Origin of the sequence: Flavobacterium sp. GT3R68 (assembly GCF_007109225.1) — a bacterium.
Taxonomy (GTDB): Bacteria; Bacteroidota; Bacteroidia; order Flavobacteriales; family Flavobacteriaceae; genus Flavobacterium.
Window position 1 is genome coordinate 57672 of sequence record NZ_VJZK01000001.1, and the last position, 115343, is coordinate 173014.

General features: G+C 38.5%; 113 protein-coding genes, 1 tRNA gene and 1 riboswitch (2 of these 115 cut by a window edge). Of the genes, 45 read left to right on the plus strand and 69 right to left on the minus strand.

The features are described from left to right. Positions 1-1338, plus strand: partial view of a DUF2723 domain-containing protein gene (locus FNW07_RS00235; protein ID WP_126744494.1) — the 3' end only. 1974 nt of this gene lie to the left of the window's left edge; 1338 of the gene's 3312 nt are visible here — the last part of the coding sequence; its start codon lies beyond the left edge, outside the window; it ends in the stop codon at positions 1336-1338. A 56-nt stretch (positions 1339-1394) separates the two neighbouring features. After that, on the plus strand, positions 1395-2048 hold the full coding sequence (locus FNW07_RS00240; RefSeq protein WP_126744495.1) for a polysaccharide deacetylase family protein: 654 nt from the start codon (positions 1395-1397) through the stop codon (positions 2046-2048). Positions 2049-2081: 33 nt separating this feature from the next. Here FNW07_RS00240 and FNW07_RS00245 read toward each other — a convergent pair whose 3' ends face one another. The 4 genes from FNW07_RS00245 to FNW07_RS13920 all read right to left on the minus strand — a co-directional run bounded on the left by FNW07_RS00245 (position 2082) and on the right by FNW07_RS13920 (position 5431). Further along, on the minus strand, positions 2082-2378 hold the full coding sequence (locus FNW07_RS00245; protein WP_126744496.1) for a co-chaperone YbbN: 297 nt from the start codon (positions 2376-2378) through the stop codon (positions 2082-2084). Between the two features lie 72 nt (positions 2379-2450). Beyond that, entirely contained in the window at positions 2451-3686 is a 1236-nt protein-coding gene (locus FNW07_RS00250) for a metallophosphoesterase (protein ID WP_126744497.1), read from the minus strand. A gap of 253 nt (positions 3687-3939) precedes the next feature. After that, positions 3940-4764: a hypothetical protein gene (locus FNW07_RS13915; RefSeq protein WP_255512708.1), complete on the minus strand. Its 825-nt coding sequence runs from the start codon at positions 4762-4764 to the stop codon at positions 3940-3942. Then, complete coding sequence (locus FNW07_RS13920; protein ID WP_255512709.1) at positions 4757-5431, minus strand: hypothetical protein; 675 nt, start codon at positions 5429-5431, stop codon at positions 4757-4759. Before FNW07_RS13920 ends, FNW07_RS13915 begins: the two co-directional genes overlap by 8 nt. 233 nt (positions 5432-5664) lie before the next feature. On the opposite strand from FNW07_RS13920, the gene polA reads away from it, so the two are divergent. The 9 genes from polA to FNW07_RS00300 all read left to right on the plus strand — a co-directional run bounded on the left by polA (position 5665) and on the right by FNW07_RS00300 (position 15027). Then, positions 5665-8496 carry a DNA polymerase I gene (gene polA, locus FNW07_RS00260; RefSeq protein ID WP_126744498.1) on the plus strand — a complete coding sequence of 944 codons (2832 nt, stop codon included), beginning with the start codon at positions 5665-5667 and terminating at the stop codon, positions 8494-8496. Positions 8497-8903: 407 nt separating this feature from the next. Beyond that, positions 8904-9650 (plus strand): ferritin-like domain-containing protein, encoded by a 747-nt coding sequence (locus FNW07_RS00265; RefSeq protein ID WP_126744505.1) that lies wholly within the window; start codon positions 8904-8906, stop codon positions 9648-9650. A 24-nt stretch (positions 9651-9674) separates the two neighbouring features. Then, positions 9675-10484, plus strand: a complete 810-nt coding sequence (locus FNW07_RS00270) for a ferritin-like domain-containing protein (protein ID WP_126744499.1) — start codon at positions 9675-9677, stop codon at positions 10482-10484. A 249-nt stretch (positions 10485-10733) separates the two neighbouring features. Beyond that, complete coding sequence (rplM, locus tag FNW07_RS00275) at positions 10734-11189, plus strand: 50S ribosomal protein L13 (RefSeq protein WP_126743363.1); 456 nt, start codon at positions 10734-10736, stop codon at positions 11187-11189. Next, positions 11189-11575, plus strand: coding sequence for a 30S ribosomal protein S9 (gene rpsI, locus FNW07_RS00280; RefSeq protein ID WP_126743362.1), 387 nt, complete (start codon positions 11189-11191; stop codon positions 11573-11575). The genes rplM and rpsI overlap by 1 nt, the downstream gene beginning before the upstream one ends. Positions 11576-11773: 198 nt before the next feature. Continuing rightward, the gene (rpsB, locus tag FNW07_RS00285; protein WP_126743361.1) at positions 11774-12565 is read left to right on the plus strand and encodes a 30S ribosomal protein S2; all 792 of its coding nucleotides are present in this window, start codon (positions 11774-11776) and stop codon (positions 12563-12565) included. A 133-nt stretch (positions 12566-12698) separates the two neighbouring features. Beyond that, entirely contained in the window at positions 12699-13529 is an 831-nt protein-coding gene (gene tsf, locus FNW07_RS00290; RefSeq protein ID WP_126743360.1) for a translation elongation factor Ts, read from the plus strand. 232 nt (positions 13530-13761) lie between these two features. Next, positions 13762-14088 (plus strand): hypothetical protein, encoded by a 327-nt coding sequence (locus FNW07_RS00295; RefSeq protein ID WP_126743359.1) that lies wholly within the window; start codon positions 13762-13764, stop codon positions 14086-14088. A 492-nt stretch (positions 14089-14580) separates the two neighbouring features. After that, entirely contained in the window at positions 14581-15027 is a 447-nt protein-coding gene (locus FNW07_RS00300; RefSeq protein WP_126743358.1) for a hypothetical protein, read from the plus strand. A gap of 73 nt (positions 15028-15100) precedes the next feature. Here FNW07_RS00300 and FNW07_RS00305 read toward each other — a convergent pair whose 3' ends face one another. Next, a complete protein-coding gene (locus FNW07_RS00305) occupies positions 15101-17215 on the minus strand; it encodes a M3 family metallopeptidase (protein ID WP_126743357.1) in 2115 nt (704 codons plus the stop codon). An 82-nt stretch (positions 17216-17297) separates the two neighbouring features. Then, a complete protein-coding gene (locus FNW07_RS00310; RefSeq protein ID WP_126743356.1) occupies positions 17298-18074 on the minus strand; it encodes a transglutaminase domain-containing protein in 777 nt (258 codons plus the stop codon). A gap of 107 nt (positions 18075-18181) precedes the next feature. On the opposite strand from FNW07_RS00310, the gene FNW07_RS00315 reads away from it, so the two are divergent. The 3 genes from FNW07_RS00315 (at position 18182) to FNW07_RS00325 (ending at position 20696) form a co-directional block, all read left to right on the plus strand. Further along, on the plus strand, positions 18182-18760 hold the full coding sequence (locus FNW07_RS00315) for a DNA-3-methyladenine glycosylase I (RefSeq protein WP_126743355.1): 579 nt from the start codon (positions 18182-18184) through the stop codon (positions 18758-18760). A 245-nt stretch (positions 18761-19005) separates the two neighbouring features. After that, positions 19006-19449, plus strand: a complete 444-nt coding sequence (locus FNW07_RS00320) for a nucleoside deaminase (protein WP_126743354.1) — start codon at positions 19006-19008, stop codon at positions 19447-19449. An 89-nt stretch (positions 19450-19538) separates the two neighbouring features. Continuing rightward, positions 19539-20696 (plus strand): carboxypeptidase-like regulatory domain-containing protein, encoded by a 1158-nt coding sequence (locus FNW07_RS00325; protein ID WP_126743353.1) that lies wholly within the window; start codon positions 19539-19541, stop codon positions 20694-20696. Positions 20697-20926: 230 nt separating this feature from the next. Here the strand turns inward: FNW07_RS00325 and FNW07_RS00330 are convergent, their stop codons facing one another. Both FNW07_RS00330 and FNW07_RS00335 read right to left on the minus strand, forming a co-directional pair. Beyond that, on the minus strand, positions 20927-22471 hold the full coding sequence (locus tag FNW07_RS00330; protein ID WP_126743352.1) for a ribonuclease E/G: 1545 nt from the start codon (positions 22469-22471) through the stop codon (positions 20927-20929). 332 nt (positions 22472-22803) lie between these two features. After that, positions 22804-23139 (minus strand): HU family DNA-binding protein, encoded by a 336-nt coding sequence (locus FNW07_RS00335; protein WP_255512710.1) that lies wholly within the window; start codon positions 23137-23139, stop codon positions 22804-22806. A gap of 88 nt (positions 23140-23227) precedes the next feature. Here FNW07_RS00335 and mutY point away from each other — a divergent pair, with 88 nt between their 5' ends. Genes mutY through gldD form a run of 4 tightly spaced genes read left to right on the plus strand, consistent with a single transcriptional unit; the run spans position 23228 to position 26675 of the window. Further along, the gene (gene mutY, locus FNW07_RS00340) at positions 23228-24298 is read left to right on the plus strand and encodes an A/G-specific adenine glycosylase (protein WP_126743350.1); all 1071 of its coding nucleotides are present in this window, start codon (positions 23228-23230) and stop codon (positions 24296-24298) included. Positions 24299-24344: 46 nt separating this feature from the next. Then, positions 24345-24785, plus strand: coding sequence for a single-stranded DNA-binding protein (locus FNW07_RS00345; protein ID WP_126743349.1), 441 nt, complete (start codon positions 24345-24347; stop codon positions 24783-24785). A gap of 23 nt (positions 24786-24808) precedes the next feature. Beyond that, positions 24809-26104 (plus strand): gliding motility-associated protein GldE, encoded by a 1296-nt coding sequence (locus tag FNW07_RS00350; RefSeq protein ID WP_126743348.1) that lies wholly within the window; start codon positions 24809-24811, stop codon positions 26102-26104. Between the two features lie 7 nt (positions 26105-26111). Further along, positions 26112-26675, plus strand: coding sequence for a gliding motility lipoprotein GldD (gene gldD / locus FNW07_RS00355; protein WP_126743347.1), 564 nt, complete (start codon positions 26112-26114; stop codon positions 26673-26675). Positions 26676-26724: 49 nt separating this feature from the next. Here gldD and FNW07_RS00360 read toward each other — a convergent pair whose 3' ends face one another. Next, a complete protein-coding gene (locus FNW07_RS00360; protein ID WP_126743346.1) occupies positions 26725-27255 on the minus strand; it encodes a heavy-metal-associated domain-containing protein in 531 nt (176 codons plus the stop codon). 124 nt (positions 27256-27379) lie between these two features. On the opposite strand from FNW07_RS00360, the gene FNW07_RS00365 reads away from it, so the two are divergent. Next, positions 27380-28246, plus strand: coding sequence for a DMT family transporter (locus FNW07_RS00365; RefSeq protein WP_126743345.1), 867 nt, complete (start codon positions 27380-27382; stop codon positions 28244-28246). 49 nt (positions 28247-28295) lie between these two features. On the opposite strand, the gene FNW07_RS00370 is transcribed toward FNW07_RS00365, so the two are convergent. Together FNW07_RS00370 and FNW07_RS00375 are read right to left on the minus strand one after the other, a co-directional pair. Beyond that, complete coding sequence (locus FNW07_RS00370) at positions 28296-30344, minus strand: pitrilysin family protein (RefSeq protein WP_185964603.1); 2049 nt, start codon at positions 30342-30344, stop codon at positions 28296-28298. 9 nt (positions 30345-30353) lie between these two features. After that, entirely contained in the window at positions 30354-31682 is a 1329-nt protein-coding gene (locus tag FNW07_RS00375; protein WP_126743344.1) for a pitrilysin family protein, read from the minus strand. 263 nt (positions 31683-31945) lie between these two features. Here FNW07_RS00375 and rplU point away from each other — a divergent pair, with 263 nt between their 5' ends. Both rplU and rpmA read left to right on the plus strand, forming a co-directional pair. Continuing rightward, positions 31946-32365 (plus strand): 50S ribosomal protein L21, encoded by a 420-nt coding sequence (rplU, locus tag FNW07_RS00380; RefSeq protein ID WP_126743343.1) that lies wholly within the window; start codon positions 31946-31948, stop codon positions 32363-32365. A gap of 22 nt (positions 32366-32387) precedes the next feature. Then, positions 32388-32648 carry a 50S ribosomal protein L27 gene (gene rpmA, locus FNW07_RS00385; RefSeq protein WP_126743342.1) on the plus strand — a complete coding sequence of 87 codons (261 nt, stop codon included), beginning with the start codon at positions 32388-32390 and terminating at the stop codon, positions 32646-32648. A gap of 73 nt (positions 32649-32721) precedes the next feature. Here rpmA and FNW07_RS00390 read toward each other — a convergent pair whose 3' ends face one another. Then, positions 32722-33078 (minus strand): hypothetical protein, encoded by a 357-nt coding sequence (locus FNW07_RS00390; protein ID WP_126743341.1) that lies wholly within the window; start codon positions 33076-33078, stop codon positions 32722-32724. A gap of 123 nt (positions 33079-33201) precedes the next feature. Beyond that, positions 33202-34518 (minus strand): adenosylhomocysteinase, encoded by a 1317-nt coding sequence (gene ahcY / locus FNW07_RS00395; protein ID WP_126743340.1) that lies wholly within the window; start codon positions 34516-34518, stop codon positions 33202-33204. A gap of 213 nt (positions 34519-34731) precedes the next feature. Between ahcY and FNW07_RS00400 the strand changes: the two genes are divergently transcribed. After that, positions 34732-35364, plus strand: coding sequence for a 4'-phosphopantetheinyl transferase superfamily protein (locus FNW07_RS00400; protein ID WP_126743339.1), 633 nt, complete (start codon positions 34732-34734; stop codon positions 35362-35364). Here the strand turns inward: FNW07_RS00400 and FNW07_RS00405 are convergent. The 3 genes from FNW07_RS00405 to FNW07_RS00415 form a co-directional block, all read right to left on the minus strand. After that, positions 35343-35750 (minus strand): group III truncated hemoglobin, encoded by a 408-nt coding sequence (locus tag FNW07_RS00405; protein WP_126743338.1) that lies wholly within the window; start codon positions 35748-35750, stop codon positions 35343-35345. The two genes, FNW07_RS00400 and FNW07_RS00405, sit on opposite strands and share 22 nt — an antisense overlap. Positions 35751-35753: 3 nt before the next feature. Beyond that, positions 35754-36041 carry a hypothetical protein gene (locus FNW07_RS00410; protein ID WP_126743337.1) on the minus strand — a complete coding sequence of 96 codons (288 nt, stop codon included), beginning with the start codon at positions 36039-36041 and terminating at the stop codon, positions 35754-35756. Between the two features lie 79 nt (positions 36042-36120). Further along, on the minus strand, positions 36121-36717 hold the full coding sequence (locus FNW07_RS00415; protein ID WP_126743336.1) for a Crp/Fnr family transcriptional regulator: 597 nt from the start codon (positions 36715-36717) through the stop codon (positions 36121-36123). 99 nt (positions 36718-36816) lie between these two features. Between FNW07_RS00415 and FNW07_RS00420 the strand changes: the two genes are divergently transcribed. The 5 genes from FNW07_RS00420 (at position 36817) to FNW07_RS00440 (ending at position 43104) form a co-directional block, all read left to right on the plus strand. Continuing rightward, positions 36817-37527: a geranylgeranylglyceryl/heptaprenylglyceryl phosphate synthase gene (locus FNW07_RS00420; RefSeq protein ID WP_126743334.1), complete on the plus strand. Its 711-nt coding sequence runs from the start codon at positions 36817-36819 to the stop codon at positions 37525-37527. Between the two features lies 1 nt (position 37528). After that, a complete protein-coding gene (gene pnuC, locus FNW07_RS00425) occupies positions 37529-38152 on the plus strand; it encodes a nicotinamide riboside transporter PnuC (protein WP_126743367.1) in 624 nt (207 codons plus the stop codon). After that, positions 38113-40221 carry a DUF4301 family protein gene (locus FNW07_RS00430; protein ID WP_126743333.1) on the plus strand — a complete coding sequence of 703 codons (2109 nt, stop codon included), beginning with the start codon at positions 38113-38115 and terminating at the stop codon, positions 40219-40221. Before pnuC ends, FNW07_RS00430 begins: the two co-directional genes overlap by 40 nt. A 2-nt stretch (positions 40222-40223) precedes the next feature. Further along, positions 40224-40628, plus strand: coding sequence for an alternative ribosome rescue aminoacyl-tRNA hydrolase ArfB (gene arfB, locus FNW07_RS00435; protein ID WP_126743330.1), 405 nt, complete (start codon positions 40224-40226; stop codon positions 40626-40628). Positions 40629-40708: 80 nt separating this feature from the next. Further along, positions 40709-40805, plus strand: a riboswitch (TPP riboswitch). Positions 40806-40923: 118 nt separating this feature from the next. Continuing rightward, positions 40924-43104 (plus strand): TonB-dependent receptor, encoded by a 2181-nt coding sequence (locus tag FNW07_RS00440; protein ID WP_126743329.1) that lies wholly within the window; start codon positions 40924-40926, stop codon positions 43102-43104. A gap of 56 nt (positions 43105-43160) precedes the next feature. On the opposite strand, the gene FNW07_RS00445 is transcribed toward FNW07_RS00440, so the two are convergent. Further along, entirely contained in the window at positions 43161-43574 is a 414-nt protein-coding gene (locus FNW07_RS00445; RefSeq protein WP_126743327.1) for a hypothetical protein, read from the minus strand. A gap of 165 nt (positions 43575-43739) precedes the next feature. Between FNW07_RS00445 and greA the strand changes: the two genes are divergently transcribed. From greA to FNW07_RS00460, 3 genes are all read left to right on the plus strand, one after another. Next, on the plus strand, positions 43740-44216 hold the full coding sequence (greA, locus tag FNW07_RS00450) for a transcription elongation factor GreA (RefSeq protein WP_126743325.1): 477 nt from the start codon (positions 43740-43742) through the stop codon (positions 44214-44216). Between the two features lie 10 nt (positions 44217-44226). Continuing rightward, entirely contained in the window at positions 44227-44616 is a 390-nt protein-coding gene (locus FNW07_RS00455) for an HIT family protein (RefSeq protein ID WP_126743324.1), read from the plus strand. Between the two features lie 84 nt (positions 44617-44700). Next, on the plus strand, positions 44701-45867 hold the full coding sequence (locus tag FNW07_RS00460) for a transglutaminase domain-containing protein (protein ID WP_126743322.1): 1167 nt from the start codon (positions 44701-44703) through the stop codon (positions 45865-45867). On the opposite strand, the gene FNW07_RS00465 is transcribed toward FNW07_RS00460, so the two are convergent. Then, positions 45864-47018, minus strand: coding sequence for a PAS domain-containing sensor histidine kinase (locus tag FNW07_RS00465; RefSeq protein WP_126743321.1), 1155 nt, complete (start codon positions 47016-47018; stop codon positions 45864-45866). The genes FNW07_RS00460 and FNW07_RS00465 overlap by 4 nt on opposite strands. Before the next feature lie 408 nt (positions 47019-47426). Between FNW07_RS00465 and FNW07_RS00470 the strand changes: the two genes are divergently transcribed. From FNW07_RS00470 to aat, 3 genes are read left to right on the plus strand one after another with little or no spacing between them, the layout of a single operon-like run. Continuing rightward, the gene (locus FNW07_RS00470; protein WP_126743320.1) at positions 47427-48311 is read left to right on the plus strand and encodes a flavin reductase family protein; all 885 of its coding nucleotides are present in this window, start codon (positions 47427-47429) and stop codon (positions 48309-48311) included. A gap of 45 nt (positions 48312-48356) precedes the next feature. Then, entirely contained in the window at positions 48357-48731 is a 375-nt protein-coding gene (locus FNW07_RS00475) for a DUF3127 domain-containing protein (RefSeq protein ID WP_126743319.1), read from the plus strand. A gap of 59 nt (positions 48732-48790) precedes the next feature. Next, a complete protein-coding gene (gene aat, locus FNW07_RS00480) occupies positions 48791-49432 on the plus strand; it encodes a leucyl/phenylalanyl-tRNA--protein transferase (protein WP_126743317.1) in 642 nt (213 codons plus the stop codon). Between the two features lie 212 nt (positions 49433-49644). Here the strand turns inward: aat and FNW07_RS00485 are convergent, their stop codons facing one another. The 4 genes from FNW07_RS00485 to FNW07_RS00500 all read right to left on the minus strand — a co-directional run bounded on the left by FNW07_RS00485 (position 49645) and on the right by FNW07_RS00500 (position 53147). Continuing rightward, entirely contained in the window at positions 49645-50784 is a 1140-nt protein-coding gene (locus FNW07_RS00485; protein WP_126743316.1) for a hypothetical protein, read from the minus strand. A 2-nt stretch (positions 50785-50786) separates the two neighbouring features. Further along, the gene (locus FNW07_RS00490) at positions 50787-51218 is read right to left on the minus strand and encodes a hypothetical protein (RefSeq protein ID WP_126743315.1); all 432 of its coding nucleotides are present in this window, start codon (positions 51216-51218) and stop codon (positions 50787-50789) included. A 132-nt stretch (positions 51219-51350) separates the two neighbouring features. Further along, on the minus strand, positions 51351-52478 hold the full coding sequence (locus FNW07_RS00495; protein WP_126743314.1) for a hypothetical protein: 1128 nt from the start codon (positions 52476-52478) through the stop codon (positions 51351-51353). 147 nt (positions 52479-52625) lie between these two features. Next, positions 52626-53147: a hypothetical protein gene (locus tag FNW07_RS00500; RefSeq protein WP_126743313.1), complete on the minus strand. Its 522-nt coding sequence runs from the start codon at positions 53145-53147 to the stop codon at positions 52626-52628. Positions 53148-53769: 622 nt separating this feature from the next. On the opposite strand from FNW07_RS00500, the gene FNW07_RS00505 reads away from it, so the two are divergent. Then, complete coding sequence (locus FNW07_RS00505; protein ID WP_126743312.1) at positions 53770-55467, plus strand: AraC family transcriptional regulator; 1698 nt, start codon at positions 53770-53772, stop codon at positions 55465-55467. Positions 55468-56541: 1074 nt separating this feature from the next. On the opposite strand, the gene FNW07_RS00510 is transcribed toward FNW07_RS00505, so the two are convergent. Continuing rightward, positions 56542-56937, minus strand: coding sequence for a DUF2809 domain-containing protein (locus tag FNW07_RS00510; protein ID WP_126743311.1), 396 nt, complete (start codon positions 56935-56937; stop codon positions 56542-56544). A gap of 228 nt (positions 56938-57165) precedes the next feature. On the opposite strand from FNW07_RS00510, the gene FNW07_RS00515 reads away from it, so the two are divergent. Beyond that, the gene (locus FNW07_RS00515) at positions 57166-58935 is read left to right on the plus strand and encodes a 1-deoxy-D-xylulose-5-phosphate synthase (RefSeq protein ID WP_126743310.1); all 1770 of its coding nucleotides are present in this window, start codon (positions 57166-57168) and stop codon (positions 58933-58935) included. A gap of 90 nt (positions 58936-59025) precedes the next feature. Here FNW07_RS00515 and FNW07_RS13975 read toward each other — a convergent pair whose 3' ends face one another. The 8 genes from FNW07_RS13975 to FNW07_RS00555 form a co-directional block, all read right to left on the minus strand. Beyond that, positions 59026-62265 (minus strand): PA domain-containing protein, encoded by a 3240-nt coding sequence (locus FNW07_RS13975; RefSeq protein ID WP_126743309.1) that lies wholly within the window; start codon positions 62263-62265, stop codon positions 59026-59028. Positions 62266-62653: 388 nt separating this feature from the next. Then, on the minus strand, positions 62654-63997 hold the full coding sequence (locus tag FNW07_RS00525) for a deoxyguanosinetriphosphate triphosphohydrolase (RefSeq protein WP_126743366.1): 1344 nt from the start codon (positions 63995-63997) through the stop codon (positions 62654-62656). A 60-nt stretch (positions 63998-64057) separates the two neighbouring features. Beyond that, on the minus strand, positions 64058-64504 hold the full coding sequence (locus tag FNW07_RS00530) for a GNAT family N-acetyltransferase (protein WP_126743308.1): 447 nt from the start codon (positions 64502-64504) through the stop codon (positions 64058-64060). Positions 64505-64570: 66 nt separating this feature from the next. Beyond that, complete coding sequence (locus tag FNW07_RS00535) at positions 64571-65062, minus strand: RDD family protein (RefSeq protein ID WP_126743307.1); 492 nt, start codon at positions 65060-65062, stop codon at positions 64571-64573. Between the two features lie 325 nt (positions 65063-65387). Then, positions 65388-67766 carry a ribonucleoside-diphosphate reductase subunit alpha gene (locus FNW07_RS00540; protein WP_126743306.1) on the minus strand — a complete coding sequence of 793 codons (2379 nt, stop codon included), beginning with the start codon at positions 67764-67766 and terminating at the stop codon, positions 65388-65390. Between the two features lie 218 nt (positions 67767-67984). Further along, positions 67985-68962, minus strand: a complete 978-nt coding sequence (locus FNW07_RS00545) for a ribonucleotide-diphosphate reductase subunit beta (RefSeq protein ID WP_126743305.1) — start codon at positions 68960-68962, stop codon at positions 67985-67987. A 354-nt stretch (positions 68963-69316) separates the two neighbouring features. Then, positions 69317-69901, minus strand: a complete 585-nt coding sequence (locus tag FNW07_RS00550) for a DUF3109 family protein (RefSeq protein WP_126743304.1) — start codon at positions 69899-69901, stop codon at positions 69317-69319. A gap of 93 nt (positions 69902-69994) precedes the next feature. Further along, a complete protein-coding gene (locus tag FNW07_RS00555; protein WP_126743303.1) occupies positions 69995-70804 on the minus strand; it encodes a DUF4412 domain-containing protein in 810 nt (269 codons plus the stop codon). A 207-nt stretch (positions 70805-71011) separates the two neighbouring features. On the opposite strand from FNW07_RS00555, the gene FNW07_RS00560 reads away from it, so the two are divergent. From FNW07_RS00560 to FNW07_RS00570, 3 genes are read left to right on the plus strand one after another with little or no spacing between them, the layout of a single operon-like run. Further along, positions 71012-71587 carry a MarC family protein gene (locus FNW07_RS00560; RefSeq protein WP_126743302.1) on the plus strand — a complete coding sequence of 192 codons (576 nt, stop codon included), beginning with the start codon at positions 71012-71014 and terminating at the stop codon, positions 71585-71587. 41 nt (positions 71588-71628) lie between these two features. Further along, the gene (locus tag FNW07_RS00565) at positions 71629-71829 is read left to right on the plus strand and encodes a hypothetical protein (RefSeq protein ID WP_126743301.1); all 201 of its coding nucleotides are present in this window, start codon (positions 71629-71631) and stop codon (positions 71827-71829) included. Positions 71830-71832: 3 nt separating this feature from the next. Next, the gene (locus FNW07_RS00570) at positions 71833-72441 is read left to right on the plus strand and encodes an FAD-dependent oxidoreductase (protein ID WP_126743300.1); all 609 of its coding nucleotides are present in this window, start codon (positions 71833-71835) and stop codon (positions 72439-72441) included. 2 nt (positions 72442-72443) lie between these two features. Here the strand turns inward: FNW07_RS00570 and FNW07_RS00575 are convergent, their stop codons facing one another. The 3 genes from FNW07_RS00575 to FNW07_RS00585 form a co-directional block, all read right to left on the minus strand. Then, positions 72444-74021: a S41 family peptidase gene (locus FNW07_RS00575; RefSeq protein ID WP_126743299.1), complete on the minus strand. Its 1578-nt coding sequence runs from the start codon at positions 74019-74021 to the stop codon at positions 72444-72446. Then, positions 74005-74451 carry a dCMP deaminase family protein gene (locus tag FNW07_RS00580; RefSeq protein WP_126743298.1) on the minus strand — a complete coding sequence of 149 codons (447 nt, stop codon included), beginning with the start codon at positions 74449-74451 and terminating at the stop codon, positions 74005-74007. Before FNW07_RS00580 ends, FNW07_RS00575 begins: the two co-directional genes overlap by 17 nt. Positions 74452-74606: 155 nt before the next feature. Beyond that, positions 74607-75200: a HupE/UreJ family protein gene (locus tag FNW07_RS00585; RefSeq protein ID WP_126743297.1), complete on the minus strand. Its 594-nt coding sequence runs from the start codon at positions 75198-75200 to the stop codon at positions 74607-74609. Between the two features lie 179 nt (positions 75201-75379). Here FNW07_RS00585 and FNW07_RS00590 point away from each other — a divergent pair, with 179 nt between their 5' ends. Beyond that, positions 75380-75811: a TerB family tellurite resistance protein gene (locus FNW07_RS00590; protein ID WP_126743296.1), complete on the plus strand. Its 432-nt coding sequence runs from the start codon at positions 75380-75382 to the stop codon at positions 75809-75811. Positions 75812-75877: 66 nt separating this feature from the next. Here the strand turns inward: FNW07_RS00590 and fbp are convergent, their stop codons facing one another. Continuing rightward, positions 75878-76879, minus strand: a complete 1002-nt coding sequence (gene fbp / locus FNW07_RS00595; protein WP_126743295.1) for a class 1 fructose-bisphosphatase — start codon at positions 76877-76879, stop codon at positions 75878-75880. Positions 76880-76987: 108 nt separating this feature from the next. Between fbp and FNW07_RS00600 the strand changes: the two genes are divergently transcribed. From FNW07_RS00600 to FNW07_RS00625, 6 genes are all read left to right on the plus strand, one after another. Next, on the plus strand, positions 76988-77461 hold the full coding sequence (locus FNW07_RS00600; protein ID WP_126743294.1) for a GNAT family N-acetyltransferase: 474 nt from the start codon (positions 76988-76990) through the stop codon (positions 77459-77461). Further along, complete coding sequence (locus tag FNW07_RS00605) at positions 77462-78721, plus strand: aspartate kinase (protein ID WP_126743293.1); 1260 nt, start codon at positions 77462-77464, stop codon at positions 78719-78721. Position 78722: 1 nt separating this feature from the next. Next, positions 78723-79280 carry a GNAT family N-acetyltransferase gene (locus tag FNW07_RS00610; RefSeq protein WP_126743292.1) on the plus strand — a complete coding sequence of 186 codons (558 nt, stop codon included), beginning with the start codon at positions 78723-78725 and terminating at the stop codon, positions 79278-79280. Positions 79281-79352: 72 nt separating this feature from the next. Next, positions 79353-82760: a hypothetical protein gene (locus FNW07_RS00615; RefSeq protein WP_126743291.1), complete on the plus strand. Its 3408-nt coding sequence runs from the start codon at positions 79353-79355 to the stop codon at positions 82758-82760. Positions 82761-82824: 64 nt separating this feature from the next. After that, complete coding sequence (locus tag FNW07_RS00620) at positions 82825-83289, plus strand: hypothetical protein (protein WP_126743290.1); 465 nt, start codon at positions 82825-82827, stop codon at positions 83287-83289. Between the two features lie 131 nt (positions 83290-83420). Next, positions 83421-83933 carry a hypothetical protein gene (locus FNW07_RS00625; RefSeq protein ID WP_126743289.1) on the plus strand — a complete coding sequence of 171 codons (513 nt, stop codon included), beginning with the start codon at positions 83421-83423 and terminating at the stop codon, positions 83931-83933. 51 nt (positions 83934-83984) lie between these two features. Here FNW07_RS00625 and FNW07_RS00630 read toward each other — a convergent pair. From FNW07_RS00630 to hutH, 34 genes are all read right to left on the minus strand, one after another. Next, positions 83985-84058: transfer RNA gene (locus tag FNW07_RS00630), tRNA-Ala, on the minus strand. 45 nt (positions 84059-84103) lie between these two features. After that, positions 84104-85393, minus strand: coding sequence for a phenylacetate--CoA ligase family protein (locus FNW07_RS00635; RefSeq protein ID WP_126743365.1), 1290 nt, complete (start codon positions 85391-85393; stop codon positions 84104-84106). A 2-nt stretch (positions 85394-85395) separates the two neighbouring features. Continuing rightward, the gene (locus FNW07_RS00640; protein ID WP_126743288.1) at positions 85396-87057 is read right to left on the minus strand and encodes a C45 family peptidase; all 1662 of its coding nucleotides are present in this window, start codon (positions 87055-87057) and stop codon (positions 85396-85398) included. Next, the gene (locus FNW07_RS00645) at positions 87054-88586 is read right to left on the minus strand and encodes an NAD(P)/FAD-dependent oxidoreductase (RefSeq protein WP_126743287.1); all 1533 of its coding nucleotides are present in this window, start codon (positions 88584-88586) and stop codon (positions 87054-87056) included. The genes FNW07_RS00640 and FNW07_RS00645 overlap by 4 nt, the downstream gene beginning before the upstream one ends. Further along, positions 88587-92252, minus strand: a complete 3666-nt coding sequence (locus FNW07_RS00650; RefSeq protein WP_126743286.1) for an MMPL family transporter — start codon at positions 92250-92252, stop codon at positions 88587-88589. Between the two features lie 11 nt (positions 92253-92263). Next, on the minus strand, positions 92264-93439 hold the full coding sequence (locus FNW07_RS00655; RefSeq protein ID WP_126743285.1) for a DUF2062 domain-containing protein: 1176 nt from the start codon (positions 93437-93439) through the stop codon (positions 92264-92266). Positions 93440-93450: 11 nt separating this feature from the next. After that, positions 93451-93933, minus strand: coding sequence for a hypothetical protein (locus FNW07_RS00660; RefSeq protein WP_126743284.1), 483 nt, complete (start codon positions 93931-93933; stop codon positions 93451-93453). After that, on the minus strand, positions 93930-94298 hold the full coding sequence (locus FNW07_RS00665) for a 3-hydroxyacyl-ACP dehydratase (protein ID WP_126743283.1): 369 nt from the start codon (positions 94296-94298) through the stop codon (positions 93930-93932). The genes FNW07_RS00660 and FNW07_RS00665 overlap by 4 nt, the downstream gene beginning before the upstream one ends. Positions 94299-94306: 8 nt before the next feature. Further along, positions 94307-94936, minus strand: a complete 630-nt coding sequence (locus tag FNW07_RS00670) for a porin family protein (RefSeq protein WP_126743282.1) — start codon at positions 94934-94936, stop codon at positions 94307-94309. 18 nt (positions 94937-94954) lie between these two features. Continuing rightward, positions 94955-95551 (minus strand): porin family protein, encoded by a 597-nt coding sequence (locus tag FNW07_RS00675; RefSeq protein WP_126743281.1) that lies wholly within the window; start codon positions 95549-95551, stop codon positions 94955-94957. A gap of 12 nt (positions 95552-95563) precedes the next feature. Beyond that, entirely contained in the window at positions 95564-96085 is a 522-nt protein-coding gene (locus FNW07_RS00680) for a hypothetical protein (protein WP_255512711.1), read from the minus strand. Between the two features lie 76 nt (positions 96086-96161). After that, positions 96162-96791: an outer membrane lipoprotein carrier protein LolA gene (locus FNW07_RS00685; protein WP_126743279.1), complete on the minus strand. Its 630-nt coding sequence runs from the start codon at positions 96789-96791 to the stop codon at positions 96162-96164. Continuing rightward, positions 96781-97557, minus strand: a complete 777-nt coding sequence (locus FNW07_RS00690) for a polysaccharide deacetylase family protein (protein WP_126743278.1) — start codon at positions 97555-97557, stop codon at positions 96781-96783. The genes FNW07_RS00685 and FNW07_RS00690 overlap by 11 nt, the downstream gene beginning before the upstream one ends. Next, on the minus strand, positions 97551-98612 hold the full coding sequence (locus FNW07_RS00695) for a beta-ketoacyl synthase N-terminal-like domain-containing protein (protein ID WP_126743277.1): 1062 nt from the start codon (positions 98610-98612) through the stop codon (positions 97551-97553). Before FNW07_RS00695 ends, FNW07_RS00690 begins: the two co-directional genes overlap by 7 nt. After that, entirely contained in the window at positions 98612-99808 is a 1197-nt protein-coding gene (locus tag FNW07_RS00700; RefSeq protein ID WP_126743276.1) for a beta-ketoacyl synthase, read from the minus strand. Before FNW07_RS00700 ends, FNW07_RS00695 begins: the two co-directional genes overlap by 1 nt. A gap of 9 nt (positions 99809-99817) precedes the next feature. Further along, complete coding sequence (locus tag FNW07_RS00705) at positions 99818-100075, minus strand: phosphopantetheine-binding protein (protein ID WP_126743275.1); 258 nt, start codon at positions 100073-100075, stop codon at positions 99818-99820. Position 100076: 1 nt separating this feature from the next. Then, positions 100077-100691 (minus strand): 3-oxoacyl-ACP synthase, encoded by a 615-nt coding sequence (locus tag FNW07_RS00710; RefSeq protein WP_126743274.1) that lies wholly within the window; start codon positions 100689-100691, stop codon positions 100077-100079. Between the two features lie 2 nt (positions 100692-100693). Beyond that, a complete protein-coding gene (locus tag FNW07_RS00715) occupies positions 100694-101833 on the minus strand; it encodes a beta-ketoacyl synthase N-terminal-like domain-containing protein (RefSeq protein WP_126743273.1) in 1140 nt (379 codons plus the stop codon). 6 nt (positions 101834-101839) lie between these two features. Next, on the minus strand, positions 101840-102289 hold the full coding sequence (locus FNW07_RS00720) for a thioesterase family protein (protein WP_126743272.1): 450 nt from the start codon (positions 102287-102289) through the stop codon (positions 101840-101842). Then, a complete protein-coding gene (locus FNW07_RS00725; protein WP_255512712.1) occupies positions 102264-103550 on the minus strand; it encodes an ABC transporter permease in 1287 nt (428 codons plus the stop codon). The genes FNW07_RS00720 and FNW07_RS00725 overlap by 26 nt, the downstream gene beginning before the upstream one ends. Further along, the gene (locus tag FNW07_RS00730) at positions 103540-104295 is read right to left on the minus strand and encodes an ABC transporter ATP-binding protein (RefSeq protein WP_126743270.1); all 756 of its coding nucleotides are present in this window, start codon (positions 104293-104295) and stop codon (positions 103540-103542) included. The genes FNW07_RS00725 and FNW07_RS00730 overlap by 11 nt, the downstream gene beginning before the upstream one ends. Positions 104296-104300: 5 nt before the next feature. Beyond that, on the minus strand, positions 104301-105296 hold the full coding sequence (locus FNW07_RS00735) for a BtrH N-terminal domain-containing protein (RefSeq protein WP_126743269.1): 996 nt from the start codon (positions 105294-105296) through the stop codon (positions 104301-104303). Between the two features lie 90 nt (positions 105297-105386). Beyond that, positions 105387-105791 carry a hypothetical protein gene (locus FNW07_RS00740; RefSeq protein WP_126743268.1) on the minus strand — a complete coding sequence of 135 codons (405 nt, stop codon included), beginning with the start codon at positions 105789-105791 and terminating at the stop codon, positions 105387-105389. After that, a complete protein-coding gene (locus FNW07_RS00745; RefSeq protein ID WP_126743267.1) occupies positions 105791-106252 on the minus strand; it encodes an ABC transporter permease in 462 nt (153 codons plus the stop codon). The genes FNW07_RS00740 and FNW07_RS00745 overlap by 1 nt, the downstream gene beginning before the upstream one ends. A gap of 2 nt (positions 106253-106254) precedes the next feature. Continuing rightward, positions 106255-106692 carry a hypothetical protein gene (locus tag FNW07_RS00750; protein ID WP_126743266.1) on the minus strand — a complete coding sequence of 146 codons (438 nt, stop codon included), beginning with the start codon at positions 106690-106692 and terminating at the stop codon, positions 106255-106257. Beyond that, a complete protein-coding gene (locus FNW07_RS00755; protein ID WP_126743265.1) occupies positions 106693-107826 on the minus strand; it encodes a beta-ketoacyl-ACP synthase III in 1134 nt (377 codons plus the stop codon). Positions 107827-107847: 21 nt separating this feature from the next. After that, on the minus strand, positions 107848-108750 hold the full coding sequence (locus FNW07_RS00760) for a dialkylrecorsinol condensing enzyme DarA (RefSeq protein WP_126743264.1): 903 nt from the start codon (positions 108748-108750) through the stop codon (positions 107848-107850). Between the two features lie 60 nt (positions 108751-108810). Then, positions 108811-110466: an NAD(P)/FAD-dependent oxidoreductase gene (locus tag FNW07_RS00765; protein WP_126743263.1), complete on the minus strand. Its 1656-nt coding sequence runs from the start codon at positions 110464-110466 to the stop codon at positions 108811-108813. Between the two features lie 54 nt (positions 110467-110520). Further along, positions 110521-111402, minus strand: coding sequence for a lipid A biosynthesis acyltransferase (locus FNW07_RS00770; protein WP_126743262.1), 882 nt, complete (start codon positions 111400-111402; stop codon positions 110521-110523). A 4-nt stretch (positions 111403-111406) separates the two neighbouring features. After that, positions 111407-111658, minus strand: a complete 252-nt coding sequence (locus tag FNW07_RS00775; RefSeq protein WP_126743261.1) for an acyl carrier protein — start codon at positions 111656-111658, stop codon at positions 111407-111409. Positions 111659-111667: 9 nt separating this feature from the next. Further along, on the minus strand, positions 111668-112888 hold the full coding sequence (locus tag FNW07_RS00780; RefSeq protein ID WP_126743260.1) for a beta-ketoacyl synthase: 1221 nt from the start codon (positions 112886-112888) through the stop codon (positions 111668-111670). A gap of 15 nt (positions 112889-112903) precedes the next feature. After that, on the minus strand, positions 112904-113635 hold the full coding sequence (gene fabG, locus FNW07_RS00785) for a 3-oxoacyl-ACP reductase FabG (RefSeq protein WP_126743259.1): 732 nt from the start codon (positions 113633-113635) through the stop codon (positions 112904-112906). A gap of 36 nt (positions 113636-113671) precedes the next feature. After that, the gene (locus tag FNW07_RS00790; protein WP_126743258.1) at positions 113672-114784 is read right to left on the minus strand and encodes a WG repeat-containing protein; all 1113 of its coding nucleotides are present in this window, start codon (positions 114782-114784) and stop codon (positions 113672-113674) included. Between the two features lie 11 nt (positions 114785-114795). Beyond that, positions 114796-115343 carry the final stretch of a histidine ammonia-lyase gene (hutH, locus tag FNW07_RS00795; protein WP_126743257.1) on the minus strand. 979 nt of this gene lie beyond the right edge of the window, so the window shows 548 of its 1527 coding nt (coding positions 980-1527); its start codon lies beyond the right edge, outside the window; its stop codon occupies positions 114796-114798.

The window sequence follows — 115343 nt, forward strand, 5'->3', positions numbered from 1 at the left end:
TCCAAAAAATACGTCCAGTCAAAAATTGCCGGACCAATCGTTATTGGGATTTGCGTATTGGCCGTTCCCGTTTTAATGGCTTTCCAAAACTGGGATGATCATGACCGCTCCGATAAGTACACGGCTATTGCAATGGCAAAAAATTATTTGAATTCGTGTGAGCCAAATGCCATCTTATTTACCATTGGTGATAATGACACCTTCCCGCTTTGGTACGCGCAGGAAATCGAAAATGTAAGAACGGACATCAAGATTGTAAACACCAGTCTTTTTATGACCGATTGGTATATCGATCAAATGAAAAGCAAATCATACAAATCGGAAGGGTTGCCTATTTCATTCACTCATGACCAATATGTGGGAGACAAACTCGACTATGTTATTCACAATCCGATAACGGAAAACCGCTGGAACATTAAAGATTTCATGAACTTCATAAAGAGTGATGATGCCCGAACGGTTGTTGAAATGCAGAACGGACAGAAAATCCATTTTTATCCAACCAATAAGATCCGAATTCCAATCGACAAAAACAACATCATCAAGAACAAGGTGGTGAGCCCAGAATTAAATGACTCCATCGTTCCATATATTGACGTAGATATTAAAGGAAAAGCATTGTATAAAAACCGCGTAATGATGTTGGATTTAGTTGCGAATAACAACTGGAAAAGACCGATTTATTTTACCGGAGGAAGTTTTGGTGATGATGATTACCTATGGATGAAAGATTACCTGCAGTTAGACGGTCTGGTGTATAAATTGGTACCAATAAAAACGACTCTTACGAAAGATCAAAGCCAGCTTGACATGGGTAAGATTGATTCTGATAAAATGTACGACATTGTTATGAAATGGGATTGGGGTAATGGAGATAGCCCTACCATTTATCACGATCCGGAAACCAGAAAAAACAGTATCTCTTACCGAACCAATATGGCCAGGTTAATGGAGCAGTTAGTCAATGAGGGAAAAAAGGAAAAAGCGAAGAAAATTATTGATTTGGCGATGGCCAAAATGCCGTTGGAACATTATGACTACTATACGATGGTCGAGCCTTTCGCCGGTGGATATTATGCAATTGGTGAAAAACAAAAAGCACGTCAGCTGCTTACTCAGTTGATGACTAAATACCAGGAAAACCTGAAGTACTACAGAAATATGAAATCATCTGAACAAGGCGTTATCGCCATCGATATCGTGACTGATATTGAGCGTTACAGAAGTTTACTAAGCGTAATGAAAGAAAGAGGGGACTTGGAGTTTTACAACAAAAACCGCATAATTTTCAATACTTACAATTTGATGTTCGAGCGTTTCGGGCGTGACAATGAATAAGGTTTATTCAATTAAAACCGGTCATCTGACCGGTTTTTTTAAAATCAATTCCGACTATGTTTTATTGGATCAAAACAAATGCTTTAGTAAAAAAGTTGCTCTTCAGGTATGTTTGGGATATTCCGAACGACGAAAAAACAGTATATCTGACTTTTGATGACGGGCCTACCCCGCAAGTAACCGAATGGGTTTTGTCGCAATTGAAAAAATACCAGGCCGAAGCCACTTTTTTCTGCATTGGTAACAACATCGAAAAATACCCTGATATTTACTCTAAAATAATCGTTGACGGACATTCGATAGGCAATCATACGTTCGACCATCTGAATGGCTGGAAGACTTCAAAAACCCAGTATCTGGATAATGTGGCTCTATGCGAGAAGAAAATTCAGAAATATGAAAATACATCAGAAAATAACGATGGAGCCAAATTATTCCGTCCTCCTTATGGACGCACAAAACCATCACAAGCGAAGGTCTTGCGCGAGAAAGGGTATCAAATCATAATGTGGGATGTATTGAGTGCGGATTTTGACAGGACGATATCTCCGAAACAATGTTTAGAAAATGTGTTGAAGCATGTGCAATCCGGAAGCATCATCGTTTTTCACGACAGTGTAAAAGCATTTCCTAATCTGGAATATACCTTGCCAAGAACTTTGGAATTTTTGAGTAAAAACAAGTACAATTGTAAAGCAATCAGGCTTTAATGAGTAAGAGCACAGTTGATTCAGATTCAAAAATTAAATCTGGTCCTGAACAATACCGATAATGGTATTTGCATCGAGTTCACCGGATTGTCTCCAGATCATTTGTCCTTCTTTATATATCATAAGAGTCGGAAGCCCCTTTATGCGCAATGCATCGGCCAATTCCTGATTTTTATCGACATCAATTTTTATGACTTTTGCTTTATCTCCAAGGGCCGCAGCAACGTCTCTGATTACCGGATGCATGGAAACAGAAGGTTCGTTCCATTCTGTGTAAAAGTCAATTAACACAGGGGTATGAGCATTTATAAGTTCTCCAAATTTTGACATAAAAACAAAAATTAAATTATTTTACACTACTGAAGAGAGATATCATTATACAAATATAATGTTTTAAATAATCTAAGCCACGTTTTTAGCTTTTTTTAGTTCAATGACAGTTATCTCCGGCATAATACCGACGCGTCCCGGATAGGCATGAAAACCAAAACCGCGGTTCACATAAACATAACGGCCAGCGTTTTGATACAAACCCGCCCATTGCTTATAAACATACTGCGCCAGGCTCCATTTAAAAAACCCGGGAATCTCAATTCCGAATTGCATTCCATGGGTATGTCCCGACAACGTCAGATGAAAGTTTTTATCATGATGTTGCACGATATAGTCCCAATGGCTTGGATCATGACTCATCAATATCTTAAAATCTTCTTTTTGGATATGTTCTGAAGCTTTATCGATATCGCCTAATTTTTTAAAGTTATGTCCCCAGTTCTCCACTCCGACCAATGCAATTTTTGAGTTGCCTTTCTCGATATACTTATGTTCGTTCAATAAAAGTTTGAAATCGATTTCACCATAAACATCCTTGATGGCCTGAAAATTATCCTGTTTGTCTTTTTCGGTTGGCCAAGTAACATATTCCCCATAATCATGATTGCCTAAAACGGAATATTTCCCATATTGGTGTTTCTGGATCCTTTTGAAGGTGTCAATCCACGGATTCATTTCTTTCGCATCGGTATTAACAATATCACCGGTAAACAAGATCATATCCGAATTTTGTTCATTAATCAGATCAATAGCATAATTGATTTTTTCAGGATTATCAAAACTACCGCTATGAACATCTGAGATATGTGTAACCGTAAAACCATCGAAATCATCCGGCAAATCATCGAAAAATATGCGCTGTTTGATGACTTTGTAGTTGTATTTTCCAATAGTAACTCCGTAAAGCAATGATAAAAAAGGAACCGCTGCAATGCCCAAGCCAATTTGGCTGACGAATTTTCTCCTGGACGCGAGGAAACTGACATGTTCGTCTTTCATCGTGAAATAATTTACCGAGCCCGCGCCGAGCCGGAACACATCTTCGCCCAATAGTACTATCGATAAAATCATTTTCGGAACATATACCAAAAGAAGCAGTGCCGTCGACAGCATCGTCTGCTTGGTTTGCCCAACTGACCGGTCAAATTGAAGAAAGGAATAAACAATATATACCAGCAACAGCGAACTGAAAACCTGATAGAATGTCAATATCCATTTATCCTTCACCAGAGTTTTTAATGCCTGAAAAGCATATAGCTCGATGATAATAAGAATGAGACATAAGAACACGATGCGTATAAGCATATATAAAGAAGTTTTAGACAAAATAACAAAAGAATTCGTTCGGTGCAAAGCCATATTCTATAAATTTACAAAATCATGAATATTAAAATAATAGTCATTGCAAACTTATATCGATAAAGTGAATGTTTTTATCGATGAAGTGAATTTTTAACAACAGATTATGATTAACGGCCTGACTTATAGCTATTTATAAATAAAGACTCTGGAAAAATCAACTGTTTGCTGAATTATCATCAGAAGTCGTATTTAGAATTTAATTGACCGTAAGATTTAATGAAATTGTCAAAATATTTCCTGTCCCGGAATATCGCGTTGCAAAAACCTCAATATAATCATTAGTAGCCATAGGTACCATAACCACTATGGGCATCGCTATAATATCAGTGGGGGAATTGGAAGTTACATATACCTTGGAACTGTTGATAGGTGTCCCATTTTTTGCAATATAAAAGATATATACAGCGCCGTTCGAGCTGGACTGGAAAGAAATTGAGCCTCCCACCCTGAAGTAACGGGATTTGGTTCCGACATATTTTAGTCGGTTATTAACCCCACCATCAGTAGTAAATCGGAAAAGATCGCTTGATGTGGTGGTCCCCGCCAGTTTAACCGGCGTCCCCGACAAAGTTGTAGCGGCTCCCGAACCAACAGGATAATCAATATTAATATCGCCTATAGCCACACCATCAGCCTCTAAAGGAATTCCCGCGCAACGAACCGCCCACTTATTATTGAAATTAAAACCCGTATATACGGCAGGACTGTATCCCTTAACATACTGGCCCGAGGTAAGGGTACCGGTAAAAAGTACTGTTTCCATAATGGCATCACCTGTTATTATGGGATTAGAAGAAACATCCACACCAATATTGGTGCCAATAACTTCACTGAATCCACCGACTTTTCCGATCAGGCCAAAAGTTCCCTGAAATGTTTCAAAAGTTCCGGAATTATTTCCGAACCATCCCGCATTACTAAGTAATAGCTTACTGATGTCTTTGTATATAATGCCTGAAGCATTTCCTGAAAAATTTACAATACTAATAAAAACCAGCGAGAAATTCTCAATTTTACCCACACTGGCCGAATTTCCGACAACACAATCCCTGAAGCGTCTGGGTCCCTGCAGCGATAGAACCGGTTCCTATTAGATTAAAAACATTTCCTCCACTGGCCACTAAGGTCATTGATTTTAGGGCACCGCCGGTTGCACCGGTAAAGAGATCTCCGGAGACCTTAACTAATTTATCTTCGGAAGTATCCATACCACCTATGTAGGCGTTGTTCATTTCAATCGGAAAATTAAAAATCACAGTTCCATTAATCTCATAAAAAGTACTTGCATCCAATAGGTATTTTGCCCCACCACCGGCAGCTAATTCAGTAGCCAAAATCGTTGTAAGCACATCAGTAGATTTAATTCTCTTAAATTTTAGACGACCGTCCTTATCTCCAAATACTTTTATCCAAGTGGAAGTGGAAGAATCATAATACAAAAAAGATTTTACATCCGTATCAAAAACCATCAATCCATTAGCCGGGGACGCTATAGCTATCCTTTGAGCTGTAGTAATCCGGGGAGTCAGCATTCCTTGTGTAGTAGACGAAATATCCAATGCTGCACTCGCATCCGGAGTGACTGTACCAATTCCCACCTGAGCATGAATTTGCAATGACAATAAAAATATTGCCATGATAGACCCAAACGTGTTTAAACGCGTTTTTTGAGACAAATAGAATTTCATATGTGGTATTGTTGATTAGGGGCATTACAAAAATACGAAATTAATAACCAAATGCACTAATATTAAACATTTTTTAAGAAAAAGCTAAAATTATTAAATAATTTTTATCAAAAATGCAGGCTTTAACATATAGCAATGTAATCTTATCGAAGATGCCAAATAATATCAAAAGAAAACTTTCTAAGCAAGGCTTGATTTTTTTATATCTTTGGCGATTCTAATCCAGACCTGAAATGTCACACCAAAAACGCTTATTTCTGCTTGATGCCTACGCCCTTATTTTTCGTGGTTATTATGCTTTTATAAAAAATCCAAGAATCAATTCGAAAGGAATGGACACCTCGGCCATTATGGGTTTCATGAATTCCTTACTCGATGTGATCAAAAGAGAAAAACCAGATCACCTGGCGGTAGCATTTGACAAAGAAGGCAGCTTTGTAAGGACCGAAATGTTTCCCGCCTATAAATCACACAGGCAGGAAACCCCGGAAGCCATCAAAATTGCGGTTCCTTATATTCAGCAATTATTGACCGCAATGCATATTCCGATAATAGAATCTGCAGGCTGCGAAGCCGATGATTTGATTGGCACCATTGCAAAACAAGCCGAAAAAGAAAACTATCAGGTTTTTATGGTTACTCCTGACAAGGATTTTGCACAGCTGGTTTCCGAAAATATCTTTATGTATAAACCGGCCCGGATGGGTAACGGAATAGAAATCTGGGGTGTTCCGGAAGTATTGGCAAAATTTGAAATAGAACGGCCGGACCAGGTTATTGATTTTCTGGGAATGATGGGCGATGCAGTCGATAATATTCCCGGTCTGCCAGGCGTCGGGGAAGTTACCGCGAAGAAATTCCTGAAAGAATTTGGCACCATGGAAAACCTTCTTGAAAATACGCACCTGCTTAAAGGTGCCATGAAAGAAAAAATAGAAGCCAATAAAGCTTTGGGACTTTTGTCAAAACAACTGGCGACTATTATTTGCGACTGTGACGTGATATTTAATGAAAACGATTATGAACTCACGAAACCTGATGTAGAAAAAGTAGAGGAATTATTTCGTGAGCTGGAATTCCGCCGAATGGCAGAACAGTTCAACAGTCTTTTCTATACCGGAAGAGAAAATTACATTGGTATTGAAACACAGGGGCTTGCGCCAACAAAAACGATTGTGAAAAACGAGCAGCAATTTGATTTATTTGCTGACAACTCAAACGAAGGCGAACAACAAATTTCCAGCTTTTATAAAACAATCGAAAATACAGCGCATTTTTACCAGTCCGTTCAGGGAGATTTCGCCATTAAACTGCTGATGCAAAATCTGCTCAAACAGACATCGGTAAGTTTTGATACCGAAACCACCGGAATCGATGCTTTGAAGGCAGAATTGGTCGGACTTTCTTTTTCATGGGAAGTAGGGAAAGGCTTTTATGTTCCCGTTTCATCAAACCGTGAAGAAGCGCAGAAAACGATTGACCAATTTATTCCGTTTTTCGATAATGAAAACATTGAAAAGGTAGGGCAGAATTTAAAATACGATTTGAAAGTACTTTCAAATTATGGCATTTCCGTAAAAGGAAAATTATTTGATACGATGATTGCTCATTACCTTATCAATCCTGATATGCGTCACGGAATGGATATTTTATCTGAAACCTATCTCAAATATTCTCCAAAGCCGATTGAGGCATTAATTGGAAAAAAAGGTAAAAACCAAAAAACAATGCGCGATATTGAACTCGAAGATATCAAGGAATATGCCGTTGAAGATGCTGATATCACTTTACAGCTGAAACATCATTTCCAGCCTGTTTTGGAACAAACCGAAACAAAAAAACTATTCGATGAACTCGAAATCCCGCTTGTTCCGGTTTTGGCAGACATGGAAAAAGAAGGTATCAACATTGATGTTGCCTTTTTAAAATCCTTATCGAAAGAACTCGAAGACGACATCAAGGTTTTGGAGACCAATATATATGAAGCCGCAGGCGAAAAATTCAATCTGGCCTCCCCAAAACAGCTCGGCGATATTTTATTCGATAAATTGAAAATTGGCGGCGTCAAGCAAAAGAAAACCAAAACAGGTCAATATGCCACCGGCGAGGAAGTTTTATCGTATTTGGCCTTGTCAAGTCCGTTTGTTCAGAATATTCTGGACTGGCGCCAATTGGTAAAGCTGCAAAATACGTATGTTGAAGCGCTTCCGTTGCAGGTAAATAACATCACGGGGCGGATTCATACCGATTATATGCAAACCGTGGCTGCAACCGGCCGTTTGAGTTCGAATAATCCGAATTTGCAGAATATTCCGATCCGCACCGAAAGAGGAAGGCAGATCCGGAAAGCATTTATTCCAAGAGATGAAAACTACACGTTAATTTCTGCCGATTATTCGCAAATAGAATTGCGCATTATTGCCGCTTTAAGTGGCGAAGAAAATATGATTGCTTCATTTAAAAACGGGGAAGATATTCATAAAGCCACCGCTTCCAAAGTATTTAATGTGCCGTTGGAAGAAGTTACCAGAGAGCAGAGAAGCCACGCAAAAACAGTAAATTTCGGAATCATTTATGGTGTTTCTGCTTTTGGTTTAAGCAATCAGACCTCCCTTTCCCGTTCGGAATCCAAAGATCTGATAGACGCCTATTATCAATCTTACCCTACCCTGAAAGGATATATTCAGGACCAGATACAAAGCGCACAGGAAAACGGTTACGTACAGACTATTTTAGGACGACGCCGTTATCTGAAAGATATTAATTCGGCTAATGCCATTGTCCGTGGTGCTGCCGAACGAAATGCGGTAAATGCTCCCATTCAGGGAAGTGCTGCCGATGTGATTAAAATTGCAATGATTAATATTCATAAAAAACTGACATCCGAAAACTGGCAAAGCAAAATGTTGCTGCAGGTTCATGATGAATTGGTTTTTGATGTTCATAAGTCGGAATTGGAAAAAATAAAACCGATGATTAAACATGAAATGGAAAATGCTTTTATAATGGCCGTTCCATTGGAGGTAGAATTAGGTCAGGGAGAAAATTGGCTCGAAGCACATTAATTTTCTTATTCCCATTTCCAAAACGTTTTTTTTGAGATAAATTCCTAGGGCTTCCAACCATTAGGAAAAACAATTAGGAAATGGAAATAAAAAAAAGACATGACTCCAACTGTTAGATTTCGTTTTTTTATTCGTTGCCCTTCAATTTAATTCATTTTTACTTGCTGCTACGCTCGGCAGATTCGCTAATTTGAACCAATTAGATTTCTTCTATTAATATGAAAATTAATGTTAAATGTATTAACATACAGCGCTTTAAGTAAATTGTTTTTGTTAATTTTACCATACCCAACCGAAAATGTAAATACATGCAATCGATAATTGTCATGTATTTCCCATTTTTATCTACTCGTTTCCTAAAAAACAACTGCTTTGGCTTCTAATTGTCAAACCTTAAATGTTACATTATGAAAAACGAAGTAAAAGTTGAAGAAGTAAAACCTTCCTTCACTAACAGAAGAAGTTTTCTAAAACTCAGCGGGCTCACACTTGTGGGTACAAGTTTATTGTTAGCCGGCTGTAATAATGACGACGACAACAACAATCCACCCGATTCCCAGCTTCCCGGCATAAGAAACGGGGTGTTTGATTTAGGCGGCGGCGATTTTGGCGTGCTTACTTATGCCTATGCGCTAGAACAGCTGGAAGCTGACTTCTACACCAAAGTAGTCAATGCCGCAGGGTTTACTACTACTTTTACGGCTGAAGATCAAGCAGTGCTTATCGACCTTTTTAATCATGAAGTAATACACCGAGAATTCTTCAAAGCAGCTTTGACTGCTGCACTCCCAAGTCCCAGTACACAATTGCTACCCACTTTAGCTTTCTCATATGGAACTCTAAATTTCGGCAACCGCGACCAGGTACTAGCTACTGCTAAAGCGCTCGAAGATACAGGAGTCTCCGCATATAACGGAGCCGGAAAATTATTAACAAGCCCGGATTACCTATTATTGGCTGGAAAAATAGTTTCTGTAGAAGCACGGCACGCTTCAGCAATCAGAAGTTTGATTAATCCAAATTCAAAAGATTTTGCTGGTGACGATGTGGTTAATACAACCACTGGATTAGATGTCATGAAAAGCCCTTCACAGGTTATTCCGATAGCCAGCGGATTCATCACAACAGATTTTACAGCGCAATTTTTACCGTAATCGTAACATTTAAATTTAGAAATTATGAACATAATAAAATTTATAGAGTCTTTTACTAACGAAGGTGTAATGCAAAGTAAGAGCTCCAGACGTGAGAGTTTTAGTCAGTTCGGTCAACTGGGAAAAAATTTAGCATTGGCTAGTATTCCTTTTGGATTGGCTTCATTAACAAGTTCTGCCTATGCTGCAGATATTTCACCAACACCAAGCACACCAACCGGAGCTTTGCAGCTTGCCTTGACTTTGGAATACCTTGAAAACGAATATTATCAAATGGGATTGGATTCCGGAGTTATTCCTCCACTTGAAAATCTCGGACGCGATTTAAAGGTTTTTCAACAGATAGCAGCACATGAATCAGACCACGTGGCGTTTCTGATTACTGCTTTAGGCGGAACAGCAAGTGCTAACTTTGTAGCAAAACCAACTTTCGATTTTACCGTTGGTGGTCTTTTTGATCCATTTAATGACTATCCTACATTTTTAGCATTAGCTCAGGCATTTGAAGACACTGGAGTTAGAGCGTATAAAGGCCAGGCCGCCAATCTAAAATCAGCACCAGATTTGCTGACTGCCGCATTACAAATTCACTCTGTTGAAGCACGCCATGCTTCTGAAGTAAGAAGGTTACGAGGTCAAAAAGGATGGATCATCGGAAATGATCGAGGCGGATTACCTATACAGGCCCAAGCTAGTTATGACGGAGAACAAAACACTACTCAGGGAGGCTATAACACGGCCGCTTTATTTGGCGTGGGGGCCGGAACAGAAGCATTTGATGAACCACTGACCACCCAGCAAACCGTTACTATTGCAAATTTATTTATCGTATAATTGATTTAACAAAATAAAAAAATCATCTGAATTTATTTTTAGATGATTTTTTTATTTTAATTCCACAATATTATATTAAGATATAAAAATATTGTTTTTTTCTTGTTCATTTATAATCAAAAAGACATTTGCCTTATATCTGAAAATCAACTCTTAAAAGATTTTTTTATAAGGGTTTGTATTTAAAATAAATATTTGTACTTTTGCAACCCCTTTATTGGGGATGGAATGTTTAATTAAAATAATATTATGGACGCATTAAGCTACAAGACACAATCAGCCAGCAAAGCCACCGTTACGAAAGAGTGGATTGTTGTAGACGCTGAAGGTCACAACTTAGGTCGTCTTGCATCAAAGGTCGCTATGATCCTTAGAGGTAAGTACAAGCCAAGTTACACACCACACGTGGACTGCGGGGATAACGTAATTGTTATCAACTCAGAAAAAATTAACCTTACAGGTACAAAAATGGATGACAAAATTTACATGCGTCATACAGGTTACCCAGGAGGACAAAGAACTTTAACTGCTAAAGTTTTACAGGCAAAAAACCCTGCATTACTAGTGGAAAAAGCGGTAAAAGGAATGTTACCTAAGAACAAATTAGGAGCTGAACTTTTCAGAAATTTAAATGTTGTTGTAGGAACTGAGCACAAACAAGGCGCTCAAAAACCTAAAACAGTTAACCTTAATGATCTTAAGTAATGGCAGCTATTCACAAAATCGGTAGAAGAAAATGTGCAGTTGCACGTGTTTATGTATCAGAAGGAACAGGAGTAATCATTGTAAACAAAAAACCGTTTGCAACTTATTTCCCAACAGCTACTTTACAGTACAAAGTATTACAACCAATGTCTTTGACAGAAAATGTTGGAAACTATGACGTAAAAGTAAATGTATACGGAGGTGGTTCAACAGGTCAGGCAGAAGCTGTAAGAATGGCTTTGGCAAGAGTAATGTGTGAAGTTGGCGAAGGAAACAGAGCTATACTTAAACCAGAAGGTTTGTTAACAAGAGATCCAAGAATGGTTGAACGTAAGAAATTCGGTCAGAAGAAAGCTCGTAAGAGATTCCAGTTCTCTAAACGTTAATATTGAATTTGTTTCAATGCCTATCCGTAGCGCCATTGAAATTATTGAAAAGGCACTGAAAAAATTTCAGTGTAAATTTAAAAACAATGTTGTTGTTGTCCCATCGAGGTGGGAAATTAGTTTAGCATCTAAATGTATATAGCCAAGGAATTGCCATCTATACATTGCTAATCAACAGAACGTAAACTAGTACAAAAAATGTCAAACAAAATAGAAGTAAAAGATTTACTAGAAGCAGGTGTTCACTTCGGACACATGACTAGAAAATGGGATCCAAACATGGCCCCTTATATTTATATGGAACGTAATGGTATTCACATTATCAACCTATATAAAACTGCAGCAAAAATTGAAGAAGCTAATGAAGCTTTGAAAAAAATCGCTGCATCAGGTAGAAAAATTTTATTCGTTGCTACCAAAAAACAAGCAAAAGACATCGTTGCTGAAAAAGCAAAAGCTGCAAACATGCCGTACATCACTGAAAGATGGCCTGGTGGTATGTTGACTAACTTCGTTACTATCCGTAAAGCTGTTAAGAAAATGTCATCTATCGACAAAATGAAGAAAGATGGTACTTTCATGACTTTATCGAAAAAAGAGCGTTTGCAAGTTGATCGTCTTCGTGCTAAATTAGAGAAAAACTTAGGTTCAATCGCAGATATGTCCAGACTTCCTGCAGCATTGTTCGTAGTTGATATTAAAGCTGAACACATCGCAATTAAAGAAGCTCAAAAATTAAACATTCCAGTTTTCGCAATGGTTGATACAAATTCTGACCCAAGAGAGGTTGATTATGTTATCCCTGCAAATGATGATGCTTCTAAATCAATCGATAAGATTTTATCTTTAGTAACAGCTGCGGTTATTGATGGTCTTGCTAACAGAACTTCTGATAAAGAAGAAGCAACTCCAACAGCAGAAGCTACAGAAACTACAGAAGAGGCGGCTCCAGAAGCTGTTGAAGTTGTAGAGACTAAAACTGAAGAATAAATAAACATTTAAATTCCAAATTTTAAATTCCAAATTCCGAATAAATTAGAAACAAACGTTGATAATTTAATAAACTTGGAATCTGGGATTTGAAAATTGGAATTTTTACTTTTAACATTAAAAAAAAAATATTATGTCAACTATAACTATAACGGCTGCGGACGTAAATAAATTAAGAACAATCACTGGTGCAGGAATGATGGACTGCAAAAAAGCCTTGGTTGAAGCAGAAGGAGATTTCGATTTAGCGATCGAAAACTTGCGTAAAAAAGGACAAAAAGTAGCTGCAAACAGATCTGATAGAGAATCTACAGAAGGTGCTGCAATTGCTGTTGTTAACGCTGATAAAACTGCTGGTGTCGTAATTACTTTGAACTGTGAAACTGACTTCGTTGGTATGAATGAAAACTTCGTGAAAATGGCTACTGAAATGGCTAATTTAGCGTTGAACTTCAATACTAAAGAAGAATTTTTAGCAGCTGATTTCAACGGAATCACTGTTGCTGAAAAATTAATCGAGCAAACAGGGGTTATCGGTGAAAAACTGGAAATCAGAACTTTCGAAAAATTAGAAGGTGCTTTCATCGGGTCTTACATCCACTCAGGAAACAAAATCGCTACTTTAGTGGCGCTTTCTGCAAAAGTTGACGGTGCTGAAGAAGCTGCCAGAAACATTGCTATGCAAGCTGCAGCTATGGCTCCAATTGCGTTGAACGAAGCAGGTGTTGATGCTGATACTATCGCTAAAGAAATTGAAATCGCTAAAGATATCTTGCGTCAGGAAGGTAAACCGGAAGCTATGTTGGAAAACATCGCAAAAGGTAAATTAGCTCGTTTCTTTAAAGATAATACTTTGGTAAACCAAGATTATATTAAAGACAACAAAATGAGCGTTGCTGAATATGCTAAATCTGTTGACGCTAACTTAATCGTTACCGGTTTCAAAAGAGCAGCATTAGGATAATCTTTCAGAATTTCTGAAAAACATAAACAAAGCCGTCTAATTATTTTAGACGGCTTTGTTGTATCTTGTTTTTTTGAGGAGTCAACCTAAAATTCAATAATATGATTGCAAATTTCAAAATGGCGGTGTTAATGTTGGGACTCAGTAAATACAGAAAGAAAACTAAATTAAAATATTTTACACATATATATTTGCGATTGGTTTTTTTCTAATTATTTATTCTTGTGAATACTTGGACCATACCAAAAAGTACAAACAAATTAATCCTAATGCTGAATTTGATTTCACAGTAAATGATATAGAAACAAAAAATGGCTTTATATTAAACAACGAGTATTATTATGGTGGAGGAGTCTATTTACAAAAAAACAATAATTCTTCTAAGTGGCTTTCACAAGAAATATCTTTGGATGACGGCACTGCCCTTTTTAATGAGGACGGCCAGATCCTATTGGATATTTGGAAAATAAAAACACCTTATGAAATTTATAAAAAAGCCAATTCCAACATTTTATATTTAGTAAAAAATAAGGACACCTTACAATTTAGAATACAGTAGTCAGGATATGAGAAAGATTTTACCACTAGTAATAGCAATGACAATTATTTCAATTTTATCTGTTAATTGCGACAGAAAAAAGCAGAAACAGAACGGTTTTTCTTATTTAACCTTTAAGATAGTTTAACTTTAAACGTCGTAAAAACGGCTATTCAAAGCAAGGCGTTACTTTTAAATAATTCTGTGGTTTTGTATAAAACAAGTAGACTGATTTATGAAAACCATAAACCTAAATGGCTATTTGAAAAAACGAAAAACAAAGAATTAGCCAATAATGCATTTATTTATTCGCCCGATATTTCTGAAATACAAGCTCCATATAAATTAATAAAACATCAAAAATCGAATGTATTTCAAATCATTAAAGAAAGAGATACACTTTACTTCGATTTTGAAAATTTTGATGAATTAGATTATTAAACTGATAGGGCGGATTTGTAATCCGTACCCACCAACTGAATGAAAATTAAGAACCAGCAGCAACTCTATTTCATGAAAATAATTACTCATCCTAAATCCAAAATGAAGTTTCTAACATTCGTAATGATTTGCTTTTCGGTATGCTCTTGTGACCCAAGATCTTCTGCAATTATAGTTAACAACTCCCAAAAAGATTTCAGACTCAAAATTCAATATGATAAGGAATCATTAGAGAAAGTATTGAAAAAAGACCAGATAATACCCTTTCTAAAAAACACCATACCCTACAATCAGATGGTGATACGTTTAGACACCATAAATTTGATATCAGAAATTAAAGTATTACCCCAAGACTCCATTAGGGTGGATAGTGGCAGAGGGTTTTGCCCGAGATTCAACGAAATTAAAAGCATCACAATTTACACCGATCCGATTATTGAATTGAAAAGTAAAAAATCAATGATGGAATCGTTTAAACAAAATGGGAATTTATTTATATTGGAAATAAACTCTCTTTAGTTTCGGTGTTCATCCAACTTCAATAAAAAAATCCCGAATTCACATTCGGGGTTTTTTGTTTTTTTAGGTTATCCTATTTCTTGCTTATCGGGAAATTCCTTGCGCGCATCAACGCATCAATTTTGGCATCCCTGCCACGGAATTTCCGATAGGCTTCTTGCTGATCGATCGTGTTCCCAATACTGAAGACATTATCATATAAACTTTTCGCTACCGTTTTATCATACGGCCCTTTCGCCTCTGTAAACGCTTCCCAGGCATCGGCACTGATGACATCGGCCCACAGATAACTATAATATCCGGCCGCATACCCATCACTTGAAAACAGATGTCCAAATTGCGGAATACGGTGACGCATTACAATCTCAGAAGGCATATTCAATTTTGTGAGTGTTTCTTTTTCAAATTTTTTCGGATCGATCACACCCGTTTCCAGATGAAGTTTCATATCTACTAAAGAACTTGAAATCGTCTCCACAGTTGAAAAACCTTCATTAAAAGAAGCCGCTTTTTCGATGCGTTCCACTAATGCTTGGGGCAAAGCCTCATTCGTTTTGTAATGCAATGCGAATCTTTTCAAGACTTCCGGTGTACCCAGCCAGCGTTCCAATATCTGCGAAGGAAATTCCACATAATCCCTTGCCACTGAAGTACCCGCAAGACTCGGATAGGTTACATTCGAACACAACCCGTGCAAAGCATGTCCAAATTCATGAAAAAGCGTGCTCGCATCTTCCCATGAAATCAATATTGGTTGGTTTTCATTTCCTTTTATGAAATTGCAATTATTGGACACGATAGTAACGATATTCCCGTTCAGTTTTTGTTGGTCCCTTAACGCACTCATCCACGCACCGGAGCGTTTCCCTGCTCTCGCATATGGGTCAAAATACCATAATCCCACCACTTTTCCGGTCATCTTATCGGTCACTTCCCAAACTCTCACATCCGGATGGTAAACGGACACATTGGTAATCTGGTCGAATTTTAAATTGAATAATTCACCTGCCACCCAAAACATGCCTTCCCGCAGTTTCTCCAATTGCAAATATTCCTTAACATCATTCTGATCCAAATCGTATTTGGCTTTTCTGACTTTTTCGGCATAATACCGATAATCCCACGGGGCAATTTTGAAGATTCCGCCTTCATTGTTGGCAATTTTTTGCATATCGGCCACATCTTCACCAACTTTTTTAATTGCAGGTTTCCAGACCGCTTCCATCAATTCTAAAGTTCTTTCCGGGCTTTTTGCCATCGTATTGGATAAATTCCAATGAGCAAATGATTGAAAACCGAGCAGTTTTGCTTTTTGAGTCCGTAGTTTCAGTATTTCTACTACTATTTTATTATTATCCGTCGAATTTCCATTATCCCCACGCTTCACAAACATAGTCCACGCCCTTTCTCTCAAATCTCTTCGGGTTGAAAATGTCAAAAAAGGCTCAATGGAAGAACGCGTATTGGCGATGCATCCCATTACATTTAATTTACGGTCTTTAGCATCCGCTATAGCCGCATTTTTTATTTCTGCAGGCAATCCGTCAAAATCTTTCTCTGAAGTTAATTCTATATATTGGTTGTTTTCTTCCGCCAATAGATTTTGGCTGAACCGGGTAAAAAGTCCTGCTAATTCCTGATTCATCCGGGCCACTTTAGCTTTGCTTTGTGTATCAAGCTGTGCACCCTGGCGGACAAAATTGGTGTAATAAAGCCACACCAGACGCTGTTGTTCACTGTTTAATTTTTTCTTTTCGGGAGAATTGTGTAATTGTTCGATTCTGGAAAACAATTTGTCATTTTGGTATTCCTTATCCCAAAGTTCAGAAATCTTAGGAGACATTTCCGTTTCGATCGGTTCAAACTCCGGGCTGCTCATATTGGACCCGTAAATATCAAAAACAGCCATAACCCTGGTAATTGTTTTTCCGCAGTCCTCTAATGCAATAATCGTATTCTCGAAGGTGGGCGGTGCCGGATTGTTGGCAATGGCATCCAATTCGGTTAATTTTTCCCTAATGGCAGCTTCAATCGCTTCCTTTATATCGGTAACCCGATATTCATCAAATGCGGGAACACCACCGTAGGGGCCTGACCAGGTTTGTAGTAATGGATTTTCTGCCTTCATCTGAGCATGAGTAGTTAAAATTGTTGAACTTAAAAGTATAATAGAAATCAGTTTTTTCATTTAGACAAGGATTTAGGGCCGAAACATATTCCGAATATTATAATTCCAAATATAACTCATTTTGGTTTTGAATTTTTAATTGTCAGACAGTTTGCGTTGGGAATTCAAATACATAACTTTTTCCACTAAGGATTAATATTCCGTGGATCAGCGCCTGTGGAAGAAACCCAAGCCGGTCCAGAAAGAAGTCGTAGGTTTTATTGCAGTAGTTGGTGATTAAAAAAGGGTACGATTCGGAATCCAGATACAAGTCGTTGATGTTTCTGGTATCAATAGCATATTCGGTATTGAATTGTGCAAAGTATATTTTTTTATTTTCTTTTTTCAGATTAAAAATCTCCAAAACCGATAAGGGCATATCAGAGTCACTCTGGTAAAAACAGATGGATTTGGACACATCCATAAAAATCCATTTCTTTAATTCTTTGGAATAAAATTCATTGAAGGAATGCCCGCCCCGTATGTTGATATCGTCGGTCAGAATTTTCAATCCCCATTCTTTCACTTTTAAATCATTAATCACACAGAAATTATTAAAGACCTGCGAGAAATCACTGCAGACTCCCCCTTCACCCCGAACCATTTTTCGTATGGTTTTCCCCGAAGAATGTCCTAATCCAGGTCCGCCTTTTATATTATTGCGAAGCCAGACTGCAATTTTTTCAGCTTTTTGGATATCGATAAGTTCGGTGGTTTCGTTATTAAAAATCAAATGATTCAGCTCATAGTAGATCGCCGGAATATCGCTTTTTTGATTAAGCCTGTTGTAATAAAAACTTTCAACACGATCCGAAGGCACGGCTTTAGACACTAATCTAAACCGGATGCTGTACAGTAACGGGTGTCTTTTTAATTTCAAAAATAAAGTTTTATACATGGGCTGTTAGAATATTTAAATAGCAAGTCAGAAAATAATCGATATATAAAATGTTTTGTATTTTTAAAAAAAATCTAAACCTAATTAGCATGGCCGACAAAATCAGATGCAAATGGTGCATCGGGATCGACATTTACGAAAAATACCACGATGAAGAGTGGGGCGTTCCCGTCTATGACGATCAAAAACTATTTGAATTCCTTATTCTCGAAACCTTCCAGGCTGGTCTAAGCTGGATTACCATCTTAAAAAAAAGAGAGAACTTCCGGAAAGCCTTTGATAATTTTGACTACAAAAAAGTAGCGGGCTACGACGATGAAAAAATCCAGGGCCTGCTTAACGATGCCGGCATAATCCGCAATCAACTGAAAATAAAAGCCGCTGTCAGCAATGCAAAAGCGTTCATTACTATCCAAAAGGAATTTGGCAGTTTCGCCGATTACATCTGGAAATTTACCGATGGAAAACCCATTATCAACGATTTGAAAAACCAGTCAGAAATTAAAGCCGCTACGCCACTTTCTGAGACAATCAGCAAGGACCTAAAAAAACGAGGCTTCAAATTCGTCGGCTCAACGGTGGTCTATGCACACATGCAGGCAACCGGAATGGTAGATGACCACGTGGCCGACTGCTGGAAAAGAACAGATAGTAATTTAATTTCATAATTAAGCTTTTAGTATTAACAAACAAAGTTAAAGTTAGCAATAAAATCTAATTTGTCAATCACAAACATAAGATAATTACCTACAAATCACGCGATTGAAACTTTAATCGATAAAGTAACTCAAATGATAGTTCAAATGCTTGGAATCAAAAGTAAGAATTAATAAAAGGAATTATACGATCAATTGATGGGTTGTGATTGTGGAAAATATTACAATCATACCCTTTGAAATCGTATTTTTGCCCCATGGAAAATCCTTTTGACGATATTTATTTCATGAAAAAAGCACTGCAGGAAGCCGAAATGGCTTTCGCGAAAGGCGAAATCCCGGTAGGCGCCGTTATAGTTGTCGACAACAAGGTTATTGCCCGTACTCATAACCTTACTGAAATGCTGCATGACGTAACCGCTCATGCCGAAATGCAGGGTATTACCTCGGCAGCCAATTATCTGGGCGGAAAATACCTGACAGGCTGCACGCTGTATGTTACCCTCGAGCCTTGCCAGATGTGTGCCGGTGCGCTATATTGGAGTCAGATTTCAAGGGTGGTGTTCGGAGCCCGAGATGAAAATCGCGGATTTATGACTATGGGTACGCAACTCCACCCCAAAACGACCGTAACCATTGGGGTGCTGGAACAAGAATCCTCAGAACTGATGAAGCTTTTTTTTGCGGAAAGGCGTAAATAATCAGAACACAATATTTATAATTTATAGTACTTTTCCTATAATTTGTTATCGAGAAGCCCTATATTTGGTGCTTCAACTTTAAATAAATCATGAGAAATATTATTATTCTACTGTTCATCAGTCATTTATCTTGGAGCCAAAATCAATTTTCTGGAATTGTTAGGGATTCCGAAACTATGGAACTTCTGCCATTTGTCAATATTGTATTTGACGACAGTGGTCAAAGCCAAACAACAGGTTCAATCACTAACGAAAATGGAGAATTTACTCTGCATGGAACTTTCCACAAAGTAGTCTTTAGTCATATTAACTATGAACCTTTACATGTTAATCTTCAAGAGAAATCCAATGAGATTTTTTTAAAGCCTAAAAATTATATTTTAGATGAAATTGTTGTCTCAAAAACTTCAGCCAAAAAGTATTTAAAAAAAATCTTGAAATCATCTACCGCTAAAATTCAAAAAAACACACAGCTTAAAAGCTATTGCCGCGAAATTGTTAAAGTAAATAACAACTACACCAAGTTTTCGGATGCTTTAGTGGATTATTACATCAAAAGAGGAAACGGAAAATCCAACATTCAGTTAACACAACACAGGGCGCTCAAAAACAAAGAGCATAATTCTCTAAGTAAAGGCAACGTTGACAATATGAATTCGGGGTTTAATGTAAAAGATTATGTAAAGAATGCATATGATTTTGATGGACTGGGAAGATTACTAAAATCTAAAGAATATGATTTTATCAGGAAGTTAAAAAAGGAAGCAAACGGAGACGAATATGAATACATCCATATAATCCCCCATATTGCCAGTAAATCGATGCTCAATGAAGGATATGTAATTATAGACCCTAAGACTAAAAGTATATTAGAATTTAAAATTTATTCCGCAGAAAGCCACTTGAACAATTCAAAGCTGGTCAATATACTAATAGCAAAAGTACAAGTAAAAAATGTATTAAATTGGACCAAATTCCGATATGTCAACAACCAATACATATTAGTATACAATAGAAAACAAGTCGATTTCTTTGTGAAAATGGGTAACAAATTGGATGATGATTTTAGCTTTATGAGTGACTTGTTTGTATTTGAATTCAAAAACAACGCACCAATGCCTGCTGAAGGTTATAATAAAACAACCATCTTTGAAGCCGGTACCAATTTTAAAGAAGAGTATTGGAAAAAATATAATTCTTTTCCATTAAGCGGACCAGAAGAAAAGTTCATCAATTCAATCCAATAAATAGTGCGTATTCAGGTGATTTTGAATGAGCAAGAAGTGCGTAAGTTAACCGCGGATTAACTAGCCCGGATGGCCATGGAAATCCTTTTCTTTTTTTCTTTAAAAAAGAAAAGATTGTAATAAACAGCCGGATCAGCTCCAGATTGCTTCGTCCCTCGCAATGACAGGCTTTGTTACTCGTAATGAGTCATAAAAAAACCGCTACTCTTACGAGAAGCGGTTTTCAAATTTTAATCTTTAATTACATTTCCTTTAGTGTCAAAGAAATGATATTCTAAATACGTGTAAGCGTCACGAGGTATAATTTTCACCCATTTTTTACGTTCAAAAAACCACTTTGAGCGTATTGATGGAAAACCTTTGGTAAGGTATGCGCCCACAAACGGATGTACATTCAGCACTACATTTGGATGGGTCTTTGTAATTCTTTCCAGATCAGAAACAATTCTGTCGATAATCAAAATCGGAGCTTCGATCTCCCCTTTATCATTGTTAGGATCTTCTTCTCTGGTCTTGATGTTCACTTCTGGTCTCACCCGCTGTCTTGTAATCTGGACTAACCCAAATTTACTCGGAGGCAGGATTTTGTGCTTTGCTTTATCATCGCTCATTTCCTCTTTCAGGAAATCGTACAGCACTTTTCGGTTTTCGGGATTGGACAAATCGATAAAATCGACTACAATGATCCCGCCCATATCTCTCAGACGCAATTGTCTGGCGATTTCGGCAGCGGCAATCATGTTAACTTCCATCGCGGTATCTTCCTGATTGGTGGCTTTATTGGAACGGTTTCCGCTGTTCACGTCAATAACGTGTAAAGCTTCGGTGTGCTCAATAATAAGGTAAGCCCCTTTGGCCATCGATACGGTTTTACCGAACGAAGTCTTGATTTGTCTCTCTATGTTATATTTCTCGAAAATAGGTGTGTCGTTAGATTGATAATACTTAACAATTGATTGTTTTGAAGGCGCTATCTCCTGGAGATAGTCCTTGGTTTCGTTGTACAACTCTTCCTCATCTATATGAATACCGCTGAAGGTATCATTGAATACATCTCTCAATATCGAAGAAGCCCTGTTGAGCTCTCCTAATATCTTGGACGGATGATGAGCAGTTGGTAATTTTTTACACATTGCAGTCCATCTGCTGAGCAGGTTCTGCAAATCTTTGTCTAGTTCGGCTACTTTTTTGCCTTCGGCTACTGTACGAACAATAACGCCAAATCCTTTTGGTTTGATAGAATGCACTAATCGTTTAAGACGATCTTTTTCTTCTTTGGATTCTATCTTTTGTGAAATAGAAACGCGATCAGAAAAAGGAACGAGAACAATAAATCGACCGGCAAGAGAAAGCTCAGAGCTGATTCTTGGTCCTTTGGTAGAGATAGGTTCTTTGACGACCTGTACTAAAATTGACTGGTTCGAACTCAGGATGTCTGTGATCGTACCGTCTTTGTCAATCTCTTTTTCAAACTGAAAGTTTTTTAGGGAGAAATCTTTTATTTTACCTGCGCTTACAAGTTTTATGAATTTCAGTTGGGAAGCTAAATTTGGGCCTAAGTCGTGATAATGTAAAAAGGCGTCCTTGTCGTGGCCTACATGTACAAAAGCGGCGTTCAGTCCGGCAACTGGTTTTCTGATTTTGGCAATAAAAATATCACCAACCTGAAAGTTGCTTTTTTCTTCTTCCTTGTGTAATTCAATTAGTTTTCCATCTTTTAATAAGGCAAAATCTACGGCTTCGGAACTAGATCGAATGATTAATTCTTTATTCACACTGTAAATTTTTATCCATTCATCAAAATGACGAACAGATGGATTAAACAATATTTTAACAGGTATTGAACCCGGTGAAACATTTGGATGACAGATTCAGATTGCAGATGACCGGTTGTTTTACCAACCGCGTATCTTACATCTTAGGTCCTCCATCAAAAGGTTTCCATTTCAATGAACTTAATAATCTAAAAAGAAAAAAGTAGTATTATACTACTTTTTCTTTTTGTGACGGTTAGCTCTCGCTCTCTTTTTACGTTTGTGAGTCGCTACCTTATGTCTCTTTCTTTTTTTACCACTTGGCATATCTTGTAGTTTTATGGATTAGTTAATTATTTTGTTTCGTTATTTGTTTTAACTCCCTCAACAAATATTTTTGCCGGTTTAAAAGCAGGAATGTTGTGTGCAGGAATTTTGATAGTCGTGTTTTTTGAGATATTTCTACCTGTTTTTTCGGCTCTAGTTTTGATAATAAAACTACCGAAACCTCTTAAATAAACATTGTCTCCAGTTTCCAAAGAGTTTTTTACCTCTTCCATGAATGTTTCTACTGTGGCTTGAACGTCTCCTTTTTCAAGACCTAATTTTTCTGAAATTTTCGCTACGATATCTGCTTTCGTCATTTTCTTTCTTATTATATAATGTTGTACTATTTTTTGGGTCTGCAAATATATGCATTTAAAAAGTAATTAATCAACCATAAACAATTAAAATTTAATCATATAAACTTTTACTTTTGCTGTCCAATATTTAATTATGGATTTTTCTAACTTGTTAACCCGATGGTATTTACAAAATAAGCGTGATTTGCCGTGGCGAAATACGAAAAATCCATATCCGATTTGGCTCTCAGAAATTATGCTGCAGCAAACGCGCGTCGCACAGGGACTGCCCTATTTTTTGTCTTTCACCGAAGCTTTTCCAACTGTTTTTGACCTGGCCAATGCCTCCGAAGAGCAGGTTTTGAAACTCTGGCAGGGATTAGGTTATTATTCCCGTGCCCGAAACCTTCATAAAACAGCACAATACGTTGCATTCGAACTTAATGGCATATTCCCCGATAATTATAACGACCTGCTGAAACTAAAAGGCATCGGCGAATATACCGCAGCTGCGATTGCCTCTTTCTCTTATGACGAAGCAGTTCCTGTAGTCGACGGAAACGTGTTCCGGGTATTGTCCCGTTTTTTTGATATCGATACCGATATTGCTCAGGCTTCCGCCAAAAAGGAATTCGCCGCCCTGGCCTTCGAATTAATGTTGAAAGACACCCGAGGCGGAGCCGAACTGAGCGAAGCTAATCCGGCACTGTTCAACCAGGCTATTATGGAATTTGGCGCGATGCAATGTGTCCCGAAAAATCCCAACTGCGATACTTGCGTGATGAACTCCGGCTGTGTGGCGTTGCAGAAAAATAAAATTCATTTACTTCCGTTAAAATCAAAAAAACCGAAAGTAAGAAAACGGTTTTTCAATTACCTAATTATTGAAGATGACGACAAAAAAGCACTCATCCAAAAACGAACTGACAAAGGAATCTGGCATAACTTATATGAATTCCCATTAATCGAAACGGAAGAAGAGACGATTATTGAAGACCTCATTGAACCCATCCGAGACATGGTTTCGGAAAATGGAATCAGTTCGGTATCCGAATATAACTTTAAAAGCCAGGTTCATAAACTGTCCCACCAGCACTTGCATATCAAATTCTGGAAAGTAAAAATAAACGGAACCATCAAAAATGGGATGGATTATGAAACCTTAAAAAGCCATCCATTCCCGATTGTTATTTTTAATTTCATCGAAAATGATTTTTTGAAATAACTCAAAAATAACGTACATTTGAGTTAAATCCTAAATCGAATATCAAATGAGTGGTACCTTAAATAAAGTGATGCTGATTGGCTTTCTTGGAGATGATGTGAAGATGCATTATTTTGATGGCGGCAATTGCATCGGACGATTTCCTTTGGCAACAAACGAGACTTATATCAATAAGACCACCAACGAAAAGATCAATACCACCGAATGGCATAATTTGGTCGTGCGGAACAAAGCCGCGGAGATTTGCGAAAAATATCTGGTGAAAGGAGACAAAATTTATGTTGAAGGAAGAATAAAATCCCGTCAATGGCAGGCAGAAGACGGCACTACAAAATACACGACCGAAATCCAGGTGACCGAATTCACTTTCCTGACCACTAAAAAAGATACCGAAGGAAATAAACCGCCGCCAACCTCTGAGCCCGCAAAAAATACTAACTTTGACCCGCAAAATCCTTCTCTTCCTGAGAATGACCTTCCCTTCTAAATGTTTAACTAATTCCATTAAATTTGGACCCGGAACCTCCCAGTTTCTTCATCTCAGCACTGCACACCGATGTGGTAATCGGATTACCAGTAATGCTATTCCTGCTCGTTTGCGCAGCGCTGATTTCGGGCGCAGAAGTCGCTTTTTTCTCATTGACACCACAAGATCTTGAGGATTTAGATCGTAAGCATCAATCCAAATCCCAACTCATAAGGACATTGTTGGACAAACCCAAAAAACTATTGGCTACCTTAATCGTAGCCGGTAATTTCACCCACATCGGGATTATAATACTGTTCTTTTTTTTAAGCAAAAGATGGCATTTTGCGATTGCGGCGACCACATTAAGATTTTTTGTCGAAATACTTGCAGTGGCTTTCCTGATTTTATTATTTGGAGAAGTTTTACCAAAAGTCTACGCCAGCAGAAACATCGTCCGTTTTGCTAAATTCATAGCTAAACCATTGGCCATACTGAACCAGTTACTTTCTCCGATTAGTCTGCCCATGCGATCTGCAACCATTTTTTTACACGAAAAACTGGGGCGTCAAAAATCTAAATTCTCCGTCAATCATCTCTCGCAGGCATTGGAACTCACCTCGTCAGAAGGAACCTCACCAGAAGAACAAAAATTACTGGAAGGCATTGTTTCTTTCGGAAATACCGACACGAAGCAGGTTATGAGCCCAAGAATTGATATTTTTGCATTAGAAATCGACGAAGCTTTCGATGAGATCATGCCAAAAATCATTGAAAATGGCTTTTCGAGAATTCCGGTTTTCCGGGACAGTATTGACCAAATAGAAGGCGTTTTGTTTGTGAAGGATTTAATTCCCCACATTGACAAAAAGGATTTTAATTGGGTCACTTTGCTCAGGCCTCCTTTTTTTGTGCCCGAAAGCAAAAAACTGGACAATTTGCTGAAGGATTTTCAAAGCATGAAAAACCATCTGGCGATTGTAGTGGATGAATATGGGGGAACTTCGGGACTTGTCTCTCTGGAAGATGTCATCGAAGAGATTGTGGGCGATATCAGTGATGAATTTGACGCGGACGATATCGGATTTTCGAAGATCAATGATAAAAATTTCCTTTTTGAAGGCAAAACCAACCTGAAGGATTTCTATCGATTGGTCGAAGTAGACACTGCCCTTTTTGAATCAAGCAAAGGAGAAGCCGAAACATTGGGCGGATTTATTTTGGAAATATTAGGTAATTTTCCAAAAAAAGGACAGAAGATAAATTTCAGCAACTGCTTGTTTTCAATTGAAGCAGTCGATAAAAAACGAATTAAGCAAATTAAAATAACTATTGAATAACCAGACAATGCTCCAAAAAATAATATCCTTTTCATTGGCCATATCGGCATGTTTTACTCTTTTCAGCTGTAAGGACGATGTGGTACCAAAACCATCGAGTTACCTCCGATTGGATTATCCGGTGGCAGAATATGCCCATTTTGAAAATGCGTGCCCATTTACGTTTGACATTAATTCGAATGCGGTCATCAAACAAAAAGGCGACTGTAATTTTGAAATCAATTATCCTAAAATGAAAGCGACGGTATATCTGACGTACAAACCGGTAAATAACAATATCAATATCTTGCTCCGCGATGCTCAGAAGCTTACCTATGAACATGTAATCAAGGCGGACGATATCCTTGAACAACCGTACTTGAATCCCGATAAAAAGGTATACGGAATGTTTTATCAGGTGGGCGGAAACGCCGCTACCAATACGCAGTTTTACGTGACCGACAGCGTAAAACATTTTGTTGCGGGTTCAGTGTATTTTTATGCCAAGCCTAATTATGATTCGATTATGCCGGCAGCCAGTTATCTGAAGAATGACATGCAGAACCTGATGGAAAGTTTAAAATGGAAATAAAAAAAGGAGCTGAATTGAGCTCCTTTTTTATAATGGAAATACCAAATTATTACATGGTAATTGCTTTTTTCTCGTCCGCTGAACACTGCTTTTTTGCTGCACAACATCCTGATTTTGCTTCAGTACTCGCTTTGCCTTTCTTTTTAGCAGCTGTTTCCTTTTTTTCTTTTTCCTGATCTTGTGAAAAGACCATCGCCTGACTTCCGGAAGATTTCAGATTGGATACCTTATAGGTTTTCCCGTCAGCAGTTGCTTCTACGGTTTCTACCAATTTTTCAGGAGTCTGTTTCGTGGCATCAAATTCTACGGTAGCCGTTTTTTTATCAAAATCTACAGTAGCACTTTGAACACCGTCCATCGCAGCAAGTTCTTTCTCTATGGTTTTGGCGCATCCCATAGAGCAGGTCATTCCTTCAATACTGAAAGTGGCGGTTTCCGGTTTTACAGCAGGAGTCACTTCTTTTGGAGTTTCAGCAACCTCAGTTGAAGTTTCTGATTTTGACTCGGCAGCAGTTTCTTTACAACTGATAAACAGGAAGCTACTTAAAGCTAAAGCCAAAAATGGTTTGGTAAAGTTCATAATAATCAATTTAGATTTATATATAGGGCAAACACTTAATTTATAAGTGTTTGCAAAAATAACAAAAAAAAGAAAGGGGTAATTCATAAAATTATTACAATTTTGATGTGCAAAAAAAACAGCTATGAGCGCACAAAGATTAAAATGGGGGTTACTGATTATTTTAGCCCTCATTTGGGGAAGTTCCTTTATCCTGATAAAAAGAGGGCTCGTAGCATTAACACCGTTTCAGTTGGGATCTTTGCGGATTGTTTTCGCTGCGGTTTTTCTGTTGGTCATTGGTTTAAAAAGCCTCACGCTAATTCCTTTAGGAAAATGGAAATTTATTATTCTGACTGCGCTATGCGGGACTTTTCTGCCGGTTTATCTGTTTTCATTTGCACAGACGGAAATTAATAGCTCCGTAAGTGCTATTCTTAATTCATTGACACCGCTTTACACACTGCTTTTAGGCGCTTTCGTATTCGGATTGACCTTTGCGCGTCGGCAGTTTTTCGGCGTCGTTATCGGCCTTATTGGTTGCATGTTGCTTATTTTTAACGGCGCCATCAACAATCCGGGACAGAATTACTATTATGCCATTTTAGTCGTAATTGCATCCATTTGCTATGCGCTGAATGTGAACCTGATTAAAAAACACTTGTCCGACCTGAGTCCGTTGAGTATAACTACGGGTAATTTTGCTGTGTTGCTTATTCCCGCTTTGGTTGTCCTTTCCTTTACCGATTTTTTTTCCATGGCAGCGCAACCGGAAGTACAACATTCCGTTTGGTTTATCTTAATTTTGGGAGTGGTAGGGACCGGTATCGCGAACATCATCTTCTTTAAATTGATTCAGATGTCCTCCCCCATTTTTGCCTCGTCGGTCACTTATCTGATTCCGATTGTGGCGTTCTTTTGGGGATTGGTGGACAACGAATCCTTAACGCTGGTTCAGTTTTTCGGTGCTTTTATCATATTGTTTGGCGTTTACTTATCGGCAAAAAAATAAAAAAGGCCATCTTTTCAGATGGCCTTTTTGCATATAGGTTTCGATGTGATTAAAGGAAATCGATATCGTTTACTCCTTCGTTGATTTTTACTTCAGAGATTTTAAAGTCCAGTTCCATTCCTTGATTGATTACCATGCCGAAAGGTATTTTAACTCCTTTTATTTCTTTATAATCAGAATAATTGGTAGTCACAGTCATTTTCTTATCTCCTTTTTCAACCAATTTTGTTTCCGAAACTTTCAACCCTGATTTCACATCGTAGAATATAGTTGATTTACCATTTTTGATGATGTACGCATCACTTCCGTTGATAGACTCGATTCCGTCAAGAACCAAATCCGTTTTCTTCAACATAAGCAATTCTTCGAATGTCGTAGCAGATGCTTTTCTCTCGATATATTCTTCAGGAGTCAAATCTTTTCTTTGTCCTTGTTGCACAGAATAACCGATTTTATCATTCACAACTTGCTTCGACAATTCGCCCATTCCTTCCATTTCGATTTTCACTAAAGCTTTCCCTTTAAAGTCCTTTTTAGCAGTAAATTTTATAGGCATTGGTGCTTGTGGGATGGTAGCTGAACCCGTCATAAAGATCGTTTTCACAGCCGCAACCGCTTTAGCACCACCAATTGCAGTGATATAATTGTCTAAAACAGTTTTCACGGTAACTCCGGCGGGAGCCTCTTTTTTCATTACCGGTTTGGCAACAGGATTACCAAATTTGTCGAAATAGAACATTGGGATTTTTAGTTTTTCCAAACCTGGAATCACTTCGCTTCCTTTACCTACAATTACTACTCTGATATTGTCAGCAAGGAAATATTTATTGGCTACAGCCATAACGTCCTCAGCAGTTACTGCCTCGATGTTTTTGATGTAGTTTTCGTAGAAATCTTCAGGAAGGCCCTGCGTTCTGATTCTTAATGCATAACCCGCAACCGTTTGTGGTTTCTCAATTTGCATTACAAATTTTCCAATGTAACCTGCCTTAACATTGTTCAATACTTCAGCAGATACTTTTTCAGTTCTGATTTTTTTGATTTCATTGAAAAATTCAACTACTGCACTATCAGTAACCGCATTTCTTACTTGCGTAGAAGCTCTGAAAGCAGAAACATATTTGCTTCCGCTAATGCCTGAACGGGCACCATATGTCCAACCGTGCGCCTCACGCAAATTCATGTTCAGGTAACTGTTGAAGTCACCTCCCAAAATTTGGTTCGCAACAATAGCGGCAAAATATTCTTTGTCATTCATTTTCAGATTCACCGTATTCTGCAAAGCAATTTCGGATTGAACCGCGTTTGGCATATCAATAAAGTTGATTTGCGCATATTGAACGTTCTTTGGCTCAGCATACTCCAGACTTGGAGCAGTCGCTTTTTTCCATGATCCAAAAAGTTTGGTCACCGCTTTTTTAGTGTCTTTGAATTTAACGTCTCCAATGATAATTAAATACGCATTCGCAGGAACAAAATTCGTGTGATAGTTGTTGATTACATCTTCAAGGGTAACGTTTTTAATGGTCTCTTCGCTCAGGTATTCCCCAAAAGGATGGTTCTTCCCGAAAGCCAACACGCTTTGAACGCGCGAAGCTACAGCAGCCACATTTTTTTCATCTGTTTTTAAACGCTCTATTAATTTGTCTCTTTCCTTGTCGAATTCAGCTTGCGTGAAATTTGGATTCAAGGCACCTTCTGCCATTAATTCCAGAATTCTTCCTGAATATTTAGACAAACTGTTTGCTGAAGCTCCGGCAGAGTTAAAGGTGATGTCAGCACCTAAGAAGTCAATTTCCTCATTGAAGACATCTTTTGAAATGGTAGCACTTCCTTTTCCAATTAAGCTGCTGGTCAGATTGTCCACTCCTTTTTTAGATCCTTCCAAACCTGGCGTATTGTCAATGGTCAGATTAAAAGAAACCCTAGGAAGTTTATGGTTCTCCACTACGAGAACCTTGAGTCCGTTAGGTAAAGTAAAAGTTGCTGGTTTTTTAATATTAATAGCTGGTGATGGACCAGGTTTTGGCTGAGTTCTGTCTTGTGCTTGCATAATTACTGTTATAAACAAGCTTAATACTATAAGTGTTTTTTTCATGAGGATATCTTAGTTTTGAGCTTTGTCTTTTGATGGAACATAATCCAAAATCAATCGTTGGTTTGGATTTAAATATTTCTTGGCAACATCTCTGATTTCTTGAGCTGTGATAGAACGGTACATTTCAATTTCAGTATTGATCAAATTTATATCCCCGTATAATAAATAATAAGAAGCTAAGTTTTCGGCAATACCTTCAACGTTGGCATTTCCGTTTACATAATTGTTTTCGTATTTGTTTTTCAGTTTTTGCATTTCATTGTCTGAAAGCAACTCGTTCTGGATTTTAACAATTTCTTCATCTATTTCTTTAACGATAGCTTCAGAAGTATTGTCTCCCTGCGGCATTCCGTAAAGGATATACATTCCGTAATCTTCCTGGCTGTAGCTGAAAGCTCCAATCTGTAACGCCATTTTCTTGTCTTCTACGATTTTTTTGTACAATCTTGAACTTTTTCCGTCGCTTAAGATCGTCGAAATCATATCCAGAACCCGGGCATCACGTGTTTTCATTGATGGGGTTCTGTACGAAGCTACCACCATTGGTTTCTGGATGTTCGGATCTTGGTATGTTGCTCTTATCGTTTGGGTAATCGGCGCTTCAACAAAAGTTTTTCTGTCGATGTCCGCTCCTCTCGGGATAGCCCCAAAATATTTCTGAACCCATTCTTTAGTTTTGGCAATGTCATTCAAATCCCCTGCCACTACAAGAACGGCATTGTTAGGAACATAGAATTTTTTGTTGAATGCCTGGAATTCTTCCAGTTTTGAAGCATCCAGATGCTCCATAGATCCGATGGTTGCCCAACGGTACGGGTGATTCACAAACATATTTTTCTTTACTTCGGCAATTAGGCTTCCGTAAGGCTGGTTGTCAACACGTAGACGTTTCTCTTCTTTTACCACCTCATTTTGGGTATCCACACCAATTTGGTTAATTACCGGATGCATTAATCTTTCTGATTCCATCCATAATCCCAATTCTAAATTGTTAGAAGGGAAAACTTCATAGTAATAGGTTCTGTCATCAGAAGTGTTCGCGTTGTTGATTCCTCCGTTTGAAGTAACGATTTTGAACCATTCGCCACGTTTGATATTGGCAGTTCCTTCAAACAATAAATGTTCGAAAAAGTGCGCGAATCCAGTACGTTCCGGGTTTTCGTCCTTAGATCCTACGTGATACATTACTGATGTGATTACGACAGGAGCCGAGGCATCGTTATGCAAGATAACATGCATCCCGTTGTCTAAATTGTACTCTTCAAAAGCTACTTTTTGCGCTGATGCGGTACCGCCGAGCATAATCATAGAACTTAAAGCCATTAATGAATTTTTCATAAAAGATTAATAATTTGGTTGATTGAAACGAATTGGTAGTGCAATTTTGTTTTTTGTTACGTCAAAAATACTTTTTTTTCGCAATATATTATTTGACTATCCTAATTTAAAGCGAATTTAACGATTATTAGCTTGATTAATACTGTTAAAAAATAATTTAAAGGACTGATTACCAATAAAACTATTTTTTTTGCAGAAGTGATTGCACAATAAATTTTAAGTTGTATATTTGCATCCTTAAAAATTAACTAAACATCATTGTTATGTACGCAATCGTAGAGATAGCAGGGCAACAATTTAAAGTAAGCAAAGACTTAAAGGTTTACGTTAATCGTTTGACAAATGAAGAAGGTTCGAAAATTTCTTTCGCCAAAGTTCTTTTGTTAGATGATAACGGTACAATCACTTTAGGCGCCCCAGCTATAGAAGGTGCTTCAGTAGAAGCCAAAGTGTTACAACACTTAAAAGGAGATAAAGTAATCATTTTCAAAAAGAAAAGAAGAAAAGGTTACAAAAAGAGAAACGGACACCGTCAGTATCTTACTCAAATTGTAATTGAAGGAATCAGCGCGACTGGTACAACTAAAAAGACTGCTGCAAAAAAAGAAGCTGTTGAAGTTACTGCTGATGTAGAAGCTCCAAAGAAAAAAGCTCCTAAAAAAGCAGAAACAACACAAGAATAATAACATTATAAACTAATACGTCATGGCTCACAAGAAAGGTGTCGGTAGTTCCAAGAATGGTAGAGAATCAGAATCAAAACGTTTAGGTGTTAAGATTTTTGGTGGTCAAGCTGCTATTGCCGGGAACATCATAGTAAGACAAAGAGGTTCAAAACACAATCCAGGTGAAAATGTTTACATGGGTAAAGATCATACTTTACATGCTAGAGTTGATGGAGTGGTTAAGTTCCAGAAAAAAGGTGAAAATAAATCATACGTTTCTATCCTTCCATTCGAAGCATAAGAAATACGATTTTTTTGATATTAAAAACCCGTTCGCCAAGGCGAACGGGTTTTTTTGTATTTTATATTGTGGATTATTTTGCTTTGGCGTTTTCCAATGCATCATTATACCCTTCCTTCAAATCCTCTCTGACTTCCTGAGCTCCTTCTTTGGTCGATTGCCAAGCCGCTTCTGCTTTGTCAACTGCGGCTTGAGCTGCCTGTTGTGCTTCACTATTTCCAGAAGCTCTGGCTTCTTCTAATTTTCTCTTGGCTTCGTCCAGATTCGTTTTGGCTCTTTCTCCAATTTCCAGGTCCAGATTGTTTTTGGTAGTCGTTGTAGTCACGGTCACCTGACCGTCTTCGGTTGTTGTGGTCACCGTTTCTTCTTTTTTACAGGCAGTGGCGAATAACAATCCGCACAATGTTAAGGTAAGAGTCAGCTTTTTCATTTGTAAGTTTTATTTTTATAGTAATATTACTGAAATTTTATCGTAAAACAAAAAACCCTCACTTTTCAGCGAGGGTTTAGATTATAATAGTGAGATTGCTTCGTTTCCTCGCAATGACTAATACTAGTATCTGTAATATTCTGGTTTGTATGGTCCTTCAACAGCAACACCAATGTATTCTGCCTGGTCGTTACGCAACACTTCCAACTCAACACCCAATTTAGCCAAGTGTAAGAACGCCACTTTTTCATCCAAATGCTTTGGCAACATATATACGTCATTGTTATACGCAGCACTGTTTTTCCATAATTCAATTTGAGCCAAAGTCTGGTTTGTAAATGAGTTACTCATTACAAAACTTGGGTGCCCTGTAGCACATCCTAAATTCACCAAACGACCTTCTGCCAAGACTAAAATGTCTTTTCCTGCAATGGTATATTTATCCACCTGTGGTTTGATTTCAATTTTTGACGCACCGTGGTTTTTGTTCAACCAGGCCATATCAATTTCGTTATCAAAGTGACCGATATTACAAACAACAGTCTTGTCTTTCATTTTCTCGAAATGACTTCCCAAAACAATATCTTTATTTCCGGTAGTAGTAATGATAATATCAGCTGTACCGATAACAGTATCTAATTTTTTAACTTCAAATCCGTCCATAGCAGCTTGCAAAGCACAAATCGGGTCAATTTCAGTAACGGTAACAATAGATCCCGCACCTCTGAAAGAAGCCGCAGTTCCTTTACCCACATCACCATAACCACAAACGATGACTCTTTTTCCGGCCAACATCAAGTCTGTTGCACGACGGATCGCGTCTACAGCACTTTCTTTACAACCGTATTTATTGTCAAATTTCGATTTCGTAACCGAGTCATTCACGTTGATTGCCGGCATTGGCAATGTTCCGTTTTTCACTCTTTCGTAAAGTCTGTGAACACCGGTAGTCGTTTCTTCTGATAAACCTTTGATTCCGGCAACCAATTCCGGGTAACGGTCAATAACCATGTTGGTCAAATCTCCCCCATCATCCAAAATCATGTTCAACGGTTGTCTGTCTTCGCCAAAGAATAAAGTTTGTTCGATACACCAGTCAAAATCTTCCTCGTTCAGACCTTTCCAGGCATAAACCTGAATTCCTGCAGCAGCAATGGCAGCGGCAGCCTGATCCTGAGTTGAGAAAATATTACAAGAACTCCAGGTCACTTCAGCACCAAGAGCAATCAAGGTCTCAATTAAAACTGCAGTCTGGATCGTCATGTGAAGACATCCTGCAATACGCGCACCTTTCAATGGCTGCTCGTTTTTATATTCGCTGCGAAGCGCCATTAATCCTGGCATTTCTGCTTCTGCCAATTCGATTTCTTTTCTTCCCCAAGCCGCAAGAGAAATATCTTTCACTTTGTAGGCCACAAAAGGTATTGTTGTTGTACTCATCTATTATATATTTGTAATTGCTAAATAATTGCGCAAATTTACGGAATTCCTTTTTTATTTAAAATGATTTCCCTAATAATTATGAATTATTTACAGATGTAATCTTTTGAATTTTAATGAAATGATTTTTAAAAGCTATTTCCTGCTATCCGCTGTATCCACGCGAAAAGGCGTGGGATGCCGCTTTTATCAGGGCTAAATCAGAAGTAATCAATGCCATTACACAAAATAATTAACGTCAGCGATTCGATTCAGGTTTTTGTTTGGAAAATAACAGAATCTTATGAGGAGTTGTGCAACGAAGTCGAACTCAACGAAAGGAACATTATCCGTCTGGGCGGAATGCGTTCGGAACTTCAGAAGCGCGCCTTCCTGAGTGTCCGCAAATTATTGCATCACATTGGCTATTCTGATTTTGATGTCAACTATGACGAGTTCGGGAAACCGCTTTTAAAAGACGGCAAACACATCTCCATCACCCATTCCCATGAGTTTTCGGCCATCATTCTGAGTGACGTCAATATTGGTATCGATATGGAAATGCAGCGGGAAAAGATCATTCGGATTGCAGATAAATTTATCGATTGCGAGTTCAATTTTTTGGATTCCGAAAATGAAAATTACATTCGAAAATTAACGGTACTCTGGGGAGCGAAAGAAGCCATCTTTAAAGTCCGCAACGAAGCGGGCATCAGCTTTAAGGATCATATTAAAATGGATCCATTTTCAATGGAAGACAAAGACGGCACAGCGTATCTTCATTTTAAGGGAATCGTCACAAAATTCGCCGTCCATTTTGAAGAAATAGAAAATTTCACTTTAGTCTATGCCATGGAATCCGAATAACCGGGGCCTCGATTTTCATAGATAGCCACTAGTAACACCGTTCCCATTTTTCGGGCACGACGTTTCAGGATTTCAACATTCTCACCTTCAAACAATTCTTCAATAGTCTCAAACCAAAGATTCAGCCACAATCCAAAAAGTGTCGGATCGAGGGTATGCTTGAATTGTTCATCCAGCTTGGCATGCACCAACATTGGATTTCCGACATATTTCCTCACGGCAAATAAATTACTTTCCCAAAAATCAATCAGCTTTTCCAAGTGGGAATCCCAATCTTTAATAGTTTCGTTAAATACCGGGCCAATCTCCTCATTCAATCGTATTTTGGAATAAAAAGCGTGGACTAATAATGATAAGTCCGCCCGGTTCTGAATGTCTTTTTTCATTTTTTAAAGGAATATCGTATTGATAATAATCATTAAAAAGCTTACCATGGCGCTGTTAAGTACCAGGTTAAACACCAATTTAGGCGACTGCTGTGATAAAATGGCTCCGTTCACGCCCATACAAGAAACGACCACAAAGGCCAATTGAACCATCTGAAAAAAAGATGTTCCATTAATAAGGATATACATTACTGCGACCGAACCCAAACAACTTTGGCCAATGATAGCCATAGTTGCACATCCTAAATATTTATTTTCAAATTCCTGAAACGTTTTTTGATAAAGTGTCATACTATGTGATTTTAATTATCACAAATTTATAACCTGCACAGGCTTGGGTTTTATGACTTAAATCACAATCTTAAAAAATTTATCGATACACTTTTCGATTGATGATTTTAACAAGGTTTTTTCTTTCGAGTGCCTTGATGGCTCTAATTACAGTTTCTACGCGAAGGCCAGTTAAATCTGCCATCTGCTGGCGGGTCAGGTCAATACGATGGCCATCCTTTTCATTTTCGATTTTAAAAAACCGGATTGAATAATCCATCAGTTTGAGCAAGCGGTGTTCCGGTTCCTGCGAAGAGATTTCGGCTGCCATTACCGATTTATAATGAAGGCGCTGCGCCAAATTCTCAATAATAGAAAGCGAAATAGAATTATTTTCTTTAACCAGATCCCGAAATTTATCTTTTGGAAGCTGAAAAAGTTCACAATCCGTAACCGCAATAGCACTAGCCGGATAACTACGCTCCAAAAACAACGGTGGCTCTCCGAAACTTTGGGTATCATGAAAGATTCCCTGGATAAATTCCCGTCCGTCATCATTAAAATTGGACATTTTTACTTCGCCGTGAATAATCTGATAGTAATAAGCTGGAAATTCTCCCTCGCGGAAAATAATCTCCCCCTTACTGTATTTCTTGCGGCCGGCATTTTGGGATTCTAATAATTCTTGCGGTATCATTAGTGAAATTATAGGATATCATACAAAAATACCATTAAAATTTTATGGATTTTAAAAAAGGCCTACTTTTACCAAATCAATTAATGTACAAGAGAAATAATGCTCTACAACGAAATCGTGGCCGCAAAAAAATCCGGCCGCAAACTATTGGCCATCCTGCTCGATCCGGATAAGATTGAATTGGACGCCTTGAATAAACTGACCGAGAAGATCAATCAATCTCCCGCTACGCATATCCTGATAGGCGGCAGCTTGGTGGAAACCGATATAATAGCCGATTTAATAGCGCGATTAAAACAAAATTCTTCCCTACCGATTTTGCTCTTTCCGGGGAATCCTTCCCAAATTTCGGACAAAGCTGACGGGATTTTGTTTTTATCCCTGATCTCAGGCAGAAATCCTGATTATTTAATAGGCCATCAGGTAAAAGCTGCTCCATTATTGAAAAAATCGCAGCTCGAAATCATATCGACTGGGTATATCCTCATAGAAAGCGGAGGCGAAACGGCCGTATCTACCGTAAGTCAAACAACTCCGTTAAACCGGAATAATTACGAATTGACACTTGCTACAGCTCAGGCGGGAGAGATGCTCGGCAACAAACTGATTTATCTCGAGGCAGGCAGCGGTGCCCAATTATCGGTACCATTGGAAACGATTCAATTGGTCTCTCAAAATATAGGGATTCCTCTGATTGTTGGTGGCGGCATCAGAAATACAGAAGGAATCCAGAACGCGTATGATTCCGGAGCCGATATGGTCGTGATTGGTACTGCCTTCGAAAATGATTCCAACTTTTTTAATTCCTAAAATGATCGAATATTTGTTTTCCCAATACAATGGGTATCCCACACACGATATCATTCTTGAAATCATCGCTGTTATTTTTGGATTGTGGAGTGTCTGGTGCGCCAAGAAAGATAACATATGGGTATTCCCCACCGGAATAATAAGCACCTTAATCTATGTGTACCTTCTTTATAAATGGTCACTCCTGGGCGATATGACGATTAATGGCTATTATTTCATCATGAGCATTTATGGATGGTACCATTGGACCCGAAAAAAAGGAGATACGGTCGAATATCCTATTTCCCGGATGACTAAAAACGAAAAGACCATTGCTGCCATAATTTTTACCCTAACAATTATTTTTGTTATTATTATCTATCTTATTTTTGATAAATTTACAACGTGGTCATCCTATGTTGACACATTTGTTACCGGGATTTTCTTTGTGGGAATGTGGCTGATGGCCAAAAGAAAAATTGAAAACTGGATCATGTGGATCATTGGTGACATCATATGCATCCCTTTATTTTTTATAAAAGGATTCACCTTTACCAGTATTCAATATATAATATTTACAATCATTGCCTTTTATGGCTATTTAGAATGGAAGAAAACCTTAAGCAGCAGCCCACAAATACTATAAAAATAGCGATTTTTGGACCGGAAAGTACTGGCAAGACGACTTTAGCAAAACAATTGGCAGCCCACTATGAAACAGTTTGGGCCCCCGAATTTGCGCGCGATTATTTGCAGGACAAATGGAATAAGCTTAAAAAAGGCTGTGAACCGGAAGATTTAATGCCTATTGCTGTTGGCCAGACAAGACTGGAAAACGAGGCTTTGCTGATTGCCAACAAATATTTGTTTGCCGACACATCTCTACTGGTAACAAAGGTTTTTTCCGAGATATACTATAACTTTTGCGATCCAATTTTAGACAAAGCGGCACGCGAACACGACTATGATTTATTTTTCCTGACCGATGTGGATGTCCCATGGGAAAAAGACGATTTGAGAGACAGTCCTTTAGACAGGAACTCCACCTTTGATACTTTCAAACAAGCATTAATTGAAAATGATAAGGCATTTATGGTGCTATCCGGCAATATGGTCACCCGTTTGAACAAAGCCATAGGCATCATTGATAATCTCTCTAAAGCGAAGGAAATGAACTTTTCGCCGAAGGATTATGTGCAGATTTGTGATAATGAGATTCAATTGGAAACCATACAGAAACAACTGAATATTTTTAAAAACGGCGCATCAAAAGCCCTCTTGTCCCGACCGGCAACCCTGGGGGATGGGATTATTAAACTGTCGGAACTGCAATTCCAAAACGCGGCAGATTTATTTGACAATGAAAAATCAAAACTGAAACTAAAAAAATTCGTACCCGCTTCCGGTGCAGCCAGCCGGATGTTCAAATTTCTCAATGAATTCCTCAATGAGTTTGATTCAGAAACGGAAACCATCAACGCTTACATCAACCGGAAAAAAGCCAATAACCTCACTGTTTTTTTAGCGGGCCTGGAAAAATTTCCTTTCTTCGAACAGGTCAATGATAGATTACGAACGGAAATTACTGATTTTGATTCTTTGAAACAAGATCAAAAGAATTATCATTTCATAAAAAAAATACTGGCCTCCGATAATTTTGATTTTGCCAACAAACCAAAAGGTGTACTGCCTTTTCATAAGTACAAAGACCATGTTGCAACTCCGGTGGAAGAGCATTTGAACGAAAGCGCCTATTATTCCAGTTCCAATACGATTGCACATTTACACTTCACGGTTTCGGAAATCCATCAGGAGCAGTTTGAAAAGAAGGTTGACCCACTAAAAAGCAAGATGAAAATCCAGTCCGGAATTGAAGTGGATGTAAAATTCTCCTACCAAAAAAAATCCACCGACACCATTGCTGTTGATTTGGAAAATAATCCTTTCAGAAATGAATATGGCCTACTCGTTTTCCGTCCGGGAGGTCACGGAGCCCTGATTGAAAATCTGAATGCGTTGGATGCGGATGTTATTTTTATTAAAAACATTGATAATGTCATTCAAAATCATATTGAAACCATTGCCTTTTATAAAAAAGCACTGGCTGGAACCCTCATCGAAATCCAACAACAGGTTTTTTCCTATTTAACCAAAATTGAGCAGGTCCGAGAGCATGACATTGAAGAGATCACCACTTTTGTCAAAAATAAACTCAACACCGGAGTCATTGATGACTTTACAAAATACACCTTAGAAAATAAAATCAGCCACCTCAAAGCCATACTGAACCGGCCAATCAGGGTCTGTGGTATGGTAAAAAATGAAGGCGAACCGGGGGGCGGCCCATTCTGGACATTAGATTCCAAAGGAAATGACTCACTCCAGATTATTGAAACCTCACAAATTGATTTGACTAACTCGCAACAGAAAGATATTCTTCAGAAGGCAACCCATTTCAATCCCGTAGATTTGGTGTGTGCCATCAAAGATTTCAAAGGCGAGAAATTTGACCTGACCCAATTCATTGATATCAAAAGTGGTTTCATTGTAGAAAAAAATAAAAACGGAAAACCGCTTAAAGCCTATGAGTTACCCGGATTATGGAACGGGGCGATGGCCAACTGGATTACCTTATTTGTCGAAGTTCCATTGATTACCTTCAATCCTGTAAAAACCGTCAATGACCTTTTAAAACCAGCCCATCAGCCACAGTAATATTGGACGCTATAAAAATTATATCCGAATTACAGTTCAAGGCCGTCCGCAGCAGTGGGGCCGGTGGCCAAAATGTAAATAAAGTATCCTCAAAAGTGGTACTTTCTTTTGATTTGTTTGCATCACAGGCATTATCAGAAGAAGAAAAAAAGCTCTTAGAAATGAAGTTGGCAACACGATTGACCAACGAACAAATCCTGATTTTAAACTGTGATGAAGACCGAAGCCAGTTGAAGAACAAGGAAATTGTAATCAAGCGTTTTCTGGAAATAATCAGAAAAGGTTTACTCGTTCCAAAAGCACGAAAAGCTACTAAAGTCCCTAAATCCGTAATCAAAAAACGGATTCACAACAAACGCAGCCAGTCCGAATTAAAGCAAAATCGAAGAAAACCTGACCTCAATTAGCTGATTGTCATGTAGTTTGTGTTTTGATAAAAATCCAAGCCCAATCCAACGGAATATCAAAATAACTTTTCTAAATTTGCACCGTCTCAAAGGGGTGCTCCAAATAACGAGCTGAGATTATACCCAAAGAACCTGGGCAGGTAATGCTGCCAAGGGAGGACCGAGCGATAAAAAATGTTCAGTGAACATTTTTAGCGAAGGAGCCAGAACGCGCGCTGGCAATTTCACCGCAAAGTCAAAAACAATTAATTTAACAACAGAATAATTACCCCTTTTATTCGTAATCTATTTACGAATGAAAACTGCTTTAAAATTTTCTTCGATTATAGCCTTGGCGCTATTTTCGAACAGTAGTGTTTTTGCACAGGAAAAAACCAAAACCGACACTACAAAATCCAAAACAATCAATCTAGATGAAGTTTTAGTTTCCACTGTCCGTGTGACCGAACAAACGCCTGTGGCCTTTTCCAATATCAATAAAGAGGAGCTGGCGAAACGCAATTTGGGTCAGGACATTCCATTATTAATGAACTTCCTTCCATCGGTGGTTACCACTACCGATGCAGGAAATGGCGTGGGCTACACCGGAATCCGGGTACGTGGAAGCGACGGGACGCGTGTGAATGTGACTTTAAACGGAATCCCATACAACGATAGCGAAAGCATGGGAACTTATTTTGTCGATATGCCCGATTTCGCATCTTCTGTAGAGAGCCTGCAATTACAGCGCGGGGTTGGAACTTCAACAAATGGAGCGGGAGCTTTTGGCGCAAGCCTGAATTTACTTACTGATAGCTATTCTAAGGAAAGTAAAGGAGAGATTTCAAATTCCGGCGGAAGTTTCAATACCCGGAAACATACGGTAAAATTCAGCACCGGATTAATGAACAACCAGTTTGAAATTGCCGGAAGGCTTTCTAATATTGCGTCAGACGGCTACATTGACCGGGCATCGTCGGATTTAAAATCGTATTTCCTGCAAGGAACTTTCGTTGGAAAAACCACTTTAATCAAGGCGCTTGTTTTTGGAGGCCATGAAAGAACCTACCAAGCCTGGAATGGAATTGATGCCGCAACCTTAAAAACGAACCGCACTTTTAATTCTGCGGGAATGTATTTTGATGATGCCGGAACCATGAAGTTTTACGAAAATGAAGTGGATAACTACAACCAGGATCATTATCAATTGCATTGGAGCGAAAAATTATCGAAACATTGGAATATGAATATGGCTTTGCATTATACCAAAGGAAAAGGCTATTATGAAAGTTTTAAAGAAGATGCCGATTTTGCTGATTATGGATTCACACCAATCGTTATTGGAGGAGAAACCGTTAATACAACAGATTTGGTCAGAAGAAAATGGCTGGACAATGATTTTTACGGAACCACTTTTTCTGCCAATTATAAAAATGAAAACCTGGACCTGATTCTCGGATACGGGCTTAACAAATATGAAGGGCTGCACTACGGAGAAGTAATCTGGGCCAGGTATGCTTCGGATAGTGAACTGGGTGACCATTACTATAATGATCAGGCTACTAAAATCGACGAGAATATCTTTGCAAAAGCCAATTATCAGTTAACCAAAGAACTGAGCTTGTACGGGGATTTACAAATCAGGACTGTGACCTATAAAGCAGACAGCCCGGAAACCGGATCAGTGAATGACACATTCCAGTTCTTTAATCCAAAAGCGGGCATAACGTATGCCGTGAACACCAAAAACAGTTTATATCTGTCATATGCGCGTGCGAATCGTGAGCCAAACAGGACCGATTATGAAAATGGAAATCCAAAACCGGAAAAACTAAATGATTTCGAATTGGGCTGGAGATTGAATACCCCTAAAACAAAACTGAACGTAAATACGTATTTCATGTTTTATAAGGACCAACTGGTGTTAACCGGTGCGTTGGATGATGTGGGTTCTCCTTTGAGAGAAAATGTGGGAGACAGTTACCGTATAGGAATTGAATTAGATGCGGCGGTTACTTTATCTGAAATGGTGTCCATCAGGCCTAACATTACCCTTAGTACTAATAAGAATGTAGATTATCATTTTCAGAGAGATGGCGTGTTACAGGATTTAGGAGATACTGATATTGCTTATTCTCCAAGCATTGTTGCGGGAAACATCTTGGCTGTTACACCTTTTAAAAACCTGCAGGTTAACTTTCTTTCAAAATTCGTAGGAGAGCAATTTATGGGGAATATCGATTCGGAAAGTTCCAAACTGGACAGCTATTTTGTCAATGACCTGAGTATGTCTTATGAACTTTTAACCAAAAAAGTATTCAAATCCATCGTTTTTACAGGGTTGATTAACAACATTTTTGATGCCAAATATGAATCAAATGGTTATTACTACACGTATGACGACGATTCTTCAGGATCCCCAATCACTTACGATGGAGCAGGTTATTATCCTCAGGCAGGAATCAATTTCTTAGTGGGAGTGACTTTGAAATTCTAAGATTTTCATTATTTGTTGGGACAGCAGGGTCATCTTCACGGATGCTCTGCTGTTTTTTAATTATAGACCCGAATCAAATTCCCATTTGCCTCGACACGATAAGGTTTCATCGGATATTGTTTTCCCTGGCTTTGACCCGTATACAAACTATAGGAAGCACTGTCACAGGAACAAACTGCGTTGATTCCGTTTTTTGACATCGTCGAACACGAACTTATAGCTTGATTGGGACAGGCCGCATCAAAAGCAGTATACCCGCTTCCGGTGTTGAAAACAAAAATACCCCGGGCACCATAACTTCCAATATACACCCCATTTCCCGCAAACTTCAGATTATTATACGTCGGCAAATCGGTATTGATGTCTACAGAGAAACCATAATTGGGAATATACGGATTGTGATTATTAAAATTTTCACTTTCACAGCTAAATATAAATGGCAATAACAATAACAGGATATATTTTTTCATCTTTCAAAATTTCTTAAAATAATAGCGTGAACAAATTTAATTTATTTAACTTTGAATTCTATTGGAATGACATTTAATATTGACTAAAAATAAATAGCTATTATCTTTGCAAAAAGAAATCCCGTTCCGATGGGATTTTTTCTATTTTATATAAACGATGAAATTATGAGCGCAGTATCTTACTACACAGCAGAAGGATTGAAGAAATTGAGGGAAGAATTAGACCACTTAAAAAGCGTGATGCGTCCAAAAGCATCTCAAGATATAGCAGAAGCAAGAGATAAAGGTGATTTATCTGAAAATGCTGAATACGATGCGGCCAAAGAAGCGCAGGGTATGCTGGAAATGCGTATTGCCAAATTGGAAGAAGTTCATGCCAATGCACGATTGATTGATGAAACGCATCTGGATGTTTCCAAAGTATTGGTCCTGTCTAATGTAAAAATCAAGAATCAGTCTAACGGCACTGAAATGAAATACACGTTGGTAGCCGAAAGCGAAGCCGATCTTAAAACCGGGAAAATATCGGTGACTTCTCCAATTGGAAGAGGACTGCTTGGAAAATCAGTAGGTGAAGTAGCCGAAATTACTGTTCCGAACGGTATACTGAAATTTGAGATTTTAGAAATTTCCAGAGACTAAACCAAAGCGTATGTCAACCATTTTTACAAAAATCATAAACGGTGAAATCCCAAGCTATAAAGTAGCCGAGGACGAGAACTACCTGGCTTTTTTAGATGTGAATCCCAATGCAAAGGGACATACTTTATGCATCCCGAAATTCGAGGTCAACAAGATTTTTGATATGGATGAAGCGCATTATTTGGGTCTGATGCATTTTTCCAGAAAAGTGGCCATTGCCCTTGAAAAAGCTGTGCCCTGCAAAAGAGTCGGTATGGCGGTTATCGGACTGGAAGTACCGCATGCACATGTGCACCTGATTCCGCTGAATGAAATGGGCGAAATGACTTTCAAACATAAAGTAACCCTGACTCCGGAGGAATTTGAAGCTCTGGCCAAAAAAATCAATTCTTTTTTATAATACTGATAATCAATGCCTCCCATTTTTTTTGATTAGAAATTTGGAATGACTTTTGTGAGAGACGTATCTGCTTAATTGATACTAATGATGAAGAATGTTTTTTTCCTGTTTGTTTTACTTACAACCTGTTCGGTTTTCGGACAGGCACGCAATGAATACACTGCTATCGACCACATGATGGCATCCATTCCCGCAAAAGATACCCAAACCACATCGGCAATAGCCAATTACATTAACACGCATTTTAGCAGTGACAATGATAAGATCCGTGCGGTTTTTTTCTGGACCGCTTCCAACATCAGTTATGATGTGCCCAACATGAACAGTAGGGAGCAGAAAGAAACTTCAGAAGAAAAAATCAACGAAGCATTACAGACCAGAAAAGGCGTTTGCATCCATTATGCCGAAGTCTTCCATGATCTTGCTCAAAAAGTGGGGATAGAATCGGCAATCATCGGGGGCTATACCAAACAACAAGGCGGCGTAAATTATGTTTCCCATGCGTGGTGTGGTGCCAAAATCAATAACAAATGGTACGTTTTCGACCCTACCTGGGGTTCCGGTTTTGTCAATAAAAAAACCTATATCCGGAAAATCAATAATGCTTTTTTTAAGGCAGAACCCTGGAAAATTATCGCTACCCACCTGCCTTTTGATTATATGTGGCAATTCCTGACCTATCCGGTGAGCCCAAAGGAATTCGTCAGCGGAAAACCTGAAAATACAACAGCCAAAACCGCTTTTGATTATGAATCTGCCATTACCAATTACCAAACCCTGTCCGAGACGGAGCAATCAGTTGCCACTGTAGCCCGAATAGAACAAGCCGGCGGTAAAAATTCAGCGATATCCGAATATCTTGATGTCAAAAAGAGCCAAATCAATTATACCCGGCAGAGTAAGGTTATAGCCGATTTTAATGAGGTCGTAAAAGCGTATAATGAAGGAGTGTATGAGTTGAACAACTTCATCCAGTACCGAAACAGACAGTTCAAACCCCATGTTTCAGATGAAGCTTTAAAAAATATGATGGCAGTAACGATGACCAAATTGCTATACAGCCAAAAACTGTTGAACAGCATAGGCTTTGTCGACAGAACCAATATGGAGACTGTCAATTCGATGCGGAAATCAATGACTGAAACGATGAGAGAAGCCAATCAACAGGAAGTGTTCGTCACGAAATACCTGAGCAAATCCAAGCTGGTACGCAAAAGCATGTTTTATAAATTGCGGACAGAGTATCTTTAAACCGGCATATTTTTCCGGAAACAAACCTGCATAACAGTTCCTTTATTTACTTCCGAACTCAGTACTTTAATTTTTCCTTTGTGGTATTCCTCCACAATTCTTTTCGTCAGCGAAAGTCCTAACCCCCACCCTCTTCTTTTGGTGGTAAATCCCGGCTCGAATATTCTTTTGAATTGATTTTTCGGAATCCCTTTCCCGGAGTCGGAAATCTTGATCTTGACATATTTGGCATCTTCCTCAATGGAAACCACAATTTTACCGCGGCCCCTCATCGCATCAATGGCGTTTTTGACGAGGTTTTCGATGGTCCAGCTGTGCAATGCCGGATTAATCGAAATCATTATCGGGGTTTTGGGAGCCTTAAAATTAAATTCCACCTGCTTGGAGAATCGGGATTGCAGGTATTCAAAAGAATGCTCGGTTTCAGCAATGATATCCTTGCTTTCCAGTACCGGCTCCGACCCTATTTTGGAAAAACGATCGGTGATGTTCTGTAACCGGACAATATCTTTTTCGATTTCGGAGACGGTGGTTTCATCCACATTATCGGCTTTCATGATTTCGAGCCATCCGATTAAAGAGGATAATGGGGTTCCAATCTGATGTGCCGTTTCTTTGGCCATACCCGCCCACAATTTATTCTGCGTGGCCATTTTGGTGCTTCTGTAGAAATTATAGACCAATCCGCCAAACAGGAAAATGATCAGCAGCAATGCCACCGGATAATACTTCAGCTTGTTCAGTAACGAGGAGTTTCCGTAATACAGGTATTGGAATTTTCCCGGAACATATTCGATCACCACGGGCTGGTTTTCGGTGGATAATTTATATAGAAAGTCGGTGGATTTCTTTTCATTGTTAATGATTTCATCATCGACATTAATGGTATTGATGATGCTGTCGTTCTCGGTCACCATAATCGGAATGGTCGAATTGCTGCTAAAAATTTTCAGCGGAAGGTCTAACGGGGTGTCTTCGCCGGCATTAAACAGGGTCTTCTGGGCCGTAGCCAATATCTCCATCTTCAGGCGTTCCTCATTTTTAAAAATCTGAAAAAACACGTACGTGTTCCAGAGAATCAGTGAGATGATGATAAAGGAAACAACAATGATAATCCAGCGGGTAACACTTCTTTTGTCCGAAAAGTCCATACAGTCAATTTTGTGGCATAAATATAACGAAATATTGGGATTGAAAGTATCCCTATCCCTTTTTGAAGCCCATTTCCTCTTTCAGCTATTTTTTAAATAGAACACGGATGACACCCATTTGACAGATCGGCACAGATTATTTTAGTTATATAAAAAAAACAGGAGTTACAAAAAATTTTCAAGGCAGAATATAGTAACAAATTTCTATCGGTGGAAAATCCGATTAAATCCGTGTCATCCGTGTACTTTATATAGGACGGTTTTATTTTTCGTCTCCAGACAAAAAAATATCAAGCTAAAATAACGAAAGGTATTCCGGCTATTTCCAATCATTTAGTTGATAAATCGTAAAAACAACGGTCGCCATTCTGAATTCCTTTTATTACTTTTGTCTAAATTGAAAATTTTATGATCAGTATTGAACCCAAAGACATCACTTCAGCCAAATTACAAGGGTATCTGCAAAGTTCCGTAGGCCCGCGTCCGATAGCATTTGCCAGCACGATGGATACCGACGGAAATCCCAACTTATCACCTTTCAGTTTTTTTAATGTCTTCAGTTCGAATCCGCCCATCTTAATTTTCTCCCCTGCCCGACGCGTTCGCGACAATACCATCAAACACACCCTCATCAATGCCGACGCTACCCGCGAAGTGGTGATTAATGTGGTGAATTATGATATTGTACAGCAGGTCTCGCTGTCGAGCACCGAATATGCCGATGGTATCAATGAATTCCTGAAATCCGGGTTGACGATGGTCCCTTCGGATATTGTGAAACCGTACCGCGTGGCCGAATCCCCGGTGCAGTTTGAATGCAAAGTCAATGACATCATTCAATTGGGAACCGAAGGCGGCGCCGGAAACCTGATTATCTGTGAGGTCGTAAAAATTCATATCGACGAATCCGTTCTGGATGAGAATGGTTCGATCGATCAGCATAAAATTGATTTGGTTTCCCGAATGGGAGGCAATTGGTATTCGCGTTCCAATCAAGGACTGTTTGAGGTCCCTAAACCGCTGACCACCTTAGGGATTGGTGTGGACGAAATTCCGCAATTCATCCGTGAAAGCCCTGTTTTCAACGGAAACGACCTCGGGATGCTGGGTAACATTGAGGCATTGCCCACAAGAGAAGAAATTGATATATTTGTAAAGGAAAATTTTGCCGTAAAAGGCGTTTTGAGTGCCGATGATATTTTGAAACAGCACCAGAAAGCCAAAGAGTACCTCAACAACCATGATGTACTGTCGGCGTGGAAAGTTTTATTAGCCAAGGGAATCAGTTCCTAAACAGAGTAAAAAACAGCAATAGAAACAGTAATAAAAATAAGCAAGATGGAAGTTACAGGAAAGATTAAAGTGGTAAATGCAGCGCAGCAAGTGAGTGCAGCATTCAAAAAAAGAGAATTAGTTGTTACTACGGATGAGCAATATCCTCAGCACATCATGATTGAGTTTACTCAGGATAAATGTGATTTATTGAACAATTATAATGTAGGTGATGCCGTAAAAGTTTCGATCAACCTGAGAGGAAGAGAATGGGTAAGCCCACAGAATGAAACCAAATATTTCAACAGTATCCAGGGATGGAGAATTGAAAAAATGCAGGCTGATGGGGCTTCGAACCAGGCGCCGCCAATGCCAAGCGCTGGTACCTTTGAACCGGCACCAAGCTTTAAGGAAGAAGATCACGACGATTTACCTTTCTAATACAACACATTAACAGCCTCGAATTTCGGGGCTTTTTTGAACCAAACAATCCCTGACCCTTGTACCATCTGTCCCAAAAAATAGTGTTCCCACCCGTTGATACCGCTGATGAAGACGGTGTCGTTGCCATAGGCGGAGATTTGTCGACGAAGCGGTTACTGCTGGCATACCAGAGCGGTATTTTCCCGTGGTTCAACCCAAACGAACCGATCTTGTGGTGGGCACCCGACCCGAGAATGGTTTTGTTCCCGGACGAGCTGGTGGTTTCAAAGAGCATGCGAGCCATTATCCGGAAAGGCACTTTTACCGTAACCTTCAACCAGAATTTCAAAGAGGTGATCCGCCATTGCCAAAACATGAGAAGGGATGGGCAAAACGGCACATGGATCAGCGACGGCATGCGGGAGGCGTACTGCAAACTCCATGAGGCGGGTATTGCCAAATCGGTAGAGGTGTGGCAGGATGGCGAACTCGTGGGCGGGTTGTATGGCATTGACCTGGGCCATGTGTTTTGTGGAGAGAGCATGTTCTCGAAACGGAGCAATGCCTCTAAGGCGGGGTTTATCGCTTTGGTGGAGTACCTGAAGGCACACCAGTATCACCTGCTGGACTGCCAGATGCACAATGAGCATTTGGAGAGTTTGGGGTGTAGAGAGATTCCGCGGGAGGATTTTATGAAGATTTTAAAGGGAAAAGGTTAACCAAAAAATAATTGAGCGAATCACATCTTTTTCATAGATTCGCATTTTAATTAGCAGTCTTACTTATGTCGTCGAAAACATATTAATATAGTAAGGCTGCTTTTTGCATTCTTCACTAAGACACTTACCATTACGGAGTAGTAGGGGGTTTTTCATTTTCATAGTTGGCGCAAACCTACTCTTTTTGGTGGTTTATCGTTATCGAAAACTTCCTAATCAAATTCATTCAGGCCATAGAGGATTTCTTTCATTTTGGTTCCATTGACCTCAACCGGTTTGTATGCTATGTTGAATTTATTGATGGCCACATCAATATCTGATTTCAGTTTTTTATATTCCAGGGGAAGTTTGGTTTCGCACTGCTTCTGGTTTTCGTAGCTGTTTAAAATGATTTTAAACTTTTCGTAAAACTTGCCTCCTTGGTCTATAAAATTATTGTACTGTGTGATAAATTGGAGCAACCTGTCTATAGGAAACTCCATGTTTACCTGCATCTTATATTGTGGCACTCCGGTTTTCGTTTTCATTTTAACGAGATACTCCTCCATTTTCTGGGTGATGGTTTCCCAATCGTCATTTGTCCGGCAGGTCTCTAAGGAAGCGGTGTAGCCAATTGGTTTTGTGTAGTCTTTAAAGAGCACTTCAATTTCCTGCTTTATTTTCTCGTTGCTGGTCTGCAAGAAAGCCGTTTCAAAGTATATCGTATTCAAATCATTCTGCATCCGAAGCGTGAAATCTAAAATACATTCCACGGACGCGAGTTCTTTATCCTTATCGTCTTTTGAAAGACTGGAAACCAATAGATTTGAAAACGTTTGAACAATCGATATAATCGGATTTGTACCTAAGATAGCTGTTAAATCATACCCTGCTTTTTTATCTTTTTTGGCTGCTACCACTTCTTTTAATCTTCCATATTCCGGATATTGATTCGGATTGGATATTTTGTTGATTTCACTTAGGGTACGAACTGACGCAAAATGATGATCCAGACTCAAGACTTTTTCATACAGGATTTTTATGATTTGTAACCCTTTAAGATATCGTACTTTTGATATTTCATTGGTATTTTCTTTCTGTAAAGACTTTATTTCACCAGCAATGGCGTCTTTTTTCAAGAGTAAATCTACCTTTTTTTCCAATAATACTGCAGTAGTTAAATTGTCATTGATCGCTTTTAGCTGGGAATATAGTACCATGTATTTCACATCGTACTCTTTTTGGATATTCTGAATCTCAAACAACATTTCATGGATAATCCTATTGGGATCACTACCAAGCCTATTTTTTGCAACCCCTTTATAAGAAGTCACTAAAAATAATAATAGTAAAAGTTGTTTTAAAATATTCATTTTTAATTTGAAAGTGTGATGGTTAAAACGGCATACTCTTTAATTAATCGGAGAGGATAATCTCCTTTTTTTACTTGATAATAATTAATATCAACTCCCAATTCAGTCAAGAATTTTTTTTCAAAAGCATAATCTTCATCCTGATGAAAAACTAAAATTTCTTCTTGATAGGTCGGATATCTTTTTTCAAAAAGCATAGACTGGTCCTCCGGGGAAAGATCGGTTATAAGAATGGTTAAGTTAATTGTGTTACCCGAAATTTTGGTAACAGTAAAATTTTTGAGTGAATTTTTGCTCACCGGAGAAGTACTGCAAACTCCTAATCCTCCTGCGCAACTTCTTCCCCTTATATCGGCTTGTAATAATTTTGTTTCGGTTTGAGCAATAGAAAGAAGCGGCAACAGGATTATGGCTATATAATTTAGATATTTCATTTTGTGTAGTTTTTAGCTTTTGGGAGGAATCACTTCTAGTTTTAAGGTATTCCAATCCTCGGTTTTGTGTAATTTTTAAAACAAGGTTTACAAATAATTTACATCAAAATAAGCAATATTTAAAATGCTTTTTCATAAAGCTTTAGCTCGAATAATTTCCAATTGTAGTGTACCCCAATCAACGGCTTTATTTAGTTTTATGTTCATTTCACAAATATTTTTCGCAGTTACTTTCTCACCATTTATAGATGTTATAACATCTCCAACATTATAATCAATTAATTGTTGATTTTTTAATATAATAACAATCTGATTATTTGAATTATAGGTGATGTAATTATATTTTTTAAAATCTTTGTTTAACTTATTTTCAGTATTTATTCTCTTTACAAAAACCTTCTTATTTTCAAAATCTAAAATCCAGTCAAAGTTCTTCATAAATCTTATTCCAACATTTGTTGCTTTATTTGACGATGATGCAATTACTGTAGACACGAATTTTTCGCCAGCGAAATCCATTTCAACATTTTTATAATGGATTTCCTTATTGTTATCAGAAAATTCATCAAATGCTTTAAATGAAGAGCCATTATAAAGTTCGGCATCAAGTTTATTAAACATCGGATCATCATTTAAGGGTATTATAAAAAAATCTGAAAAACCAGTATCTAATTTAAATTGCTTTTTAGTTCCATTTATTTCAAAGTTTACAAAAATCATTTGATCACGAAAAGACGATTCAATTTCTTTATAATCACTTGTATTAACACTATCCTTATGGATTAGAGCTAAAGTTTTGTCGGAGAAATTAATCTGCATAGTCAATTTATCATTGATAAAGCAATCCATCCCTAAAATCCCATAAAAATTTCTAGTGAAACAATTGTTAACTTCAGCTTGTTTAACCGCCAAAAATTTATTTTTGGATTCAAAGAGAGTTGTTTTAATTGGGTAATTTATTGTGCTAACTTCAACTTTTACTCCATTTACCCCTTTAGCAGATAAAGAGCCTTTCGCTGATTTGTGAAAATTTTCCACCATTAATGTATCTTGAACGATAGTGGCAGTAGCTCCCGTATCAAACACAAATGGAAATTTTTTACTATTCATTTCAATCTCAATAATAGGCATGTTAGATTTCATTAAGAAAGTTATTTTTCCGGCTTTGTGATTGATTTCTTGAGTGTAATATTGTTTGAATACTGTACAAGATGTAAAAAAAAATATGAAAAATATTAAAGAAGTGAATTTAAATTTCATTGATAATTGTAAGTTTTGTTAATGTATTAGAATTTAAAATTGAAATGATTCAACTCTTGTGAAATTTTAAATATTAGATCTCTAATTTAGAAAATCTCAATTAAAAATAATCTCAATGGCAAAACACCATTGAGATTATTAGACATTTTATGGATGCAGCTCTGGAGTGATCATGTCAATAATAGCACCTACAATTTCAAGGATCAGTTTCCAAGGCCATTTTGCCGTAACATCAACAGGTGCATAAGGACCCGTAGAAACTAAATCCGCAAGATTTATTGGACTTGTCGATTTTGAATAAGCTATTTTTGTTTTTATCTGATTTGAAAAGATCACGACTTCATTATAATCCCATTCTATTAAAGCCTTAGGCGATAATTTGGCGAAATCATAAATTTTTCTAAAAAAAGCTTCAGCCTCTAACGTTTGAAATCCTTTGAAATTCAAGCAATCATTTGTAAATTGTTGAAAAGTAGCTTTAGGATTAACTGATAAATATTTTCTAGCTTGATCTACACTTTCTGCAAATTTTAATTTTGCTTCAGGTGAGATAGTAACATTACTATTAATAACTGCATGCTTTTCGCTTGAGTCCAATCTTAGACTTCCAGCATTCCCTGACGATATAATTAACCCCGCCATCATAGCACTTAATAAAACTTTTTTCATAATTTTGTTTTTTAATTTAAATTTGCAGTCTTACTTATGTCGTCGAAAACATTTAATTAGTAAGACTGCTTTTTTATTTATGGCTGGAAATCTCATCACAGAAAAAAAGCCAACCTTTCTTTTTCTCTGATTTTACATTCTTCTCTAAGGCATCTGTAGTTCCTTTTGCTCAGGTTTTTTTAAAGGTTACCGTACAGCTGTATCAATCCTTATATGCTCTGTTTTTGTTAGGATAACAGAATAGCTTTATCAAAGTCCTTTTTGCTCTGATTTTTATAGGGTTACATACCAGCTGAATCAATCCCTTATAATTGGCCAATTATATTTATTCTGAAAATGTTACAAATCGTTAACTAAAATTCGTTTCACTTTCTGAGGTCAAAACTACCTCCCTAGACCTATCTATGCAAACATTGTATTTATCAATTTCGAAATTGAAAACTTGTCAATTTCGGAATTTACACACTACAACGAAGATAATATATTTGATTTCAAGGATTTAACCTTTAATTTTTTAATCATTATTAAAGAAAAATATTACTAAAAAAAAACCAAAAATAACTTTTAAAATGCTAATTTCGCGCTAACAATTAACTGTTACTCCAACCAAACGTTCTGTTTTATGCAAAGATTCAAGATTATTTCGTTATGTTTTGGTCTATTTATATTTAATATTTCGATAGCTCAAGATTGTAATAAAATTCCAGACTCTTTAAAAAAATATAGTTATTTGGAATTAGATGCTAAAATATATAACAGTAGTGTAAGACTTCAAAAGCATAATGCCATTTATTCAAGAACGCATGTCTTAAAAGCAAAAAAAGAGAATAATATCGAAGAGCTTACCATAGGTTATAACGTAATGGCAGAAGTAGAAAATCATCCGAAACAAGGATTAAAATACTCCGATAGTGCAATTTATTTGGCAAAAAAAAAAATACCCAGACTTCTCTCTTATCTATATCATACTAGAGCCGACTTATACTACAATGAGAAAAAACTTAAAAAATCTCTTGATTATTATTTACTTGCTTATAAAGATTCAATTTTTCTTTCCAAAAAATTCAGGAATATTGTGCACTATCGTATTGGTGTAATTAAGGACATCCAAGGAAAACAGGAAGAAGCGTTAACTATATATAAAAAATGTGAAGAATATGCAAATAAATATAAACTTAACAACGTAGCGTATTTATATGGATTATCCGAATTGTATAATAAGATCGGTAGAATAAAATTATCAGAGCAATATACAAGGAAGGGGATTGCCCTATCTAAAAATAATATAGATAACTTATATTATTATCCTTATTTTATATCTAACCGAGGAAAAAACTATTATAAGCGTAAACAATATCAAAAAGCTATAATTGACTTAAGTAAGCCTCTCAAAACCATTCAAAATGATTATTCCAATTATGCCGAGAATTGCTATTATATAGGGGAATGCTATAAAAAACTTCATCAAGAAAAAAAAGCTGTAGAATATTTTAAAAAAGTTGATTCTATTTTTACTGTAAATAATGATGTTTATCCACTTATCATATCAGCATACCAACATCTCATTGATTATTATAAAAAAAACCAAGACTTTAAGCAGGCTATATATTATTCAGACCAATTCATAAAGGCCGATTGTGTAATTGATGACAATTATAAATACATTACATCAAAAATCGCTAAAACTTATGATATACAAAAAGTAGTCTCTTCAAAACAAGCCGTGATTACCTCCTTGAAAAAAGAAAAAAGAAATTTTGTTACGGCAATATTGTTGTTGTTTTTAGGATTATTTTTAGTTTCAAATCTTTGGTATATTAACAATAAAAAAAAGCAAACAGAACTCCTCAAGCAAAGAGAACTATTTAATATATTTAAATTAGAAAGAGAACAACAAAGCCTAAATCAAAAAATAAATTTTAGCGACAAAAAAACAAGCTTGTCTAATATTGACGAAAGTGTAATTGCACAAATATTGAGTAGCTTGGAGCATTTTGAAAAAGAGCAATGCTATCTGCACAAAGAATATACTGTTGAGATACTTGCTACTGAATTTAAAACCAATTCAAATTATTTGTCAAGAATTATCAATGAAATAAAAGGAGCTAGTTTTACAACTTACATTAATGTGTTGAGAATCGAATATATTTTGGAAAAATTAGAAACCGATAAGAAATTTTTAAATTACACGATACAGGGATTATCTGAATTTTCAGGATATAATAGTGTCCAAACCTTTACTAGAGCATTTACTTTATATACAAAAATGAAACCTTCTGAATTCCTTAAAGAATTGAGAGCTAGAAATATTCAAAATTAAAATCTAGCAATTTCCGAATTGATAAAGCATGTTTAGTCCACAGTTTGTTAGTTTTATTAAATTTGGCAGCAATTAACAAATAACTTTATTAAATATTATGCAAAAAGAAAATCAAAATTATTTAAAATTCTGCAGTTTTGTTTTCACTACTAGCATCTTTATTAGCAGTAGTTTTCAAGGACGGTAGTATCGTTTTATATATACGGTTATGGAATAAGTATAATAGGCTGTCAATAAAATTATGAAAAAATTAATGCAGTTTACACAAATTTGCTTGATTCTAAGCGGAATTATAAGCGTAATGTATATTGTTGTGGACAAATTTAACATTGCAAATTTAAATTCATTTCGATCGCCATTTTCTGTAGTAGCCAGTATTTGTATACTGTCGTTATACCTGTGGATAATTTTATTAGACATTCAAAAAAATAGGTTTTTGATTTTAGGCATTTTAAATTATGTTGCCTTAGTGGGAGCATTGGTATTTGTATTGAATCAAGCTATTTTACGCACACCTTGGATACTTTTATATGCGATTTATTTAATGCTTTTCATGTTGTTTAATTTAATCGTAATGAACTTTATATATAATTACCGAAAAACGATGGACCGTTCTTTTTTGAAGCAATGGGTGTGGTTTTTTGGATTTCTGTTCTGTACCTTCCTATTATTTTTTATACTAAAGAAGTTTGTCTATACTGAGGTTTATTAGATGATTTCAAGAATTTAAATGGAATGCTATTGCATGAAAAAAGCCGCTGATTTAGCGGCTTTTTTTTTAAATATCTATGGGCATTCTTCTTTATGATTAGTAATACTATTCGATTTCGAATTCATTCTTTTGTTGAAAAACCGGATAATTGCTCGCATTTGCCTGATAGGTCGAACTGCTTGTTTTTACCAGATTCGGGGTTATACCGTACCAGTTGTATACGTACAATCCTATATAATTCTTGAGATAATACGCTATCTGATAATATTTTTTGAAGGGGTTTTTATAGGGGTTTTTAATGTCTTCATATTGCTGTTTTTTTATTCTTTTCCATCTGGTGTTTTTTTATTGTTTAATAAAATTTAATTAGACTTTATTAGATCCGTTTTCTTTTTTCCAACATACCTTTCGACAGCAATTACAAGAGCAATTCCAGCCATGTAACAGATCATATCCATCCACGAGAAGGAAGTGCCGATTACAGTTCGGGCCAATTTGGATTTTTCTAAATGCATCTTTTCGACAATACGTAAAAACTGCAGGAATTCTATCGTAAAAGAGAAAATCAACACCAACAGCGCAGCAGTCAAAACCGGTAATCTAAGGAATGATTTTAAAAAACAATAGAGTAGGATAACCACCAAAACATCCCCCAGATAAGGCCTGACAAATTGGTCATGGACGCATAGGGCAATCAAAACTTCCAAACAGAAAATCAGGATAGTTAAGCCAAAGTAGTTTTTGTTGAATATCAGCATGCTGTCAATTTAAGTTACACGGCCTGCGCCCTTTTTATTCTCTTTACTGTAAAATGGCCTTTATAACGTTTCCATCTGCCATTTACGCTTAAGGTTTAGATCAAACTGATAGTAGCAAATACATATGCGGTATTAAATGCCAACCAAGTGCAAAAGTACATTTAAAATACCAAGTTGGGATTTGTTCTTTTATCATTTTCTTGATGTAAATTTGTCTTTTCCCGCATTATGAAAAACACGCTGCTATCCCATATCCAATCCCCAACCGATTTACGTCAATTGGATAGTTCCCAATTGCCTCAGGTCGCTCAGGAATTACGTGATTTTATCATCGCTGCGGTGGCTGCAAAAGAGGGACATCTGGGCGCCAGTCTTGGTGTGGTCGAATTGACCCTGGCGTTGCATTATGTGTTTGACACCCCTGATGATCTATTGGTTTGGGATGTTGGGCATCAGGCTTATGGCCACAAAATACTGACCGGAAGACGGGATAATTTCGATACCAACCGCCAATTGCATGGGATTTCCGGTTTCCCGAAAAGAAGCGAAAGCATCTATGATACTTTTGGCGTAGGCCACTCCTCTACTGCTATTTCTGCGGCGTTGGGAATGGCGATTGCGTCGAATCTGAAAGGTGATTTTGAGAAACAGCATATTGCAGTTGTCGGCGATGCGTCCATTGCATCCGGAATGGCTTTTGAAGGCCTGAATCACGCCGGAGTTACCGATGCCAATCTATTGGTGATTCTAAACGATAACGCCATCGGGATTGACCCAAGTGTTGGGGCCCTGAAAAAGTATCTTACTGCCGTAAAAGAGGGAAAAAACCCCAAGAAAAACAACATGATCAAGTCGCTGAATTTTGATTATTCAGGACCGATAGATGGCCATGATGTTTTTGCCGTAATCGCCGAATTGAGGCGGCTTCAAAAAATAAAAGGACCCAAATTCCTGCATGTCATTACCACCAAAGGCAAAGGTCTCCGTCAAGCGGAAGATGATCAGGTGCGTTACCATGCGCCGGGGAAATTCGATAAGAATACAGGTGAAATCCATTCAAAACCGGAAACCGATTTACCGCCCAGATACCAGGATGTTTTTGGCCTCACGCTATTGGATCTGGCCCGAAAAAATGAAAAAATTGTGGGCATTACGCCAGCCATGCCATCCGGGAGCTCGTTGAAATTCATGATGGATGCGTTTCCGAAACGTGCTTTTGACGTCGGGATTGCCGAACAGCACGCCGTTACGCTCGCTGCCGGAATGGCCACTCAGGGAATGATTGTTTTTTGCAATATTTATTCCACTTTTCTGCAACGCGCCTACGACCAGGTCATCCATGATGTGGCATTGCAGAATCTTCCAGTTATTTTTTGTCTCGACCGCGCCGGGCTTGTAGGGGAAGACGGTGCCACGCATCACGGCGTCTTTGATCTGGCTTACCTGCGCTGCATTCCCAATATGATTGTCTATGCTCCGATGAACGAATATGGACTGCGAAATATTTTATATACGGCTCAAAAAGGGCTATCTCATCCGATTGCAATCCGTTATCCGAGAGGGCGCGCCCAGAATGTGGATTGGCAACACCCCTATAAAACCATAGCTATCGGAAAAGCGGTCTGCATTCAGGACGGTTCCGGAATTGCGGTTTTATCTACTGGTTCTATTGGTAATAATGTTACTTCGGCTATAGCCAAAATGCGGCATCCGCAAACCATAGCCCATTATGATTTTGCCTTTGTAAAACCGTTGGACGAAAATGTACTACATACCATTTTTACCAAATTTGAAAATATCATCACTATTGAAGACGGGGTAATAAAAGGTGGTTTTGGCAGTGCTGTAACTGAATTCGCCGCACAGCATCGGTATCACGCTTCTATTAAAACCCTTGGAATTCCGGATGAATTTATTGAACACGGTACGGTTGAGGAACTTCAGCAGTATTGTAAGATGGACACCAAAAGTTTGGAATTACTATTTTCGGCGTATTGAAATTCTAGTATTGACTACAAAACTAAAATGCCATATAAATAAAAAAGACCTGAATAAATCAGGTCTTTTTTTTGCAATTAAAAATGAAATTTAGTTTAACACCACTTTACTGGTATGTGACAAGTCCTGTCCTTTCATTTTTAGGATGTAAATACCGGATTGTAAGCCATTCAGGCTGATAGCTTTTTCAGCTACAAAATCCGCATAATCTTTACTGTATACTTCCTTACCGTTAAGGTCAAATAATTTAACGGACATTTTTCCGGAATAACCTGCAACAGAAATGTTCAGAACATCACTTGTTGGATTAGGATACACTTTAACTCCCACTGAAGAAGCTAGATCATCAGTAGATAGTGTTGTGCCTGTAAATATACCAGAGAAGATTCCTCTTCCATAAGTAGCCGCAAAAACGGAATTGTCATTTCTTAAATCCATGTCGGTAACTTTTACATTACTCATTCCGTTATAAGACTGATTCCATACCGGAGTCGCTGAACTAAAGGTATTAGTATACCAAACTCCTAACTCACTACCCACAATCACTTCATTTAAGTTCAATGGGTTTTGCAAAATACATTTTACCGGAATATCAGGGAAGTTTCCTTCTTTATTCTGCCATGTTACCCCTGCATCGGCACTATACCAAATACTGGTTACATTATAATTATGAAACGTAACAAAAATATCGTTATTAGTCGCTCCAAATTCAACATCAGAAATACTTCCGACAAACCCTGGTCCTGTAATATCCGTCCAGATTGGCCCCGGCACAGTAACCTGAGCGCCTGTAATTCTTAGTAACTTACCGTTTCTGCAACCTACTAAAAGTGTAGTTGTTGCTGTCGTATATGGAGATACGGCGAAAGCTGTTGGAGAGTTGGTTAAAAGTGCATTCGTTAAGAGTGCTTTTGCAACTGTCCCGGTCAAGCCGACGTTAGTATATCTTCTGATTTGGTAAACCCCTGCAGCCGTTGTATAATCAGAATATAATATATTTAAATTGGAATCTAAAACCATTGGCGCGATAAAAGCTCCATTTGAAGTAGTTTCTGAATTTATAGATTTTACAGCACCAGCTGTCGTTCTTCTGTTAATATTGTTATTATATACGTAATTCGTAATATAATATTTATCAGCACCCTGATCAAACATCGTAAAGGCCCCATCACCTCCCTGAACTTCGACACTTGAGTTGGCACCTGCCGCAGCGGACGCAAAATATTGCGAACCGTTATCCTGAGCACCTGCCGCATAATAATCATTAACTAAATTACCTCCGGTAGCACCTGATGGAGCCACACCTAAGCTATAAAACTGGGTAACATTAAATCCTTTATTTCTTGAAGTAGCCGGTGTACCACCTGACAAACTTGCTGAGTAATATACACCTCCATCATTACCAAAAAGACCGATATTAGAATTGTTCGGTTTAAAGGTCATGGTATGCTGATCAGAGTGGACGTCAGACGTCCAGTTTGAAATAGCCGTCCAGTTAGCACCAGCATCGGCAGATCGGTATAAATCGATACCTCCTACATATACAACCTGGTCATTACTAGGATCCACTTCAATCATTAGGTCATAAAAAGCCTGTTGTCCTGTGAAACCGTATGTTGTTTCTCTTGTCTCATTCCCAACTGGTAATGATGTTGCAGCAGAACTTGCAAAACCATCAGTAGTTTTTATAATAGTTACTTCTATCGTTGCCGGAGCAACTGGTGTAATCTCAGATAAAACATATACTTTATCAGCAACTGTCTTAGAAACAGCAATTTGTGTTCTGGTACCTTTGGTAACAGTATATTTATCAATAAAATTCGTTCCATCGGTAGAAGCAAACACTTTACCTCCTCCATCGCCATAGGCAGTACTTTCTGTTGTAGAAACCCATACTTTGTTGTCTGCTCCAATTTCAATATCATTTGGACAGTGTTTATTACTTGATGCAGTAAGTGGCAAGGTTAATAATGTCCAGTTTGCACCACCATCATTAGATTTATAAACACCATAGGTATACGTTCCTAAGTATGCTCCTCCGGCATATCCATCACCGGCAGCTACAAAAATTTCAGATACTCCTCCATTATTTCTAACAGCAAGGTCATTTATCATTTGTATACCCGGAACCAAGTTACCAGTAATAGCTCCTGGAGTACTCGGGTTTAAGGCACCATTTACTGTCCCGGATCCTAAAGCAGCTTCTATAAGATTTCCGTCAGATTGAGAAATCATCGTAGAAGGAATGGTGATTGTCGCATCTGTTCCTCCCATAGCAACGGGAACTCCGGGCGCATTATTCATCATAATTACACCGACAGCTCCTGCATCTTGAGCAGCTTTGACTTTTTGAACAAAAGGACAAGACCCTCTTCTAATTAAGGCAATTTTTCCTGCTAACGCAGCTGTGTTTTGTATTACGTCACACCCATCCGATGATGGCGCTGCATTATCTATAACTAAAACAATATCTTGAGTAATTGGGGTAGATACTGCACTTCCGAAACCAGTTGTTGGAAAACAAGGATAATTTCCAGCAATACCCGCCGGAGTATTAATGGTTACATTGGCAGCAGATTGAAATGTTGTTGGTCCGGTAACGCCACCAAGTACTTTAGTCCATGTAGCACCGGCGTTCACCGATTTCCATACACCATCTCCATTTACATCTCCTGTATAGGATTCTCCCGTTCCAACGTAAAATGTTGTTGGAGTAACCGGATCCACTGCAATGCAGGATACGTTCAGATTATCTTGGATATTTACTCTGGTCCAGGCAGAAGCAGCATTTGAGATATTTGTGTTTTTCCACATACCACCACTTACACCACCTGCAAAAACAGTCTCATAGGTTGGATCATTTGGATCAAACATAATTGCTCTGGTTCTTCCACCTACATTTGTAGGTCCTCTTTCAACCCAACTATTATCACTGGCATCACCGGGAGTTCTACCCGATGCTAATTCTACTTGTCTTTCGGCATTAAGCCTGTCTCTAAGTAATCTTACTTTTTCCGGGGTCGGTCTACCAGTCGCCGGATTCATAGTTAATTCCCACTCACTTTCAAAATACTTGTTAGGAGGGAGACCCATACTTTTTCTTTCTTTACCCGAAAGTTTTAATATTTTTTTGTAGGGAGAGTTCGCTAAAAACTGAGCATGCTGCTTTCGCAAAGCCTTTGTTTTTTTATCGGGCTTAGCAGTATGCATCGCAATTTTTTTAGATGTAACTGAAGCTGTTGCCTTAACTTTCTTTTGCTGTACTGTCTGGGAATATCCAGAAACAGAAAGCATTAGCATCATTAGTAACAAGAGTAGATTTTTCTTCATGATTTGGTTGTATAATATTTAGTGCGCTAAAATAGATTTAATTTTTTATATATAAACAATTTATTTCTTAAATCGCTGGTATTTTAACTATTAACTTCGAGATTTGCGGTAAAACTGATGTAAAATAGAACGAATTTTCTTAAATTTCGACTTCATAACAAACTATTGTATAAAAGCTTTTCATAAAAAAAAGCCTGTTACAATTGACTAGTGGGGGAATTCCTTCTATTGGAACAGAATTTTTTATTAAATTTATTCCATAATGAAACTTATATTTTATCCATTATTATTTTTAGTAAGTAAAATCTTGATTTTAAGCTACTTAGATAATTTTAATTTTTAAACACCATATCCCTTCTGGCAGGGAACTGAATCATAACTCGCATAATTAACTTTTAGCAGCCGTGATTGTATTGTAAAAAATAAAGGCATTCCCGTCTGTCAATAAGGAGATGAAGTGGCAAATATGTAGTAACCTATCGTACAGATTATTTTTTTCCACGTGGAATTTTTCCGGTAGCAGTTTCAATAACAATTTGTCGAAATTGGTGGCTTTTCCATCAAAATCATTATTAAAAGCGGTGATGAATTTATCCAATAAGGTGTTGATGATTTGGTATCCGGTCAATTCCTTTTCAATCACTTCCCGACTTTGGTATATTTTCTTGACGCTCAATTTGATGATGTCATCCATTTGCGCTTTGTACTTGCTTTTATCCGTTAGCGCATGGGGAAATCTACCCTCTAGTATATCCGTCTCATTTTCCATGAACACACGGACGGCATCATTTATAAGACTTCCGATAGCAAGTGCGCGCAAATAACTGATACGATCTTCCTTGGTGGTCAGTGCATGGTATTTTTTAGTGTCAATACTGTCTTTGACCAATTTGATTAAGTATTCCAACGCAAAATCTTCCGAGACCAATCCGAGATTCATTCCGTCTTCAAAATCTATAATCGTATAGCAGATATCATCTGCGGCTTCGACCAAATAAGCCAGGGGATGTCTTTCGAAACCGATATCGTTCCCGGATTTATTGGAAATCATGCCCAACTCCTGCGCGACATCCTCAAAAAAGGCTTTATCGGACTGAAAAAATCCATATTTTTTATCCGCAATAGCGGAAGTAGGTTTTTTTGGCAGACTTTCTTTTGGGTATTTCATAAAAGCTCCAAGAGTAGCATACGAAATCCGCAACCCGCCTTCATTACCGGGACGCGAACTGGTCAGCACCGAAAACCCATTGGCATTGCCTTCAAAATCGATCAGATCCTGCCATTCCTTTTCAGTTACTTGGTCCTTGTATTTTTGGCCGTTACCAATCGAAAAATATTCGCCGATGGCTTTTTCACCCGAATGACCAAATGGGGGATTGCCAATATCATGCGCCAGACAGGCTGCAGCGACAATTGCCCCGAAATCATTCATATGAAAACCGTGGATTTCCTGTAAATGCGGATATTTTTCGATGATTTTTTTTCCAACCAACCTTCCGATGGATCGTCCCACTACGGATACTTCTAAACTGTGGGTAAGTCGGGTGTGCACAAAATCGGTTTTAGATAGCGGTATTACTTGGGTTTTGTCCTGCAGGCTCCGGAATGCCGATGAGAAAATGATCCGGTCGTAATCGACTTCAAATCCAAGACGCGTATCGTCCTGCTCTTTTCGCAATCGTTTGCTTGTGTCGCCCTGTCGTTTCAGGGATAGAAGTTGTTCCCAGTTCATCATTGGAAGGTTAAATTCAAAAATTAAGTTACGAATGTACGAATTGAAAAATAAAGTCGGTTAAATTATTTTCTTCATGCAAACGCTGTTTTCAACGCCAATGTATTGACCAAAGTTTGGAATAATTTTGTAGCCTGATTTTTTATACAAAGCAATAGCGTTTTCCAGTTTTGGAGACGTTTCCAAAATGTAACTACTATATTGGAGTTCTGTTGCCCAAGATTCCAATTCGTTCAGAATAAGACTGGCAATTCCTTTTTTTCTGTGTTCAGGATGTACAAACATGCGTTTGATTTCTGCTGTGTCAAAGTCGTATTCCTTAAAACCGCCACAACCCACAGGGGCATCATTTTCATAACAAACTACAACATGTTCTAAATATTTGTTGTTATAAAAGGAAAAGAAATCTCTTTCTTTCCCATCTATATCTATCAGGTATTCATCAAAAATGGCGATCAGTTTTTGAAAATCGGCATTATCGGAAGTGGTTCTTTTTAAAGTAATCATTTTGTAAAGTATTTAAATATAAAAACAGCCATCAAAATTGACGGCTGATTCTATGAATAGAACTTTTTAAAGCATCTCGAGCGGAGCGGCATACAGTTGTTTTTTTTCAATAAACTTATGTCTTTTGACCACATAGGTATGGGAAAAACTGTCGTGCCAGCCTCTGGATTTGGAACCTAAAAAAGTAAGGGCCTCAAAAGGAATGAAACGGCAGAGTGTTCTTTTCAGAATAGCCGCAGTAGTGGGTTTGGAACCATTTCTCATAGCAACAATGGTTTTGGTAAAGTATTTGGCCAAAGTCCGCGAAAAATAAGTTTCCATTATCAGATAATAAAGCATCATGACAACTGCGAATGATAGACAATGTTCGATGGGCGTCATGCATTCAATCCGGTCTGATAGAGCGGTGTTGTTGGCTATATCTGCGATCAGAATAATAGTAGTACCGATACTGATCCAGATAATGTATACAATAAGCGAATCGATTAGGCAGTTCAGAAACCGATCTCCTTTGGACGCCAGTAAAGTGTCTGTAATGGTAAATTCCTTGCTTTCCATCTTAAATTATTTTGAAGTAAATACAGCAATAAAAACAGGAGTAACTACCTCAAATATAGTGATTTATTTCTAAACATTTACTTACAAAATATGTAATTTCAGAATTAAATTCAGGTGCGGATCTAGCCCCGATTAAAGTGAAAATCCTTTTTATTCCGTCTTTTCTACGGATGAAAAGATTACTTCACTATACTTCTATTCCCATAGGAGTTCAGTGAATTTCATTTGCAACGAAAAAGCGGGATTAGCTCCAAAAAAAAAACAGCTACCAAAATGATAGCTGTTTAGATTTAATATTTAAAGATTGCTTCGTTCCTCGCAATGACTAAGAACCGCACATTTCACAATCTTCCGGTCCGTCAGCCTGTGCCTTTAGCAACATCGCCTTGAAATCCTCTACCGCAATCGCTTCCACCGCAATTGGTTCTGCTTTTTTATCGTTGTTTAACGTGAACTTAATCGCATCAACAGCCGCTTTGGTTCTCAAATAGTACATTCCGGTTTTCAAACCTGATTGCCAGGCGTAGAAGTGCATCGACGTCAGTTTAGAATAATTGGCATCCTGCATAAACAGGTTCAATGATTGCGACTGGTCGACAAAATACCCACGCTGACGTGACATATCGATGATGTCTTTCATTGACATTTCCCAAACTGTTTTGTATAATTCTTTCAAATCCTGAGGAATCGCATCAATGTTCTGAACCGAACCGTTGTGACGCATGATTTCCTGTTTCAGATCCTCATTCCACAATCCTAATTGTACCAGATCGTGCAATAAGTGTTTGTTCACCACGATGAATTCTCCGGAAAGTACTCTTCGGGTGTAAATATTGGACGTATAGGGCTCGAAAGCTTCGTTGTTTCCTAAAATCTGGGAAGTTGAAGCTGTTGGCATTGGCGCTACCAATAAAGAGTTACGCACACCATGTTCCATTACTTCTTTTCTCAAAGAAGCCCAATCCCATCTTCCGGACAATTCCTCGTCTTTCATTCCCCACAGATTGTGTTGGAATTCTCCCTGAGATATTGGTGACCCTTTGAATGTTGAATATGGACCTTCCTCGATTGCCATTTCCATCGAAGCGGTTACGGCAGCAAAATAAAGGGTTTCGAATATTTCCTGGTTTAATTTTTTGGCTTCATCAGAAGTAAACGGCAAACGCAATAGGATAAAGGCATCAGCCAATCCCTGCACTCCCAATCCGATTGGACGGTGACGCATGTTGGAATTTTCGGCTTCCTTAACCGGGTAATAATTACGGTCGATAACTTTATTCAGGTTTCTCGTTACGCGTTTGGTTACCTTGAACATCAAGTCGTGGTTGAATTTTCCGTTCTCCACAAACATCGGCAACGAAATCGACGCTAAATTACAAACCGCAACCTCATCCGGCGAGGTAAATTCCATAATCTCGGTACATAAATTCGATGAACGGATCGTACCTAAATTTTTCTGGTTTGATTTTCTGTTGGCTGCATCTTTATACAACATATACGGGGTTCCGGTCTCTATTTGAGATTCCAGGATTTTCTCCCATAATTCACGTGCTTTGATGGTTTTACGGCCTTTTCCTCTGGTTTCGTAATCGATGTACATGGCTTCAAACTCATCGCCATACACATCATACAATCCAGGGCATTCGTTCGGACACATCAATGTCCAATAGCTGTCTTCCTGAACGCGTTTCATGAACAGATCCGAAGTCCACATCGCGAAGAATAAATCCCTGGCGCGCATTTCTTCCTTTCCGGTGTTCTTTTTCAAATCCAAAAATTCGAAAATATCAGCATGCCACGTTTCGATATAAATCGCAAAACTTCCTTTACGTTTTCCACCACCTTGGTCTACATAACGTGCCGTATCGTTAAAAACCCGCAACATCGGGACAATTCCGTTCGACGTTCCGTTAGTTCCACGGATATACGAACCTGTCGCTCTCACATTGTGGATAGACAATCCGATTCCACCTGCCGATTGCGAGATTTTTGCCGTTTGTTTCAGCGTATCGTAAATCCCGTCAATACTGTCGTCCTGCATTGCCAATAGGAAACAAGAAGACATTTGCGGTTTTGGGGTTCCGGCATTGAATAATGTTGGGGTTGCATGCGTGAAGAATTTCTTCGACATCAAGTCGTAGGTTTCTATCACGGATTCCAAGTCATTTAAGTGGATTCCAACAGAAACACGCATCAGCATATGTTGGGGTCTTTCAACAATTTTCCCGTTTATTTTTAGCAAATAAGAACGTTCCAATGTCTTGAAACCGAAGTAATCATAGTTAAAATCCCTGTTATAGATAATGTGCGAATTAAGGAATTCGGCATTTTCCATAATCACTTTATGCACTTCTTCCGAAAGCAACGGCGCTTTTTGTCCATTTCTCGGGTTTACATAAAAATACATTTCGTTCATCGTTTCCGAGAACGATTTGTTGGTGTTTTTATGCAGATTAGAAATCGCAATACGGGCTGCCAATTGAGCATAATCCGGATGTGCAATTGTCATCGAAGCCGCAGTTTCAGCCGCAAGATTGTCCAGTTCAGAAGTCGTAACCCCGTCATAAAGACCTTCAATGACACGCATCGCCACTTTTACGGGATCAACCAAATCGTTCAATCCGTAACATAATTTTTTTATTCTATCCGTAATCTTATCAAACATTACCGGCTCTTTGTGGCCGTCTCTTTTTACTACATCCATACGGTTAAATTTTTATATTGTTATTGAAAAATTTAAAGATTGAAAATGAATCTCAATTCTTAAACATTGATTTTTTTATTTTTTGAATTCATCCTGATAAAATTCAGGAGCTAATCCTGCTATCCGCTATATCTTTTATTTTTTAAAGAAAAAAAAAGAAAAAAAAAAAAAGGATGCCGCTATTATCAGGGCTAACCTAATTTGACCACTCGCTTTTTCTAAAAATCCGCGTCAAATGAAATTTTCTGAGCATCCGAATCGGTATTCATCACCCCTGATTTTTGGTATTCGGCCACTTTCTTTTCAAAGAAATTGGTTTTTCCCTGAAGCGAAATCATGTCCATGAAATCAAAAGGATTCGCTGTATTGTATTCGCGGTCACATCCTAATTCCACCAACAATCGGTCGGCAACAAATTCCAAATATTGCGTCATCAATACGGCATTCATTCCAATTAAACTCACCGGAAGTGATTCGGTAATGAATTCTCTTTCGATAATTAAAGCATCAACAATAATCGCTCGAATTCTTTCTTTTGGCACTTTGTTTACCAAATGATGGTTGTGCAAATGCACGGCAAAATCACAGTGAACGCCTTCATCACGGGAAATCAATTCGTTAGAGAACGTCAAGCCCGGCATTAATCCACGTTTTTTCAACCAGTAAATCGAACAGAATGCCCCGGAGAAGAAAATTCCTTCCACAGCAGCGAAAGCAATCAGTCTTTCGGCAAACGAATCAGATTCGATCCATTTCAGCGCCCAGTCTGCTTTCTTCTTAATGGCCGGAAAAACTTCCAACGCATTGAATAATTGGTCTTTCTCCTGTTCGTCTTTTACATACGTATCAATCAATAACGAGTACGTTTCGCTATGGATGTTTTCCATCATAATCTGGAAACCGTAGAAAAATTTCGCTTCAGCATATTGCACTTCGTTAACAAAGTTTTCCGCCAAGTTTTCGTTTACAATTCCGTCGGAAGCTGCAAAAAATGCCAAAATATGTTTGATGAAGTATTTCTCTTCGTTATTCAGTTTATTGTTCCAGTCATTTAAATCCTGTGACAGGTCGATTTCCTCGGCAGTCCAAAAACTCGCTTCCATTTTCTTGTACCATTCCCATATATCATGGTGCTTGATTGGAAAAATCACGAATCGGTTTTTGTTTTCTTGTAATATTGGCTCAACTGCTGACATAGTTTCTTGACGTTTATGGAATTATAAGGAGATTGCTTTGACGAAATCCTGTTTACAAAGATTAGGAATTCTTATGGTTATTAAAAGCCAAACTTATTCACAATTGCCTTTAGTTTTTAACAAATGACAAAAAACAGGAACATTTTTCATACAAAAGATAAAATATTGATTTTCAATAATTTAAAAATTAAAAAAATAGATAAAGCACCGTAAAATATAGGAATTTTAAATTAAAAAACAAGAAATTTTAACATTTTCCATTTATAAAAATTTACACCAAAAACATAGGTCAGAATGACAATGAATTACAAAAAAACCGGACGATCAGGTCCGGCTCTTTGTTTATATTTTTATCTATTTTCTTCGTGAAGGGTAGTTTTTTAATTCGGCAGCCACTTTTTCAAGTTCCAGATACCAGTCTTCGCCAAATTTCCTGATCAGCGCTTCCTTGACAAATTTGTAGACCGGAACCTCCAGTTCCTTACCTAACGAGCAGGCATCACTGCAAATATCCCACTTGTCATAATTGACTGCAGCAAATTCCGAAAAGTCTTTTACGCGGATAGGATACAAATGACAGGAAACAGGTTTTTTCCAAGAAATCAGTCCTTGATTATAAGCTTGTTCAATACCACATAGCGCGGTTTTTCCGTCAAAGATTACATAGGCGCAATCCTTATTGTCAATTAACGGGGTTTCCATATCGCCATCGGTTCCTATCACCCAAGTGCCCTGCGCCTCAATGGCAGCGATTCCTTCTTTACGCAAAAAGGGTTTCACTTTGGGATAAATGGCCTCCATTATTTTAGTCTCTTCTTCACTTAAAGGCGCACCGGCATCACCATCGACGCAACATGCCCCTTTACACGCTGAAAGATTACAAACAAATTCTTTTTCTAAAATGTCTTCAGAGACAATGGTTTTTCCTATTTGAAACATTTTGCAAAGGTATTCAAACATTTTCGAAATAACAATCGCAAAATCACAATTTTTTAATTATAAAATCAACTCAACCTATTGAATATCTTTTGGTTACATGAATTTGTATTCTGATTTGACAAATGCACGGGCATTTTTCTCCAAATCCACACATTTCATCGTGGTCAGCTGGCCATTCTTTAAATTTTTCATTTCCATAGACATCGTCAGCGGCTTTTCGCCTTTCTTGAAAAAATCTTTGAAAGCATCGGGTAGCTTATGGTTTTGCTGTGATTGGAACATGTTTGCAAAACTCACTTTCGCATCATTGGTGTAATAAAAAACCATCACGTAATTATTGTTGGTCGCCTCCATCCCTTTGCAATTATAGCCCAAAATCGTTTTATTGGGCAGGGTCTTATAGGTAAATTTGGTATTCTCTGTTTCATTTTTGGCTAGTTCCGTATAATCCACCATTTTAGAGGCCGAGGCCATTTTCACTTTCTGATTGAATGTCGTAATCATGATTTTATTTTTATGGTCCATAATCATGAACATGTCGTTCGAATTAATATTGAACCCAAAATAGTCTGCATTGGGTTCTAAAAAATATTCGGTGACCATTGCTTTTCCTTTATCAGTCTGTATTTCCATGCTGTATTTCCAACTGAAAGTATAGGAATCGGGAATCACGGACGGATCCACTTTGTTCTTTCCATAGCCCATAGCCATAGATTCCGGGTTTAATGTCCTGTCCATTGGCTTGGATATTTCTTCTGCCGCCTTATCCGAAACCTTCTCAACCGCCTTGCGCTCTACTTTATCCTCAACTGCTCTTTTTAATTTTTTCAGAATCTGGGCTTGTGCTCCATTTACGAAAAACAACACCAATAGCGAACAAAAAATCCTTTTAATTTTTTTCATAGTTGCCTGATTTTAAATTAAACTACAAATTTAAGAATTGATTTTCAGAAGGTTATATCTTTTAATTATACATTATGATTACAGTCCGGATATGAAATAATTTTTCCAGCCGTAAACAGCAATTCGACTCTTCTGTAAAAAATTAACGTACTTTTGGCTAGTGCTGAATTAGATTTGAAATACTTTTGCACCCTCAAAAAAAACAATATGGAACTGAATTTTAGAGAAATAGCGACCGTGGGAATGGTTCTTTTTGCGGTAATTGACATTGTGGGCTCGATTCCGATTATTGTCGATTTAAGAACGAAGCATGGCCATATCGAATCCGAAAAAGCCTCGTTAGTCGCTGGACTGATTATGATTGTGTTTCTTTTTGCAGGAGAGGAACTGTTGAATCTGATTGGTATTGACGTGAATTCGTTTGCTGTTGCGGGATCGTTTGTACTATTCTTTTTAGCTTTGGAAATGATTCTGGGCATTCGCATCTATCGCGATGAAGAAGCAAGCTCTGCCTCCATTGTTCCTCTTGCCTTTCCGCTTATCGCGGGAGCCGGTACAATGACGACTTTATTGTCACTTCGTGCGGAATTTCAAACTATAAATATTATCATTGCTATTATTTTAAATATCATCCTGGTTTACGGTGTTCTGAAGTCGTCTTCAAAAATCGAAAGAATGTTAGGTAAAAACGGCTTGAGTGTTATCCGGAAAACTTTTGGTGTTGTACTGTTGGCAATCGCTGTTAAATTATTTGCAGCGAATGTTAAAGGTTTGTTTATCTAGAATATAATTTATTAATTTCACAACGTATAAATAACACTAAAATGAAACTATTTACTTCCATATTGGTTTTTTTGGCCTTAGCATTAATCGTTTTCAATATAACTTTGCTGGATTTTAACCATCTTTTTGAGGGTGAAAGTTCAATAGCATTGATTGGAATCGTCGCTTCTTTTTGTGCTATTTTCATTCTTCTGATCTTTAGAATGTCTAAAATGATCGAAGAACGAACTAAAGAAAAATAGTATATGTTTGATGTGCTGATTATAGGCGGCGGCGTCTCCGGAATGTCTTGTGCCTTAATTTTGGGTTCTGCTAAAAAGAAAACTTTTGTAGCTGACAAAAAAATAGGAATTATCACGCATCAAAAAAGCTCTTCTCTCCAAGAAGCGTTGTTTAATAATGCATACGGAATTCCCCCAGGGACTTTAGGTTCCGATTTACTGCGACAAAGCACCGCCCATTTATCCCAAGCTTATCCTCACATCCAACAAATACCGGACGAAAAAGTACTGAAAATAGAGGGGGTTTTTCCTGGTTTTCTGATTACTACCAACAAAAAATCCTATCACACCAAAAATATCGTCATCGGTATTGGGGCTTCTAATTCATTTGAAGTTGAAGGACTAATGCAGTATGTGGAACCTCATCAGAAATCATTGCCCGAAAAACAACGAATTCAGTTAAAAAACACCGACCATAAAGTCGCAGAAGGCATTTATGTAGTGGGAACATTGGCCGGTTGGAGAAGCCAGTTAACCATTGCTGCGGGAAGCGGAGCGTCAGTTGCAACCGATATTCTTACGCTATGGAATGACGGCATTCAGACGCACAGTCATGACAGCATTAAAAAATAAACTTACGGTTTTGGAGTAAAAACTGCTTTTACCATCGCATCTTCTTTTAGTACAATTTCAAAATATTTCGGCTCGCCATACAATTGTCTTGCAAATTCAGCTGCCAGATACCGTTTCACCAAGGCTTTATTTCCGCCGAGTTTCAACAGTAAGCCGGTTTTGGTTAGATAATCCTGAAACGTATTGAAATACATATCGGTTTGTGCCATCTTGGTCAGAAACTGTGGAAATGGCAATCCTGTAAACTCCTTTCGTTGCGTATCCAATTGTTCAAAAACATAATAGCTGACAATTCCGGACTGCATCAGATAGACCACACCTTCTTCGCCATGTTCTTCTTCTAACGGAACAAAAATATCCGGGACAATTCCGCCGCCGCCATAAACCGTTTTCCCTTTTGGGGTTTTAAATTTTAGCGTGTCATCGACTTTAATGCTGTCTTTTTTATACAATTCACCAGTTTGAATCCGCTGGTCGAATTCCTTGAAATAGTCTTCATTTCCGTTTTTATACGATTTCTGAATCGATCTTCCTGTAGGTGTATAATATCGGGCAACGGTTAGCCGCACTGCGGATCCGTCCTCAAAATCGATTTCGCGCTGCACCAAACCTTTCCCGAAAGAACGGCGTCCGATTATGGTTCCGCGGTCATTATCCTGAATGGCCCCGGCCAAAATTTCGCTTGCGGAAGCCGAATTTTCATTGATCAGGATAAACACTTTCCCGCTTTCAAAACTACCATTTGCAGTCGCAAAAATCTTATCTGTTCTTCCTTTTTTATTTTTCGTAAAAACGATTAACTGTTTGTCTTTTAATAATTCATCGGCAATTTCGACCGCTTTTTCCATATAGCCGCCTCCATTGTCACGGACATCAATAATCAAGGACTGCATTCCTTGCTTTTTTAACTTGGTCAGACCCGTCATGAACTCGTGATAGGTCGTTTCGGCAAAACGGTTGATTTTGATGTACCCGGTCGTGCGGTTCATCATTGTCGCGACATCGACGCTTTTTATCGCCACCACATCGCGTTGGATTTTGAAATGAAGTTTCTTGTGTGCGCTTCTTCGGTAGATAGTCAACATTATTTCGGAACCCACTTCTCCTTTCAGCTTTGAAAAAAGGCTGTCGGTCGGTAATTTACGCCCGAATAATTTGTCGTTGTTAACATATAAAATACGGTCTCCTGCTTTAATGCCTGCTTTAGCGGAGGGACCTCCTTCAACGGGCTTAATGATGGCAACTGTATCGTTGAACATATAAAAATTCACGCCAATCCCGACAAAATCGCCTTTCATGCTTTCGGCCACTTCGCTTTGCTGGCTGGGAGGAACATACACCGAATGTGGGTCCAGTTTTTCTAAAATGTTGGTCACCGCCAAATCAACAATTGAATCTGTATTGACATTGTCGACATATTCATTATTGATGAAATCGAGTAATTTATTGAGCTTATTGCGGTGCGAATTGGAAGAAAACGAAGCTCCCTGATTGGGAAAATTCAGCAACGCACCGAGAACCACACCCACAGCAAGCGTAGCAAAAATGTAAATAGGGAAATATTTATTGCTGGTTTTCATATTCTTCTAAAAGGGAAATATGCTCTACTTCCACTCCTGCTTTTCGTAAAAATTCTAGTCCTGAATCATCGCGGTATCCATTGTGGTAAACCACTCTTTTAATACCGGACTGATGAATGAGTTTGCTGCATTCCTTGCACGGGGACAACGTAATATATAAGGTGGCTCCTTCACAGGATTGTGTGGAACCCGCCACTTTCAAAATGGCATTGGCCTCGGCATGAAGCACAAACCATTGCGTTAATCCTTCATCATCTTCGCAGCAGTTTTCGAAACCCGATGGCGTTCCGTTGTAACCGTCTGAAATGATCATTCGGTCCCGGACAATTATGGCACCTACCTGCTTGCGTTTGCAATAGGACAATCGTGCCCATTCTGTAGCAATCCGAAGATAGGCGCGATCGTATTTGTTTAGTTTATTTTTCTCCATGAACATTTCCAAAAATTGAAATCATATATCCCTAGCCCTGATGGAAGCGGCATCCCGCGCTTTTTTGCGCGGATACAGCGGACAGCAGGATCAGCTACTACAAAAGTACGCAAACCTTTCGCTCCTCCTACCGAAACCCGTTCAGAATTTTTATTTTATCTGTGCCAGATTGGGCTTTCGATAATCATTGGCAGCACAATACCAATAACAAAAGCCGACATAACTAAGGTCCAGTCTCTTTTGGAGAATCGGAAGAAAGTCTGCACGATATAGGATAATATCAGAACGACAAAAACCACGACCAATTGTGCCGCTTCGATTCCGGTGGCAAACTCGAGAATCGGAAGTAATTTATCAGAGGCGCTTCCGCCAAGGATGGATTTAAAATAATTGGCAAATCCGAGTCCGTGGATAATACCGAAGAACAATGTGATGAACCCAATGATACTGATACTTTCGTTTTTAGATGATTTCCCCGCCGTGAAAAGATGAAAAATGGCAGTTACCAGGATAGTTATCGGTATTAAAAATTCGATCAGGTTCGCTTTAATGATGACTACTCCATACACCGAAAGCAGCAATGCCAGGGTATGTCCAATGGTAAAAATGGAAATTAAAACCAGGACTCTTTTCCAATCCTTAAAAGCATACGGCACCGTTAAAGCAATTAGAAAAAGCACATGATCATAGGCCCTGATGTCTAAAACATGACGCATTCCTATTTCAAAATAGATCCAAAATTCTGACATTGTATGTGATATTAAAGATTTAGATAGTGTCAAACTTACGATTTATTTTGAAAAAAGCCGGATGGGACTCTATTAAATGCATTCTGAAATATATTTTTTAAAACGGGTATTATTTAGAAACCGTAATTGTTAAAATCTAAATTTAGCAGTATATTTGTGCTATACTTAAAAGAACAATTATGTCATTTTCAGATTTATTTGATAACGAATTTAAAAGCAGAAACAAAGGTCATTTCTCTGCCATTGTAAGAGTGGCTACGGCCGATGGAGATATGAGCGCGGAGGAAAGATTATTCCTTGACAAACTGGCCAAACAATTGGAGATTTCCAAGGATGAATATGAGGAAATTCTGGAAAACCCAATGAAATATCCAATTAATCCCCCATATTTATACACCCAGAGACTGGAACGTCTGTATGATTTGTCGAGAATGGTATTTGCGGACCATGTTTTAGGACAAAGACAGAAAGATATTTTACAAAAGTTTGCTTTGGCACTTGGTTTCACGCCGGGGAACGTTAGCTTTATTGTTGACAAAGCCTTGTCATTGTTAGTCCAGAATGTGGATTTGGATACATTCGTTTTTGAAATGCAGCACATGAACCGATAATTATCGGTCATTATATAAAATAAAAAAGGTCCTGAAATTCAGGACCTTTTTATTTTATATGCTTCTTTACTTTATCATGAATTCTTCGGCCTTTTCCACCATGTTATGGCTTCCGCAGAAAAAAGGTACGCGCTGATGCAGTTCAGTCGGCTGGATTTCCATGATTCTGCCGAAACCATCCGAAGCTTTACCTCCCGCCTGTTCGGCTATAAAAGCCATGGGATTGCATTCATACAACAATCTCAGTTTCCCATTTGGCGATTTTGAACTCGTTGGGTAAATGTAAATTCCGCCTTTGATCATATTCCGGTGAAAATCCGACACGAGACTTCCGATATAACGGGAAGTGTAAGGTCTGTCGCCTTCCTCTGACTGGCAATATTTGATATAGTCCTTTACGCCTTGCGGAAAATGAACATAATTTCCTTCATTGATAGAGTAGATTTTTCCATCTTTGGAATATTGCATGTTTGGGTGCGAAAGATAGAACGTTCCGATAGCCGGATTCAGGGTAAATCCATTTACGCCATGTCCTGTTGTATAAACCAACATCGTTGAAGTTCCGTAAATCACATAACCCGCAGCTACCTGACTTGTTCCAGGCTGCAGGAAATCTGCCATTGTTACTGGTGTACCGATTGGAGAAATTCTTCTGAAAACAGAAAAAATAGTTCCCACGGAAACGTTCACATCAATATTGGACGAACCGTCAAGCGGATCCATCAAAACGACATATTTGTTATTATGGCATTTGTCATTTCCGGCAACGGTAATAAACTCATCGTTTTCCTCGGAAGCAATCCCGCAAACAATTTCCCGATTGATCAAGGTCTGGATAAAAACATCATTGGCATAAACGTCCAGTTTTTGCTGGTCTTCTCCCTGTATATTTTGTTCGCCTGCCGCACCTACAATATCCACTAATCCAGCTTTGTTAACCTTATAGTTGACTACCTTGGCTGCCAGCCTGATAGAATTGATGATTCTTGATAACTCGCCCGATGAATATTGAAAATCTTCTTGTTTCTCAATAATGAATTCACCTAAAGTCTTATTCCGTTGTTCCATTGTAAGTACGTTGTCGTTGTGTTCACAAATATCGTGTTTTTTGTTAAATTCAAATCATTATTATTTGATAGATTTACACAATTAAATTTTTATTGAAATTAGAACTTTATGACTATTCGAAAAGGCCAAAAAGAAGACATGCCGGCGGTTTTAGATCTCATCAGAGAACTGGCTGTTTTTGAAAAAGAACCGGATGCCGTTGTTGTGACTGTTGCCGATCTGGAGCGCGATGGGTTTTCTGAAAATCCAATGTTCCAGACAATTGTTGCCGAGATTGAGGATGAAATTGTAGGGATGGCGTTGTATTATTACCGTTATTCAACCTGGAAAGGGAAAACCATTCACTTGGAAGATTTGATTGTAAAGGAAAAAATGCGGGGAACGGGTTTAGGATCGGCGTTGTATAAAGAAATCATTGCTCAGGGCAAAAAAGATAATGTTCGCCGTGTTGAATGGAATGTGCTCGATTGGAATACTCCCGCCATTGATTTTTACGAGAAATCAGGTGCCAGAATATTGCATGACTGGCGTGTGGTTCAGATGGACGAAAGCGGAATTGATAATTTTTTAGACAGATTATAAATGAGAATATTCAAATTTGGAGGCGCTTCGGTAAAAGATGCAGCCGGAATCAGGAACGTATATGAGGTTTTGCAAAAAACAGGCTACGAAGATGTATTGATTGTCGTATCCGCGATGGGAAAAACAACCAATGCCCTCGAAGTGGTCATCAAGAATTATTTTGAGAAATCGCCAGCACTGCAAGCTTCCGTTCAGGACGTTAAAAAATACCACAACCAGATTCTGATGGATTTGTTTGAGGATGAAAAGCATCCCGTTTTTGCTGACGTAAATGTTTTTTTCGCCGATTTGGAATATTTCTTAAACCAGAATAAATCACCCAATTACAATTTTGTTTACGATCAGGTGGTCAGTTTTGGAGAGTTGATTTCGACAAAAATAATCAGCCATTACATGAGTCTGATGGGTATCAAAACCCAATGGCTTGATGTTAGAAATTTCATAAAAACCGACACCAATTACCGTGACGCAACTGTGGACTGGGATTTTACCCAGAAAAATATTTCCAAAAATGTCAAGAAAAAAGTTCTGAACATTACCCAGGGATTTTTGGGTTCGGATGAAAACAGTTTCACCACAACTTTAGGACGCGAAGGCTCCGATTATACGGCCGCCATTTTTGCGTACTGCCTGAATGCCGAAAGTGTCACCATTTGGAAAGACGTTCCCGGCGTCATGAATGCGGACCCGAGATATTTTGAAAATGCGAGCCTACTGAACCAGATTTCGTATCGGGAAGCCATTGAGCTGGCCTTTTACGGAGCCACGGTAATCCATCCTAAAACCTTGCAGCCCCTGCAGCGCAAAGAAATTCCGCTCTATGTAAAATCGTTCATCAATCCTCTGCTGCCTGGAACAAGCGTCAGCAAAGGATCCGATCTGGAACCTCAGTTACCATGTTTTATCGTGAAGAAAAACCAATTGTTAGTTTCACTTTCTTCGATTGATTTTTCATTTATAATGGAAGAGAATATCAGTGAAATATTTGCATTATTACATCAGTTTAAAATGAAGGTGGATCTGATCCAGAATTCTGCCATCAGTTTCTCGGTGTGTGTAGATGATAAGTTTGGCAATTTTGGAGCGTTAAAAAACATCCTTTCTAAAAAATTCGCCGTAACTTATAATGAAAATGTTTCGCTGTATACCATTCGCCATTTTGATGAAAAAGCAACCAAAATGGTAGAGAAAAACAAAGACGTTTTATTGAAGCAGATGAGCCGTGAAACAATGCAGATAGTAACCAAGGAAAGCAATTAATATGGAGAAGATTGAAATCAGGAAAGTATTACATCACGACTGCGAGCTATTGCATAGACTGGCCGTTGAGACATTTGTAGAAAGCTACGGTTCTGTCAATGCAGAAGCCAACATGCAAGGCTATTTGAACCAGAATTATTCTGTTGAGCAGTTAAAACTGGAATTAAAACATCCTTTTTCTGAATTTTATTTTGCTTATCTGAATCAGGAAGCTGTTGGTTTTTTAAAAATCAACTTTAACGAAGCCCAAACCAAAACACAAGACAAACCATCCATTGAAATTGAACGGATTTATGTTTTAAAGAAATTCCAAGGAAAACAAATCGGGCAGCTTTTATTCAACAAGGCCATAGAGATTGGAAAAGAACAACACGCCAAATATTTATGGTTGGGTGTTTGGGAGAAAAACGAACGGGCTATAAGGTTTTATCAAAAAAACGGTTTACTCCCTTATGGCAAACACATCTTCAAATTGGGAGATGAGGAGCAGCTCGACATTCTGATGAAGGTTGCTGTAACATCGTTTTCAAATCCAATTGAATCCAAAAAATCCGATTAAAACCACCGCTTGCCATATCACTGATTTTTCGCTGGAATACACTACTTTTGAAGTCTGGCCGTTATAGTAGTTATGATGAAAAAATTATTTTTTTGGATTTTTATCGGGCTTTTTTCCGGGCTTCACGCTCAGGAAATCACTACGCCGTATAAAACCAAAAAAATCATCGCAACCCGAGACACCGTAAGAATCGACAGCGTCAGTGTCAATTCCGCTTTTTTTAAATTGCTTGACGCCAAAGGAACTGCAATCGACACTTCTTATTACAAAATGGATTTCCAGAGAGGAATTCTGATCTTCAAGGACAGCATTCCTTTTTCAAATGATACCTTAACCGTGCGCTTTTTAAAGTTCCCAGATTATTTGACCAAGGAATACCGGATTTATGATAAAAGCCGGATTGTCAGCAACGACGCTGCATTGGGCGATTTATACAAAGTATCCTCCGGTCCAATCAAGAAATTTGTTCCTTTTGACGGACTGAATACTTCCGGAAGCATTACGCGTGGAGTTACCATCGGAAACAATCAGAATGCTGTGGTCAATTCGGCTTTGGATTTACAGATTACCGGAAAAATATCCGACAAGGTCAGCATCCGCGCCTCCATACAGGACAGCAATATTCCGTTGCAGGAAGGTGGTTATTCCCAGAAACTGGATGAATTTGACCAGATTTTCATCGAACTTTTCTCTGATAAGTGGAGCATCCGCGCCGGAGATCTATTCCTGGAAAACCGAAAATCGAAATTTCTGAATTTCAATAAAAAAGTACAGGGTATTGCGGCAAATTTCGAGTTCGGAAAACCCGAGGCTAAAACAACAGTTTTCGCTTCGGCCGCTCTTGTTCGGGGTCAATATGCCAAAAGTACTTTTATCGGGCAGGAAGGCAATCAGGGACCTTATAAATTACGAGGACCAAATGGAGAATTGTTTATTCTAGTAATTTCGGGTTCCGAAAGGGTGTATGTCAATGGAATTTTGTTAAAACGCGGCGAAAACAATGATTACACCATTGACTATAATGCGGGCGAGATAAAATTTACGTCTCTTTTTCCGATCACCTCCGAAATGCGGATTAACATCGAATACCAATATTCCGACAGAAATTACACAAGATTCGTTACCTATGCCGGTGCAACGCACGAACGCGAACAATGGAGTCTGGGCGGTTATGTCTATTCTGAAAACGATATAAAAAACCAGCCTTTACAGCAAAATTTATCGGCAGACCAAGCCCAGATTTTAGTCAATGCCGGAGACAATCCTGCCGTGATGTTTTCGCCATCCGCTTATATTGATTCGTATTCGGAAAACAAAATTTTATATAGAAAGACACTGGTAAATGGCGTCGAGGTTTTTGAATTTTCGACTGACGAAACTGAAGTATTGTACAGTGTCCGATTCACATTAGTAGGGAATAATCAGGGAAATTACATCTTAACCAGCGCTGCTGCTGTGGGGCGAATTTATGAATATGTCGCCCCTGCCGGTGGAATTCCACAGGGAAATTACGAACCTATCATCCGATTGGTCCCACCCACAAAAATCCAGATTGCAACCGTTTTGGGAAAATACAATCCCTCTGAAAAAACAAATGTTGATTTTGAAGTCGGCATCAGCAACAATGATCTCAATTTATTTTCACCGACAAATGACTCTGATAATATTGGTTTAGCCGGGAAATTTAATGTTAAGCAACGACTGTTTTCCAAAAAATGGGAAATCGATGCTTTTGCAAATTACCAATTGGTCCAGAGACAATTTAAAACCATCGAGCGATTGTTCGCCATAGAATTCGACCGGGACTGGAACTTGACGAATCCGTTAGGAAATCAGAGTTTGTTGATTTCGGGATTGAATTTTAATCTGCCGGAGAAAGGAAACTTTATTTATCAATTTGAAAAACTGGATTTCACCGAAAGCTTTTCGGGAAACCGTCATGTGATTAATGGCCTGTTTAAATTAAAAAACTGGAGCTTTCAGGAGAATGGAAGTTACCTGAAAAGTGATGGCGATTATGCATCATCACAATTCATTCGTAGCCAGACCCAAACGAAGTATCATTTTGGCAAAAACTGGGTCGGCGGCACTTTACGCCTGGAAGACAATCAGGAAAAAATAAAAACGACCAATCAGTTCTCGGCTTTAAGCCAACGATTTTTCGAATATGGGACTTTCGCCGGCCGTGGTGACAGTACCAAAGTGTTTGTCGAATTGGGTTACCTGAACCGGAAGAATGACAGTCTGCAAAGCGGTTTCCTGCAACGGGTTAATACTTCGCAATCGTATTATTTAAAATCAAAACTAATCCAGACCGAAAAAAATGACCTGTCGGTTTTTATCAATTACCGAAACCTGCATTTCACGGATGAAAACCGGGAAGATGAACCATCTTTAAACTCGAGAGTATTATACAATGATCGTTATTTCAACCAACTTATTCAGCTTGGCACAGCTTATGAAACTACTTCAGGAACGATTCCGCAACAGGAATTTACGTATCTGGAAGTGGAACCCGGCCAGGGAGTCTATACCTGGAATGATTATAACGGGAACTCCATTCAGGAGTTGGAAGAATTTGAGGTGGCCCAATTTAGCGATCAGGCCAAATATGTCCGGATTTTTCTGCCGAATCAGATTTTTCGAAAAACCCATCAGAACAAATTCTCGGTATCAGTTACTTTGAATCCTAATCAATGGCAAAATGAAACCGCATTCAAACATTTACTGTCTTATTTCTACGACCAGGCTTCCTTTCTGACGGAACGCAAAATAGAACGCAAGGGCAGTGATTTTGACTTAAATCCATTTGCTTCCAGCGATGATTTTCTGGGTTTAAACTCCAGTTTCCGAAACAGTCTGTTTTTCAATCGCGGCAAACAAAAGCATTCAGTAACGTATTCTTATCTGAGTAACCGGGCAAAAAATTTACTTTCTGTGGGTTCGCAGGAAAGCTATAATCGTTCGCATCAGATACAATATGCACATTTGTATCAAAAAAGCTGGCTGTTTGGTTTTGGAGGAAAGACGATTAAATCCAAAACGGTTTCAGAAAATTACGGCGCTAAAAACTTTAAGTTGATTGGTTATCAATTGGCGCCCAAAATCTCTTATCTGTTTTCGAAAAATGCGAGCTGGGATTTGTTTTATGAATTTCAGAAAAAGGAAAATCAGATCGCAGACCGGGAAAAATTGGCCCAGCAAAGATTTGGAACCTCCTTTATGTATGCCACTGAAAAACAATTTACAATGAATGGCGAATTCTCTTTGTATCAGAATAACTTCAACGGGAATGAATCGTCCCCGGTGGCGTATCAAATGCTTGAAGGTTTGCAATCCGGAAATAATTTAACCTGGCGCCTTTTACTGCAAAAAAACCTGACACAATATTTAGATGTCAACGTCAATTATCAGGGCCGGAAAAGTGAAACCAGCAAAGTCATTCACACCGGCAGTATTCAACTAAGAGCTTATTTTTAAATTAATTACGATAATTGAAAATAAATTCATAAATTTAATAGTCAAAACTTAAACACTACCAATCATGAAAAAAGTACTGTTATTATGTTTGCTATTTATTCTATCAAATAGTATTTACGCCCAAGAAACTGCGGCGGAGAAAAAAGCGAGAATCAAAACCGAAAAGGAAATGGCGATAGCCAAAAAAGAAGCCGCTCTAAAAACGAAGGAGGCCGCGCCAAAACTCAGAGCTAAAATCAAAGAGACCGGCACAAAAACCAAAGTAAAAACTACTACTAAAGTTACTAAAACTGCAGTACCTGTAGTTAAGGAGACAACAGTTAAAGTCAAAGCTAAACCGGTTATTAAAGAGACTAAAGTAAAGGTAAAAGCCAAAACTCGGGCAAAATTTAAAGAAACCAATGAAAGAGCACCTAGCGTTCCAGACAAGGTAACGGGACAATACAACGGAAAAAAAGTATATACCGGTCCGCGGGGTGGTAGATATTATATCAATTCCAATGGGAATAAAACGTATATCGAAGACTAAATCAGTTTTAAACGTTCATAAAGGCAGCAAGAAATTGTTGCTTTTTTTGTTTCCATTCCTGCATCTTTTAATAAAGATTGTTCAGGCGCATTTTGAAAATCCTTATATTTGAGGTCATTAAACCCAAAAACATGAGACTCTTACTAAGCACCCTTGTTATTCTTTCCCTAAGCCTTTCCTCTTGTAAAAAAGAATTGGAACCCCAGGAAAGCTCAGATGTTGTTGCACCCGTTACTGCCACTCCAGCGACTCCGAATCTAGCAACACCCGCACCGACCCCAATATCAACAACACCACAACCAGCAGTTGCTCCGGTAGCGCCTGTAATTACACCAAAAGGAATGAATCCTGCTCACGGACAACCGGGCCATCGTTGTGATATCTCAATAGGTGCTCCGTTGAATTCGCCTCCCGGGAAGGCAGCACCAACACAAACTTCACAAATTGTAACTCAAAACAGTAGTGCTAATGTGAAAATGACACCCGCAGCAGTAAATCCTGACGGAACTATTGCATCGAAACCAACTGGAAATGCTGGCGCACCTGCCATTTTAAACGCGCCAACTGCTGCCGGTATGAATCCGCCGCATGGTCAAGCGGGACACCGTTGTGATGTCGCCGTAGGCGCACCATTGCCAAAATAATCGGAATGTAGTATAATAAAAAAAGCAACTGCGATGCAGTTGCTTTTTTTGTGGAGAATACCGGAGTCGAACCGGTTACCTCTTGCCTGCCAGGCAAGCGCTCTAGCCAAATGAGCTAATCCCCCAATTCGTGGCAAATATAATTCAAATCTTTATTACTCTATAATAAATTATGTTCTTTTATCAATAAATGTAATTGGCTTACGGCTCATCGGAGTAAAAATGATTTTATTCAGCTCTTCGGAACTTACCAATTCCACTTTAGGCGTGACCCTTAATTTGGCCCTGAAATGGTCTTTAATGGATTCTAAAAAACCTTTATCTTCATTTTTAACAGCAATTTTAATCAGGATTTCATCGGTTCCCAAATCGTTAGTTGAAATTTCAATCACGTGGTTTTCCACTCCTTCAAAATACGATAATAAGTCATGCATCGCAGGTGGGTATAATGTGGTTCCCTTATATTTTATCATTTGTTGTTTGCGTCCCAATACTGGTCCCACGCGGGTAGTGTTTCTTCCGCAACCACAGACTTCATGGTGTAATTTTACGATGTCGCCGGTTTTAAAACGAAGTAAAGGCATTCCTTCAACTCCCAATGTAGTAATGGTCAATTCGCCGCTTTCGCCTTCTTGAACCGGTATATCATTCTCATCCAGTACTTCGGTAATTATCAGTTCCGGATGCTGATGCCCGCCGTGAAAAAACTCACATTCGGTAAAAGCAGTGCTCATTTCGGTCGAAGCATACGTCGAAAACAACTTAACATGCCATTTATCAGTAATTTTCTTTGCCAAAATACTTTGCGAAAAATCCTGGTTTCGCAGCGGTTCCCCAATACAAATTACACCTTCTACACTGGATGCATTGAAATCAATCTGATTGTTTTCGGCAAACTCAATTAATTTCAAAAGGAAAGAGGGAACGGTAATCAGGTATTTCGGTCTGTATTTCAAAATGGAATCCCATTGCAATTCGGGAATGCCAGCACCTACACGAATCACTCCGGCTCCTAATTTCCGCAAGCCAAGAAAGTATGCTAATCCAGCCATAAAACGCCTGTCCAAAGTGGTCATTAGCTGTACTATATCGCCTTTTTGGATTCCTGCGCAGGAAAATGAAATTGCCTCATTATAAGCCAATCGGTCCAGGTCACTATCGGTCAGGCCAAAGGTAACCGGGTCGCCCAAAGTTCCCGAGGTGGTAGCGTAATCAATTATTTTATCACGACTCACACAGAAAAAGGCATCGTTATGCTGCTGAAGGTCTGTTTTTGTGGTGGTTGGGACGTTTTGCAAATCCTCCAATGCCTGAATGGAATAGATATCAATATTTCCATTGGCAAACAATTTTTTATAATAAGGCGAATTTTTGCTTAAATACTGGAGTGTTTCCTGCATTTTCTGCTCTTGGAAGTGCTTGATTTCTGATGGAGCTGCTGTTTCTATGTCAGGGATCATACTCATTTATTGGTTTTCATGCGGTTCAGATATCCCTCAATCCGGCGTTTTTCAGGCAAGGTGGTAATTTCTTTTGATAATGCTTTTTGGAACTGGGCCTCAGCGGCTTTATACCATCCCATTTCATAAAAATACATTCCTGTTTTATAGTAAGGAAGCCAATAGTCGGGGTTAGCGGATTGGTACTGGTGGATGAATTCGGACTTTAAATTCTTCTTAGCGCTTGTTATTTTATCAAATTCCCGATCCAAAACCCGATATTTTTCATAATTTTTATACGCCTCTGTGTTAATGAAATCATCCTTTGGAATATTTAATTCCTTACTCCCTAAAACTACAAAGCCTGTCGGTTTATCTCCGAAGATTTTATTCAGGTCGTACGCTATAAATTCGCCCAGCTGATACGGGTTTGACGATACCCACACTATCCTTTGTTCCGGTTTGAAAATTACCGAATGATGCGCCAATAACTGATTAAGTGCTTTTTCGTTGCCATACCCTATTTTCAAATTGTGCAGCCCTTCTCTGTTCCTGAGAATCTCTGCTATTTTCACCGGTGTCATTTTTTCGTTTTCGGCCAATAATTCATTCATTCTATCCAAACGGTATTTGGAATGGCTTTCCAGAATGTGCGTAGTATTTCGCTCATCGGATCTATAGACATCACTTTGGAAGTGATTGGTGCAAACTAATTGGTTGTTATTTTTTACCTCATAGACCCCGAAATTCTCAGGTGAAATTTCTATTAAAACTGCCTTTTTATCATTGGCACTACCAATCATAATTGATTCGGAGACAAACACCTGCTTGGATTTAGCAATAGCAATGGCTTCGTCAATTGTTGCGGCATACTGCAATATTTCGCGCGCGAGAATCGATATTGGCGTTTTGGCGATTAAAGGGATTTTGGATTTTCCGGCATTAATAGTCACGGTCAGCCCTTCTTTGTTCATTCCTGAAAGTACGCCAATCATTCCGCCCCAGCCCACGCTCATAAAAGGATAGCCTTTATCAGGCGTTACAAAGGAAATCATTTTGTCCTCCGCAAAAACATCGCCAGCATAAAAATCCATATTGCGCCCGATTAACAAGGACCCGTCTGCAGATTTATCGCCCCAAACCGCGAAAGATGAGCAGCCTACCAACTCCAGATCCTGTAGAGCGTGACCAATATCATGTGCGCCGTGAAGGTATAAAGTACGCAGATAATTGGGCGCGATGGCATCATATTCATCAGTGGTATATTGTGAAATACCATAAATCTCAGTTTGGTATTCTTCCGGCACATGCAGGTATAGTTTGCGATTGTACCATTTTAGGAACTGCCGCAGGATTTTTTGCTTGAATTTGGAAGGAATAATTTCCTTCACCCTCGAAAAAAAGACACTTTCCTGCTTATGAACCAAATTCTCCGCCACACTTCCTGTAATAAGGCCGAGTTGTAAGGCATCTCCGGAAACGTATAATTCCCAAAGCTGTTGCGGGTTCTTTATCAGATAGTTTTTGCCGGATGAGAACAGTGTATCCGAATGTTTGATAGTGACAGGTATGTCTTGGTTGTAACCAATTATTTGAGGCGTATGATTAATAGACTTAGCAGTCCCGCACGAAATAAAAATCGTCAGGAGCACAAAAAAAGAAAGCATCTGAATTACTTTTTTCATCGCTTATTTGCCAATTCAGTTGTGATTTTGTTCAACAGGTAATCTTTTCCTAAAATTTCAGAGCAGGTGACCACTGCCCCAATAGTAACGCCCAAAACCCCATGCATATTGATGCTTTGCCCGGTCAGCAAAAGGTTTTCCAGTTTCGTTTTTGGCGAGATAAATGTCTTCATCGGATTATTGGAATCTTTCACATAACCATATAAATTCCCATTATGACCACCGATATAATCCCGATAAGACAGTGGCGTCGACGTATGTACTGATTGGATGCAATTTCTTAACCCAGGAAACTTTTTATCAATAACCTTCAGGAATGTTTCCTGTTTTTCCTGTTTGAACTTTTCATATTCCGCACCTCGATCACCTTTTTCTGAAGCTGTATTGGAGGTCTTTTCCCATTGCTGGAACTCATCAAATTTCATGTATGTAATCGCTGTAAGGCTTTCGGCCCAAACCTGATTTTCTGACGACACATTCATGGACGCCATATACGCTTCAGGCCACGATTGCTGCGTATATTCATTTGCCATCCAGACTCTCTTGCTGTCGCTGAAATGGTAATAATTATGATTTAAATATTTGAATGTCTCCGGTTTAAAAACAATATACAGACTAAATGCAGAAGGCAAGGGTTCCAAACTTTGAATCCTGCTGTAGAAAGATTTTCGGAATTTATCCTCTCCTATTAATTTTAACGTCGTTTTCGGCTCAATATTGGATATGAAAATATCACCAAAATATTCTTCGCCATCTTTAGTTTTTGCAGAAGCCAGTCTGTTGTTTTCAAACCCAAATGCTGTCACTTCTCTATGTTTAAAAATCTCCCCGCCGTATTTCCTCAATTGCTTGATCAGCTGTTTGGTAATTTGGCTTCCGCCCCGAATACACCGGTACGAACTCTGGATATAGGAATTCACAGAAAGCGCATGCACGTATAGCGGCGTCTTATCGGCAATTCCGGCATACAGAAAATTGGAACCCGCCAAGACCGCTTTCAATTTTTCATTGGAAGTCAATTCATCCAAATACGATTTGGCATTTATCGAAAGAATTTCGCTCTGATAACCCTCCCCCTGCTTCAGATTATATAGGGGAAATGAATCACAGGTATACATTATTTTTTCACAATACGATTTGATGGTTTCTTCATCATCCGGAAAAAAATGAACCAATTGCTTAATGAAATTCTTATATCCCTGCGCATGCGGATATTCATTTTGATCATCATCAAAAGAAATAATATCAAAAGCATCCTCATCCATTTTTTTGAGTTTCAGGTTATCCATAATTCCGAGATATGAAAAATACTGATGCAGATTTTGCCCTTCGGAAAGTCCGCCTATATAATGGATTCCGGTATCAAAAATAGTTTTGTCACGTACAAAAGTCTGCAGATTACCCCCGTACTGATTGTTTTTTTCAAGAACACAGACGCTCTTTCCTTCTTTCGCAAGAATGATTGCCGAGACTAAGCCTCCTAATCCGCTTCCAATAATGACAATATCGTATTTTTTCTTTCCTTCCATTTAATTTTCTAAAACCAAAATAGCAGCCTCTTCGTGTGTTATGGTATAACCCAACGACAAGAAATGCTCCCTTAAAGCAAAATTATCCATTAATACAACCGTATGACACGCAGACATGTCCAACGCGTTTACTGTTGCGCCTGCATCAGAAACGAGCAGGGTATTCCATTTTTTATCGTTCCTTTCCAACGCAGTAAGATACTGAATATTTCTATTTTTTACAATATAATTTGTTTGGGCCACATCCCTTTTTTCGACATCTGAAAAGTAACTTTGTATTTTCCTGTTGGGTTGCTGTAATGCAAGAAGCACATCCAATTGCCCATAATCATTAGCCAAATGAAGAATTTTAGAATCCGCGGCCATATATGTATTCATTCTTAAATACAATTGCTTTTTATTTTCAAAATCAGCTTTAACCAACTGAACAATTTCATTTTCTTTGTATAAAAAACTCAAAAGCAATTTCTTCTTGAAATAGTTTTCGTCTTCTAATTCGTGTCTTACTTTTGAGAAATTCTCTTTAAAAAGACGGCTGATCTTTTTGGTTCTCTCTGAATATCCTTCTCCAAAACGGTTGTCGGAAGAAGAAATCCTATCCCCAATTTTTACCGTAATTTTCTCGTCATAAATGATATGATCGCCTTTCGGAAGCGCTTCAGAATTACCATGGATGTAAATCGGCAGAATATCAATATTGAATTGTTCCGCCAGATAAAACGCCCCTTTGTGGAACCGTTTGACTGTATTGTCATGCGAACGAGATCCTTCAGGAAAAACCATCAGCGAATAGCCTTCCTTCACTTTTTGTCGCAAATGTTCCACTCCGCCTTCCAGACCGTGGGTAACCGGATAAAAGCCGGCCAACTTTACAGCACGCCCGAAAAAAGGAGAATTATATACCCAGTCATTGACCAAAAAAATAATTTTCGGGCTCAGCATTCCGACCGCTAAAGTATCGAGGAATGAGGTGTGATTCGAAATAATGACCGCCGATTTTTCGAAAGTCTCGTTGTTAGGATTCAGCACTTTTTTGGTTAAATACGGATTGGAATACAACACCGATTTCATGAATAACGACATTGTCTTTCTGAACCATTTCATTTTCGCCTCCTTATTGACAGGCACTATTTTCATGACCAGTTCCCCAAATACCGATAGTAAAAATCCGCCAAAGCCGTAGTAGATAAAAGAAAGTGTCGAATGAACCAGTAATCGCAGCGTTATAGGGGATTTTCCATTTTTAACGCGATTGAAAAAACAGATTTTAAAGAGTATCGGGTAGAAAATGAATGTGATCAGTAAAGCTGCAAAAACACCTATCAAAGAAACCGAAGAAATAGATTTAAGCGCTGGGTGCCGGGCAAAAATCAACGCACCAATAGCAAGAACCGTGGTTAATGCTGCCAGCAATATCGAAGTTCTATACGTCGCCATTTCGCTTTTTCCATACGTATATTCCTTTTGCAAGGCGCTGGTCATAAAAATACTGAAGTCGACACCATGTCCAAAAATCAAGGTACAGACAATCGTACTGAAAATATTCAGTTGGATATCGAAAATTCCCATGATTCCAGCCGTCACAACACCGGTAATCACAATAGGAATTACGCTGATAACAACGAGTTCGACTTTCCTAAAGAATACAAGCAAAATCAGGATTACTGCTACAAAAGAGTAATTCACCAGACTGTTGAAATCGTTCCGAAGTTCCCCTAAAAAGGTTTCATTCATCTGCTGGCGGTCTATCGCGACAATTTCCTTTTCCTTCTCGATAGTGCGGACAAAAGCGTCACGTTGTTTATCCGATACTTTGACTACGGACGAAATCGTATAAAAACCATTTTTACCAGTCACAAATTCGTTTAGGAAAAGTGCTTTTACTTTAGCATATTCATCAAAGCCGATTGGATAAAAATCCTTATCAAGCAAATCGTAAAATCCCTGATGTGTCGCAGGTTTGAAACCGATTGCATTTCCGCTTGCAACTAATTCGGAGTAGACTGATTCCTTTTTTGCGCTAGTCCAAAAAGAATTCCATTTTGCAATTTTTTCCTTCTGTGCTTCTTTTGACAGGACCACACCACCTACCGAGCTGAAGTTCAATATTTCACCTTTGCCTTTCTTGCCCTTTAAATTCCGGAACAGCGCATTGTTTTTGTCCAATACTTCTTCCATCGAATTGCCATACGAAGCCAAGTAAATGGATTTTGAAGTGAGATTGGTAGTACTTTCTAATTTGCTCTCGGCCATTTTAATTTCAGTAGGAACAAAGTTCAATTCCGAAAGATTGTTATTGAATTTTACTTTCCCAAAAGTGAAAAAGCTGACAATAATCACGATACAACTCAAAGCAATCAAAACCTTATTGTTTTCGAATGAAAAACCAGCGGCCCGGTCCAAAATATTTTTTTTCTTCTCCTGATGCTCTTTAGGTTTGTAGAGGTGCGGAATGATTAACAGCGAAAATAAAGCCGACACCACAACACTGATAGCAGCAAAAATTCCCAAATCTTTTAAAGCTTCTGAATTTACAAACAACAGACATAAAAATGCCAGCGCCGTCGTAGTACTACTCATGATTAATGGCATTGTAATGTCTTTATACAAGGTTTTTACATCGCTGTTGTGTTTGTAATGCGTCAGGATATGGAGCGAATAATCGATGGTGACTCCCAAAAGAACGGCGCCGATACTCAATGAAATTGCCGAAATGGTCCCTTTTAAAAAATACAGGCTGCCAATGGCAAACAACGCTCCAAAAATCGTGGGAATAAAAATAATAATCGGGACTAATAATTTTCGGTAGAACAAAATCAATATCAGCATCAGCGCACTCAACGAGATCAAAACTGTGGTGATGATGTCGTGCTTGATTTGCTTGGCATTGGCTACCGCAATTAACGAAGAACCAAAATAATCAATGGAAGCCTTACCTTTAAACTGACGGTTGATGTGGACTTTGATGGAATCCAGGCGATTTACAAAAGCCGTGTTTTTTTCGGTTTCGGTTCCGGCTAATTTCGGATTGATAAAAAGCAGTAATTTAGAATGGTCCTTGGTAATTACATATCCGTTTTGCAATTCAAACTCATCACCTATGCTAAATTGCTGAAGTTTTTTTAATGCGATAAACGAAATTCCCAGCGGATCATTAAGAATAAAATCTTTGGCCACCAATCCCGTGGGAGAAATTAAAGTGCGGTAATTCTTCTGAACCTGGTCGGCTATACTGTCTTTATTTAGTTTTTTATCAATTTGGGCATAATCTGCTTCATCCAAAAACAAAGGCAGATTATTGTATACAAAATCAAAGGTTTCCTGAATGTTCTCTTCATCCACTCTGCCCTGAATATCCTTTATGTAGGCCTCGCAAGACGCCACACTATCGAGAAAAACATTGGCGGTTTCTGATAAATCTTCAACAGATCCGGCTTTATCTTTTTCTATAATAACCGTAATCTTGTCCGAAAAACTTAATTGCTGCAACACTTTCGAAGTGACGTCTGCTTTTTCGTTTTTGGGAATGATTCGGGTAATATCTTCCTCAAATTTGATTTTGGAAGCAAAAAAACCGAAAACTACCAATAAGAAAAGACCAATGCCAATAGAAAGCAGTTTGTTTTTTTGCACAAAAAAATGGAAACCAATAAAATACCGATGCATTTCTGTTTATTTTATTTCAAGGATTTTTTCGAAAACGAAAGCAATAAATAACTGGTAATCCCAAAAAGAAATGCCGCCAACAAAGCTAAAACAAAGCTTCCGACAACGTATTGGGTCAAATTATTTTTAACGAGGTCAAAGGTAGTTTTATTCTTTGAAATTAGCACCGCATCGGAAGATACAAAAAGAGCTCCGGTTTGTAATGAACCATAAATAATCAGTGGAATCATCGGCGGGATACTGATGTTCGAGAAAGTAAAGGCCAAAACTTTATTCCATCGCAACAAAACGGCCAGAAAAAGGACAATAACCGTCTGAAAACCCCAAAACGGCGCTATCCCGACAAAAACACCCAAAGCAATGGAGGCCGCTTTTTTAGAATTGGAATCGGTACTTGCCAGAAGATTTTCAGTTAAGAATTGCCTAAAGTTCTTTTTTTTCAAACTTCGGAACAAATCTCTCGGTTTGACATAGAAAAGAGTCATAATTACCAAAACCGTATTCAAAATACTAATTCGGGTAAAATCGCGGAACGGACGGAAATGGCTGACCCTTTCGTTGGGGTCATAGAGAATCTGAATTGGAATATTTTTTACTGCTACGCCATTCCAGGCGGCGCGGACAATTACTTCAATTTCAAATTCGAATTTTTTGGTAAAGAACTTTTTCGGAAGGTATTGCAATGGATACAACCGATAACCGGATTGGGTATCATCCAATCTAATATTGGTTTCAAACCAAAACCAAAAATTGGAAAAGGCATTTCCAAAACTGCTTTTTTTGGGAATCCCATCCTGGTTCATACTTCGGTTCCCGATAAGCAAAACGGGTGATTTTTCTGCTTCCAAAGCATCAAGAAATCCCGGAATATCCTCCGGATAATGTTGTCCATCGGAATCTATCGTTAATGCATAGTCATACTGCAAGTCTTTGGCCTTCTTAAAACCTTCCCGAAGCGCATTGCCTTTGCCTGCATTTTTTGGGAGATGGATTTGGGTAATATCGGGATATGAACTTAGGATTTCTTTAGTAGTATCGGTCGAGCCATCATTAACCACAATAACGTTACATGTGTATTGCAACACGCCGTCAATTACGCGCTTTAGTGTGTTATGGTTATTATAGGTAGGGATAATAACACATGCTTTTATTATAGCAATTCTATCGGCAATGGGGACCGCATTCATTTATTTGTGTTTTATTTTAAAGCCTGTTTCTCCTGTTCAGAGAACACTTTAGACTGGTGGGCGTACTTTTTTATATATGCTTTCAAAGCTGGCGTTTGCTGTTCAAAAGAATCTAAAAGTATTTTTTTATCTTCATTTATCTGGGCTTTGTACTTCAGGATTTTTGGGGTATGTTCCTGAATACTCAATCGAATCAATCGGATTTCCGCATTATTCGGGTTGTTTTTAAGCGCAAGCTCCACACCCTTGACACCTTCAATAAATAATTTTTTTTTCGTTTTCGCATCGGTTGCATATCTTGATTTCAAAGCGATGGCTGCCCCTTTATAGGCTTGAAAAACGCCGGTCTCCTTTTCACATTTTGACATCAAAAGATAAAATTTTTCCGTGTTTTCTTTCGACTTAGAAGCCAAAAAATAATCTTCCCTAATATCCGGAAGATCCTGAATGAGTAAGGAGGAAATAGAAATGATTATGGAAAAAAGCAATTTCATTCCGTTGACTTATAGGTGTTCGTTAATTTTAAAGCGACCGTATCTTTAAAATACGTCGTATTTTTTACTTTGATTTCATCTTCTCCTGAAATCTCCAATTCCAGACGAAGCGTTGGATTTGTATCGGGATTAATCAAAGCCATAAATTTAACATTGGAGGCGCTGACCAATTGAAGGGACCGCCCGATAATGTCCTGCGTTAATTCTTTTATGATCTGCATCATACACACTCCTGGGGTTACCGGGTTATCCGGGAAATGTCCTTTAAAAATAGCATGGTCATTGTTTAAGAAGACAGTGACTATATACTTTCCTTCCCCTGTTTTGTCAATTTGCTCCACTTTATAAAAATCCTGTAATAGCATCTCCCGATTTATTTTTTAATATCAAAAGTATATGAAACTCCTACTTGAAATAATTGATTCAATATAATGTCATCGATATTTCCGTTTCCTTCCGGATCGGAGGTATTATTATAATTATTTCCGAAAATATCTGCCATACCTTGCTTAAAACGGGCATCAATGGAAAATCCATTTGAAAAAGCATACCCAATTCCCCCGATAAGCGCCAAATCCAAACCGATTGGTTCGCTTGCGCCTTTTTCATTAAAATTATCGCCAACCTTAAAATCTATGGATGGCCCTACATCAAAATGAAACCCTTTGCCAAAAGTAAATTTATTAATTACGCCCAAAGAAAGATAATCTAAGGAATATTTCAGCTCTGTGCCATCCGGAATGGTCGGATTAGCAACTAAGGTATTATCCTGGGTTCTTATTGCTCCTTGTCTGGAATATACTAACTCTGGTTGCAGCGTATAAAACTTGCTGAATTTCATCGCAAATAATCCTCCCAGATAAAAATCTGTTTTCGTATCAGCATCTGAATTGGTAAATGTGGCAAAATTAACTCCCCCTTTTACTCCAGGCTTAAATGTGCTCTGAGCGTTTGCTGTCATTAAGCAGCAGAAAAACAAGCTGCTAAAAAAAATCTTGATCATGTTAGTATTTCAATATTATTATTTAACGTCAAATGTATAGGTTGCTCCTACCTGAAAAACAATATTGGTGTAGTCCCAATCACTATTAACTGGTATAGTTCCTTTTTTTACTCTTGCCTCTATTCCGAAATTCTTGGTAAAATCATATCCGACACCTCCAAAAAAGGCAAAATCAATTCCGTTATACGCATTGTTGTCATAACTGGTATCCCCTAATATTTTTTTGGTATCATTGACTTTTACATCAATCGTCGAACCAACGTGGATGTTAAATTTTTTAAAGGTGAATTTATTAGCGATGGCTAATGAGACGTACGAAACATCAATATCTTCGTTGTGTCTGATGCCGTCTTGGTCAATGTATTCAAATTCTGCACCTTGTCTGGTATACATTAATTCAGGATTCAGCGTATAAAATTTACCGGTCTTGAGCGCTCCGAAAATCCCGATATAATAATCGCTTTTTGCAGAGAATTTTTCGTTCGGGTCCTCAGTCTGGGTAAATCTTGAAGAATTAAGACCTCCTTTGATACCCGGCCTGAAAGTTGCCTGAGCATGCATGACATTTAATCCGAAAAGGGAAACTAACAGGAATAATAGTGTTTGTTTTTTCATCTTGTGATTTTATTAATTACTGATTTGGTTCAATTCTATTTTCAACTTAATGTTTCGGTGTGAAATCGTAATGTTTTCCGCAAAAGTATTGTTTTTTGAGTCAAACTCGAAAGTAACCTTTTCTTTTGCTCGGGAAGCATGGATTATCTTGGTGAGCCGGCCGTCCTTTTTGGTTTCAAAAAAATAATTAAAACCTTTATTTACTGTGGACTTATAAATTAAAAAACCTTCATTTTCCTTAACCTCATCCACATTGTGCCCTGTTTTCAGCAATAAACGAAAATCTTCTTTTAACGTGTTCACCACCATCTTCCGGTTTAAATCATCAACAATATAATTGACTTTAAATGATTTTTCAGACAGTTCAAAGTCAAGCAATTTATTTCCAAACTCGGTCGTAAAAACCACACGGTGCAACGTATCACTGATGCGTTTCGCAATAAAAATTCCGCCTAACTGATGACCGTATACATCAATGTGCGCTTTATAAATATAATCATTTTCGGGATTCGAAAAATAGGCATTAGTAAACACCTTTGTCTTACTTGTGCTTGCAACGGTATTTGGTATTTTATAAGACTTGCATGAAAAAAACAAAGTCGAAAAAACACTAATTAGTAAAAGCCGAATCGTCAATTTTTGCATTGATTACTTTATTTTTGAAAACAATACGCGTAAAATCATTGGATGGTTCAATCAATTTAACCTGAGAAACCGTCGCGTCCTGAATCGGAAAATACAGATCCACCTGCTTGATGTATTTTTTAATGGCAGCGGTTTTAGGGCTTAATTTGGTAATATAAAATTCTTTGGTTTTAAAATAGGCGATTACAAATTCCTTGTCATCAAACATATTCCCACTGACACTCCCTATTATTAATTTGTTGATTTTTTCAAACATTTTACTGTTTCCCGCATCGACGGTATTTTTTTTGCCCTGATCGTTGATGTACACTTTATTGTTTTTAAACACAATACTGTACTGATAGGGTTTGGTGTATTGCCAATTCAAAAGATTGGGAGTTTTAAACATCATTTTTCCGGAGGTTTCAATGTCTTTGGCCAGAAAATCCAAATGTTTGTACTGAATAAAATCCGTTTTAAGCGATTTAATGTTTTTAGTATCCTTTTCGACTGTGGCTTTGAAATCGGCAATTTCACTGGCAGACATTTTCTGCTCCTGCGAAAAAACAGTAGTCATTGCACAAAGAAACAACGCGAGTAACATTCTAATCTTCATATGCGGGAGTTTTTAATAATTGCTCGGTGGAAATCACCCCGTAATTTTCTAATTGCAAAAATAGCAATAACCGTTCCAATACGTTCACACTTTTTTGAGAAGTATCATGCATCAGGATAATTCCGCCGGGAACGAGCTTCTTTTTTATCCTGGACAAAATTTGATTTTCATCTTCGGTAACGGTATCAAGCGAACGGATATTCCAACCGATAATCTTGGACTTCTGCCCATGGACTGCCCGGCTGAGATTGGGTGTGGTCACGCCAAAAGGAGGACGGAAAAACAACACTTTCTTGCCGGATATTTTTTCGATAATGGCATTTGTTTTCGAAATTTCATCTTCCACTTCGTCTGCAGAAAGAAAACCGAAAGATGTAGTATGCGAATAACTGTGATTCCCTACCAAATGTCCTTCACGGATAATTCGTCTGAAAATCTCCGGATATTTTTCAATTTGTGAACCAATGCAGAAGAAGGTCGCCTTTACACCGGATTGTTGCAAGAGATCCAATATTTTTTCGGTCATGGGATGTGGTCCATCGTCAAACGTGAGTGCCACTTTTTTTTGTTTTTCCAGTGGATTGTTGCAATAGGTTTTCACAAAGTAACCCAGCCGGATATCAAAAGATCCCCAAGCTATAAAACCAAGCCATAGTAGTACAACGACCAGAAACAGCCACCAATTTACTTCCGAAAAAAAACTAAAAACGGATAATAAAGCCAGTAGCGAAGCACACAAAAACGTTATGTTTTTATGCTTTAGCATTTTTTAAGTACAATTAAACTATGGTCTTTGCCTTGGTATTGATTGTATAGAAGAATTGTGCGGTACTTTTCCTTTTCCAGCGTATTCATTTTCAACACTTTCGGAATTTCCTGGTTCTTCAATATTTTTGAGGCAACCCAAAAACCGAAAGCCGAAACCGTATTGTATTCTCCGCTCAGATGCTTGTAATAGATTTGTGGGGTATCATTAAACATCTTTCCCGCGATGTCATAATAGTGGTCAAATTGCATATCGCCGTTGTTACCCAGGACAATGGCATCGATGTTTTCAATTTTTAAATTATTAGAATTTAAAAAGGTACTGATATGATTTTTAAGCTGGTCCGGTTGCACAGCATTGATTATAGAAACTACTTCAACTGAAGCATACGAACTCTCTTTTTTTTCTTTTTCCAAAACAAAAAAACTGGCTCCTTCACTAAAAACCGCTCCTCGTGAATTGGGGTTTAATACCGAAAACGGCTGATCTTCTTCTTTCTTGATGATATTGACGAGTTTAAGTAAGGACGCGGTATATTGTCCCAATTCGTCGATTCCACCTACTAATATGGAGTTGGTTTCGTTATTTTCGATTTGCATTTTGGCATCTAATAAGGCCGTTTCAAAAGAAACAGCACCATTAACATACGTGAAATTATAGCCTTTGCATTGCAGTCCCAAAGCGATTTGGGCGCCTACGGTATTGTGCGTCGATTGAATAAATGATGTCGGGGTTAGAAATTGCTCGTCGTTGTCTAAAATCGCTTTCAGAAATTTCTCTGAGTCCTCGACACAGCCCATACCGCTTCCGGTAATGATTGCTTCCGGCAGTTCGAGATGTGCTTCTTTTAATGCCTGGTGAGAGGCTGCAATTCCCATTTTTACGCCTTTGGCCATTCTGCGGCTTGCTGCAGGTGGGACAAATTCTTTATAGGAAGGTTCCTTTGCGGGAAGCATGTTTTCAGTCTCATTGAGACTAATGTCCTCCAAGAACTCCGTGTCAAATGTATTCTGGGCCGAAATACATCCTGCGCCATTGATATAAACAGTCTCCATTAGTTTTTCGAGAATATAACGGTGGAACAATTCCCTCCAAATCCAAACGAATTGGACAAGACATGCTGGATGGATTTTTCTTTTAAGATGGTCTGAGGCAATAAATCGAATTCTTCCATCGGGGTTTTAAAATTCAATGTCGGAAATACCAAATTGTGTTGCAATGCCAAAACGCTGTACACGGCTTCTATTGCTGCGGCTGCCGCCAAAGTATGACCGGTAAACGCCTTCGTTGAACTGAATTCAGGCATATTGTCCTCAAAAATCCGCAACATGGCGCGACCTTCCGATAAATCATTATTGGGTGTTGCCGTTCCGTGCGCGTTGATATAATCGATGTCTTTCGGCTCCAAATCCGCAGTCCGAAGCGCTTTCTGCATCGCTAAAAAGGCACCTTCTCCATTTTCTGAAGAAGCGGTCTGATGGAACGCATCGTTTGCATTGCCAAAGCCGGACACGTATGCCAATACTTTTTTATTTTCTTTCTGAACCAATTCATCGGATTCTAAAACCAAAAAGGCTGCTGCCTCACCCAGATTCAGTCCTTTCCGATTGTTATCGAATGGGGTATTATCAGTATCAGATAAAATCATCAGTGTTTTGAAGCCATTGATGGTAAATTTTGCCAATGCATCGGTTCCACCTACAATAACTCTATCCAATTGTCCGGACTGTATCAGTCTCGCACCCAGCATGATCGAATTGGCCGCCGAGGAACAAGCTGTGCTTACGGTAGTGACCAATCCTTGTAATCCTAATTGTTGGGCTATTTTATGGGTTACATCTCCGGCGTCGTGGCTGCTGATGTATTTTCGACAGGCTTCCCCTTTAAAATAATCATAATAGTACCTCTCCGTCATGTCCATTCCCGCTACGCTAGTAGCCGAAATCAATCCGGTTGGATACGCATTTATATTTTTAATTCCTGCATTTTCAACTGCTTGCTTGGCAGCAATGGCGCCCAGCATCGCGGTTCTTGAGAAGTTATTATCCGGCATAAGGCCTAGAATTTGCTCTAACTGGTAGTTGGTGAGTTTAATTTCACCCACTTTAATGGCATTTGCATGAAGGGTTTCCAGATTTTCAATAGTCGAAATCCCGGCCTTCCCATTCACTAACGCATTAAAATTCTCTTCGACGGTATTCCCTATCGAAGAAATGATTCCCATTCCTGTTATTGCAACTTTTTTACCCATGTATCCAAATTATTTCGTTCGGTGCGTTGTAATGTATTGAGCCATCGTTTCAATAGATTCAAAAATTGCTTTTCCTTCTTTCGGATCAGTCAATTTTATCCCATAATCTTTGTCCAATAAAACAATCAGTTCCAGTGCATCGATTGAATCCAAGCCTAAACCATCGCCAAAAAGCGCATCGTTATCCTGAATCTCTTCCACAGAGATATCTTCTAAATTTAAAACTTCTACGATTTTTGATTTTAATTCTGACTTTAAAGCTTCCATGTTATTTATTATATAATGTATTTATAATCTGTTTGTTATGTTCTAAAGCGCCTTCCTGTTCTACCAGATAAACTATCGCCTTGTATTTTTCCTGATAATATTCTACCCAGCCACAAAGCACTTTTTGGGCTTTTTTAGTTTCCAGAAGACTTTCCGCATATTGGGTCATGAAGGTAGTGTCAAATTGGTCAAAGACAAAAAAGGCATTCTCGGATTGCAGATGATGTTTGATACTGATTTCGCCAATGCAAATGTTTGGCAAGGTATAAACAAAAACCGCAGGACTTGGGAAATAATCGTCTTTATTGGCAATGGAATTTTGGTGTCTTACATCGGTATCCAAACTCGAGGACCGATTGGCAAAAACCAACGCAATATCATTTTCCTCAGTGGCTTTAACCACATTTTTCAGAATCAGTTCCGCGGTCAAAAATGCCAATTTGCTCAAATTATCCATTTTGAAAAATTTAGGATAATCCAGATCAAAGTTTTTATATACACTTTTTATAAATTCCGGATAAGGTGCTCCTTCCATTTCGAACAGCTTCTCGCCATTGATGGAAACAGCATTGTTTTCAATGATGCAATGATGAGATATATAATTTTTGCTGTCCAAATTTAATTTACTTTTTCAAATAAAACTGCCGTATTACAACCTCCAAAACCAGATGCTGTTTTTAGAAAGTATCTGATTTCTGTTTCCTGATTTTTCTCTATAATATTTATCGGTTGGGACACGCCGCTTTTTTTATAGCCTTTGGACGGAATCAACTGATTTTGTGTCGCACAGGCTATGGCAATAACGGTTTCAAGCAATCCGGATGTACCTAATGTGTGTCCGTAATACCCTTTCAGACTATTCATTGGAACATTCTGTAATCCCAATCTGTTAAAGGCAATCGCTTCCATTTCATCATTGAAGAGCGTAGCGGTGCCATGGGCAGAGATATAATCAATTTTAGTCGAGTCGATATTGGCTTCCCGGAAAGCACTTTCGATGCTTCGTAACAGGCCTTCACCTGTGCGAGATGGCCCTGAGATATGATTGGCATCATTAATAGCGCCATCGCCAATGACTTTTATGGCGCCACTTTTTACCGCTTTCGTATCCGAGGTCATATACACTGCAGCGGTCGCTTCTCCAAGAGTCACGCCGTTCCGGTCCTTGTCGTAAGGTTTACATGGCAATTCGCTCATTGCCTGAAAGGAATTAAATCCGGACAGAACAAATGCGGATAATTCGTCACCCGCAACAATAAAGGCATCATCATAGGCTCCTGATTGTATCATCCGCTTGGCAACTGCAATGGCCAATATACCCGAAACACAGGCATTCGAAACCACAATGGGTTGCGTAGTAAATCCAAAAAATAAACTTACTTTTTTGGCTAAAGCCGATAAATGAGCCGCTTCAATGGGATTTTTTTGATTTTCCAGTGCACTGATATTTCCTTTTGTCGTGGACAAAATAAAAGCCGTTCTTGGAGTAATCTTATGTTTTGCTACCAATGGCGATAAGGCCAACAGCAGCATTTTTTCTAATTTAGTAAAATCCGATTTAGTGGAAATTTTAGCAAAAGCAGCTTTCAATGCTACGGAATTGACAATAGCCGAATAAAATGATTGGTTCAGCATGCGGGAGTTTTTATGCAGCTGAATTCCGGAACGCCCTTTGGAAAGTGCCTCCATATTCGAAACCACATCAAACCCTAAGGGTGTGATACAATTACTGTCGGTGATAAAAACTTCCTTTTGCATTCCCTTTTATTTTAGCAAGCCTACTTTTCGTTTCCAATCCTCAAAAAAAGGAGGCAAATTCAATATTAAATCGCCTTTGGCATCGACAAAAACCTGAACAGTTTCGCCGGTACAGGCTATTTCGTTTTTAGCATCAAAAATTTTATACCTGAAAATCATTTTAGCTGCCGGACTATCCACGATGGTCGTTTCTATACGGGCAACATCACCGTATCGCAGCGATAATTTATGCTCACAGGACGATTTTACAATCGGTGTGGTGTACCCATGATGGTTGACATCCAGATAAGAAAGTCCATGTTCCCGTCCAAAGGCTTCCCGCCCATCTTCGAAATAAGTGATATAATAGCCATGCCAGACGATGCCGAGCGGATCGGTTTCATTAAAACGCACCCGTATTTCATGGGTTACTGATAATTGCGTGGCTTCGTTATACTGCTCTTTTCTTTTTATCATAAATTATGGCAATGCTGATTGTAATTATAAAGAACAAAAGTAATAAATTTATCTCTGGAAGGATATCGAGGAAAGTTCCGTTTCGCAAAAGGACATCATAAAAGGCACTCAGACCCCAATTCATAGGAGAAATCTGCGAAACATACTGCATGATTTTTGGCATTGCAAAAACGGGGACCCAGACACCTCCAACGGCTGCTAAGATAACCACGGCTGTCGAACCAAAAGGAGCGGCTTGTTCCTGTGTTTTGGCTATAGTTCCGATAAGGATTCCAAAACCTATTGCGGCCAATCCCGAAAAGAGAGCCACAACGCTCATCAACAACAATTTTCCATCCACATCTAAAACGGGCAGGCTTAAATGCGGAAATATATAAACTCCCACGGCGACCATCAGGAAAAACTGAATTATACAGATGATTAAATAGGTGAACGTTTTTGCGGCAATTATCAGCGCAGGCGAAACCGGATTCGTAATCAGACGGATCATCGTGCCTTGTTGTTTTTCTTTTACAATATTGATGGAAAGCGGCACCACGATGAAAAATATGGCAAATAATGCCCATGCCGGGACATTATGCTGAACCGAATTAGGGACGATTTCCTTATTATCTACCGTTGGAACAATTTCCTTGAAAGTGATAAAGTCTTCCTGTTCGAAAACCGGTTGGTCATCCTCACCCATCTGATCCTGAAAAGTCGCATAAATCGATTGGGTTTCAATCTGCGAAATCATTTTGTCAATGGAACTTTTCACCCCATTTTTGAAAGTAATTTGCGTGGCCGGATCGAAGTATAGCTTTACTTCTTTGGGACCAATTATTACTTTTTCTTTGGGAATACTTGTCAAATCGGCCAAGCCAAAACCGCTCATTATTTTATCGACGTTCTGGTTGACCTTTAACTGCAGATCGCTGCTTATTTTAGCCGGAATGATAATCGCCAATTGGAATTCGCCTTTGAAAACGGCCTCTTTAGCTGTTTCTTCGGTAATATCTTTGCCCGCAATTTTAGTCACGACACTAAAAGAGCCGCTTTGGATTAAGTTCTGCTTTACATTTTTAGAGATTTCCCCGTTATCATTATCAACAAACAAAACCGGAATTTTGCTCTCAGAAATCAGCTTGAAGGTATTATCCTGAATCAGTGTAATGGTAATGATTAAAATCAGTGGCATAATGAACAGAATAATCAATCCGCCAAAGTCCCTTTTCAGCAAAAGCATTTCTTTGTATACCGACATGAAAAATTTATACATCATCCCTAAGTTCTTTACCGGTTAATGAAATAAATACCTCTTCCAAATTACTGGCCATTGGCGTGGCTGAAATCAAACCTTGCGGTGTGCCTTCAGCATGGATTTTCCCGCCATCGATGATTGCAATTTTGGTACAAAAATCTTCTGCTTCGGTCAAATGATGCGACGTGTAAATTATAGTCGTTCCACTTTCATTTAGTGCTTTCAAATATTCTATGATGACGTTTTTTGACTGAACATCAACCCCTACTGTGGGTTCATCCAGAAACAATATAATCGGTTGGTGCAATATTCCTGCAATCAGGTTCACGCGACGTTTCATTCCGCCCGAAAAGGTCTCTATTTTTTTATCGGCAAATTTTAAAAGTCCCAAATGATCTAAAGCTTCGTCTATTTTTGTCCGCAAAGCTTTCCCTCTTAATCCGTACATACTTCCGAAATACAACAGGTTTTCGCGTGCGGTCAAAGTTGGATACAGGGCATATTCCTGAGGAACGATGCCGATAATTTTTTTGAGAGTGTTCGCTTTTTTACCGAACGAAAGCCCATCAATTGTAAAATTCCCTGAAGTGGGTTTTATCAATCCGCAAAGCATCGAAATCAACGTTGTTTTTCCAGCGCCGTTAGGCCCCAGTAATCCGAAAATTTCTTTCTCCTCTATTACTAAATTCAGGTTGTTGACAGAGAAATCGTCTGCCTCCTTATACTTTTTATAAAGTTGGTTGATCTGGATTATGGATTTACTCATTTGGTTTAGATTGCTTTTTTTAATTTTTTGAAAAAGGCTTCCTCTAAATCTGCAATTCTAGTAAGTTCATCTGCCAATGCGTTATAGACATCAGTTTGATTGCTTCTCTTTTTGTACACGCGAGCGACATTGACTGCAAAATCACGCCACAAATCACCAATCGAAGTCATCTCTGCGGAAAGATCTTTTAGTTGATCATTTTTTAATATCACTGACGCTTCCTGCAAAAATGCGGCATAGATAAAACGGAAGCCTGCACCGCCCGTACCTATTTCTTCCTGCATTCGGATCAATTGTGCAAGATAATGATTGGCTTTTTTCACTCCGTGTTTGACGGGCCATTTACGGATTTGGCGCGCCACAAACCGGATGCCCCGTACCCCGACAATCGGTACGGGAGCAAGCATGTCGTTACAGGTATTTTTGATTCCTTTTTTGATGGCAGTTTCCCAATCCAGGTTTTTTGGAATTTCAACAGGGTAATACATTTGGCCTTTAGGGGCAAAAGCACCTTTGGCAAAACGCACTTTATCCAGTTCGTTTTCGGTCAAACTGGTAACGGTTTCCATTACAGGGTCGCTGATAAGGAAGTTGTTGTCATTTTTTCCGTAGACCACCAAATTATGGGCATTGAAATGGAAACGGTATTCGTCCGGAAAATAGGTCAAATTATAAACCCCGACCTGTAATCCTGTTGGTATGTTGTTTTTCAGGTTTTCCTCTAAAGCTTTTTGTGCCTTTTGGTTATCCGAAAATTTAATTCGTTTTACTTTAATCCCCAACCGTTTTGCCATTCGGTTAAAAATTGTCCCAGGCATTGGGCGGTAACTGATTGCAGGAGCATGATTGACTTTGATGAACGGCAGATAGACAAAGAAAAGTCCGGAGCCGATACCAAAAACCATTGGTTCACTAATATTAATTCCCTGATGCTTCAAAAGGTTGGAAGCCACGCCATTTTCACAATGCGCCGATTGATGATGAATAAAATTAGTTTTCATATGTATTTTATATTTTAAATATGGAATATGTTATACGCCATGTGGTACCTTTTCCTTGATTATTGAATTTGGTTTAACCTGGCTATTTCATTATTCTCCTTTAAAATTCTTTAGTTCTGCAGTCGTAATTTGGAAGGCTTCGGCATATTTCTTTAAAACACCCTCATTTAATGTCTTGAATACGGAAGGTTTTCCGTGTCTTTTTACACGCCATTTCCACATGCCCACATAACTCGATAAAATATTCCAGTCCATTTTATGCAATTCCATAAAGTAGACAATCGGGCTTGCCAATCCCTGTTTAACTTCGTTTTTAGCCTGTTCGATCCGCTCGATTATGTCTTGGATAGAGTTATTCAAAGCAATCGTTTTGGGTTCCCAACCGGTACTCAAAGCGGTTGTATATTCGCCGTTTTCATCGGTTGCATAACACAATTCTTTCATGTCACTTTTTGAGAGATTGCCTTTGTCCTGAGGTACTTCTTCTTTCTTCATTATTTCGTTTCCTGAATAAATAAGTTAATTTCGGCTTCAAAAAGCACTGCCTCATTATCAAAGATCATACACACCATAGTACAGATACTGTAATCATCGCTGTCAAAGCGGGAATCCAGCGTTGCCGTCGTTTTGATTACTTGTCCTACTTTGGGCAACTGGTGTATTTTTAACTTTTTGATTCCGCTAATGAAACCAATCAGGTTGACATTCTCTTTTTCCTGATTATTTTCGTCCGTATAATATGATTTTCCCACAATTGCCGAACAGGTCTGCGCGGCGTTTTCGATTAGGCCTACTTCGGCAAAAACATTGTTTTCAACAAAAAGTGTGCTTTCCTTAATCTCAAAAATTGTTTTTACAACCCGCTCATTGAGCTCCACGATCACATCCACCAACAACATCGGAGCGCGATGCGGCAGGTAGTTTTGAATCGCTATGGTATTTTCGTACTGTTCCATATTTAGCTGGCCAAAACTGTTTTCATTTGACCGCGGGCAATTTCAACATCATTTACTTTTGACGAAATATCCACCAAAGTCACCCCCATAAACTCATGCAGAATGTTTACTGTAGTTTCTATTTGGTCTCCCAACTTCGGTAATTGAAGAATTTCAATTGTTTTTATCGAACCAATATACCCCGTGGGTGCCGGTTCCTGTTTCAGATAATACTGATAACCGGTATACAATGCGACTGATTGTGCCATATGTTCTATCAGTCCTGCTTCCTGAAAAATAGCTTCCTTCGTAAAAATACTGTCTTCTGAAACAGTCAGGCCGGCCGTTATCTCCTCTTCTGAAAACATCAAAAGCTTATCAACCATTACAAACGGGAATTTTTGCGGAATTAACTGTTCCACAAATGTTTTATCGAGTATTGGCATTGTTTTATATTCCATTTAGCATACTGTTAAATAAGCATGGGCATACGAAAAACGCCCGCTTTCCGGCACTATCAATAAGATCTTTTCGCCTTTTTTCAATTTTCCTGAATTCATCAGTTCCTCTACCATAAGATAAATGGATGCAGATCCTACATTACCCACTCTACTCAGATTCATAAACCATTTTTCTTTCGGGAATGTCATGCCTCTTTGGATCATTGCCTCATAAAATGGGGCTACAAAATAATTGGAGGATACGTGTGGCAGGAAATGATCCACTTCTGAAGGATCAACCTGATGTTTTTCCAACGATATTCTTATGCAGTCGGAACCTTTATCAAGAATATGTTTGTCCAGTGTTTTAACGTCTTGTTTTAACGAAAATACAGATTGTTTTGCCCATTCATTGGGGGCAAAATCACTCCATGGCTTCAGTTCCCCGTTTTCCATTTTATCGCCTCCGGCATACATGCAGGATTCTAATTCATGGGCATAGGAATACGCTTCCATCCATTCAATCCGCAACGAAATTTCGCCTGAAGGTTTGTTTTCCAATAATAATGAGCCGGCGCCATCGGACAACATCCATCTCAGGAAATCTTTTTTAAATGCGATGACCGGTTGTTCTTCCAGCGTTTTAAGATTCTCCACTTCATTTTCGAATTTATCGGCCAGCATCCAGGTAGAGACTCTTTCGGAACCGGTACAGATCGCATTGGCGGTACTTCCGGATTTCACCGAGAGAAAACCAAATTTCAGGGCATTCATTCCCGCACAGCATACTCCGGAAGAAGAATTTAGTTCGACAGAATGATTTTTCATCAATCCGTGAACCATAGCGGCATGTGATGGCAATAGATTATCCGGTGTTGATGTGCCGCACGATAACAATTCGGTATCTTTTCGAGAGAAACTCTCATCGAAAAGCGCTTCAATGGCATTATTCGTTAAATCGGCATTGGTATGAGTTGGCTTCCCGTCTTTATTCAAAGCATAATAACGGGTCTTTATGCCGTTATTTCTTAAAATAAGTCGTCTTGCCTTGGAAGCCACTTCATTTATCTTCCCTAAATAATCTTCCATTTCCTCATTGGAAACAGGTTCATTGGGAAGGTATTTTGCGGCTTTTGTTATATAAACTTCAAACATGTTTTTCATAATAATAAAGCGTTACACGCTTTGATAGTAAGCAATAGCTCTTTTTCTCTTCTCAGATGTAAAAGGATAGGTTATTATATGCAAGATATAGACTATTGGTGAGATTACCCAAATAGCCAACAACAAATAAACATTAAAAGCTTTAAGCCATTTTGCACGGGACTCTTTTTTAGAAATAATAAGACTGGCCCATTTATTGAAAACCATATTTCCTTTTTTATCCGTTTTAATAAGATACTCGCTGACATTCACAGCTCCCTTTCTGACTAATTCAGACTGCAAATCCGAGTAGTCATTCTTTTTGAGGTATCCCAAAATAATCTCTCCAAATCGCGATGCTTCTTGAATGTCTTTCTCAGAAACGCCCGGTTTTGGAAAAATTCCCAAATATTTTCTTTTTACTCCGGTAAACATCCAATCTACTATCGTAATCACACTGATTAAATTGGGAGCCCTGTCTACTAAAACGATATTTCCAACTAAGTTCCCTTTTACATCTCTGAGCAGTTGTTTCACTTTTTCCTGGGCCATAATCCACATGTTTCTGCAACCGATAACGGTAATTACAGGCACATTTTCCATCAATTGCTTTGCGAATTCGCTTTTCAAAAAGGAATTGGCAGGAATAGACGGGGACAAATACCAAACCTGGTAAGCGAAAATAATCAAATCATATTTTTTTGACAAGACCTCATCTGAAGGGGCAATAATTTTCGTGGGAATTTGTAAAAACGACTCCGGAAATGCATCAAAAAAAACTTCCTTTTTCCATGGAAACGGGAAGGGTTTTTCCAACGCAATATCACAAAAAGTTAGGGTAACATCAGAGTCATCAAGGATTGGGTTAGCAATGTTTTTTGCAATTTCTTCTAACTGACCTGATTGGGTGTAATATAGTACTAGAACGTTTTTCATTTAATGTTTGATTCGATCACAAAGATAAAGTAACGTAGATTTTGAACATATTTTTTTTAGTTAATTTACTTTGGTTTCCTTGAAATGTCGTGTTTTATCTTCTCTTTTCTTATGTACAAAATCGCCCCAGGTAGCCTGGTCTTCGGCATCATATATCCGAATTTGCTGATTTGGATCCTGTATCAGTAATTCTTCTGATTTGCAATTTAAAACCCGTGCTGCGGCTTCTATCCCTGAATAGGTTGCCCCGGTCACGCCATGCGATAAAGTGCTGGCACCACAAAGAAACAAATTACTGATTTCGGTTTTATTTTTATATGCAAAAGGCCCTACCTGCCGTAATGTTTTTTCGGTTCCGTATACGTTACCGCGGGTTGTATTTACGTAAAACTGATTTGTTTTTGGCGTCCCTAATTCGGCCTGAACAATGTTTTGTCTGGCGCCCGGAATAATTTTTTCGACACTGTTCAGTAACTTTTCAATGATTCTTGTTTTGAAAGCATCGTATTCCGGACCATGATAATCATCACTATGATTGAAGTCTTTAAAACTGTCATAATCCACATAGGTGACCACTTCAAAATTGTGATATCTTCCGTTGAAACTTATCGGATCTTTTAAAGTAGTGCAGCTCAGGAAAAAGGCTGGGAATTCATCACCTTCAAGGATATTTCCTTTGGTAAGGGTTTCAAAATGTTCATCAATATTCTCGGTTTTGAAATTCCAGATATTCCCGGAATCGATCCCTGCTGCGGTCACATCCATATCCAGCGTCAGAAACAAAATCAAGGAGGTTACCGAATACGTTGTTTTATCGAGTTTCTGTTTTAATTTTTTACTGATATTTTCGGGGCCGATTAATTGGAGGTAAGTCATTGTCGGATCTGCATTTGAAATCACGTTTTTGGCTAAAATTTGAGTTCCATCCGATAATTCCACCCCGAGGACTTTGCTGTTTTGGACTAAAATCCGGGTTACCGATTGTTGTGTCCGTACCAGCCCACCGTAACTTTTTATCTTGTTGGTCATTACTTTAACGATGCCGGCTCCGCCTCCCATTGGATAAAAACCGCCGTCAAAATAATGATTCATAACAGAGCAATGCACCGGGAAACTCGCTTTAGAGGGAGGTAATCCGTGATCGCCACATTGCGCGTTGAGGATTCCTTTTAAGACGGGATCTTTTATATGCCAATCGATGACCCTTTTCAGACTGAATAATGCAAATTTTCCAAAATGTTTGGTTCGGAACGGAACGGTGATGTTTTGCCAAAAGCCTTTAAGTTTAGGGATCAAACTCAATTCATCGCACACCTTCTGAATTAAGTTCAGATATTCTTTTATGTTTTTTTCTTCTTTGGGAAACTGTTCAATTAATCGGTTTTTGAGGTTCTCTATTCCGGCAGGATAATCAAATCTCTGATTGTTAATAATGCAATGATCGTAGGCATTTTTGTTCATCCTAAAAAAAACAAGATCGTTTGCCACACCTAAGCCTTTATACAATTCGCTGGTGGACTGCCCTTCGTCAAGAAGACCAATATAATGAACTCCGGGACTGAAACGCTGGCCGTTTAAGGTAAAACTATGACTCCAGCCTCCGGGAACGGTATGTTGCTCCAGGACCAAAACTTTCTGACCGGCTTTTGCCAGACAAAGGGCCGCTGCTAATCCGCCTGCTCCCGAACCAATGATAATCGTATCAAATTCTTCCATAATTTAATTTGCGTAACGCTAAAATTCGCCTGAATTCGATAAATCTATTTAAATCTATTTTTTCAATTTATTCCAAAAATCGAAATAATTAAACCACTGCAGTGGGTATTTTTTTAATATAGATTCCACACTTTCAATGTACACCCCGAGCAATGCTTTTTCGTCCCGATGTTTCGTGTGTGCTTCCCTTGCGTAAAGATGGTAATGTAAATTGGGTTCTTTCATCACGTACACAAAAACTACAGGTACTTTTAAACGGGATGCAATTAAAAATGGCCCGGCAGGAAAATCTGCTTCCTCACCTAAAATCGGGGATCTCAGACATTTGACTCCCGGAAAATACCGGTCACCGGTAAAACAAATCAGTTCATTGTTTAATAGCGCATTGTTGATATCGTATATATGTGACAAATCATCTTTGACAATGATGAATTTGATTTTTGATTTTTTCGAAATACTTTCCAGGTATTCTTTGATGGAGGTATGTTCATTATCAGTGGTAACCAAATTAATCTGGCAGTCGAAATCAATCTCTCCAAAAAAATATTCAGCAATTTCAAAATTCCCAACATGCGCACTAATCAATATACCACCTTTTTTTTCGGCGAGCAATTTATGCAAAATATCCACTCCATCGAACTCGTAGGTGAATCTATCTCTCATCCCTACAGAAATCGCTGTTCGGTCTATAATCGTCTGCCCATAGGTGTAGTAACTCTTATAAACCATCATCTTCGATTTCAGATAAGAATTCCCCAGCCTGTGATAAAAATAATAAAAAATAGCCCTGTTGCTCTTTCTCAGGAATAAAAAATAATAGGAAGCTACAAAATACAAAACGACATACGACGTTTTTATTCCTAACTTCCTAATACAAAAAATAAATAATTTATAGCCTAGCAGTGTGCCTTTAGACTTTCCGTCCCACTCACTCATGTGGTTATCCCTTAGCTATTATTTTATTTTCAATCAAATCATAAAAATCCTGAAAAGTAGCAATTCCAACAAAATCGGCTTCACCCAGTTTTACTTTGAAGTTCATTTCGACAGTTACCACCAAATCTACATAATCCAGACTGTCTAATCCTAAAGTATCCTTTAAGTTTGCGTCGGGGGCAATGGTATCACCGTCTACTTCAAATTCCTCTACTAAGAAACCGTTGATTGTTTCTATAATTTCTGCTTTATTCATTTTTGAAAATTATACTTTTTTTACTATTAATGCCGAATTGGTCCCCCCGAATCCGAAGGAATTCGACAAAAATATATCAATTTTTTTGTTTATCGTGTTCCGCACCAAATTAATTTTCTTAGAGTCTTCATCCGGATTTTCCAAATTAATGTTGGGCGCTATGAAAGAATGCTGCATCATCAATGTGGAATAAATTACCTCGCTTGCGCCCGCCATCCAACATTCGTGGCCGGTCATTGACTTGGTCGAACTCACCGGAGGGTTGCTTTCGCCAAAAATTTCAAAAATGGCTTTTGCCTCATTGGTATCCCCAACCGGCGTGGAGGTTGCATGGGCATTGATATAATCGATATCCGATGGCTGTAATCCTGCAAAATCCAAAGCACGCTTCATTGCTGTGGCAGGTCCTTCGACATTCGGCGTGGAAATATGTCCGCCATTGGAAGAAAAACCATAGCCAATTACTTCGGCAACAATAGGCGCTCCTCTTTTTACCGCGGACTCGTAGCTTTCTAAAATCAATGTCGCTCCGCCGCCGCTTGGTATCAATCCGTCTCTCGCCGCATCAAAAGGTCGGGAAGCTTTGGTTGGATTCGCTTCGTTAGGTGAAAAAACCCCCAAACCATCAAAACTGCTCATTGCGTATTTATTGATTTCTTGTGCTCCGCCACAAATTACCGTATCCTGCAGTCCATTTTTGATTAAAAAATAACCAAGTCCTATCGAATGTGAACCACTCGCACATGCTGCACTCACGGTAAGATTAATTCCCCGCAATCTGAAAATTGTGGAAAGATTCATCGTTACAGTCGAATTCATCGATTTAAAAATCGCACCGGACCCAATCAGCGCAGTGTCTTTTTTCTCTCTGATAATATCGGTAGCTTCAATCACGGCCATGGAAACACTATCGTTTCCGTACATAATCCCTACTTCATTGTCATCAAAAAAACTTTCATCAATATTCGCATTTTTCAAGGCCTCAATCGTAGCCATATAGGCATATTCTGTTTCTTCACCAATGCTGATGCGTTGTCTTCTGTTTAGTAACTTTTTTAAGTCAGGCCTTGGTACCATTCCCGTTAAGGCAGAGCGGAAGCCAAATTCTTTTCTTTCTTCATCATAGATTATTCCTGATTTGCCTTCATAAAGAGATTCTTTGACCTCTTCGAGTGAAGTTCCAATACAGGAATAAATCCCCATTCCCGTAATTACTACTCTTCTATTCATTTTTATAAAGTAATGTTATGAATATATTCCCCCGTTTATGTTTATGATTTCACCTGTGATATAGCCGGCTTTTTTTGAAACCAGAAAACTCACCAGATCGGCTACTTCTTCGGCTTCGCCAAAACGGTTGGCCGGAACCAGTTTAATTAATTCCTTTTCGTCCAGCTGACTGGTCATATCGGTACGGATGAAACCCGGCGCGACTGCATTTACGGTAATATTCCGTTTTGCCACTTCCTGAGCCAATGCTTTGGTAGCGGCAACAAGAGCGCCTTTTGCAGCTGAGTAATTGGTTTGTCCTGCGGTTCCTTTTACTCCGGAAACCGAAACCATATTAACAATTCGGCCATATTTATTGCGCAGCATTTTTTGTATAAGGAAGTTCGTGACATTAAAGAAACCGTTCAGGCTGGTATTGACTACGTCAGTCCAATCCGACGGTGTCATCCACATGAACAGTCCGTCCTTGGTGATGCCGGCATTATTGACAATAACTTCAACAATAGCCTCCGGATTAGCATCCTGCCACTGCGTCAATACTGTTTTTACCTCATCAAAATCGGCTACGTTGAATTTTATGATTTCTCCGGTCGCTCCTTTTTTAATGACTTCCTCCAGCGTTCTTTCGGCAGCTTCCTTGTTGGATTGGTAATTAATCAAAATATGGTACTGGCTATCTTCGGCTAATTTTTGACAAACCGCACTTCCGATACCTCTGGACCCACCTGTTACTAAAGCACACTTCATATTTATATTTTTTCCTTACCGGTGCAAGGGTTCATTTTATTTTTGAAACAATTCGGCGTTTTCAAACCACTGGTCTCCCAACAGTTTTCCGTCCGGTAATAAAAAACCCCATTCTCCAATGCTGTTTTTCACTCGGGCGACACCGCCGACAAATCCTTTTTCCTGTTTGCTGAAAATGGCAAAACCGGTCGATGTAATTTGAAATTTTTTTGCAATTATTACTTTCCCGCTTTCATTTATGAAGCCCCAATTTTCATCTTTTACAGGTGCGTAACCGTCGGCGCTGAAAATTTCGGCATCATTGTAAGTAGGTTCGACTACCATCTCTCCTTTGCGATTAATATAACCCCATTTTCCTTTTACTGAAACAGGCGCCAGATTATTTGAAAATGCTTTTGCCTTATCGAATTTTGGCTCAATTATCCAATTACCATTTAAATCGATAAAACCTATTTTCTTGTTCTTTTTGGCATAAGTCAACTCTTGTGTGTTGAAATCCCATATTTTATCCACACCTTCCAACGCAGTGAATTTGCCATTGATAACCAGACCAAAAGTTTCTCCTTTTTTTGCCCAGGCAGTATTTTTGTGATAGTTCCCTATGTCATCGTAGATGGCCTCCACGATAACTTTTCCGGTGTTATCGATAATCCCCCATTTATCCTTGTTTACTACTCTTGCATAATTGCCTTCAAACGATTTGATGAGTTGGTAGGTCGGTTCCAAAATAATTTGTCCCTTCGGATTGATTAATCCTATCTTTTCGTTTTGTCGTATAAACGCAACCCCGCTCTCGAAATCAAATACTTTATCCGACGCAGGCGTTTTCACGGTTTCCCCTTTTGAATTGATGTACATCCATTGTCCATTTTTTTCCACAACGCAAATCCCGCTGTTGAAATATTTTGCATTTGAAAATGTAGCCGGAATGGCCCACTCCCCTGTGGTATTGATGAATCCCCACTTGCCATTTTCCTCTGCTGCCGCCAACCCTTCCGAAAAGTTTTTGGCTGTTTTGAATTTAGGTGTAATTGCAAATGATCCGTTTTTTGAGATGTATCCAAATTTACCGTCTTTTCGGACTAAGGCCAATTCTTGAGCCGCAACCAACTGGCAAAGTAATACCAGTAAAATAACTATTTTTTTCATTTTCAATTGAATTATATTGATTCTGCCATTAAGTGCTCTTTCACTTTTTGGATAAAAGGATACATTACCTGATCCTCCTTAAATACAGGGATAATCGCTCTCACCTGATCGTACATTTCTCGGGTCACCGAAGAAATTCGGTCTTTATAATCCAAAGCATCAATTGCCTGAACGATGGTAATCATTTCGATAGCCAGTACTTCAAAAGCATTTTCGATTACTTTTCCGGTGATAACCGCAGCATTGGTTCCCATGCTCACAATATCCTGATTGTCATTGTTATTCGGGATACTGTGCACGTACATCGAATTGGACAGCATTTGGTTTTCGGCAGTGGTGGATGTTGCGGTGAACTGAACGCCCTGCATTCCAAAATTGAATCCCAATACACCCAGATTTACAAATGGAGGCAGGATTTCATTTAATTTAGAATTCAGCAAATAATTCAATTGACGCTCCGCCAACATCGTTAATTTGGTTATCACCAATTTCAATTTGTCCATTTCCAAAGAAATATAATCGCCATGGAAATTACCGCCATGATATACCTGCTGGGTTT

What these genes read in the sequence shown, in the direction of transcription:
- FNW07_RS00305 (WP_126743357.1), bottom strand. Translation starts at nt 17,215, where the DNA reads ATGAAAAAACTGATTTCTATTATACTTTTAAGTTCAACAATTTTAACT.
- FNW07_RS00270 (WP_126744499.1), top strand. Translation starts at nt 9,675, where the DNA reads ATGAACATAATAAAATTTATAGAGTCTTTTACTAACGAAGGTGTAATG.
- FNW07_RS00345 (WP_126743349.1), top strand. Translation starts at nt 24,345, where the DNA reads ATGAGTGGTACCTTAAATAAAGTGATGCTGATTGGCTTTCTTGGAGAT.
- FNW07_RS00700 (WP_126743276.1), bottom strand. Translation starts at nt 99,808, where the DNA reads ATGGGTAAAAAAGTTGCAATAACAGGAATGGGAATCATTTCTTCGATA.
- FNW07_RS00690 (WP_126743278.1), bottom strand. Translation starts at nt 97,557, where the DNA reads ATGCTAAAGCATAAAAACATAACGTTTTTGTGTGCTTCGCTACTGGCT.
- FNW07_RS00475 (WP_126743319.1), top strand. Translation starts at nt 48,357, where the DNA reads ATGGAAGTTACAGGAAAGATTAAAGTGGTAAATGCAGCGCAGCAAGTG.
- FNW07_RS00410 (WP_126743337.1), bottom strand. Translation starts at nt 36,041, where the DNA reads ATGACACTTTATCAAAAAACGTTTCAGGAATTTGAAAATAAATATTTA.
- FNW07_RS00745 (WP_126743267.1), bottom strand. Translation starts at nt 106,252, where the DNA reads ATGGAACAGTACGAAAATACCATAGCGATTCAAAACTACCTGCCGCAT.
- FNW07_RS00265 (WP_126744505.1), top strand. Translation starts at nt 8,904, where the DNA reads ATGAAAAACGAAGTAAAAGTTGAAGAAGTAAAACCTTCCTTCACTAAC.
- FNW07_RS00615 (WP_126743291.1), top strand. Translation starts at nt 79,353, where the DNA reads ATGATGAAAAAATTATTTTTTTGGATTTTTATCGGGCTTTTTTCCGGG.
- rpsB (WP_126743361.1), top strand. Translation starts at nt 11,774, where the DNA reads ATGTCAAACAAAATAGAAGTAAAAGATTTACTAGAAGCAGGTGTTCAC.
- FNW07_RS00245 (WP_126744496.1), bottom strand. Translation starts at nt 2,378, where the DNA reads ATGTCAAAATTTGGAGAACTTATAAATGCTCATACCCCTGTGTTAATT.
- polA (WP_126744498.1), top strand. Translation starts at nt 5,665, where the DNA reads ATGTCACACCAAAAACGCTTATTTCTGCTTGATGCCTACGCCCTTATT.
- FNW07_RS00495 (WP_126743314.1), bottom strand. Translation starts at nt 52,478, where the DNA reads ATGAAATTTAAATTCACTTCTTTAATATTTTTCATATTTTTTTTTACA.
- FNW07_RS00600 (WP_126743294.1), top strand. Translation starts at nt 76,988, where the DNA reads ATGACTATTCGAAAAGGCCAAAAAGAAGACATGCCGGCGGTTTTAGAT.
- ahcY (WP_126743340.1), bottom strand. Translation starts at nt 34,518, where the DNA reads ATGAGTACAACAACAATACCTTTTGTGGCCTACAAAGTGAAAGATATT.
- FNW07_RS00570 (WP_126743300.1), top strand. Translation starts at nt 71,833, where the DNA reads ATGTTTGATGTGCTGATTATAGGCGGCGGCGTCTCCGGAATGTCTTGT.
- rpsI (WP_126743362.1), top strand. Translation starts at nt 11,189, where the DNA reads ATGGCAGCTATTCACAAAATCGGTAGAAGAAAATGTGCAGTTGCACGT.
- FNW07_RS00320 (WP_126743354.1), top strand. Translation starts at nt 19,006, where the DNA reads ATGGAAAATCCTTTTGACGATATTTATTTCATGAAAAAAGCACTGCAG.
- FNW07_RS00750 (WP_126743266.1), bottom strand. Translation starts at nt 106,692, where the DNA reads ATGGAATATAAAACAATGCCAATACTCGATAAAACATTTGTGGAACAG.
- FNW07_RS00775 (WP_126743261.1), bottom strand. Translation starts at nt 111,658, where the DNA reads ATGAATAAAGCAGAAATTATAGAAACAATCAACGGTTTCTTAGTAGAG.
- FNW07_RS00470 (WP_126743320.1), top strand. Translation starts at nt 47,427, where the DNA reads ATGATCAGTATTGAACCCAAAGACATCACTTCAGCCAAATTACAAGGG.
- FNW07_RS00695 (WP_126743277.1), bottom strand. Translation starts at nt 98,612, where the DNA reads ATGGAGACTGTTTATATCAATGGCGCAGGATGTATTTCGGCCCAGAAT.
- FNW07_RS00780 (WP_126743260.1), bottom strand. Translation starts at nt 112,888, where the DNA reads ATGAATAGAAGAGTAGTAATTACGGGAATGGGGATTTATTCCTGTATT.
- FNW07_RS00365 (WP_126743345.1), top strand. Translation starts at nt 27,380, where the DNA reads ATGAGCGCACAAAGATTAAAATGGGGGTTACTGATTATTTTAGCCCTC.
- FNW07_RS00740 (WP_126743268.1), bottom strand. Translation starts at nt 105,791, where the DNA reads ATGAAGAAAGAAGAAGTACCTCAGGACAAAGGCAATCTCTCAAAAAGT.
- FNW07_RS00390 (WP_126743341.1), bottom strand. Translation starts at nt 33,078, where the DNA reads ATGAAAAAGCTGACTCTTACCTTAACATTGTGCGGATTGTTATTCGCC.
- FNW07_RS00715 (WP_126743273.1), bottom strand. Translation starts at nt 101,833, where the DNA reads ATGCAAAAGGAAGTTTTTATCACCGACAGTAATTGTATCACACCCTTA.
- FNW07_RS00530 (WP_126743308.1), bottom strand. Translation starts at nt 64,504, where the DNA reads ATGATTACTTTAAAAAGAACCACTTCCGATAATGCCGATTTTCAAAAA.
- FNW07_RS00535 (WP_126743307.1), bottom strand. Translation starts at nt 65,062, where the DNA reads ATGGAAAGCAAGGAATTTACCATTACAGACACTTTACTGGCGTCCAAA.
- FNW07_RS00575 (WP_126743299.1), bottom strand. Translation starts at nt 74,021, where the DNA reads ATGAAAACCAGCAATAAATATTTCCCTATTTACATTTTTGCTACGCTT.
- FNW07_RS00735 (WP_126743269.1), bottom strand. Translation starts at nt 105,296, where the DNA reads ATGAAAACTAATTTTATTCATCATCAATCGGCGCATTGTGAAAATGGC.
- FNW07_RS00645 (WP_126743287.1), bottom strand. Translation starts at nt 88,586, where the DNA reads ATGGAAGGAAAGAAAAAATACGATATTGTCATTATTGGAAGCGGATTA.
- FNW07_RS00720 (WP_126743272.1), bottom strand. Translation starts at nt 102,289, where the DNA reads ATGATAAAAAGAAAAGAGCAGTATAACGAAGCCACGCAATTATCAGTA.
- FNW07_RS00510 (WP_126743311.1), bottom strand. Translation starts at nt 56,937, where the DNA reads ATGCTGATATTCAACAAAAACTACTTTGGCTTAACTATCCTGATTTTC.
- FNW07_RS00760 (WP_126743264.1), bottom strand. Translation starts at nt 108,750, where the DNA reads ATGAAAAACGTTCTAGTACTATATTACACCCAATCAGGTCAGTTAGAA.
- FNW07_RS00440 (WP_126743329.1), top strand. Translation starts at nt 40,924, where the DNA reads ATGAAAACTGCTTTAAAATTTTCTTCGATTATAGCCTTGGCGCTATTT.
- FNW07_RS00685 (WP_126743279.1), bottom strand. Translation starts at nt 96,791, where the DNA reads ATGAAGATTAGAATGTTACTCGCGTTGTTTCTTTGTGCAATGACTACT.
- greA (WP_126743325.1), top strand. Translation starts at nt 43,740, where the DNA reads ATGAGCGCAGTATCTTACTACACAGCAGAAGGATTGAAGAAATTGAGG.
- FNW07_RS00430 (WP_126743333.1), top strand. Translation starts at nt 38,113, where the DNA reads ATGGAAGAAAACCTTAAGCAGCAGCCCACAAATACTATAAAAATAGCG.
- FNW07_RS00765 (WP_126743263.1), bottom strand. Translation starts at nt 110,466, where the DNA reads ATGGAAGAATTTGATACGATTATCATTGGTTCGGGAGCAGGCGGATTA.
- FNW07_RS00640 (WP_126743288.1), bottom strand. Translation starts at nt 87,057, where the DNA reads ATGAAAAAAGTAATTCAGATGCTTTCTTTTTTTGTGCTCCTGACGATT.
- FNW07_RS00660 (WP_126743284.1), bottom strand. Translation starts at nt 93,933, where the DNA reads ATGAAATTGCTTTTTTCCATAATCATTTCTATTTCCTCCTTACTCATT.
- FNW07_RS00665 (WP_126743283.1), bottom strand. Translation starts at nt 94,298, where the DNA reads ATGCTATTACAGGATTTTTATAAAGTGGAGCAAATTGACAAAACAGGG.
- FNW07_RS00635 (WP_126743365.1), bottom strand. Translation starts at nt 85,393, where the DNA reads ATGATCCCTGACATAGAAACAGCAGCTCCATCAGAAATCAAGCACTTC.
- FNW07_RS00515 (WP_126743310.1), top strand. Translation starts at nt 57,166, where the DNA reads ATGAAAAACACGCTGCTATCCCATATCCAATCCCCAACCGATTTACGT.
- FNW07_RS00445 (WP_126743327.1), bottom strand. Translation starts at nt 43,574, where the DNA reads ATGAAAAAATATATCCTGTTATTGTTATTGCCATTTATATTTAGCTGT.
- FNW07_RS00525 (WP_126743366.1), bottom strand. Translation starts at nt 63,997, where the DNA reads ATGAACTGGGAACAACTTCTATCCCTGAAACGACAGGGCGACACAAGC.
- FNW07_RS00420 (WP_126743334.1), top strand. Translation starts at nt 36,817, where the DNA reads ATGCTCTACAACGAAATCGTGGCCGCAAAAAAATCCGGCCGCAAACTA.
- FNW07_RS00325 (WP_126743353.1), top strand. Translation starts at nt 19,539, where the DNA reads ATGAGAAATATTATTATTCTACTGTTCATCAGTCATTTATCTTGGAGC.
- FNW07_RS00375 (WP_126743344.1), bottom strand. Translation starts at nt 31,682, where the DNA reads ATGAAAAATTCATTAATGGCTTTAAGTTCTATGATTATGCTCGGCGGT.
- FNW07_RS00250 (WP_126744497.1), bottom strand. Translation starts at nt 3,686, where the DNA reads ATGCTTATACGCATCGTGTTCTTATGTCTCATTCTTATTATCATCGAG.
- FNW07_RS00360 (WP_126743346.1), bottom strand. Translation starts at nt 27,255, where the DNA reads ATGAACTTTACCAAACCATTTTTGGCTTTAGCTTTAAGTAGCTTCCTG.
- FNW07_RS00560 (WP_126743302.1), top strand. Translation starts at nt 71,012, where the DNA reads ATGGAACTGAATTTTAGAGAAATAGCGACCGTGGGAATGGTTCTTTTT.
- FNW07_RS00455 (WP_126743324.1), top strand. Translation starts at nt 44,227, where the DNA reads ATGTCAACCATTTTTACAAAAATCATAAACGGTGAAATCCCAAGCTAT.
- FNW07_RS00655 (WP_126743285.1), bottom strand. Translation starts at nt 93,439, where the DNA reads ATGAATGCGGTCCCCATTGCCGATAGAATTGCTATAATAAAAGCATGT.
- FNW07_RS00485 (WP_126743316.1), bottom strand. Translation starts at nt 50,784, where the DNA reads ATGAATATTTTAAAACAACTTTTACTATTATTATTTTTAGTGACTTCT.
- FNW07_RS00300 (WP_126743358.1), top strand. Translation starts at nt 14,581, where the DNA reads ATGAAAATAATTACTCATCCTAAATCCAAAATGAAGTTTCTAACATTC.
- FNW07_RS00500 (WP_126743313.1), bottom strand. Translation starts at nt 53,147, where the DNA reads ATGAAAAAAGTTTTATTAAGTGCTATGATGGCGGGGTTAATTATATCG.
- FNW07_RS00650 (WP_126743286.1), bottom strand. Translation starts at nt 92,252, where the DNA reads ATGCATCGGTATTTTATTGGTTTCCATTTTTTTGTGCAAAAAAACAAA.
- FNW07_RS00565 (WP_126743301.1), top strand. Translation starts at nt 71,629, where the DNA reads ATGAAACTATTTACTTCCATATTGGTTTTTTTGGCCTTAGCATTAATC.
- FNW07_RS00790 (WP_126743258.1), bottom strand. Translation starts at nt 114,784, where the DNA reads ATGAAAAAAATAGTTATTTTACTGGTATTACTTTGCCAGTTGGTTGCG.
- FNW07_RS00625 (WP_126743289.1), top strand. Translation starts at nt 83,421, where the DNA reads ATGAGACTCTTACTAAGCACCCTTGTTATTCTTTCCCTAAGCCTTTCC.
- FNW07_RS00725 (WP_255512712.1), bottom strand. Translation starts at nt 103,550, where the DNA reads ATGATGTATAAATTTTTCATGTCGGTATACAAAGAAATGCTTTTGCTG.
- FNW07_RS00620 (WP_126743290.1), top strand. Translation starts at nt 82,825, where the DNA reads ATGAAAAAAGTACTGTTATTATGTTTGCTATTTATTCTATCAAATAGT.
- gldD (WP_126743347.1), top strand. Translation starts at nt 26,112, where the DNA reads ATGCTCCAAAAAATAATATCCTTTTCATTGGCCATATCGGCATGTTTT.
- FNW07_RS13920 (WP_255512709.1), bottom strand. Translation starts at nt 5,431, where the DNA reads ATGAAATTCTATTTGTCTCAAAAAACGCGTTTAAACACGTTTGGGTCT.
- rpmA (WP_126743342.1), top strand. Translation starts at nt 32,388, where the DNA reads ATGGCTCACAAGAAAGGTGTCGGTAGTTCCAAGAATGGTAGAGAATCA.
- tsf (WP_126743360.1), top strand. Translation starts at nt 12,699, where the DNA reads ATGTCAACTATAACTATAACGGCTGCGGACGTAAATAAATTAAGAACA.
- FNW07_RS13975 (WP_126743309.1), bottom strand. Translation starts at nt 62,265, where the DNA reads ATGAAGAAAAATCTACTCTTGTTACTAATGATGCTAATGCTTTCTGTT.
- FNW07_RS00590 (WP_126743296.1), top strand. Translation starts at nt 75,380, where the DNA reads ATGTCATTTTCAGATTTATTTGATAACGAATTTAAAAGCAGAAACAAA.
- FNW07_RS00370 (WP_185964603.1), bottom strand. Translation starts at nt 30,344, where the DNA reads ATGAAAAAAACACTTATAGTATTAAGCTTGTTTATAACAGTAATTATG.
- FNW07_RS00550 (WP_126743304.1), bottom strand. Translation starts at nt 69,901, where the DNA reads ATGTTTCAAATAGGAAAAACCATTGTCTCTGAAGACATTTTAGAAAAA.
- mutY (WP_126743350.1), top strand. Translation starts at nt 23,228, where the DNA reads ATGGATTTTTCTAACTTGTTAACCCGATGGTATTTACAAAATAAGCGT.
- FNW07_RS00460 (WP_126743322.1), top strand. Translation starts at nt 44,701, where the DNA reads ATGATGAAGAATGTTTTTTTCCTGTTTGTTTTACTTACAACCTGTTCG.
- FNW07_RS00770 (WP_126743262.1), bottom strand. Translation starts at nt 111,402, where the DNA reads ATGAGTGAGTGGGACGGAAAGTCTAAAGGCACACTGCTAGGCTATAAA.
- FNW07_RS00400 (WP_126743339.1), top strand. Translation starts at nt 34,732, where the DNA reads ATGCCATTACACAAAATAATTAACGTCAGCGATTCGATTCAGGTTTTT.
- FNW07_RS00545 (WP_126743305.1), bottom strand. Translation starts at nt 68,962, where the DNA reads ATGTCAGCAGTTGAGCCAATATTACAAGAAAACAAAAACCGATTCGTG.
- pnuC (WP_126743367.1), top strand. Translation starts at nt 37,529, where the DNA reads ATGATCGAATATTTGTTTTCCCAATACAATGGGTATCCCACACACGAT.
- FNW07_RS00580 (WP_126743298.1), bottom strand. Translation starts at nt 74,451, where the DNA reads ATGGAGAAAAATAAACTAAACAAATACGATCGCGCCTATCTTCGGATT.
- FNW07_RS00490 (WP_126743315.1), bottom strand. Translation starts at nt 51,218, where the DNA reads ATGAAATATCTAAATTATATAGCCATAATCCTGTTGCCGCTTCTTTCT.
- FNW07_RS00240 (WP_126744495.1), top strand. Translation starts at nt 1,395, where the DNA reads ATGTTTTATTGGATCAAAACAAATGCTTTAGTAAAAAAGTTGCTCTTC.
- FNW07_RS00465 (WP_126743321.1), bottom strand. Translation starts at nt 47,018, where the DNA reads ATGGACTTTTCGGACAAAAGAAGTGTTACCCGCTGGATTATCATTGTT.
- FNW07_RS00585 (WP_126743297.1), bottom strand. Translation starts at nt 75,200, where the DNA reads ATGTCAGAATTTTGGATCTATTTTGAAATAGGAATGCGTCATGTTTTA.
- FNW07_RS00540 (WP_126743306.1), bottom strand. Translation starts at nt 67,766, where the DNA reads ATGGATGTAGTAAAAAGAGACGGCCACAAAGAGCCGGTAATGTTTGAT.
- FNW07_RS00730 (WP_126743270.1), bottom strand. Translation starts at nt 104,295, where the DNA reads ATGAGTAAATCCATAATCCAGATCAACCAACTTTATAAAAAGTATAAG.
- FNW07_RS00415 (WP_126743336.1), bottom strand. Translation starts at nt 36,717, where the DNA reads ATGATACCGCAAGAATTATTAGAATCCCAAAATGCCGGCCGCAAGAAA.
- FNW07_RS00755 (WP_126743265.1), bottom strand. Translation starts at nt 107,826, where the DNA reads ATGTTTGAAGTTTATATAACAAAAGCCGCAAAATACCTTCCCAATGAA.
- FNW07_RS00555 (WP_126743303.1), bottom strand. Translation starts at nt 70,804, where the DNA reads ATGAAAAAAATTAAAAGGATTTTTTGTTCGCTATTGGTGTTGTTTTTC.
- FNW07_RS00705 (WP_126743275.1), bottom strand. Translation starts at nt 100,075, where the DNA reads ATGGAAGCTTTAAAGTCAGAATTAAAATCAAAAATCGTAGAAGTTTTA.
- FNW07_RS00315 (WP_126743355.1), top strand. Translation starts at nt 18,182, where the DNA reads ATGGCCGACAAAATCAGATGCAAATGGTGCATCGGGATCGACATTTAC.
- fabG (WP_126743259.1), bottom strand. Translation starts at nt 113,635, where the DNA reads ATGAAGTGTGCTTTAGTAACAGGTGGGTCCAGAGGTATCGGAAGTGCG.
- FNW07_RS00505 (WP_126743312.1), top strand. Translation starts at nt 53,770, where the DNA reads ATGCAAAGATTCAAGATTATTTCGTTATGTTTTGGTCTATTTATATTT.
- rplU (WP_126743343.1), top strand. Translation starts at nt 31,946, where the DNA reads ATGTACGCAATCGTAGAGATAGCAGGGCAACAATTTAAAGTAAGCAAA.
- rplM (WP_126743363.1), top strand. Translation starts at nt 10,734, where the DNA reads ATGGACGCATTAAGCTACAAGACACAATCAGCCAGCAAAGCCACCGTT.
- FNW07_RS00610 (WP_126743292.1), top strand. Translation starts at nt 78,723, where the DNA reads ATGGAGAAGATTGAAATCAGGAAAGTATTACATCACGACTGCGAGCTA.
- FNW07_RS00670 (WP_126743282.1), bottom strand. Translation starts at nt 94,936, where the DNA reads ATGATCAAGATTTTTTTTAGCAGCTTGTTTTTCTGCTGCTTAATGACA.
- FNW07_RS00405 (WP_126743338.1), bottom strand. Translation starts at nt 35,750, where the DNA reads ATGAAAAAAGACATTCAGAACCGGGCGGACTTATCATTATTAGTCCAC.
- FNW07_RS00675 (WP_126743281.1), bottom strand. Translation starts at nt 95,551, where the DNA reads ATGAAAAAACAAACACTATTATTCCTGTTAGTTTCCCTTTTCGGATTA.
- fbp (WP_126743295.1), bottom strand. Translation starts at nt 76,879, where the DNA reads ATGGAACAACGGAATAAGACTTTAGGTGAATTCATTATTGAGAAACAA.
- FNW07_RS00605 (WP_126743293.1), top strand. Translation starts at nt 77,462, where the DNA reads ATGAGAATATTCAAATTTGGAGGCGCTTCGGTAAAAGATGCAGCCGGA.